Genomic DNA, 114,263 nt, shown 5'->3' on the forward strand with positions numbered 1-114,263 from the left:
TTTTAGCAACGGGAGGCACAATTGCAGGTGCTGGACAGTCAGCGACTGAATCTTCGTATACGTCGGGTCAAGTTGGGATTGAATCATTAATTCAAGCCGTCCCAGCAATGACTAAAATTGCGGATGTTAGTGGTGAGCAAGTGGTTAATATTGGCTCTCAAGATATGAATGATCAAGTGTGGCTGACTTTATCTAAACGTATCAATGCATTATTAGCCCAAGATGATGTTGATGGTGTGGTGGTAACACATGGTACGGATACCATGGAGGAAACAGCTTATTTTCTTGATCTTACAATTAAAAGTGATAAACCTGTAGTACTTGTTGGCTCAATGCGTCCATCAACAGCAGTCAGTGCTGATGGCCCTGCTAATTTATATAATGCCGTTGTTACTGCTGCTGATGAAGATTCAAAAGGACGCGGAGTATTGTTAGCGATGAACGATACCGTGTTAGATGCCCGTGATGTAACGAAAACCAATACGACGGCTGTTGATACCTTTCAATCCCCGAATTTTGGACCACTAGGTTATATTCATAATAGTGATGTTATTTATCAACGTACTCCGGAACGTCACCATACAACGGCAACCCATTTCGATGTGTCAAAATTAACTAACTTACCTAAAGTAGGGATTGTCTATAACTATTCAAATGCATCAGCATTACCCGTAACAGCGCTAGTTAATGCTAAGTTTGATGGAATCGTCAGTGCAGGAGTGGGCAACGGTAATATGTATAAAGCCATTTTTGATGAGTTAGCAAAGGCAAGTAAAGAAGGGACGATGGTCGTGCGTAGTTCGCGAGTACCTACAGGCTCTACAACACTGGCTGCTGAAATTGATGATGCAAAATATGGTTTTGTAGCTTCAGGCACACTTAATCCACAAAAAGCGCGTATTTTATTAATGCTATCGTTAACACAGACCAAAAATTACAAAGAAGTACAGCAGATGTTTCAGTATTACTAATCGACACTGGTCGATATGTTAACAACACAACAAGACATAATACTAAGTCTTGTTGTGTTTTATTATTTTAGCATGCAGATTACTTAGTGCTGGCTTTTAGATCACTGATTGCTTTCGTAAGCGCTTCAGGATTATAACCATTAATAATAGTTACATTATCTGTTGTGATATTGCTGCTTGGCATCACGATCAATGCAGGTGTTCCTTGGAAGCCTAATTTGCTAAATAATTCAAAATTATTCATAAACGTATTATTAGCATCAAACTTCGAGACATCAATACCAATGCTGGTTGCGATAGTATTAATATCTTTTTTGGTTAACTTACCTTCATCTTTACCGGTTGCAAATACTGCATTATGGTATTTAGCGTAAACTGCTCCACCTTTTTGTTGGTAGATCCAATTACCCATGTCGGCAGCATATTTTGAAGCTTCCCAGCGCGATGCGAAAATTGGTGTTTCTTTAAAGATGAATTTCACATCTGGGTTTTTAGCTTCTAATTGCTTAACGGTATCAGCAATTTTAGAACAGAACACACATTGATAATCAAAGAATTCAATCACATTGACTTTTGCGTCTTTAGGACCAATAAACGGTGTCGTTTTATCGTTTAAAAGTTGATTAGCATTAGTAATAACAGCTTGTTTAGCATCACTTTGTTGTGCTTGCATTTGTTGCTGTTGCAATGTTTGAGAGGCTTTGACTAACACATCAGGATGGCTAATAATATATTGGCTAGCAATTTGTTCAATTTGGGCTTTTTGCTGAGCTGTGAACTCACCACCGCTGTTAACCGTTGCTGTTTCATTACAACCAGTAAGCAATGCACCTAGTATAATAGGTAGGAGTAGTTTTTTCATTGTATTGTTAATCATTATTATTAATCACTATAAATATTTATTGTTTAGAGTAATAGTAGAATAAAATAGTTCAACATGTTTCTGTAAAATGTTAGTTATTAATTATTGTAAGACGTATCGACGGTTATATTATTATAAATGTGTTTAATATTATTGAGTGTTATTTTCTGCGTTTATTTTTTATAGATCTTATATTTCATATAAATAATTATTCAATGTGATAATTGTCACTTTATCTGTAGGGATGAATGGTTAGATTATTCATTCAATTTTTTTGATGATTTATTCTAAAATGAAAAAGACATTTACAGCAATTACTCTCTCTTCTTTACTGGCTTTAAGTCTTGTTTCTAGCTCTGTTATGGCTGAGCCCAAAGTCCCTGCGACAGAGACAGGTTATAGTACAATTCAGTTAACCCAAATGGGCCAACCGAAGAGTGTGCATTGGGTAACCGTTGATCAAATTGCTCAGCAGCTTAAAGGTAAGCCACCAATGGCTGTTGGTTTTGATATTGATGATACGGTATTATTTAGTTCTCCTGGTTTCTATCGTGGCAAACAAGTCTTTTCTCCAAACAGTTTTAGCTATTTAAAAGATCAGAAATTCTGGGATAAAATGAATTGTGATTGGGATAAATTTAGTATGCCGAAACAAATCGGTAAAGAACTAATCGCAATGCACCAAAAGCGCGGTGATGAAATTTACTTTATTACTGGGCGTGATCCATCAAAATGTGAAATTACGACTCAATATTTAAAAGATGTCTTTGGCATTAAAAATATGCACAAAGTTATTTTTGCCGGTTCAAGTAAAACAACCAATACTAAAACGCCGTATATAAAAGCAGATAACATTAAAGTTTACTATGGTGACTCTGATGGTGATATTACCGCTGCACGTGATGCTGGAGCTATTGGTATTCGTGTAATGCGCGCCGCAAACTCAACCAATCGCCCAATTGCTAAAAATGGTATTTATGGTGAAGAAGTTGTGGTTAATTCTCAGTACTAATTATATTAATTTTTAATTATATCTTTAATATTTTAAAGCTCTTTATATTTAAATAGCTTTTTTCTTTTCTATTAATATTTGCTGTTCAGATACGCCTTCTATAATCCCCATATAAAAATATCTATTATTTTTTCTTTATTTAAATAAAATTAACTATTTGTTTTTATTTGTTTTAGTGACTGTTGATTATTTATTTAAGTCAATATTTTTCATTGGAAGATCATATTTACATTGAAAGTTCATATTTGCGTTGTCGAAATAATGAGATCTATGTCTAAGAAATTGGTATATGTAATAGTTAATATTGTGTGATGTTTTTCTTATTATTGTGAAAAATTAAGTATTATTGTTGTCGTGTGGTTTAATTCTAGTCTTAATAAAGATATGGAATATGAGCTTTATAAATACCAGTGATTTTAATCGGTATTGAAATTGATAATGATTATGGGGTTTTGAATGTGAGTAGTTTTAGTCCAGGGCTTATAATCGGTATTTTCACGTTACTCGTTATTGGTGTTATTGGCGCTATCTTAATAGCCAGTAAATTAATTGGTGGATTTAATCGCCATTATGAAAATGAGCAACCTTTTGAGTGTGGTCTTTTTTCTTCAAGTGTGGCGAAGCATAATTTTTCTATTAGTTATTACTTAATTGCTGTTGCGTTTCTTATTTTTGAATTAGAGGCAGCCATTTTATTAGCTTGGGGGGTGGATTATTGGACGTTGGGGATTTCAGGGGTAATTACCGCTGTTTTATTTATAACGATTCTTTTGTTAGGACTTGTATATATGTTGCGTAAGGGAGTATTTAAAGTTGGAGCATTTGAATTATGAGTGACATTATTCCAGTAAATAATCGAGATAATTCTCAAGCGAATAAAAGTAATAATTTGATGACGAATGTTATCGGTAAAGTTGACGAGCTTGTTGCTTATAGTCGTAAGTATTCTCTTTGGCCTTATAACTTTGGTACTTCTTGTTGCTTTGTTGAAATGATGACGGCAGCTACACCACGTTATGATATGGCTCGTTTTGGTTCAGAGGTATTACGTGGCTCACCGCGACAAAGTGATGTCTTGATTACTGCGGGTACTTGTTTTGTGAAAATGGCGCCACTAATGAAGCACATTTATGATCAAATGTTAGAGCCTAAATGGGTGATATCAATGGGGTCGTGTTCTAACTCTGGTGGCATGTACGATATTTATAGTGTTGTGCAAGGTATTGATAAAATTTTACCGGTGGATGTTTACATACCGGGTTGTCCACCTCGACCAGATGCACTGCTCGAAGGTTTGATCATGTTACAAGATTATGTGAAAGCGAATCCCATTTCTATTTTACAGAAAAATCGCCAACCACTAGGCTTGAGGGTTGAATAAATGGACTCACAATTATCTCAAGTATTGGTGTCACGTTTTGGTGTTGATGTTTTACCTCACGCTGTTGTAGGTATTGATAGCTATCATGTTGGTGGTTCTCAGTTAATTGGGTTGTTTAACTATTTAAAAACAGAATCAGCGTTAACGTTTGAAATATTGTTTGATTTATCTGCTATTGATGAAACTGAGCGTGGTGGTGGATTTACGGTTTTTTATCATTTACTGAGTATTTCAACGAATCAGTTTATATCAATACGTACTCATATTGATAATGATTCAATTGCTGTGCCTTCAATTGTAGATATATGGCCAAATGCGAATTGGTATGAACGTGAAGTGTATGACATGTTTGGCATTAAATTTGCGGGTCATCCAGATTTACGCCGTATTCTCACGTTTGATTTTTGGCAAGGTCATCCACTACGGAAAACATACCCTGCATGCGCAACATTAATGGATGAGCCTTTTGATCTTAAAGGTGACGACTTTAATAGGGTGATGCAGTCTTACAATATTCAAGAGCCACAAAATGATGGTGAGATGATCTTGAATATCGGACCTAACCACCCAGGGACTGATGGGGTAATTCGTCTAAAAGTTAAGATGAAGGGAGAACGAATTGTTGAGCTTGATCAAGAGATTGGTTTTCACCATCGAGGCGCAGAAAAGCTAGCTGAGCGACATACTTTTCATAACTATATTCCTTATACCGATCGTATTGATTACCTTGGTGGGGTGGCAGGTGAATTGCCATACTTACTTGGTTTAGAAAATATGACGGGCATTGTGGTGCCTGAGCGCGCGCAAACTATGCGAGTAATGTTGTGTGAACTATTTCGAATTTCTAGTCATTTAGTCTGGTTTGGCAGTATTACGCATAACCTCGGTGGTATGGCACCTGCTTTTTATGCCTTTACTGAGCGTGAAAAAATCTTTGATGTGATTGAACTCATTTGTGGCGGACGTATGCACCCTGCCTTTTTTAGAATTGGTGGTGTCTCTCAAGATTTACCTACGGGCTGGTATGCTGCAGTTATGGTGGCGTGTGATGCAATTGAAAAATTAATGCCAGATTTAGAAAAACTCACCACTAAATCAATGATTTTTAAATTACGTACACAAGGGATTGGGGTTTATAGCCAGACGATGGCGCTTGATTGGGGGTTAACGGGCCCTAATTTACGCGCAACAGGGATTGATTTTGATGCACGTAAGCAATTTCCTTATATGGGGTATGAAAATTACGATTTTGATGTGCCAGTTGGTCAAGATGGTGATGCTTATACTCGAACGGTGTTGCGCATTGCTGAGGTCGTTGAAAGTCTAAAAATTATTCGTCAAGCCGCTAAACGTATGCCTGAGGGGCCGATTCTCGCTGATAATGTGCCTAAATATGGTTTTCCTCGCAAGGCTAATGCACTTAATGACATTGAAACTCTTATCCATAGTTTTGTTGATACAGGGCGTGGCTTTAATTTTCCTATTGCAGAAACGTTTGCCGCGACAGAAACGGCGAAAGGGATCACTGGTTATCATACCGTTAGTATTGGTACCGGATTTCCTTATCGCGTACGTATTCGAACACCTTCTTTTACTCACTTCCAATCAGTGAAAGCCGTCTCTAAGGGTGACTTGCTGAGTAATATTATCTGCTTAATTGGCTCAATTGATTATGTATTAGCAGATATTGATCGCTAGAAAAAATGAACAGTACAAGATACTGATAATAAAAATTAAAAGTCACGTTCTCGTAGACGCAAAAATAGGTCGATGAAAAGTCGCCAATGTGAGGAAGTCATGCTAACTGTTCAAGAAATTGCGCATTTAAATGCGCATATTGCCCATTATCCAGAAAAGCGGGCAGGGGCTATCTATTGTTTGTATTTTGTTCAAGATAAATACGGCTATATCACCAAAGAAGGGTTAGATAGTGTCAGTAAATTAACACATTTATCGGTTACTCAGCTCGATGAAATTATTACGTTTTACACTTTATTACGTCGTCGACCTGTTGGTCGGAATGTCATTCGTGTATGTGACAGTATTTCCTGTCATACACGGGGAGCACAACACGTATTAGCGGCCGCGAGAGATATTACCACCAAAGAACTTGGCGAAATGACCAATGATGGCAGCGTAACGGTATTACCAAGTATTTGTCTTGGTCTTTGTGATCGTGCTCCGGCAGCATTGATCAACGATGATCGTGTTGAAGGTGAGCTTACGCCTGAAAAAATGCGGATATTACTGTCACAGTTAGCTGCTGAAGAAATGGAATTAGCTAAGAAGCCGCATCACCGTAGCATGATTGCGATACTTACTCCTCAAACTGAAACTATCGATAGTTTGTTAGGGGAGGAAGCATAATGGAATTAGTACTTAGTCGTAATTTTCATCACCAAGTTCCTCTTGATCTTAAAGGATATAAAGCCGCAGGGGGCTACCAAAGTTTAACTACAATTATTGGTCAGCCAAGAGAGCCTTTACTCGAAGAAATTAAAAATTCAGGTTTACGTGGCTGTGGCGGGGGTGGCTTTCCAACTGGAATGAAATGGAGCTTTTTAGGTAAGGAGGCTCAGCATCCTGTCTATTTAGTTGTTAACCTTGATGAATCTGAACCCGGTTCGTTTAAAGATCGTCAAGTATTATACCGTGACCCACACACCATTTTAGAAGGTGTTATTGCGAGTAGCTATTTATTAGGTGCAGATAAGGCATTTGTCTTTATTCGTGGTGAATACCGTCAAGGCGCAATGTTGTTGGAGCAAGCTGTAGAGCAAGCCCGCGCGGCAGGTTTAGTTGGTAATAATGTGATGGGCAGTGGTTGGAACTTAGATGTTGATGTTCATTTGAGTGCAGGACGTTATATTTGTGGTGAAGAAACCGCACTATTAAATGCCTTAGAAGGTTATCGCGCTAATCCACGTTCTAAACCGCCATTTCCGATCGTTAAAGGTCTGTGGGGACAACCGACGATAGTTAATAATGTTGAAACGGTTTGCCATATCCCTTGGATAGCACATAAAGGCGCTGAGTGGTTTCAATCACAAGGTAAGGGAAAGGCTGCAGGTAGCCATATTTATCAAGTGTCAGGTGCAGTTAAAAAGCCGGGTTTCTTTGAACTTCCATTAGGAACAACCGCCAGAGAACTGATCTTTGAGCATGCAGGTGGTTTACTTGATGATCGTCAACTCGTGGCTTTTTTACCCGGTGGCGCATCGACACAATTTATGTTGCCAGAACACCTTGATATTGCCCTTGATTGGGATGGTCCAGCCAGTGTGGGATCACGTCTAGGCACCGGCGGTATTATTATTATGGATGATACGATTTGTCCTATTGATTTTATGATTAATCTGACTGAGTTTTTTGCGCGAGAGTCGTGCGGATACTGTACGCCTTGTCGTGATGGTTTACCGTATTTAGTCCATGTTCTTAAAAAATTCGAATTAGGTATCGCTAAAACTGCTGATCTCGATTTACTAAATGAACTGTGTGACACCATCTATCCAAATACTTTCTGTGCATTAGCACCGGGGGCATTAATGCCTATTATGGCGGGTTTAAAGCATTTTAAATCTGTTTTTGAAGCGCATATTCACCAAGGATGTTGTCCTCATCAGCAAGAGCTCAACCTTGAGGAGGCTGGATCATGGGCATAATTTATATTGATGATAAACCGATTGAATATCAGCAAGGTGATAATGTCCTTGAGGCCGCTCGTCGTGCCGGTATTGATATGCCTTATTTTTGTTATCACCCCGCCCTTGGTGCTGCGGGATCATGTCGAATTTGTGCGATGGAAACGGTGCCCCAAAAAGAAGGTGAGCGTCCTCGTACCGTAATGACGTGCACCGTCTCGGCTCAAGACGGTCAACATTACAAATCACAAAGTAGTAAAGCGAAACAAATTCAGAAAGGTGTGATTGAGTTTTATATGACGAATCACCCTAATGATTGTCCAGTATGTGATGAAGGTGGAGATTGTCATCTACAAGACACTACGATTAATGTGGGTCATGCATACCGTCGTTATGATGGGCTAAAGCGTACGATGCCTAATCAAGAGCTTGGTCCTTTAGTATATCAAACCATGAATCGCTGCGTGACCTGCTATCGCTGCGTGCGTTTTTATCAAAATTATGCGCTTGGTGATGATTTCGGGGTAATGGGATCGAGTAGCCATGTGTTATTTCGACGTACTGAAGACGGTGCATTTGATAGTCCATTTTCAGGCAATTTAGTCAGTATTTGTCCAACCGGGGTTTTTACCGATAAGGTTTATCGTCGTAAATATAGCCGTACTTGGATGTTGGATAAGGCGATTTCTATCTGTGCGGGTTGCAGTGTGGGTTGCAGTATTGACGCAGGTGGAAGAGAGGGAACATTACGACGTATACATCCTTCTGAAAAGTCAGAGATTAACCCTTATTTTATCTGTGATCGCGGTCGTTATGGGGCGCATGGCACAGAGGCTGATGATCGACCATTACAAGTATTGCAGGATGGATTACCACTGCCAATAATGTCAGAAGCGACGGTTAATATAGCGCTTGAGCCAACGGCATATCTCGCTGAAGTATTACGCGAAGCACAAGGAAGAGTGGGGATTTTAGGTTCAGTTGAAGAAGATTTACTGACCAATCTTGCTTTACGACAACTTGCTTTACAGCTTGATGCACCATTCTCGCCTTTTATTACTCCAATGCAAGAAGCACAGACCAAAGCTGCCGTTGCTGCTAATACTGCTACTGCTACTGCTAGTGTGGCTGACATTGAAAATGCTGATTTAGTGTTGGTGATAGGTGAGCTTACAGAGCATGCGCCGATGTTGGATTTAGCAGTGAGACAGGTAATAAAGCAACATCGACCGGTCTATATTGCTCATTCTACGCTATCGCATTTAGTTACAGCGTCTAATAAATATCAACAGAATATGAATTATTGTTGTGCGCCTTCTCGCTGGCAGCCGTTATTAGTTTCATTGGCACAAGCATGTAGCGGTCAGGATGTGAATACTATTTGGGCGAATCAGTTTGCATTAGCGGCACAGCAGGCACAAACGATTGTCGTGGTTGGTGTCGCTGAATTACTTGATGTAGGCATGATTGAGGCAATGACAGCATTGGCTGTTGTATTGGGTGATCGCGTTAAAATGACGCTTGCTTTACCTGCTGCGGGTTCAATGGCTGCAGCTATTATGGCGAAAGCGGATTCATGCCAGCAGTTAATACAACAATTAAAAAACGATCAGTTAGATACATTAGTGGTTGTTGGTAGTGATCCTTTTGGGGATGCGCCACATTTATGGTCAAGTTTACGCCATAAAGTGAAGCGTATTGTCGTCGCCGATAAGGTAAACACGACAAGTATTAAGCTTGCACATAGTGTTATTCCTCTTGCCGCATGGCCAGAGCGTAATGGCTTAACGATTAATTATGAGGGGCGATTACAGGCATTTAAACAGGCGTTTAAACGTAAACAGCCATTATTAAGTGCAGAGATGATCATTCAGCATTTGGCTGATTTTGATAGAAGAGAAATTAATGATTTTGTTGAAGCGCTTACTGAGTCTGTGCCTGTTGCGGGTGATATGGGAGTTCGTTTAATAGCACTTAAACGCAATATCGTATTATCAGCTCAAGAGCGAAAACGACGGTTTAGTTTGGCACCATCACAAACGGCGCAAGCAACATTAGTACGTTGGCACGGTGCAGGATATGTTGCCGATCATGCCCATTCATTACAGCTTATTAAACCGGTGACGGGTGTTTATCTTTCGTCGGTATTAGTTGAACAACTTAATGTGGGAAATGGTGATCGTGTTCTTATTAAACATGGAGACAATAGCCTTGATCGTATGGTGATCGTGAATTCACAAGTTGCTGATTATTGTGTTGCTTTGTCACGAACAGATTTATCGGCATTAGCTGCTGATATAGGCGCTGCACTTGAAATAACGAAAGCCCCGAATCTTTTTATTGAGGCCAGTCTGAATGTTGATGAGATCAAACAAGATCAGTTGATTGACGCCATGGTAGGAGAGGCTAATGAGTGAATTTAGCTATTGGATACTAATGATCATTGGCATGATTGTGACGATTTTAGGTTTGATTCTTGTTGCTGGCTATACGGTATTATTTGAACGTCGTTGTTTAGCGTTATTACAAGATCGTTATGGCCCGAATAGAGCTGGCCCGTTAGGGTTATTTCAAGCGATATTTGATGCACTAAAATTATTAACCAAAGAATATTTCCTACCAGGATTTGTAGATAAACGACTTTATATTCTCGCGCCATTATTAGTCGTGGTGGCTATTCTAGTCAGTTTTGCTTTATTGCCTATAGGGCAAGGTATTTCTTGGGCAGCTAACCTTAATATTGGGCTGTTATTCTTACTCGGCTTGAGTTCTATTCATGCTTATGGTGTGTTTCTGGGGGGCTGGGCGTCAAATTCGAAATATACCATGTTAGGTGCCATTCGAACTATTGCACAATTAATTAGTTATGAGTTAGCAATGGGCATTGCCGTATTAGGGGTGGTGATGTTAGCCGGCAGTTTTAGTTTGAGTACTATTGTCGACAACCAAACAATCCCTTATATATTTTTGCAACCCATTGGCTTTATTGTGTTTTTTATTGCTGGGATTGCCGAAACTCATCGCTTACCTTTTGATATGCCAGAAGCTGAAAATGAACTAAATGCGGGATTTAACACTGAGTATGGTGGTATGCCATTTGCGATGTTTTTCCTTGGTGAATATCTTGGCGTAATTTTGGTTGGTGCAATGACGACCACGTTATACCTCGGTGGTTGGCATGGGCCGGGTGCTGAGACTTACCCCTTACTTGGGGTGGGTTGGTTTGTGCTTAAGACTTTTTTATTAGTATTTTTCTTTGTTTGGATGCGTGCGAGTGTGCCTCGAACTCGTTATGACCAACTGATGGTCTTTGGATGGAAATATTTACTCCCAATAGGATTGGTAAATATTTTGCTGACCGCCATTGTTGGTGCATTTTTGATGTGATAAAAACTGAATTTATCGAGATAACACAATGAAAATATTAAAAATACTAAAAGAGGTTACTGGTGCGTTTGGCGCAACAATAAAACACGCATGGGCACCTCGAGATACAGTTTGCTATCCAGAAGTTAAACCTGATCTTCCTGAACGGTGGCGTGGACGTATTGTTTTAACGAAAGATCCACAGGGTGAAGAGCGCTGTGTTGCTTGCTATTTATGCTCGTCTGTTTGTCCATCAAATGCGATCACTATTCAAGGTTCTGAACGTGATGACGAACGTCGTTATGCGAAAACATTTGAATTGGATTTTAGTCGTTGTATTTTTTGTGGCATGTGTGAAGAAGCTTGTCCTACTTTATCCATTCAATGTACGACTGATTTTGAAATGGGTAAATATACCCATGAAAAAATGGTTTATCAAAAAGAAGATTTATTAATTGATGGTCCAGGTAAACATCCTGACTTTGATTATTACCAACGGGCAGGCGTTGCAATTAAAGGAAAGGCAATAGGGGACGGTAAGCAAGAGAAGCCTCCCATTGATGTCTATTCATTATTGCCATAATTAGGCGAGGTAAATCAATGTTAATCTGGAATATTATATTTTATGCTAGCAGTATTATTATGCTGCTGGCGGCTTGTAGCTTATTATTTGTTAAAGAGCCAATGCATGGTGCGGTATATCTCACAACATCTTTGTTAGCACTCGCTGTTATTTTTTACTTACTCGGTGCGCCATTTATGGCAGCGTTGCAATTAATATTATATGTCGGTGCTATTATGGTGCTGTTTGTATTTTTTATTATGCTAAGCCCTGAGAATGAGCGTTTTTCAATTAAAGTAAATAAAAACGTTATTTTACCGTTGATATTAATGGTGGTGATGTTAATTGAAGCTGGAATAATTATTCAACCTTCTATTGCTCTTGTATCTAGCCATAATATTGAAATGATAAGTGCTAAAGCAGTTGGTTCGGCGCTCTTTGGTCATTATAAAATAGCGATTGAAGCTATCTCTACTTTGTTATTAGGTGCACTTGTTGCCGTTATTTATTTAGCTGCCAACATGAAGATGACAGTGGATGATACTGATGCATCTAAGGAGCAAATATGAATGTCTTTGTTATTTTATCGCTTTCAATGTTGATGTTCGTGATTGGACTTTTAATTGTCCTCATTCGTCGGCAATTACTTTTTATTTTAATGGGTATTGAAGTCATGCTTAATGGCGTTGCACTTGCCGCCATTGGTGCTGGTCAATATTGGCATGATCCTGCAGGGCAAATTGTGGTGTTATTTCTAATGATTGCAGCAGGGTGTGAGCTTTCAGTAATATTAATGTTGTCGATGTTGGCCTACCGGCATTTGAAAACAACGCGTGTTGATAATTTAAATTTACTGGGTGATACGTTGATTAAGAAGGGAGAACTATGATGGATAACGTCTTATGGTTAATTCCCACACTACCGCTATTAAGTGCTTTATTATTAACAATACTTGGTGGGCGTATACCCATTCGAGCGAGTGGTATATTAGCGACAATGTCCGTTTTTATTGCGGCGGTTTTAGTCGGGGCTCTGTGGATTAATAGTGATTTTGACCCTTATTATCATCAAGCGCTTTGGACGTGGATGTCAGTAGGGGATTGGCACGTTAATTTGGGCTTAAAAGTTGATAAGCTTTCTTTAGTGATGATGTCAGTAACGACTTGGGTTGGATTTCTTATTCACCTTTTCTCTGTGCCATTTATGCGTAGAGATTTTGGTGAGCGTCGATATTTTTGCTACTTGAATTTATTCGTTGCTGGAATGTTGATGTTTGTGATGGCTGACAATTTGATATTATTGTATGCCGGATGGGAAATAATGGGATTATGTTCATATAGTCTGATTTCGCATTATTATAACAAAGATCAGAATGTTTATAGTGGTCGTAAAGCATTTGTAGTAACACGCATTGGCGATACGTTATTGGCTATCGGGATTATGTTGACTTTTGTCGTTTTTAAAACAGTCAACTTACATCAAATTTTTGCTATAGCACAATCACAACCAATAGACATATGGCTTATTGGTGCGATCTGTTTACTGTATCTAGCCGGTGCAATGGCTAAATCTGCTCAATTCCCATTTCATGTTTGGTTACCTGAATCGATGGCTGGCCCTTCAACCGTATCAGCACTCATTCATGCGGCAACAATGGTAACGGCTGGGGTATATTTAATTGCCCGTAATCATGTTCTTTATAGTCTTATTCCCGATATTAGTTGGTGGGTGGCGTTTATAGGTGCGTTTACTGCATTTTATGGAGCAACGTGTGCGATTGCCCAAAATGATATTAAACGCATTCTAGCGTATTCAACAATTAGTCAAATAGGGTATATGTTTGCAGCACTTGGTGTAGGAGCTTATGACTTAGCGATATTTCATGTAGTGGTTCATGCTTGTTTCAAAGCCTTATTATTTATTAGCGCTGGTGTGATCATTGATATGTACCATCATGATCATGACATTCGTAAAATGGGAGGCTTAGGGAAACGCCTACCGTGGCTTAAGTGGACATATTTAGCAGGTACAGCCAGCCTTGCTGCTTTGCCGATTATTACCGCAAGTTTCTTCTCTAAAGATGCGATTATTGCAGCAACCAGTGGTGGCCATTTAGGTTGGCTTTTAGCTGGGCTGGGTTTAATCGGGGCGTTGTTTACCAGTATTTATAGTTTCCGTATGTACTTTATGATCTTTAATGGCCAGCCTCGAAGCCCATTTAGTCAACCGAGTTACCTTGGTGCTACTGGTCTACCTTGGCAAATGAAATTATCGACAGCAATTTTAGCGATAGGTGCTATTGCAATTGGTTGGATTCAGTTTCCAGCCGACTGGACATTTGGACCACATATATTCTTACCTTGGTTAGATCAATTATTAGGCCATAGCCCAGTAATAAATAGTCGCTTAAGTTTGATTTTAGAAGTGACGGGTTCGGTTATTGCAATTGCTGGTGTTTGGATTGCTTCGGTAATGGTTAACAAAGAAATAAGAACAGGTCGCGGTATTGGGAATAACGCCTTCCTTAATGCAGCTTGGTATATCGATGATGTACTTAAAAGCATTGTTGTAAATGGATTCAAAGGATTGACAAAACTACTTGATATTGTTATCGAGCGCTGGGCACTAAATAAAGTTCTTGTTGGCGGAATATCTTCAACAATATCAAAAGCTAGTGAATTATTTAGTGAAGGGCAAACCCGTCAATTATCACATTATGTCTTATTAATGACGGTAGGCGCAGTGCTGTTACTGTTCTATATAGCTTAAGCAAGGAAGGTTTATGTATGCTTAGTTTTTTGATCTTTTTTCCGCTTGTTGCTGCGTTAATGATCTTTCTTGGTTGTTCTCGGCAGCCGATACTTGCGCGTTCTTTAACGTTAAGTGTAATTATTATTGAAACAATGTGCGTGGGATGGATGTTTACGTCGGGTCATGTGCATGGTTTTTCGATGACAGAGCACTTTAATTGGATACCCGAATTTGGTATTCAATATCTCGTTAGTATTGATGGTATTAGCTTAAGCTTAATAGGTTTAAGTTGTGTATTATTTATAATTTCAACATTAAGTGCTTGGCAACAAGTTAAACAGTGGAATGTGTTTGGTCCTTTATTACTCATGACTCTTAGTGGAATAATGGGGGCCTTTTTAGCTTTAGACTTGTTATTATTTTATGTTTTTTGGGAATTAATGCTAATTCCTATTTATTTCCTACTGAGTTTCTGGGGATGTGCAAGTAATAAAAAAGCAGCGATGAAATTTATATTAGTGACGATTACCGGATCGTTACTAATGCTTATTTCGTTAATATTACTGTACCTATTCCATGGCTCAGAGACAGGAACGTTTACCTTTGATTATTTTGCACTTGCTAGTCACCCACTAGCATCGTCATTGGAAATGCCTATATTGATCGGCTTTTTAATTGCTTTTTTAATTAAAATACCAGGTTTCCCTTTTCATTTTTGGGCGCCAGATATGTACCGTGAGGGAGATCCTGCAGTAATAATGTTGTTATCAGGTGTAATGGCCAATGTAGGGGCTTATGGGATATTGCGTTTTTGTGTGGCTATTTTCCCAAATGCCATGCACCAACTTACCTTTGTTGGGATGGCGTTAGGGGCAACCGGTACATTATACGGTGCATTTTTAGCCTTTAGACAAAAGGATATCCGTAGCGTTATTGCTTATTCAAGTATCAGTCATATGAACCTTGTGGTTATGGCTATTTTTGCTTGGCAATTACAGGCGTTAAATGGGGCCATATTGCAGCTGATTGCTCATGGTCTTTCCGTTGCCGGGCTGTTTGCTGTTGTTGGTATGCTGCAAGCTCGTGGTTATCAAGGTGAGATGAAAGAGATGGGAGGGCTTTACAAAGTTATTCCCAGCATTAGTGTAGTGCTATTTTTTATTATTGCAGCAAGTATTGGTATTCCGGGATTAGCAAACTTTGCTGGTGAGATATTAGTGTTTATTGGGAGTTTTAGCATCAGTCCTTTATGGACAAGTGTGGCAGCCTTCTCGATTTTATTTGGGGTCGTCTATTTCTTAAAGGCTTATGGCCGTATTATGCTGGGGCCGATTTCAACTGAAAATGTATCTCGTAATATTGTTGATTTAACGGTTCGTGAAAAAGCAATAACAGCTATTTTAGTGTTGGGTTTATTTGGTGTTGGCTTAGCACCTAATTATTTACTTCAAATGATGACAGATTCTACGTCACAACTTGTTGCGGCTAATTCAATAGCATTGACAACGACAACTATTTCAACAGGAGTTATTTATGTCACTCCATAACCTAGAATTATTACTGCCCTATGGATTAACCGGAATTGGTGCGTTAATCGTATTGTTGCTCGGTGTACTACCCGGAAATAAAAATAATAAAATACCCTATATTGGATCTGTGGTTATTTTGTTATTAACGATATTTCAAGTAGGGACCTTATTTCATTATAACGCTAGGATTGAAAATTTCGTTGCTATTAATCCGTTAACGTTGGCTACTTTTGAACTTTGTGCTGCTGGTGGATTAGCCACTATTTTAATGGCGCAATATTACCCAAAATTAAATCAGCATGTTGATGAAGCTTTTTATGGGTTAATTATTATCGCAGTTTTAGGTACCTTTTTATTAGTATCAGCGATAAATTTATTAGCGGCTTTTATTGGTATGGAACTGATTGCGATTCCGATGTTTGCATTAATTGCATGGAATCCAAAACGTAAAGGAGCGATAGAAGGTGCAATTAAATATGCAGTGACAGCAACGGTTGCAGCCGCCTTTTTCATCTTTGGGATTGTGTTGATTTATTTCGGTACTGGCACCTTGATAATGAATGAGATTCCACAGGCGTTAATGGGGCCAGATGCGATTCCATCATTGGTCAATATTGGTATTATATTATTGCTTATTGGTGTTGCATTTGAATTAGCATTAGCGCCATTTCATTGCTGGTTAGCCGATGCTTTCCAAAGTGCACCGGCACCAATAATGGCTTTTATAGGAAGTATCGCTAAGATTGCTGTGCTTATTTTTGTTATTCATTTTGCTATGTCTATTGCCCCGATTTGGGGGGATTTTAATAGTGTATTATGGGTGTTAGTTCTTCTTAGTATTTTACTGGGTAATTTACTTGCATTACGACAAACAAATATTAAACGAATGTTAGCCTATTCATCGGTTGCCCAATTTGGTTATATACTGATGGCATTAGCCTGTGTAAGTGATGGCACTTCTATATCAATGGTCGAAGGGCTACGGGCTGCGGCTTATTATGGCTTTAGTTATGCCATTATGAATATGGTGGTATTTGCAGTGATCGCGATGATGAGTAAGTATAACCCAACAGGGGAGTTAGCAGGTTATCGAGGATTAGGACGTCGTTATCCCTTAGCAGGAGGCGCGATGGTAATTGCAGTGTTATCTTTGGCCGGTATTCCACCAACCGCAGGCTTTTTTGCAAAGCTGTTTTTATTTACAGCAGTATTAAATAGCGGTCATATTGGTTTCGTTATTCTTGCTGCCTTGGGATCGGCGATTTCTGTATTTTATTACTTACGCATTCTTTTAGCTTTTTTTGCTAAAGAACCCCAACCGAGTGTAAGTGTATCGACGACTGGTCGTTATAGTGTGACAGAATCGATCGATTTTGGATCGACGTTAGTGATGACCATTTGTGCTGTTGGTACGATTGCTTTTGGTCTCTTTGCGCAAACGGCACTGAATATGATGTTCTGATTAGACGCTATCTTAATATAGGTGTAGTGGTGTAATCACGATTTATATCAATCTATTATAGATAATATAAAGGCTCAACCGGTAATAGGTTGAGCCTTGTTGTTTGTGCTTCTTGGTTTATTAGTACACTTTTGGATGCTTAGGCTTTTTCTTACAAGTACCATTATAAAACTGCTTTAAATCACAGCTTGTGCCTTGCTTATTAAAGTGGCAGTTAGAACCGATGGCTGTCCCTTTATGCTTCACACAGTATTTGATCCACTTATCCTGTTTTGGCTGTGATGATGAACATTGACCTTTTTGAAAGGCCCATTCATCGCACATTTTTCCGCTAGGTAGACGACAATAGCCTTGACCATCAACAAGCACTGATTTACCGCCATGGTTAGCACAGTAAATAGACGCTGGGTTACCGTGAGGCATAGCAAAAGCAGAACTTGAAACGATAAGTGCGACTAGGAGTAATAATTTTTTCATAGAATAACCTCAATGTTCTTTGTAAATAAATTTCAATACACCGATCATAATTAAAAACGCTGTTCAAATGTCAGCAAACTGCAAGGTTTGTAAATAGCATTAATGGGTTGTGATAATTTGTTAATATAACCACTTGTGTATAAAAAGAAATGAAGAAATAGCCATGATGTACAAGTGAGAGTTTACTTGTAGGCTAAACTTACTAGGACAATGAATGTGGTAGTATAGCGTTAATATAAATATAGCGTTGAAGGGGTAAATATCGATGCTAGTGATTTCTAATACTGTCAGTTTGGGTGATTGGGAAATTGAATTAACGGCAATTCGTGCTCAAGGTGCGGGTGGGCAAAATGTTAATAAAGTATCGAGTGCTATTCATTTGCGATTTGATATCAATCGATCATCTTTGCCTGAATTTTACAAAGAACGCTTATTGAAATTATCAGACAGCCGTATAACTAAAGATGGCGTGATTGTCTTAAAAAGCCAGCAACATCGTACACAAGAAATGAACCGTGAAGAAGCATTGTCTCGGTTAAAAGAATTGATTCAAAGTGCGATGGTGATCCAAAAAGCGCGTCGAGCGACGAAGCCAACAAAAGGGTCTAAAGTGCGCCGAATGGATAAGAAAAATCAACGAGGTCAAACGAAGGTTCTACGCGGAAAAGTACAAATGTAGTTAGTATTAAGTGAAATCGCCTGTTTATGACATTGTGGATTAATATTTACTTTTTAGTGACCACTGTTGCTATATTTAAATACCTTATTGCATGATACCGTTAGTAAGATAACGTGTTGTTAACAGTGATATTAGCTAATTAGCAGGTGAACAAGGATGTTTGAAAAAAAAACGCTGCAATTATTACAACTGTTTTATCGTGAAACAGAACGTGTACGTTTATTCGAGATTAATCAGTTACCGCCATTAGATCTTGAATTACAGCCAGCGATGAATCTATGGCTTGAAACAAAACGTAACTTTCAATTTAATGAAATATGGCAACAGAATTGGATTAAGACTTGCAGTGCGGGTTATATCACTGAGTTACGTTTACATGGTGATGGCACTCTAGATGAATATACCTTGTTTACTCGTCTTCATACTCAAGGGTGTTGGCAATTAGTTGATGGCGTTATTGAGATTGAAATAATAAAAGATGATAACTGTTATCGTTGTGCTGTATATGCTAACCGCGACACGAGTATTCATTCCGCTATCGAATATAAAAACGATGAGCTGCATTCCTATTTGAAATTGATTCAGACTCGGTCAAATTAGCGATATCTAATAGCTTCTTTGTCTGATGAATAGACTTCCAATAACTATTTAATTCAGTACACTGAAATCAATAACTGAATATTAGGACACACGGATGAGTAAAATAAAAACAGTAGCAGTTGTCGGTGGTACACACGGGAATGAATTTAGTGGTATCTATCTATTACGTAAATGGCAGCAATCAGCAGCACTCGCGCGTGACAGTTTTCGTGTTGAAACAGTTTTTGCTAACCCTAAAGCGCATGATGATAACAAACGTTATGTTGATCATGATCTTAACCGTCAATTTAGTTTAGTTGATTTAGCTAATAACGACTTAGCGAGTTACGAACAGAGTCGAGCCAAAGCGATTAATCAACAAATTGGACCTAAAGGTGATGCGAAGGTCGATTTTATTATCGATTTACACAATACCACCAGTAACATGGGACCTTCATTAATTTTACTGCAATCTGATCACTTTAACCGCCAGTTGGGTGCTTATGTAAAAATGCATATGCCAGATGCGGTTATTGTTCTAGAAGATCATACGCCTGTTGAACAGCACCATTTTCTGAGTTCAATTGCATCGCAAGGGGTGATTGTTGAAGTCGGGCCACAGCCTCAATCGGTGATCCGCCAAGATATTCTTGATTGGATGGATGAGATGACAAAACATATTCTTGATTTCGTCCATTTACATAACACAGATGAACTCTTACCATTAATTCCTAGTTATGAAGCTTTCCGTTATCATGAAACATTGTCATTGCCTGTTGATGAGCAAGGACAGCGTATCGGTATGGTACACCGTTTTGTGCAAGATAATGATTTTGAGCCTCTACATGCTGGCGATCCGATCTTTACGTTATTTGATGGTAGCGAAATTTTCTGGGAGGGTGATTATGAAGCTTTTCCACATTTCATCAATGAAGCCGCTTATTACGATAATAATTTAGCGATGTCTTTAGCGAAGAAAATAGTGGTAACGACTGACGCGTAAAGTGATTAATATTATTACTGATTAAAGCCGATATTGAGCATGACGCCAATATCGGCTTTTTTGATGTCTAAAGTTGATTAGAATCAGAATGACGGGCAGATCTCACCACTACAATCGGACGCTCATCGATAATAGCGACATGAGAATCAACATCGAAAATAGATGAAATGAGAGGTGGCGTGATAGTCGTTATCGGATCGCCATAAGCAAACAGTTCACCTTGATGCAGAGCGGCAACTTTGGTCGAATATTGAATAGCCAAATTAAGATCATGGATAACCATTAGTACACAAGCTTGGTTTTCTTGGGTATATATTCTAACAAAATCAAGCAACTTCATTTGGTTATGCATATCAAGCGCCGATGTCGGTTCATCAAGGATCAGTACTTGAGGTTGATTGACTACCGCCTGTGCCAATCCTACCATTTGGCTTTCACCGCCAGATAATTCAGTACACACTTTATTAGCTAAATGTAAAATCCCCATCTTTTCTAATAATTGTAAGCTTTTTTCGGCACTGTGCGCTTTAGCAAATAAAGAGTGTGAACCCATATTTAAAGTAGTAATCAATAATTCGACAACCGTAATGGTCGCTGAAATTCGATGGTCTTGAGGTAAATAGCCTATGTTATCTAAGGTTAATGGCTCGCCGTGTAATAAAATTTGCTGTGAATGCTGGCGTAAATTCTGAGTGATATGCCGCAGCAAGGTTGATTTACCTGCGCCATTTTTACCAATAATTGCCACCATTTCACCTGCTGTGATAACAGGCAGTGACAATTTATTCAGAATCGTTTTATCGCCAAATGCGACTGAAATAGCATTAATTGTCAGTGCCATTAAAAACGCCCACCTTTTTTAATGATTAAATAGACAAAGAAAGGAATACCAATGATCGACATCACTACCGTTAGCGGTAAAATAATGCCTGGCATAATGCTTTTACTGGCGATAGAAGCAAGTTCAAGTAATACCGCGCCGACAAGGAATGATGCGGGTAGGAAGTAACGTTGATCTTCACCTAACACCATACGGGCTATATGGGGAGCAACGAGTCCGACAAAGCCAACCGCACCCACAAATGAAACCGCTAGAGATGTGATCACTGATACCAATAATAAGGTTTTAATGCGCAGTCGCTTAACGTTTACTCCCATTGCTTGAGCACGTTCGTGACCGATTTTAAGGGTAGATAACTGCCAAGCATCTTTCATCATAATCAATAATACAATCGGTAACACAATCGCAAGGACGGTGATTTTTGCCCAACTGCCGCGATCCAGTGATCCCATTTGCCAAAATACTAAGGTTTGTAACTGGGTTTCGCTAGCAACGTATTGCATCATCGTTAGTAAACTGTCATAAGCAAACATTAACGCAATACCAAATAACATTACCCCTTCAATTGAGATCCGTTTTACTGATGAAATCGCCGCAATTAAAAATGTGGTTAATAAGCACATAATAAATGCCATTAACGCTATTTGATATTGTGGTGGAATGAAGGGGATCGCAATAGCGTTCGTGATCACGAGTGAAGCACCAAATCCAGCCGCTGCTGAAACACCAAAAGTATAAGGGTCGGCAAGGGGATTGTTCAATGTGGTTTGCATTTGTGCGCCAGCCAATGCCAAGGCTCCTCCTATCAATGGTGCCATTAATGCCATTGGCATACGAATATCCCAGACAATAATTTTACTGGCAATATCACTGGTTTGAGGATGAATCAGTGCTTGGATCACTTGAGAAAAAGTTAGCCCTTGTGAGCCAATGAAAATATCAGCAATAACACAAATAATACTGAGTACAAAGAAAGTAGCTAAGGCCACTTTCTTATTACGATTACGGGTGTTGTGTGTTTTTAACTCCAGTAAGATTGAGGACATTACTGCATAGCCTTAAAATTATTTTGGCCGAAATCGCCACTGACAGTGCGATGACCAAATAGCTTATTCATTTCTTCAAATGTTTTTTCAGGATCTAGGTTTTTAAATACGTTTGGATGGATCCATTTAGCAAAATATTCCATCGCAACTAAGTTATAAGGTGAATTGTAAAACGGCATATAAATCGAATAGACATTTTTAGTTTGATAAGCACTGACAGCTTGTAGCCAATCACGATCCATTAATGCTGATGTTGCGACTTTTATTGCAGTAGGGTTCGGATTGTAACCCAATGGAATACCGTGGGTGGGTTGTCCTTTATCATTAACCCAACCTGTTGTTTGCATAATATAAACATCAGGGTGAGCTGTAATCACGGTTTCTGGTGACATTTGTCCAGTGATCGCTCCTTTAAGCGGTTTATCGGCAATATTAATCGCGTTTAAAAACGGAATATAAGCCCCCATATTACCGCCAGCAAAAGTGCGACAACATGAATCACTGTAACCTGCCGCACGCTCAATAAAGACCCGCTTTGGTTTTAAGTTGGGATATTGGGCAAGGGTTTTTTTAATATCAGCAATATGATCAAGGTAATAGTGAGCAAATGCTTGTCCTTGGGCTGCTCGACCGACGGCTTTAGCCACTGTTTCAACTGAGCGAACTGTATTTTTTATTGGGTTCTCTCTAAAATCAACCGCAATCACTTTAATACCTGCTGCGTCCAATTTTTTTAATAAACCGTTATCTTGGGCTAATTTAATATTAGATAAATCAACGATAAATAAATCAGGTTTAGGTTTTAAATTAATGAACCGTTCAGCATCAAATTCGCCTGATTTTATTAATCCAATTTTGGGTACATGTTGGAGTGAAGGGTACTGTTTTACATAGTTGGCATACATGCTGGGTGCGGAAAATTGCATATCATCACGTGCTGCAACGAGATGTTTGGCTGCATCTTGTTGATAAATAATTTCAAGTAAAGGAAAAATACGGCTTGTTGATAACGCAATATTTTGTGGCTGGTGGTCAAACGTAATGGTGCGTCCGGCTACGTCGGTCACTGTCATAGGGTAAGTGGCTGCAAAAGTGGTGAGTGACCAAAGAGTGCCAGCGCAAAGTGTAAGGACTTTCAGCTTATTTTTCACAATCATACCTACAGAGAATTATAAAAGCGAATACTAATGAGAATAGTTATTATTTTGAACTTAAATAAAAGCAAACTTAGTATGCATTTATGGCGCGGATGATTATCATTTGCTTTTGAGTGTGTAAATTGTTTGAAATAGTGATAAATGATTTGAGATTTAGGTCGCAATATGAAAAAGTCGAGGTGCTTGTTTTGATAAGCAAAAAAACATAACAATACTAATTATAATAAAGTTATTAACCATTATCTGCATTCATGCTCAGCAGTAATGAGAGGTAACAAAGAGGAACGGCTATGTCATTAGTTATACCAATGGTTATCCTTATGCAGCAGCACTTAGCAGCAGAAGGCAGCACACTTGTTGCAAAAAAAATGCAGTATGATCTTAATAGTCGACAACCTTTTTATGGTGTTAGCCCTGAAAAGCGTCACAAAATATTTCAATTAGCGATTGCACATACCAGTATTGATAGCATAGAGAACTATCACCGCTTATTATTGTGGTTATGGTCGGGTGTTTATCGAGAAGAACGTTATTTAGCCTTAGATGCTGGTGAATATTATTCTGAATATCAAACAGCAGCCTCTTTTAATGTTTATCTTGAGATGTTGGAAACCGCAGCTAATGTTGATATTTTAGATCGCCTTGCGACTAATTTGATCGGTAAGGTTATACTTCAAGATAAAGCGTTAGAATGTTATCTGATTCAATGGCGTGAGTCAGACAGTACATGGTTAAAACGTGCTTCAGTATTAGCGCACTTACATCATAAGCAACAGACCAATGTAGTGCTGTTAACGGAAACTATTTTATATCTTGCCGCTGATAAGTCGATGCTCGTACAACAAGCGATGGGGCAAGTGTTAAATGCTTATAGTCAAGTTGACTTTGCTTTTGTCGATAGTTTTATAAAAGACAATATGACCTTATTAACGCCACTGTGCCGACGTGAGGCAAGAAAACTCACAATGATGGTAAATAGCACAGTTGATTAAAATTACCGATGTTTGATGGCTTGTTGCTATCTATATGGTGCTTTTTTTGCTACAACACCTAACGAAATTAACGTCTATTCGATTATGGGTAGGCGTTATTGTTTTTTAATGTTTAGTGTGGGTTTCTCAATGCAATTATATCAACAAGATGCCGTCGAATGGTTGTCTTCATTAGCGGATAATAGTATCGATCTTTTGATTACTGATCCTCCCTATGAATCGTTAGAAAAGCATCGAAAAATAGGTACAACCACGCGTTTAAAAAACAGTAAATCTTCAAGTAATCAGTGGTTTGATATATTTCCTAATCAACGGTTTCAAACCTTGCTTGAGCAGGCATATCGCGTTTTAAAACCCAATAGTCACTTTTATCTTTTCTGCGATCAAGAAACAATGTTTTATATAAAACCCATCGCAGAGCAAGTCGGATTTAAGTTTTGGAAGCCGATAGTGTGGGATAAAGTCGCAATAGGCATGGGCTATCATTATCGCGCCCGTTATGAATTTATTCTTTTCTTTGAAAAAGGCAAACGTAAGTTAGCCAATTTATCTATTCCTGATGTTCTTGAATTTAAACGTGTTTATCGTGGCTACCCGACAGAAAAGCCAGTCCCTTTGATCGCAACCTTAATTGAGCAAAGCTCTGTTGAAGGAGATATTGTTGCTGATCCTTTTTTTGGATCAGGTTCAACTTTAGTTGCAGCGCAACAATTGCAACGTCAAGCATGGGGTAATGATATTTCAGATGCCGCGCACCAACATCTGCGCAGTAGAGTGTTGTCATTGTAAGATTCGGTGCTAGGTGCTAGGTGCTAGGTGCTAGGTGCTAGGTGCTAGGTGTAGATCGTTGATAAGGATGTTGTAAGTGAAGAATTTTGATATAAATTTATTACGTATATTGCATGTACTGCTGGAAGAACAAAGCGTTACTGCCGCCGCCGCACGACTTCACCTAAGTCAATCTGCGGTTAGTAAGCAGTTGGCTAAATTACGTGAAACATTTGCAGATCCTTTATTTGAGCGTACACCTTATGGTTTACGCCCAACACCTAAAGCGCTGTCATTATCTGATTCTGTGTCTGATATTTTGCAGCAGGTAAATCAGCTAACGCGGGCAGAAATATTTGATCCTGCGCAGAGTCAGCGTCAGTTTCATATTGATCTGGTAGAAACCGCTTATTCGTTAACTTATCCACGTTTTATGCCCCAATTGTTGCAGCAAGCGCCTGATATTAGCTTAACCAGTAAAACATGGAATGATGATAGTTTGCAGCGATTAATACGCTGTGAAATTGATTTTGGTATTGGTATTTTTGAATGGGATGAGCGCTCATCAAGTCACTACCGACATGTACCACCGTCATTGAATTATATTGAGTTAGCGCGTGATTATCCGGTGTGTTTAATGCGTAAAGATCATCCCGCATTGAATGAACCTTGGAGTTTGGATGTGTTTTTGAAATACCGCCATTTACAAGTCAGTATTGGTGGGCTTAAGCGATGGCTATTAGATGAAATATTAGCATTAGACCATAAACAGCTTGATAATGCGGTTAATATGACTGATTTCTATGCAGCTATAAAGCTTTGTGAACAAAGTGATTTGTTTATGTGTTATCCCTCAGTTTCAGCATTAGCAATGATTGAATATACCGATCTCGTTAGTCGCCCTATTCCTATTGAATTAGAGCCCGGCGGATATTTATTATTATGGAATAAGCATTTTGATTTAGATCCTAGTCATCAATGGTTACGCCAGTTAATTACTCATGGTATGGATTTAATAAAATAAACGTGCACAAATGAAAAATAATTGCTCATGTTCTACAACATAAGTCACTAGTATCTTAAATGTAATGGCGTATCTTATTTAAATATAGTGTAGTTATTATAATTAAATGATAAGGCTGGTATTTATGTCTCCTGCAGATAAAAAACTCTTAGATCAGATGATGACTCTTGAAGGTAAAGATTTTACGCACCTAACGGTGGCTGAAAAAGCAATATTTACTGCTTTTAAAGCGCGTGAGCATGACTTTGGGGTGAGTATTGATATTGCAACGGAAGCACCTATTGGCGATTTAGGTCAAGGGACTTCTGAGTATGAAATCAATGAGGAAGAAAAAAATTATCCTCGTGAAATTATTATTAAACAAGATTAAAAATAAATTCTGTCGTTATTGTTAACGACAGAATAGTTATTTAAATATTATGACTTATTAATTGTTTTATACATTTAAAATAAAGTAAAAATAAGGAGATAATTGATTTTCAATTAGTTATATTTCATTTTAAGTTTATTAATTATGATAGAAAGGTGACGTCATTCATTTTGGATTCATTTTCAACGCTTAATATAATAAATATTGAATCAGTTTATTTATAGTCACATTTTTCATTTATTTTTAAGTTATGTAAATACGCATAAGAGGTAGATATGAAACGTTTAGCGATGGCAATTACAGGTATTATAGCGGTTACTTGTTTAAGTGCTGCTGCATGGGCTGATACCAGTATTACAACGATTAAGGTATATGAAAATCCAAGCGTTACATCTCCTGTGGTTGAAACAATAAAATCTGAAGTGCCGTTAATTACGATTTATCAAAATAATGGTTGGGAAAAGGTTGGTGATACAACTAATGGTAATACTGGTTGGATCCAAAGTGTTGATCGACAAATGCTAGCTAAAGCCAACACCAAGGTTTTACCTGACCAAACAACGGATACTATAAAAACTAAAGATGGCGAGAAGAGTGTGACTAAAGGTGTCTTGCAAACTCCGCAAGGTCCATTCCATTATGAAATTGTGCAGTTCCAAGGTAGTAATCATAATCAAAAAGTAGATAAGAAGTTTTTTGATGCGATGCAAAAGCAACAACTTGATATGAACCAAGCTTTTGCCAATTCTTGGAATACAATGGGTAGCCCTAGTGATTTTAATGCTATGCAATCTAATATGACGCAGTTAATGCACCAGCAACAACAGCAGATGTTAGTGATGCAGCAACAATTTCAACAAGCAGGGCTAACCTCGCCAACCCAAGTTAAATTAAGTGCTCATGTTACAACCCCAGCAAAAGAGGCGGCATCTACTGCTGCTCCTTCAACTGGTACGGTTACTGCGACTAAATAAACGCATTCTATTATCCAGTAAAAAGAAGTGGATAATATAATGGTACAGCCCCCTATTAATATTTAAATTAATAGAGGGCTTTTTATTATTTAGTTATTATTAGTTGTTGCACAATGTATTGTAGTTTAGATGCTGTTACTTCTTGCGGTGGTACTGGCGTTGATGCGACCACTTCTAATTGTGAACGGAAACGTTTAATTGCCGTTATTACACTAAATTTTCCCTGATAGCTAAAGATAGAACCATATATACCTTTTAATGCCATCGGTACCACAGGAACGGGTGTACGTGTGATAATTACCTCAATACCGCGTTTAAAGTCATTTAACGCACCAGTTCGAGTGATTTTTCCTTCGGGAAAGATACACACCAGATGACCATCCTGTAGTGCTTTTTCTACTTGATTAAACGCATTTCGGTAAATTTTTGGTGACGCTTTTTGAGAACAAATAGGGATTGTTTTAGCCCATTTAAAGAAGTATTTAGCAAGTGGTAAATTGGCGATGCTCCTATCCATAACAAAACGTACTGGACGACGACTGGCTGCACCAATCAATAATGCATCAACAAAACTAACATGATTACAAATTAATACGGCTGGGCCGGTGTCTGGAATATTATTTAATCCGGTTGATTTTATGCGGTATAACACGCGAGTGATCATCCATATTACAAACCGTAATACAAATTCTTGCACTTGGCTAAAGACATAAAGAGCAACAGCTGCATTAATTATTGCGATAATTAATAATAAAGTGGGAATAGAAACATTAAATATGGTGAGCATGACAATAGAAAATACGGCACTCAACACCATAAATAAGGCATTAAGTACGTTATTACCTGCGATAATTTGGGCTCGATGAGTCACATCACTACGTTGTTGAATTAAGGCATTGAGTGGTACAACAAAAATACTGCCCGACATACTTAATAGCATTAAATCTAATAGCATTCGTGTGTTTGCGCTCAAAAATTCCGTCATAGTTATTTGATCATGGGTGACAATGTGTTGGCTAGCAAAATAAAGATCAATACCAAAGATACTAATGCCAAGAGCGCCGAGAGGAATAATTCCCAGTTCAACGTGATCTCCCGATAAGGTTTCACAGACTAATGCGCCAAAGGCAATCCCCACGGAAAATACTGTTAGTAATAAAGTGACATATTGTGGATTATCGTTAATGAGTAATTTAGCAAAATTAGGTAATTGAGTCAGGTAAGTTGCCCCAACAAACCAAAACCAACTAATGGCTAAGATGGATAAATACACAGTCCGGTTTTGTCTTGTGATGCGCACTGTGTGTATTATTTGTGTAATAGGGTTCCAATTAATCTTTAACTGAGGATTATTTGCAGTTGCTTTGGGGATAAATAAACTACTGATGAAACCCGTAAAAGAAATCACGACTACAAGCATAGCGGCAATCATGACACGATTCTCATGACTAAAAATATACCCTGCTGCTAATGTACCACCTAAAATAGCGAGAAACGTTCCCATCTCAACTAATGCATTACCAGCCAGTAATGTTTTTGATGATAAATGTTGTGGCATTAAGGCAAATTTTACGGGTCCAAAGAAAGCAGATTGTGCTCCCATAACAAATAATATGATCAGTAGGGCTGGTATTGATTGCCAATAAATAGCGACAGCACCTGCGAGCATAATGCCAAACTCAATCATTTTTAAGTATTTAATCAAGCGGGATTTTTCATATTTATCCGCTAATTGCCCCCCAATGGGAGACAATAAAAAGAAAGGGAAAATAAATAAAGCAGCGGCAACATTAACCAATACTGTACTGTGCGTTTGACTGTAAACACTAGAAAACACGATAATTAAGAGTAAAAAGTTTTTATACAAATTATCGTTAAATGCCCCTAACGCTTGGGTAATAAAAAAAGGCAGAAAGCGTTGTTGTTTTAATAAAGAAAACTGACTCATGGTTATCCTCATACTTGTTGCATGACTAACGATATTTTTTGAATGTGATAATAGCATAGCACCCAATAAAACATTGTACAATTAGGGTTGTGTTTAATTTTTACATACTGTTCGATATTAAACAAAAATGGCAGCTTGAGATTATTTTGCGTATGGTGTTTATTTTAGTTGATAGATATAAATAATGATCACTGATATTCATTGCCACTTAGAATCAGTCGAGCCTGAAAATATAGCGCTATTTATTGGCGGAGGTAACAAGATAGGTGCAGTATCAATGACACTTGAGAGTGCGCAGCAGTTACTAATATTAAAGCGACAATATCCTGATGCGATTGAACTATTTTTAGGTGTCCACCCCGAAGCGACTACTGATGAAACAATGATAAAAGCGGTTATTGCGTTGATTCATCAACATCGCGATTTGCTCAGTGGTATTGGTGAAATTGGGGTTCCTTTCTTTTATTTAGATGATAAAACGGCGACTGAAAAGCAACAGCTTAAGCGGCAAGGTGCACAGTTAATGGCACGTTTTGTTGCGATTGCCGCGGATTATAATTTACCGGTTAATCTACATGTTGTCGAAGATGATATTGAGTTAGCACTACCTATATTGCAACAATATGGTGTTGAAGGGGCTTTATTTCATTGGTATGAAGGTACTGCGATACAGTTAGCGCGGTTGCATCAACAAGGACATTTTATTTCGGTTAGCCCGTGGATTTTTGTCGATGATCATTATTGGCAATTTGTGCAAACCATACCACTGTCGATGGTGTTGGTTGAGTCTGATGCGCCATGTCAATATAACGGTAAAAAAGGTGATCCAAGTATGATCGTTGATGTTGTTGCCGCGTTAGCTAAACACCATCAAATATCCGTTGATGACTTAACTGCAGTATTAGCGCTTAATACTCGTAAATATCTAAGAAAATAGGCTTAAACTGGCATACGTTTAAGCGATTATCTAAACGATAACCTATTTTTATATAAAGCTGGTTGATAACAGCGTAGGATGAAACAAATATAAAAAATAGGGTGCGCGTATGTGCACGAATAGAAAATTATGCAATTAACAGCAAAAGCCTCACGTGATCGCGCTTTACTTATTTCGGTTCAAACACCGCAGTTTAAAGGTGATGAAGCCAAAGCATCATTGGCTGAATTAGCCCGTCTTGTTACCACGCTTGGTTTTAAAGTCGTTGGTACCCAATCACAAAAGCTAAGTTCAAACCAACGAATGAATGTACTTGGTTCTGGTAAAATGGCTGAAATAGCTCACCTCACTGGTAATCAAGGTGTTGTGGATGATTTCGACGATGACGATGATATTGTTGATGAGATGCTTTTTGGCGAATTACCGTCTGAAGACTTACCTTTTGGTAGTGCTGATGTAGTGGTATTTGATTGTGATTTAAGCCCCTCACAATTGCGTAATGTTGAAAATCAATTAGGTGTCGAGGTCTTTGATCGCACTGGTATTATTATTGAAATTTTTAGTCGTCATGCTCGTACTCGAACCGCACGATTACAAGTTGAAATTGCACGTCTTAATTATCTAGCTCCGCGTTTACGTGAATCTACTATTGGTAATAAAGAACGTCAAATGGGTAAAGGTGCGGGTGAAACTACACTTGAGCTCGATCGCCGTAAAGTCCGCGATCAATTGGCAGAGTTACGACGTGAACTTGCCAGTGTTCAAGATGAACTTAAAGGCCGGCGTACTCAACGTTCAGAATTGTTCTGTGTTGCATTAGTGGGTTATACCAATGCGGGCAAGTCATCAATGATGCGAGCCTTAACGGGTAGTGAAGTATTAGTTGAAAATAAATTGTTTGCGACGCTTGATACCACTGTTCGTGCCTTGCAGCCAATTACTCAGCCTCGTATTTTAGTTTCAGACACGGTGGGTTTTATAAAGAAACTACCGCACGATTTAGTGGCGTCATTCCATTCAACATTAGCAGAAGCACATGATGCTTCTTTATTGCTATATGTGGTTGATGCATCTGATGCTTCTTTCCGTTCGCAGCTTGATGTTGTACATGACGTGCTACATGAAGTCGGTGTCGATGATATTGCCAAGCGATTAGTGTTGAATAAATCGGATCAACTGAGCGATGAAGAACAACGAGCGCTGATGATTGAGTTTCCTGATGCGATCATGACATCAACCCGTAATCCGGCTGATATCACTAAATTACATCAATATATCTTGAGCATTGCTGAACACGAAATGGTTGAAGATGAAATCATCGTGCCATATACCGCTAATGGTATTATCGGTGAAATTCGTTCAAACATGAGTGTAACTAAAGAAGAATATGAATATGAGCATATTACTTTCACTGTTCGCTCTAACCCAATCAACTTAGCCCGTCTGAAAAAGCAAATGCAGAATAAAGACTAATTGATAAATGCTGCCCCTATAAGACAAATAATTGTGATAATGGGAGGCGGTGTATTATAAACAGAATGTGGGTTATTTGCTCTTACACTAAGCAGTAAACAACCCACAATTTAAACCGTCATGCTAACAGTGGATTGATTTTCTGCTGTTGAATAATCCCACATTGTGCTAAGAGCTTTTTCTCATTGGCTGTTAAGCGATGGCGGAAGAACAGCAACGTGGTCAGTATATCGATCACATCATTATATTCTGTTGGATTTAGCTGGCTCAAACTTTGTAATAGCAATGTAGGTGATTCAATATCTGTCAACGTTAATGGTGATTGTTGATAAATCTCATCATAGAAAAATTCCAAATTAACATCACATTCTTGTTTATAGCTTTGACGAACAGCAATACTACGCAGTAGAGCGGTGCGATAAGTCATTGATACCGGTTTCTGCTGGTGGCGAGATATTTGATTAAGTACATAAATCCGCGCTGAAATTCGTAACCTTACCTCTCGCAATGCTTTTTGTTGAACCCATGCATCCCAAAAACCTGTAATTAAGGTTGAAATTAACGGTATATAAACCCGTACGCTACTGCGTGATATTGATTTTTGTAATACCGCTTTAATCAAAAAATTACTCAAAATATCTTTACCAGAATAAAGAGCCACTTTGATATAACGAAATTTACTCAGTTCTTTATAAGGTTTAATGCCGTGAATGTTCTCAATTGGCTCTGATAGTTCCATCACTGCGCGAACTAATGATGCGGTCATTTTGCTACAGAAATGATTTTCGGCACTGGCGCGGTTGATCAGTAGCGCGGTAGTGATAAAGCCGATTTCAAACAACAGCAGCAATTCTAAACCAATAAAGACAATATTGATGCTGAGCAGTTTGATAAGGTTATCCCACGCTAACCAATTTTCACCTAAGAGCTCAAGATAAATTTCAAACGCGACGATAACAAACGTTGTCATAAAGCCAATTAAAAACGATAAGCCAACGCAAAGTTGACAGAGTCTTTTATCTGAAATTCGCGTAAATAGTGGTTGTTTACGGCTGAGGTGTTTTTCAACGCGGCGAATGCCCCATTGCTCAATTTTACGTTCAATCATAAGCGGTACAGGTCAGATTCATAAATTTAATATAGAGATAACGCAGTATAGAAATTACTGCGTATTTTAAATCGAGTTAACTGAAAGGCGTAGTCAATTTTACTGAATTATTATCAGGATCAGAGAAAGTGCTTTTTTTGTTAGTGATTGTGCTATTAACCGAATGAGGATGAGCGATTATTAACTCATTTTTGCTGTTGGTGAGTCCCTTTAAATCCTAAGAATGACAGCTGTTTTTTGGCTGTGGCGGGTGGTGTATCGCTATTGTTAGTATCATTTTCTTCAGTGACAGGGTGCGCAGACACGGGCAGTAATCTAAATATAGCAAATCCACCTTCTTTACGTACAAAAGCAATTTGACGATGGAGAAGGTTATCTTTTTTGTTCGTTGCCGCTAAGGTTTTATCTTTCACTAATGCAAGTGGGGCAATCATTGCTTGGCAGTGATAGATCTTGTAACTGTAATCGGTAAATAAACGACAAGGCTCATCAAGCGTAAAGGTTTCTCCTTCAAGAAGATGACGACTGTTTTCTACCGCACGGTTGATGTCCATAACATTGGCAGCAAATGCACAAGAGGCCGTAAAGCTGATGCCTGTAATCACTAACAAGCTGGTGGTAATGATTTTTTTCAGCATGGTTGTTCCTACTTTTAATCTAAGTTGAATGTAAAAAAGCCAACACCTCCGAATAATAACATTCGTTGATATTGGCTTCATTATAGAATAGCTTTAGTTTAGCGTAGGTTAAGCTGCTGCAAATTCATTCAATAATTCTTTTTGGCGTTCGCTAAGGTTGAGTGGTGTTTCAATGACTAGTTGAACAATTAAATCACCGGTGTTGCCTTTACGATCAGTAACGCCTTTGCCTTTTAGACGGAACTTACGTCCAGTTTGCGTACCTTCTGGTATTTTCAAACTAATAGCGCCACCTAAAGTATTCACTTCCACTTTACCGCCTAATGCTGCGGTGACAAAATCGGTGGTTGCTTTACAAAGAAGATTATTGCCTTCACGGGTGTAGCGTGGGTGAGGGAGAATATTCATTTGAATATAAACATCACCTTGAGCGCCACCGTTAACACCTGGATGACCTTTACCCGTTAAGCGAATGCGACCGCCATCTTCGATACCGGCAGGGATCTTGATGCTAAGCTTTTTATTGGTTTGGGTGCTACCTTCAAACACTGGTAAATCGATAACACGAGATGCGCCACTGATAGCATCTTCTAGATCGACTTCCATGGTGTATTGAAGATCTTCACCTTTTTGAGGGCGGGTTGAATGACGACCACCGAAGCCACCTCGACCACCACGGGCATTGGAGAACATGTCACCGAAAGCCCCGCCAAACATGTCTTCAAAGTCGTTATAGCCACCTTGTTGACCAAAGCCTTGCTGACCGCCGCGATGACCACCACCCATGCCTGGATTTTCAAACGCATTATGACCAAATTGATCGTAAGCAGTGCGTTTTTCTTTATCCATTAGGATCTCATAGGCAGCTTTTACTTCTTTGAATTTATCGGCTGCGGTTGGATCATCTGGGTTTTTATCAGGGTGGAACTTCATTGCTAGCTTTTTGTAAGCTTTCTTAATTTCTTTCTCAGATGCAGTTTTGGCGACACCAAGAACTTCATAAAAATCGCGTTTTGACATTGGTAACACCTCTTATCCCTAGCGGGATAACTATCTGGAACATTCTGAATCATACAATTAAAACATATGATAACGAAAAACAGCATCATACTTAAACAGTTAATGATCTAAAAAGGCACAGATAGTTAGCCTAGTGGGATTATCTCTCTATTGTGATCGTCGAAAAGGGCGAGAGATTAAGATCTCTACGCCCATTGTTATTGTGAAGTCTTGTTATGTGCTGTTGATTATTTATTCAGCAACAATAACGTCTTACTTCATTTCTTCAAACTCAGCATCTACAACATCATCATCTTTCGCGTTTTTTTGTTGGTTCGCGTCAGATTGTCCTTGAGTATTTGCTTGGGTTTGAGCCTGAGCATGTTCCATTATTTTTTGTGCTGCTGTCATTAGCGCCTGAGTTTGAGTATCTATCGCTGTTTTGTCATCGCTAGATTTCACCGCTTCAAGGGCTGTAATAGCTGCTTCAATGTTCGTTTTTTCTGCTTCAGGGAAGCTATCACCTGCTTCAGTCATCTGCTTACGAGTGCTGTGAATCAATTGGTCGGCTTGGTTACGAGCAATCACTAACTCTTCAAACTGTTTGTCTGCGTCTTTGTTAGCTTCTGCTTCTTGTACCATCTTCTCAATTTCAGCTTCTGTTAAACCACCTGATGCCTGAATGGTGATCTTTTGTGCTTTACCTGTTGTTTTGTCTGTGGCTGATACATTTAAAATACCATCCGCATCTAAATCAAATGTCACATCAATTTGTGGCATACCACGTGGTGCAGCTTGAATACCTTCAAGGTTAAACTGACCTAATGATTTATTATGTACCGCTTGTTTACGCTCACCTTGAAGGACATGGATCGTTACTGCATTTTGATTATCTTCAGCAGTCGAGAACACTTGATTCGCTTTTGTCGGAATTGTGGTGTTCTTATCGATCAAGGTTGTCATCACACCACCCATGGTTTCAATACCAAATGATAGTGGGGTTACATCAAGTAATAGCACATCTTTCACATCACCGGCTAACACACCCGCTTGAATGGCTGCACCCATAGCAACAGCTTCATCAGGGTTAACGTCTTTACGTGGTTCTTTGCCAAAGAAATCAGTAACTACTTTTTGTACCATCGGCATACGTGTTTGACCACCCACTAAAATCACATCAGTAATGTCATTTATAGTTAGGTTAGCGTCTTTTAATGCTGATTTTACAGGGTCTAGTGTACCTTGTACTAGGTCTTCAACCAGTGATTCCAATTTTGCACGTGTGATCTTAACATTCAAGTGTTTAGGACCGGTTGCATCGGCTGTGACGTAAGGCAGATTAACATCAGTCTGTTGTGCTGACGATAATTCAATCTTCGCTTTTTCAGCCGCTTCTTTTACACGTTGCATCGCTAATGGATCATTTTTAAGGTCGATACCTTGGTCTTTCTTGAACTCGCTTACAAGGTAGTTAATCAAGCGGGTATCAAAGTCTTCACCACCAAGATGGGTATCACCATTGGTTGCTAGCACTTCAAAGGTTTGCTCGCCATCAACGTTATCAATTTCGATGATAGAAATATCAAACGTACCACCCCCTAAGTCGTAAACGGCAATGACACTGTCACCGGCTTTTTTATCAAGACCATATGCTAATGCTGCCGCTGTTGGTTCATTGATAATACGCTTAACATCCAGACCTGCAATACGACCTGCATCTTTTGTTGCTTGGCGTTGAGCATCGTTAAAGTAAGCGGGAACAGTAATAACTGCACCAGTGACTTTTTCACCTAAGTATTCTTCTGCCGTTTTTTTCATTTTCTTCAATATTTCAGCAGAAACTTGTGGTGCTGCCATTTTTTGGCCTTTCGCTTCAACCCATGCGTCGCCATTATCTGCTTTGATAATTTTGTAAGGCATGATGTCAAGATCACGTTGGATTTCGTCATCTTCAAAACGACGACCGATTAAACGCTTAATTGCAAACAAGGTATTTTCAGGATTAGTCACAGCCTGTCGTTTTGCAGGTTGGCCAACTAAGGTTTCACCATCGGTGTAGGCAATAATCGATGCCGTGGTACGCTCACCTTCCGCATTTTCAATAACACGTGGTGTACCGCCGTCTAAAACAGCAACACAAGAATTCGTTGTACCTAGGTCAATACCGATAATCTTACTCATATTTATTATTTCCTTTGTGCGTTGCATTGATTAGTTTTTCTTATTCGAACGGCGAGTTATAAGTATGCCATTAAGGTCCATGAAAATCGTTCATGTGAGCCTTGGGAATAAGATTAATCAATCCAACTAAATTTTTTGAATAACCCATAATAGGGCTGAATATTGATGGAGCTATTAGCGTATGGCCAATAATGGCATGATTAAAGAGGCTAATAGCTCAACGTTATTACGAGAGGAGCACATACAACTGGTGAGGTTTACTCGGCAGTTGGCGCTACTGATGCTGATTGACCAATTGCAATTTTACGTGGTTGCATCGCTTCTGGTACTTCACGGAAAAGGTCAATATGTAACAGACCATTTTCGAGATTAGCACCCACAACGCTTACGTAATCAGCAAGTTGGAATTTACGTTCAAAGTTACGCTCAGCAATACCCTGGTAAATAAAGTTCTTGTCTTCTTCTGGTGCACGAGTACCAGTAACAACAAGCATATTCTCGTTTTGAGTAAGATCTAAACGCTCTTCAGAGAAACCAGCAACTGCCATAGTAATACGGTAGTTGTTCTCATCCGTTTGTTCGATATTGTACGGTGGGTATCCCGCAGCTTGGGTTTTAGTATTGCTTGCTTCAACAAGGTTAAATAAGCGATCAAAACCAATAGCATGGCGGTATAGGGGAGTGAAATCTACATTACGCATAAAAACTATCCTCAATAATAAGCAATAGTCTTAGTTGATTGTTAAGTGTGTCGTTATCGACAGGGCGACTTAACAGCTAACTAAGTGAATCAAGTCGTTATAGAATCTTGATTCGAGATATAAGTGCTAATAAGGTATTCCCTAATAAGGCGAATCTTAGTAGCGGTTTGAACTCCATCTGGCAGTTCATGTAATTAATATATGCTTCCGGTGATTGTTCGTCAATGATTTTTGATTAGTTTTTCTAATGTTTTTTGGTGGGAATCACTAACGCACTGATTTTAAAAAAGTATATGCACTAAAAAATTGTACTGTGTTTTATTAAGCATAGGTGTGGGTTGATAATCAATCGACATTCCACCGTATTTTAATGCTTCTTTATATCCTTCTTTATTTATAGATGAGGGCAAAAAATGCCTTTTCAAGCGTTAGAAGCATAGAAATTGTGATGCAGAGTGCTGCGATGGCATTTCTGTGGGCTTTGTTACAGTAATAATAATGCAAGCATGATAAAAGCACTTAATAGCAATGTTATCAACTGGTTAATGATGCTTTCTTTAACTTTGCAATGCAGTAATACGAGTGATTAATGATATGTCTGAAACCTTGATTCCTAATATTGTTGAATTTATGGGGGCGGTAGATCCGTTTGATAAGCTCAACCCTAAAACATTACGTGATGTCGCGGGGATGATCACCATTCGCTATTTTGGTAAGGGTGAGGTGATTGATTTACAAGAGTGTGATCAACTGTATTTATTGCGAACCGGGGCTGTTGAGCAACGTAATCTTGATGGTACGTTACGCGCAAAATTAGCCGCAGAAGACTTTTTTGGCTTTTCTCGATTAGCACAAGTTGATACTGAGGCTGCTAGTGATCCTTATACCATTACAGTTATCGAAGATGCCTTGATTTATTGTTTACCGATTAATGCGTTATTACTAAAGTTAAAACATCAACCTGATGCTTTAGCGCATTTTGCATTACATGCGCAAAGTCGACTCCAGAGTGGATTAAATGTGGTGTGGTCACAGCATGAAAAAGGGTTGTTTTTTAAACCGATTATAGACGTGCTTAATCCACAAATAGTGTTAGTTGAAAGTACTCAAACCATTCAAAATGTTGCAACGGCGATGCGGGTGAATGCAAATTCATCTTGTGCCTTTATTATGCATAACAATGATTTTATTGGATTAATTACTGATAAAGACATGACTAAGCGTGTCGTTGCTGATGGTATACCGATTACTGAAATGATCACCTCTGTCATGACTGAAAAGCCTTATACCGTAAACTGTGATGACTTAGTGATCAAAGCCGCTGCATTAATGATGCAACATGGCATCAAAAATATTCCAGTGGTCGATAACGGGGTGCCAATTGGCGTTATTACGCCATCAGATTTAGTCCAAAATCATCGTATTCAAGCGATCTTTTTAATCGATAAAATTAATAAGATTGAACGATTAGAACAGCTCGCTGCATTTACAATTGAACGACAAGCCATTTTTGAAGCATTAGTTGAAGCGAAAGTGGCGATTAACGTGATTGGGCAAGTGATGGCAATGATTATGGATGCTTATAATCGCCGTTTAGTAGTGATAGCTAAAGCTTATTTAGGCACTGTTCCTTGTGATTATTGCTGGATAGTGGCGGGCTCTCATGCTCGGAATGAAGTGCATATGCTTTCTGATCAAGATCATGGCTTGATTTTAGCGGATAACGCTACCGATGCTGATAAGGCCTACTTTCATCATTTAGCGATGTATGTCAGCAAAGGGATGGCGCTGTGTGGCTACGAGTTATGCAGTGGGCGTTTTATGGCGGTAACCCATAAGTGGTGCCAGCCATTAGCGGTGTGGCAAGCGTATTATCAAAAGTGGGCGCTTAATCCTGAATATGATTTATTGCTTGAAATGAGTGTTTTTCTCGATAGTCGCTATATCGCAGGAAACCCACAGTTAGCTAATGAGTTACAAGCATGTATGTGTCAGCAATTGGTTAACAATGCACGGCTAATATCAGCGTTAGCCCGCAATGCATTAGTACAAAAGCCACCGCTGAGTATTTTTAGAAATTGGGTCTTAGTGAAAGAAGGTGAAAATGCCAATACCCTTGATATTAAAACAGCCGCATTGAGTATTATTGTCAACCTAGTTCGCGTGCAATATTTGCAGCTTGCATCACGATTATTTAGCCGCGATGCAACGGTAGTCTATAAAACCAATACCGAAGAAAGATTACAATTACTATTAGATCATAAGGTAATTAACGAAGCGACGTTTAAAGACTTAATCGGGGCGTTTCAATTTATCACTCAGATCCGTTATAGCCATCAACTTCAAGCATTACAGCAAGGTAAAATTCCTAATAATCACATTAATCCTAATGCGTTTAATAGTTTTGAACGAACACATTTGCGTGAAACCTTTAAGCTAATTGCGAGTTATCAAGAAATAATGAAGATGAAGTATTGCTAATGGTGAACAAGAATCCAACTTTTTCTAATTTTCATTGGCGACGGTGGTGGCAACGTTTATGTAAGCGTCATTTATGTGATTTACAGGAACGGAGAATCATTTTATTACAGCAACATCCTGATTTACCACTACCGATTAGAGCCTTATTCAGTGCGCCGCTACCACAGCCGTCAACCTTGATTAACCAATGGCCATTACTCGCGCTTGATTTTGAAACCACCGGCTTTGATGCCCAGCAAGATCAGATATTATCGGTGGGTTATGTTGCTATGACAGCGAATGCGATTGATATGAGTACTTGCGTCAGCGAATTTGTTAACTCTGATGCGATCATTAACCCCAATAGTGCAGTCATTAATCATATTGATCATGCAATGTTATTACAGGGATTAGCTTTAGATGAGGTGATGATACCAATGTTGGTCGCTTTAACGGGAAAAATCGGTGTTGCTCATGGTTGTTTTATGGAGCAAGGTTTTATTGGTGCTTATTTACAGCATAAATATCAACTTAACGATTGTCCTTTGCTGTGGTTAGATACACTACCGTTATATCAGTCTTTATATAGCAACCAAATATCGCCCCATGATGCACGGCTAGGAGCGGCTCGTCAGCGTGTAGGTTTACCTGAATATCAGGCACACCATGCATTATTTGATGCTGTTGCCTGTGGTGAACTGTTAATGGTACTCATCCATAAAATTTATGGTAATAATAAACCTAATGTAGAGCAGCTGCTGAAACGATAATTATGCCATTATCACTTAATTAAATTTATACACCTCACACTTTACATACATGCTCTACACTGAAATTAAAGCGATATTTCGTTTTGGTTTGCTAGTAAGGGATTGGATAGCATGAGTGTTTTTATCCGGCGTTATTTACCGGTGGTGATTTTATTGCTGTTTGCGGGGTTATCAGCAGGATTATTATTAAATCGCCCTCAACCCCAACAAAAAATCGTCGAAACGATGGTGCCAGTGCTTGAAGTCGTGCAGGTTAAAAAGCAGCAGTTAGCGTTTAATGTAAATGCTTATGGCATGGTAAAACCGAAGCATCAGGCAGAGTTAGTCACACAAGTAAGCGGTATTGTTAATCGTTTAGCGCCTGCTTTTGCTGTTGGTCAATTTGTACAAAAAGACGATGTGTTAGCGTACTTAGATGACGATGATTATCATGCTGATCTTGCTCAAGCGCAGGCAACATTAGCGCAAGCGAAAGCATTATTAGAACAAGAAATTGCGCGGGGTATTGTTGCTAAAAAAACCTTACGTCATGTAGCCACTACTAAACAGTCCGCTTTAGGATTACGTATTCCTCAACGCAAACAACAACAAGCAAATGTTAATTTTGCCAAAGCTGCGTTAGCCCGTGCACAACGCAATGTCGATCGTACTATCATTACAGCACCATTTGATGGGTTAATTACCGAAAAACACATTAACGTTGGTAGTCATGTCAATATCGGTGAGCAATTAGGGCATATATACGGTACTGATATTGCTCGTATTCGTCTGCCTGTAACGCCCCGAAGCTTTTCATTTATAGATCAAAATCCGCTTAATACAACCGTCGTTCTATCCAATGAGCGTCATGGTCAAGCTTTACAGCATTGGACGGCACGCTTTATCGGTACAGAAGGGATCATTGACCCGCAAACGCGCATGGTTTATCTCATTGTTGATGTGATTGATCCTTATCAATTGCGATTATCAGAGCAACAACGCACTGATGTATTAAATTTTGGTACTTTTGTCACCGCGAAAATTGCAGCAAAACCCATTGCGAATGCCATTAAGTTACAACGTCATATGGTTAGGGATAATCATGTCGTATTGGTTGATGCCAATGGGGTGACGCAAATGCGCAAAGTGGTGATTGCGCGGATGGATCTTGAGCATGTTTATATTCGCGCGGGTTTAGATGAGGGTGAGTTGGTGTCGTTAACGTGGCCTGATAATCATTTAGAAGGGACTGTAGTAACAACGGTATTAATGTCACCTAAATCAATCGGGCCACCGGTACTCACGGTCATTCCTTCTAAAGTTGCTGATAGCGGAGAGTAATGAATGGAATCATCGGGGATCATTGCTTGGTTTACGCGTAATCATGTTGCCGCTAATTTATTGATGTTGATAGTGATGATTGGAGGGTTATTTTCAGTCAGCCTGATTAATAAAGAGATATTTCCTACCTTTGGTACCAATAAAATCACGATCAGTAGTCAATATACAGGGGCAGCGGCAGCGGATGTTGAACAAGGGATCATTGTTAAGATTGAGCAAGCGGTTGATGATATTGCTGATGTTAAACGCGTTACTGCGATTGCGAATCAAGGTACGGGTATTGTAACGCTTGAACTCAATAATGATGCCGATCTTGATAAGATATTAGATGAAGTAAAACAACGTGTTGATGCGATTACTACCTTTCCTGCTCAAATGGAACCCCCATTGATCCAGCGGGCAGAGTTTATGAGCAACGTGATGTTTTTATCGTTATATGGCGAACTCAGTGATCAGCAACTTAAACGCTATGCTCAAGTTGTTAAAGATGAAATTATTCAGCAAACCAGCGCTACCGCAGTGACTGTGAGTGGGGTTAAAAATGATGAAATTGCGATTGAAATATCATCTCAACAATTACGTAATCATAATTTAACCATTAAGCAAGTTGCACGCGCATTACAGCAACGATCATTAGATTTACCTGCGGGTGCAATAAAAGCTCAAGATGGTGATGTATTAGTACGTACCACAGAACAACTTTATCAAGGCGATCAATTTGCTAATATCGTATTACGCACTAATGCTGATGGGAGCCGACTTCGCTTATCAGATATCGCAACTATAACTGACGGTTTTGTTGAACAATCAGTGCTTAACCGATTTAATCAACAACGTGCAGCCGTTATACGAATCAGTAACCTACCTAATCAAGATGCAACGTTAATATCACAGCAAATCAGTGATTATGTGACGAATAAAAAAGCACAATTGCCTGCTGGAATATATATTGATCAATGGGCTGATATGTCGCATTACCTTGAAGGCCGACTCAATATGATGTTGTCTAATATGGTATATGGCGGGTTGTTAGTCTTTATTATTCTCGCTCTATTTTTAGAAGTCAGATTAGCATTCTGGGTAATACTTGGATTGCCATTTTGTTTTTTAGGCACACTGCTCTTTATGCCATTAGAGATGATCAATATATCCATTAACTTATTGTCGTTATTTGGTTTTATTTTAGTGTTGGGAATTGTGGTTGATGATGCCATCGTTGTTGGCGAAAGTGTGTATTCTGAAGTTGAGCAGCAAGGACAATCCATTAATACTGTTATTCAAGGTGCCAAACGGGTAGCGATCCCTGCAACGTTTGGGGTATTAACCACCATGGCAGCCTTTGTGCCGATGTTATTGTCAGATACCCCTCGAACTGAATTTTTTAAAGCTATTGGTTGGGTAGTTATTCTATGTTTAACCTTTTCATTGATTGAATCTAAACTGATTTTACCTGCGCATTTAGCGCGATCTCGATTAGTACAACCGCGGCAATGGAATAATCCATTAATGCGGGTTAAGTTGCGGTTTAATCAGGCGGTAAATAGATTTATCGATGTCGATTATCGGCGCTTTATTTCGATGGCAATCGTGCATCGATATAACGTCTTAGCAACGTTTATTGGCGTATTGTGTTTAGCGTTGGCATTAGTGTTCAGTGGACAATTGCGATGGGTGTTTTTCCCTAAATTACCTTCGGATTATATCCAAGTATTAGTCGAGATGAATGATTCTAATTCAATTGCAAATAATATTAAGGTTGCTAATCAATTAGAACAGGCATTATATCAAACAGATAATGACATTTATCAGCAACAGGGAGTACATGTCGTCAAGCATAGTTTTGTTAATATGCGAGACAGTAATGACATGTTTGTACTGGTTGAATTGGAGAAAAGTGAAAGTTTACCAATAACGAGTTTTGATATTTTAGCAAAATGGAAAAGCCATATTCCACCATTGATTGGGGTGAAAACGATCGCTTATGAGGCATCCATTGATCGCCAAAAAAGTGATATTCAATATAGTTTACAAGGTGAAAATGGTGAGCAATTAGTGCAAGCGGCTACGCAATTAAAACAACAACTCGGGGGTTATCAAGGAGTATTTAATATTGAAGATGATTTATCGTCTCCCACACAAGAGATCAATATTAAGCTAACGCCAATCGGAAAATTATTGGGTCTATCGGTAGCTGATCTTACTAATCAAGTTCAGCATGCTTTTCAAGGCATCGAAGTTCAACGTATTTTGCGTAATAACGAAGAAGTTAAAGTCATGGTGCGTTATCCACGAGATGAACGGCGCAGTGTCGGTAACTTGCAAAATATGAAAGTGATATTATCTGATGGTAGTTTGGTACCATTTTCAGAAGTGGCAACGATTAATTTTATTTCCGCGTTAAATAGTATTAATCGGGTAGATAAACGCCGCACGCTGGTGGTCAGTGCGAATGTGCACAAAGATAAAGCTTCTCCCTCTGAAATATATACCATTATCAATAATGATTATCTCCCTTTATTACGCCAGCAATATCCGACAGTGAAAATTCAATTAGATGGGCAGGCTAAAGAAGAGCGTGAAACCAAAGGTAGTTTAATTCGTGATGCGGTATTGGCTTTGGTTGCTATTTTTGCATTAATGGCGATTCCACTACGATCATACAGCCAGCCATTGATTATTATGTCGGTGATCCCATTTGGTATTATTGGTGCGATTGCAGGGCATTATTTTGCAGATATTTCGCTTAATCTTTTAAGTGTATTTGGAATATTGGCATTGTCAGGGGTCGTGGTGAATGATTCATTAGTATTAGTTGTGTTTATTAATCGCGCCTTAGCTCAAGGTGTACCACTTTATGAGGCAGTGACGGAAGCAGGGTGTCGTCGTTTTCGGGCGATTGTCTTAACTTCGCTAACGACATTCTTTGGTTTAGCACCTATTTTACTTGAAACGAGTTTGCAGGCACAAATTGTGATCCCGATGGCAACATCGCTTGCGTTTGGGATCTTATTCGCAACCGTTGTTACCTTAATATTAGTGCCTGCATTGTATTTAATCTTGAATGATATTAAACAAGGTTATCGACGTTTCTTTGATTATTGGTGGCGACCACAACGTGATGAATAAAATGTTTAGAAGCCGAAACCAAAACCTGCCGCAATACCAGTGTCATGCTGGCTATCATCAGATGCTGCTAATGTAATAATAGCGTGTTGACCAATGTCGAATTTTCCCCCAATTGCCATTGCTGATTGGTTGCCATAATTAGCAGCACCCATACCAATAGTATAGTGGTAGCCTTGTCGCATAGGGATCGAAGTCATTGCCATTGCACTTGCAATACCAGCATTGGCTTGGCTATGTACTTTTTCAATACTATGAGTAAGTAAATTTACTTTTTGATCAGTGTATTTATTTGCCGATGATAGCGCTGTCATTGATTGGTGATCAGTATACATTTTTGCGCTGTGTAGCGTGGCAGTATTTTGTTGTGCGATGTAAGTTTTTGCTTGAGTGATTGCCGCTTTTTTTTGTTGTTGAGTATAAGTATGTGTTTGATCTATTTGCTGATGTAATTGACTCATGTTAACGGCATCAGTACTTGCTTGACCATTGGCAACATATTCTAAACGGCGTTGAGTTTTCGCATTACCAAAAGATACTTGACCGTCATGTGATTGTGATCCATTACCAATAGCAATTGAGTTTTTACCTGTTGCTTGAGTATGATCACCCAAAGCAATGGTAGTTGCATTTGCTGTCGCAGCACGTCCGATCGCAATAGCATTATCACCCTTCGTTATAGAGCTATCTCCCATAGCAATGGCATTAGAGCCTGTTGCCTTGGACTCTGCTCCTATCGCAATAGAACGGTAACCATTTGCTGTTGCACCAGAGCCAAATGCAGAAGCGGCATGACCATTAGTTTTAGCACGAGAGCCGATTGCAGTACTTTGGATCCCTGCTGCTGATGCGCCAGCGCCAAATACAGCAGCACTGTTACTATTTGCAGCAGCATTAGTACCGATTGCAATAGATTGGTTATGTGTACTTGATGCGGCAGCACCAATGGCAATCGCTGAATCTTTCCCTGAGTCTGTTTTTGCTTGATAGCCAAGAGTAATATTATGAGACAAAATGTTTGATGGGCTATGGGTGTTGATAGGTGACGCGTATGTTATTGTTGATGTGGATAATATTGCAATTATAGCACACGTTTTTTTACAGCTATTCATGATTAATTCCATATGAAACAAATGCCAATGATATTTATTTTGTATGGAAAAGTTAAATGTATAAATAGAATTATATTTACCATTTTTTTGATAATTATAACTATTATCAAGTGGATATTTTTAATATAGAAACTAAGTGAAAAAATGTATTTATTATGAATAAAGTCAAAAAAGATGATTATATTTCATACTCGATATAAATTATTTATCGTAACGATAAATAAAATTAATTTGAGTTTTTAGTTGTTTAGAGTTAAAGATCTAGTTTATAAATTTCAATTATTTTAGTTATCTATTGTACTGGTTATACCTGTATTTGCTTGATCTTGAACTTTTTCAATATCATGGATAAGTAAATTAACTTTTTGAACTGTATATTTATTTGTAGCTAATAGCTGTAATTATTAGAATAAATATTCATTTCTATTTTTTGATTATTTAGCTATCAAAGTAGTTGATTGTTTTGTCTTTGTGGTGGTTTTGTCTATTAGCTTAGTCTTATTTTTATTTGATAAGCACTCACTATAATCGTGAAAGCCTTTCTGTTGGCATTCAATAACGTTTTTTTTCATTTTTTCTAGTTGTTGTCGGTTACGTACAGAATAGATATTTCCATTAGTACAGCTTATTGAAATAATACCATTAGGTTCGAATTTATATCCCTCAACGTCACTACCACAAGGATTAAAGTCAACGCCTGCTTTTACGCTTACTTTGATTGGAATTATTCGTACACTTTCGGTTACGCATCCAACTAATAGCAGTGAAAATAGACATGTGATAATAAATTGTTTCATATAATGAGTGGATATTTAACGTAAGAAAAAAGAGAAATGTATTATAAATGAAAAAAAAAAGGATATCTTGCTGTAAATAAGTATGGCGTTATAAACATGCGAATATAATCATTCGCACGTTTAGATTACAGTAATGGGGATTATTCTTCTTCACCATTGATAATAGTCACAGGACCATAATAGTGGTGGTGGTGGTGAATTGTATGATGATGATGGTGAGTTTCTTTATGTGCAGCACCGACACCGCCATGAATATGATGACCGTGTGATGGCTCGTGATCACGGTATTGTTGATGATCTTTATCATGTTTATGTTTTGGATCATCAGAGTAATGGCGTTCCATTGTCTCGTGTGTTGATTCTTTTGTTTTTTGAGTAGCCATATAATGCCTTTATTTATGATATATCGGGACTCAGTAAGCGTAGTCTATTATTTGAAATAAATGAGAATATAGTGCCATTTTTTATAAAGTAGAGAATTATAGTGATGAGATTATTTTTAACTTTATGATTATATAGGGTTTAATTTTTTATGATGATTATTAAGATAGTTAAATCTATCAATAATTAATATTGTTGCTATATGGAATTAATGTTTTACATTCAAATCGTTCGCAGAGTAATCCCGTAAGTGCTATAAAGTCAGCTGTTTAACGATGCGGAATACAACATGAATCTCGACGAATTTAAAATATTATCAGTAGTGCTTATTTTTGTGACTACTGTTCTTGCTGGCTTGTATCCGTTTATTCGAAAATTTAAAACGACCCGACCTTTAGAATCACCTGCTGCCGAAGCTTTAGCCTCTGGCGTCTTTCTTGGTGCCGGTTTAATTCATATGTTGGGTGACGCCTCACAATCGTTCTTAGATCATGGTATTGAGTATCCTATTGCCTTCGTATTAGCGGGCTGTGTATTTTTACTCTTATTGTGGTTTGAACACCTCGGTCGTCGTTTAGATGAGCATGGTGATAGTAATAGCCCTGCATTTGCTGTTTTAGCGATGATTATTTTATCTATTCATTCATTACTTGCGGGTACGGTATTAGGGTTAAGTGGCTCTATTACTATGATGGTGATGATCCTCATTGCTATTCTAGCGCATAAATGGGCAGCGAGTTTTTCACTGGCAGTGCAATTAAGTAAAAGTCGACTGTCATTACGTCAATCGGTATTAATGTTTGCGCTATTTACCTTGATGTTGCCGCTTGGGGTTGCGTTAGGCTCCGGCGTTTTAGAATACACCAGCAGTTATCCGTTATTAGAACCGATATTTTATTCATTAGCCGCTGGGACATTCTTGTATCTCGGTACATTGCATGGCTTGAAACAATCAACCATGGTCGATAAGTGCTGTGATTTAAAGAACTTTACCTTTGTTGTTATCGGATTTGCGCTAATGGCTGTGGTCGCTATTTGGACTTGATTTTTTCACCACTATAATATCTTATCTTATTGTCCGCGTTAGTTCCTTTTAGCTAACGCGGAACAGCCTTTTCTGAGCAATAATCCTACTGTTATTAAATAATTACGTACTTGAGTGAAAAACTGATGTGCTAATTATTCAAAAGTTGATCCCCCTCACGAGCAATGGGACAAATGTCCTCATCTTAGATAAATATACCTTTTACAATTGCTTCAAATTATTAATAAGAACAAAAGGATTAACGGATGAACTTTCTTGCTTGGTTTGATATCAATAACACCCTTGTTAATTTCCCCATTGGTGACGGCTATGCAATGTCATGGATTGAAGCCATTGGTACTGTCTTTGGTCTGCTATGTATTTGGTTTGCCAGTAAAGAAAAAACCATAAATTTCTTTTTTGGTCTTATTAATGTCACCTTATTTTGTATTATTTTCTTCCAAATTCAATTGTATGGATTGTTGCTACTACAAGTGTTTTTCTTTGTTGCCAATGTTTATGGGTGGTTTGCATGGACAAGACCAACCAGTGAGGGTGATAACTTAGAAGTTCGGTGGTTAAGTAAGCAAAAATTAGCTATGACAGTGACGTTAAGTGTGATTGCTATTGGGTTGCTAACGGTTTATATCAACCCTGTGTTTTTTGCTTTAGCTAATTTAGCGGTAGATGTGTTAAATGTTTTCGGTGCTAATTTAGCGGCTCCAACATTACAACCTGGCGCGTTCCCATTTTGGGATGCAACCATGACCGTACTGTCTATTGTTGCTCAAATTCTGATGACACGTAAGTATGTTGAAAATTGGATTGTGTGGGTGATTATTAACATCATCAGTGTCGGTTTATATGCCGCACAAGGTGTGTATGCACTTTCTATTCAGTATGCGATTCTGCTCTTTGTTGCTGCGAATGGCGCCCGTTGCTGGATTGCAATTGCTAACAGAAATAAACCACAAGCTAAGAAGGTTATCGCATGAATCAGCAACCACACTTATTAATCAGCCACGGTCAGATTGCCACTGGTATTTTAGTCTGCGGTGAGCCAGATAGGGTTAATCGCATTGCAGAACGTTTCTTAACAAATAGTGTGTTAATTGCTGAAAATCGTGAATACCGTATCATTAATGGCGACTATCAGGGTAATCCCGTTACATTGTGTAGTACGGGGATGGGCGCACCATCAATGATTATTGCTTTAGAAGAACTCAAACGCTGTGGCGCTGAATATATTATCCGTGTTGGCTCAGCAGGGGCACTGCAATCAAATATTGGTTTAGGTGAACTCATTGTTGCCGAAGGTGCGGTGAGAGATGAAGGTGGCTCTAAAGCGTATATTCCAAGTGAATTTCCGGCCATTGCTGATCATCAATTGGTTCACTTATTAAAAACAGATTTATCGCAACAGAATATTAACTATCATAGTGGCATTGTACGTTCTCACGATAGTTTTTATACCGATGAAGAAGATAATATTTGTGAATATTGGCATAAAAAAGGCGTATTAGGGGCTGATATGGAGACTTCTGCCTTATTAACTGTGGGTCGTTTACGTCAACTAAAAACAGCCGCAATTTTGAATAACGTGGTGCTTTATCAACAGAATGTAAGTGAAGGGATTAGTGCTTATGTTAATGAAGCTGAAGATATGATTAAAGGGGAACAGTTAGCTGCTCATACTGCGTTGAATGCCCTTATTAAAGTTGTTTAAGTCTATTTAATCACCAAATTAATAGCCCGATTTTTATAAATTGGGCTATTTTAATGCACACTATCAATTCCCCCTATTCAGTACCATAAAAACCCGCTATCTTGAGTTGAAATGAAATAACAGTGATATGTACAATGCAATTGACTCCTTCGCCCTCAAACCGTTTTAGTGATTACCTAACCCAGCATTATGCAAGCTTTCGTCAAGCATTATATAGCTGTCAAATTGGCAGTAAACGCTATCAAATTGGCGATGCTATCATGCAACAAGGGCAAGCGATCACTCAGTTGATGATTGTGCCTGTTGGACGAGTATCGATGTATATCTGTGCCGTTAATGGTCGCCGTTTTCAATTAGGGGAGATGGACTGTAACTATAATATCTTTGGTGAAATGGAGTTCTTTACTAAAACGCCATGCCAATGGTCGGTTGTTGTTGAAGAAGCGATAGAAATTGACATTCTTGATATGAAAAAAGTAGAGAAATTACTGTTAGAACGCCCTGAATTTAGTTTGTTTTTTGCTTCTGCATTGGCACTTGATTACCAAGATTCACTTGATATTTATACCTACCGTTTATTACATCCCATTACTTATAATATTGCGTTTGATTTACTTCAACACGCCCGTAATTCGATGACCCTTGGACGATTTAATAAAGTAGATAAAGAAGCAGAACGGTTTGGTACATCAAGTCGTGTTTATCGACGCGCATTAAAGACATTGATTCAGCAAGGGTTAGTCGAGAAACAAGGTTCTGAGCTTATTATTGTGGATCTGGCTGGGTTACAGAAGTTTGTGGATCATTTTGAAGATTGTGAATTGTCGTAAGCCGTTTATTAGCTTTTAAAATAACAATGGCGACTGATTAAGCCGCCATTGTTTGCTGTTATTACTTGATATTTATGATTACGCATAATGTTATGCGTTGATAACTTATCACGGCTCAGCTAGATTTATTTCTGTTCAGCCAATAGATCAATAAAGAACGCGTATTCAAGTGCATCTTCATGGAGTGCTTTAAAGCGACCCGATGCACCACCATGGCCTGCTTCCATATCCACTTTAAACAACAGACGGTTATTGTTCGTTTTAATATCACGCAACTTAGCAACCCATTTCATCGGCTCGAAATACTGCACTTGTGAGTCATGTAAACCCGTAGTCACTAATAGGTGAGGGTAGTCATGAGCGGTAATATTATCGTAGGGTGAATAGCTCAACATATAGTCGTAGTATTCTTTGTGGTTTGGATTACCCCATTCATCATACTCGTTAGTTGTCAGCGGAATTGATTCATCGAGCATGGTGGTAACAATATCAACAAACGGTACGTGAGCTGCAACGCCACAGTAAAGCTCAGGGGCTTGGTTGATAATTGCGCCCATTAATAAACCGCCCGCAGAGCCACCAACAGCAAAGATCTTGTCTTTCGCGCCATAGCCTTGCTCGACCAATGAACGTGTTACATCGATAAAATCATTAAAGGTGTTTTGCTTCGTCAGTTTCTTACCATCGTCATACCATGGACGCCCCAACATTTCAGAACCACGAATGTGCGCAATCGCATATACAAAACCGCGATCTAACAAGCTTAAACGGGTTGATGAAAAGCTTGGATCAATGATAGCGCCGTATGATCCATAGCCATATTGATACAACGGGTTAGTGCCATCTTTTTTAAAGCAATCTTTACGGTAAACCAATGATACAGGGACAAATTTACCATCTCGCGCAGGCACCATTATGCGCTCAGAACGGTAATTATTCGCATCAAAATCACCGAGGATTTGAGATTGCTTTAATACTACATTGCTACCATCGCTAAGATTGAAATCGTAGTGAGTGCCAGGGGTGGTCATGCTTGAGTAATACAGACGTAATTTGTCAGTATCAATCTCTTTATTACCGTAAAGGTATAGCGTGAAAGCGTCATCATTGAAGTGCAATTGCTGTTGCTGTTGAGTATGAAGATCACGCACTGTTACGCGAGTTAAGCCATTTTCACGCTGTTGATATACCAGATAATCATTAAAGATCTCGTAATCTTCCAGCATTGCGCCTTCTTGAGCAGGGATCACGTCTTGCCAATGATCTTTATTGCCAATATCGGTAATAGCAACTTTCATTAGGCGGAAATTAACCGCTTTATAGTTGGTTAAAATATAGAACCAGTTATCAAGCTTTGAAATGCTGTATTCCAAACCCACTTCACGATCTAAGAATGAGATCGCTTGCGCATTGGCATCGTTAGCATCAATGAAAGAAACTGAGCTTGTTTCAGTGCTTGAATGCCAGATGTAAACCAGAGAGTTGTCTTTGCTTTTACCGATTGAAGTATAAAAAGTTTGATCGTTTTCTTCAAAGATCAACTGATCGTCAGCTTGGGGTGTGCCTAAGCGGTGACGATAAACCTGATAACCGAGTAAGGTTTGAGGATCTTTGTGAATATAGTAAAACGCTTGGTTATCATTTTGCCAAGCAACAGAGCCACTGGTACCTGTGATTTCATCAGCAAGGTACTGACCTGTCGTAAGATCTTTAATCTTAATGGTGTAAATACGGCGGCTAACGGTGTCTTCACCATAAGCTAATAAATTTTCGTTAAGACTAATACTTAAACTAGAGACATCATAGTAATCATGTTCAGACGCCAGCTGGTTAAGATCGAGCAATATTTGTTTATCAGTGCCTGCAAAATCAGTGGCGCGCACTGAAATGGGGTACTCATTATCACCAGAGACTTCGCTTGAATAGTAATAACTGCTTTGCTTTACAGGAACCGTATTATCATCTTTAACAATACGTCCTTTTAGTTCATCAAATAATGTCTGCTGTAATGCATTAGTGTGTGCCATCACTGCATCAGTATAACTATTTTCAGCATTAAGATGCGCGATGATCTCAGGATCAGTGCGGCTGTCATCTCTCATCCAATAGTAGTCATCAATACGCGTATCATTATGGATGCTCATCTCATGAGGTATTTTCTTGGCAACTGGCGCGATAACCGCCAGAGTGCTGTTGTCATCATGAGGTGTCGCTGATGTTGTGTTGTTCACAGTGTTGTCCTTTTGTGGCTACTGGGTGAGATAAAACCACTCAGTAAACCAATAGATACAGCAATATTATTTGCTTTGATGATAATAATCTTGGGGCTATTGATGGCTTTTTCAATCCTTAGTTTTACAAAATAGAAGGGTTAATGGTAACGCGACCTAATGATGATTATTGATAGCAGAGAGTAGAACCGTAATTGATGTTTGCATTATTGATTTATCTAACTTAAATGATTGGTTTTTATATGATTTATAAAAGAGATTTCTATTTCTATTCTTAACATACAAGAATGAATACAAACAGCTAATTAAGTGTGATCTTTATCGCAAAAGTTATGGGGTGATTATTTATGATCAAAGGAAACCATGATCTAGTTAATTATCATTAAATGAAAAAAAGAACTGTTATTGCTATAGGAATAGTTATTTTATTGGGTGTTGCTGGTGGTCGAGATTTATATACCACCTTTTATCCACAACATATGATAAATATTGATGGTAAGAGATTACATTTAGGGCGAGTATATTCTCAACATTTATTGTTCACTGTCGTGATTACAGGTGATGACGAAACATTATTAACGGTTACCGCACCGATCACAGCGGTTGTTAAGCAGGTAACAGTGAAACTTCAAAATGAAGTCAAAGAAGGTAATCAGTCTCTTCCTGATGGTGAAAAAATGCAGTTAGCGACCGCATATTTTAATACTAATATTACTCTTCATTTATCTACCGTGGTGACTTATAACACTCAGCATTATGCGTCAATCTCAATGCCATTAGAGGCCGTGACTGTAAACTATACCGTTAATGATGAACTGCAATTTAATGACATTATCGAGTTAGTGCAACGTTATCAAAATAAGATCCAACAGATTTTTAATAATGATTATAATTTTATAAATTAAGAGGTTAAAAATAGAATGGTGATAATAAAATGCTATTACTAAAAATGATTACAATCAAATCTGTGATGGTAGGTTGATTCTGGAATTTTATGATTGTTTGTTTTTTAAGACCATAGATACTTTCAGTTACTTTTGATTTAAACCTAAAAGAAATAATATGAAAGTAACTAGACGTTCATTTATCCATTATGCCGCTTCAGCGTCAGTATCTGCTGCTGCATTAACCAGTATGGGAGTTATGGGGCAACCTACAGCACCTAAAAAGAATAATGTGTTGTTTATTGCCATTGATGATCTTAATGATTGGATCGGTGCTTTAGGCGCACATCCACAGGCAAAAACACCCAATATTGATCGTTTGTTTCATCGTTCAACGGCGTTTACTAATGCTCATTGCCAAGTGCCTGTGTGTGGACCTTCGCGTACCGCTTTATTAACAGGGATGAGTCCGACCACAACGGGGTTATACACTAATAAAGAGTTAGGTATCAAACCGTTTTCACCTGTTGCTGAATCTGTTTTAGGCAGTTCTCCCGTCTTACCACAACACTTTAAAAGTAACGGTTATTACACCATGGCATCAGGGAAAATATCCCATCATGGAACGGCGGATTTTCGTCATGCAGAACAGTGGCATGAAGAAGTGCCGTTATATGTTATTGGTCCTCGTGATGCGCATATTTTTGCTAATGGGTACGGCTATGGTTCATATGGTAAAGATGATCATAAATATTATCCATTCCCTGTCGGCGGTGGGCAAATTATTCAATCTGAACACTATGGCCCAGGTACACCGGGAATGTCTTTGTGCAGTGGGGCATTAGAACGGCGTGATATTCCTAATGGTGGTGTTATGCCTGATGAATATTTCGCAGATTGGACTGTTGAACGGTTAAAGAAAACCTATGCTAAGCCGTTTTTTATGGCGTGTGGCTTTATTCGCCCGCATGTGCCTTACACTGCCCCGAAAGAGTATTTTGATTTATTCCCACTTGATGATGTGATTATGCCAGAGACAATAAGCAAAGAAATGGCTGATATTCCTTTATACGGTAAAGCGTTAGCATTGGGGATCATTCCGAATGGTGATGCGGCTGCGGTTGAAAAAATCGATATGCGTAAAGAGTTAGTTCAAGCTTATCTCGCCTGTATTGCTTTTGTTGATGCACAAGTGGGTAAGTTGCTTGATACTCTAGAAGCCAGCCCGCATGCAAATAATACCACCGTCATCTTTTGGGGCGATCACGGCCAGAACTTTGGTGAGCACATGAATTATCGCAAGCAAACCTTATGGGGTGAATCAACGCGAGTGCCATTATTAATCAGCGAAGCAGGGCAGAAGCAAGGTCAAATATGTCGTCAAGCGGTAAGTTTACTTGATGTTTATCCAACTCTGGTTGAGATGTGTGGTTTACCTAAAGTCGTCACTAATGAAGGTATTTCACTGGTGCCGTTACTTCGAAATCCAAACTTTGATCGTAAAATTCCCGTCGTCACTACCTATGGTTATCAATGCCATGCGATTCGTGATCAGCGTTACACCTATATTCGTTACCGTGATGGGGGCGAAGAGCTTTATGATCGCAGCGTTGATGCTGACGAACACCATAACTTAGCCACTGATAACCAATATCAAGCAATTAAAACCAAGCTGGCACAGTGGTTACCTAAAAATGAAGCATTACCGTTTGGTATGAAAGATTTTGATAACGAGGGCGGTGATTTTATTACCAAGATCCTTGCCAAGTTTGAAAATAACGGTATTCCAGCGTACTTGCAATAATTCCAAGTTATGAAAAGCTACAGTGTTGTTAATGCTGTGGCTTTTTATATTCGTCAAAAGAACATATTAATCCTTGGGGGCATATCGATGTGGCTGTTTATTTCTGAATTTATAGCTTAAAGTGTAAATTAGTTTAGAACATTAAGTGCAGTACATGTTATAGCGAGGTTATATGCTAATGAAGACTTTAATAATATCGATACTCTTTATTATTATAGCGACCATCGCCTCTTATGAGTATATTTATTCTTTAGAACAACCAAAGTCATATTTTAAGAATTATGTTTCGTTAGAAAAATCAGGCTTAATTAAAAGAGGCTGGGTTCCAAATTTTATACCGAAAAGCGCAACGTGTATCTATGAACAACATAATCTTGATACTAATTGGGTAAAAATGACATTCAAATTTGATCCAAGTGACACATCATCAATGTCAGCAGCTTGTAGTGTTCAAAAAACCCAAGAGGCCATTATTTATTTATGCAACGATTGGGGAAGTAAAATTAAAATAATCACAAAAAATGGTTATGCTCAATATTCAAATCCAGGAGGATCACAATTAAATCATGAAGATTTTTTCGTGCAATCTCTATGGTATAAAAGTTGTGAAACAATTAAAAGAAAGTAATGCGGGAGAGGAGAATAGAGGAGAATAGGACAGCCATAATTTTGCACATCAACCATAGGGCTGGCGTTACACCATCACTCGAACAGTCTGATTTTACTTCAATTCAGCAGCGTATTCGTGAATATCAGCAAGTTAAAGCCTCTAGTTCAAAGAAAGAGCCATCAAGTGTTAACCAATTTCAATTATTACCTTTTGTTGGTGCTGGTGCTGAGCATCAAACTAAAAAAGCAGGTATAAACTTTGCTTTTGCTGATTATCTCGAACTTATTGACTGGACAGGCCGGTGTATTCGCAATGATAAAAAAGGGTTTATTGCATCTAGCCAACCAAAGATTTTGCAACAATTAGGAATAACAGCAGATGCTTGGCTTGAGCATAGTGAACAGTTTATGGAACGCTATGCTAATGTGAGCGGTAAATGGTCACAGATGTGTGCATTCAAACAACGTATTGGTGGGCAGTGGTGTAAAGGAAAGTCGGCAAGTCACCAGTTACATCCTAATTAAATACGCTTTTTATTTATAGATAAACATACAGCAATAACCGTCAGGGTTGTGGGCGTTGTCGATCTTGAAATATGAAAATAGAACGGATTTAACGATGAATGTAAATAATGAGCTGTAAATTATAGAGTAAAAGAGTCTGTTACCGGTAGAATGGTTTGTTTTTTGGAACTCTATTTAATAACCAAATATTTGGCTGTCCAAAACTATTTGTCCAAAACTATTTTCAATATCATTGAGCAGAATTATCGACTAATCAAGAAAAAAATGGTCAAGAATTAGGTTGAAAATAAAAAGTAGGAGCTTTAGCAACTGTGGCCGGTCAATAAACATGGACGATGATTAAGTGCGGGCAGATTATGGAACATGATTCGTTACCAGCGTGGGAGCGTTTTTACGCACTTGTAGCATAATTGTGTCTAAAATTCAGTGCGTTTGTACTTAATTAAAATCCACCTATAAGGTGGATTTTAATTAAATCAATAACGTAATTTAAATATTAGAATGCGTATTGTGCACCAACACCGCCACTGAAATCAGTTGTAGCACCTGTCGTTTGTGCAATTGTTGTAGAAGATGACCAACCATTACCGAATCCATGAGCAAGGCCGATAGAGATAGCTTGTGAACTGCCAGCAAAACCAGCACCAACACCAATTGCAGTTTTATCACCTGTTACCATTGGACGCGCATTGACGACAGCCTGAGTCATTGCTTGTGTTGCATCAATGCGGTTATTCACTTTGCTGAAACGCTGATTAGTGCTATTCGCAAGATTGCTAATGGCGTCAGTATTAGATTTGATATCTTTGGTGTTAGTTGCGATATTGCCTGTGTTAGTTGCGATGTTGCCTGTGTTGGTATCAATAGCGGCTTTTGCTACTACTAGACCCGCATGATTATCTGCTACACCTGCCGCGTTAGTATCTGAACTAGCTTTGTTAGCCGCTGATGCTTTAGCATTGGTATTAATGTCTTTCATGTCTTTTTGAATACTTGCGTGGTCTTCGCCTCGCATTACGTTAAGACTTTTTATAGACTCACTGTTATTATTAATCACTGTTGCGTTACCAGCTGTCGTAGCTGTTGCTGGATTAATCTCACCCGTTGCCGCCATTGCTGCGCTAGAAATTAATAAACCGCTAATTAATACTACTAAATCCTTCATTGTTATTTTTACTCCCCATTTTTGTAATGTAATTAACGGTAACATAAAGATTACAATACCTCTACTTATTATCACCATGGCGAATACTTATTTAAATTTAATACCTTAAGCGTATGACAAAAGGTTAATATACGCATAAAGTCGTCACCAATAGGTTTTGCAAATTCTTTATTGAATTTTTTTGTCGATAATTTGAATGTTTCACCGCGAAAAAACACATAGGATATCCATAACTTTTACTATGAAGTGATAGTGGGTTATTAAGGTAATAAATAGAATAAATAGGACAGCCATAACTTTGCACATCAACCATTAGTCACTACACTTAAGCTTCAAGTTGCTTATGGTGAAGTGAATGACAACCTCAAGACGAAAATTAATAGAGCCTCAAATAACGCCTTTTTATCATGTGATTAACCGCTGTGTACGTCGCGCGTATTTGTGTGGAGACGATCCATATAATGGTAAAAACTATCACCATCGTCGAGGTTGGATAGTAAATAAAATCAAACAATTAGCCGCTGTATTTTGCATTGATGTGTGCGCTTATGCTGTGATGAGTAACCATTATCATTTGGTGCTAAAAATAGATACCGAGCAACAACAAAAGCTAACCCCTGAAGAGGTAATATCGCGTTGGTTACAGTTATTTAATGGTCATCCTATTGCTGTCGATTTTTTAAAAGAGGGTCAAATCGACTCGGATAAACAACAGGCACTATCAAATTTAGTGGCTGAATGGCAACAACGATTAGGTAGCATTAGCTGGTTTATGCGTTGTCTTAATGAAGAAATAGCACGAAAAGCCAATAAAGAAGATCAATGTAAAGGAGCTTTTTGGGAAGGGCGGTTTAAGTCTCAAGCGCTACTGGATGAACAAGCGTTACTATCTTGCATGATGTATGTTGATTTAAATCCTATTAGGGCTGGCGTTACACCATCATTAGAGCAATCAGATTTTACCTCGATCCAGCAACGTATTCGTGAATATCATCAAGTTAAAGCCTCTAGTTCAAAGAAAGAGCCATCAAATGTTAACCCATTTCAATTATTACCTTTTGTTGGTGCTGAGCATCAAACTAAAAAAGCAGGTATAAACTTTGCTTTTGCTGATTATCTCGAACTTATTGACTGGACAGGCCGATGTATTCGAAATGATAAAAAAGGGTTCATTGTATCTAGCCAACCAAAGATTTTGCAACAATTAGGAATAACAGCAGATGCTTGGCTTGAGCATAGTGAACAGTTTATGGAACGCTATGCTAATGTGAGCGGTAAATGGTTACAGATGTGTGCATTCAAACAACGTATTGGTGGACAGTGGTGCAAAGGAAAGTCGGCGAGTCACCAGTTACATCCTAATTAAATACGCTTTTTATTTATAGATAAACATACTGCAATAACCGTCAGGATTGTGGGCATTGTTGATCCTGAAATATAGGGATGTGACAGATTTAGCGAAGAATTTAAATAATAGGGTGTAATTTTTACAGTAAAAGAGTTTGTTACCGGTGGAATGGTTTGTTTTTTAGAGGCTCTATTTAATAATAAAATATTTGGCTGTCCTGTATTCCATGTCTGTATTCCGCTGTATTCCGCTGTATTCCGGTTCACTGGTATTCCCCGCTGTATTCCGCATTCCCTAACATATAAAAAAGACAGCCCCTAAAATAGCTGGCTGTCTAATGTGGTTTAGTGGTTTAGAACCTAAAGCGTACCGTTAACGCTTATAATCCCTGAACATACTGGGCATTGGTTGAAATAGGCACTAAATTATCCAATTCAGCTTTAGCGTCATCATTACCAGCCAGTAGTGCCTCAAAGTGCTTGATTAGCTCTACTTTGTCTTGTTCTTGCTTAGAACCTGCACCGATGTTGGTTAAATCAATAAAGAACTCGTCAAATAAATGCGAGAAATCATTCACTGCATCAAAGTTTAGGAACTGCTCATGATTGTAAATACTTGGGTAACCGCCTTTTTGCTTATCAACCGCAAACGAAATACCTTTCACATTAGTAATGGTTGTTGCTTTTTCACATTTCAGCATACAGCCAGCTTCAATTGCCGGTTTCTTACAGCCAACGGTTTGTTGGAAGAAACATTGACGACTGGTCATCATCAGGATTGGATGATAAATGCTGTAACAGAGCTTAAAGTTTTCTGGACGGGTAATATTTCTGATTTGACCACGATTGATCTCGTTAGAAATAAACGCACCCGCACAGTTTAACTCTTCTTTCAGAGTAAGAAGGGCGTGTGAGTTGGTGGTATTTAAGAACGGTCCTGCCACCCATTCGATACCCATTTCATACGCTTTATAAGCAATACCGGTATTATTAGTCACAATACGCTTAGGTTTTACTTGCTCAAGAATTTTGACGGATTCTAAGTAATCTTTACCAATCAATACAGCAGGGAACCAAGGAATTAAACGTGGATTTTCTTGCAATAACGTAATGTGTTTAAGACAGTTCTTTTTCAAGCTTTCAGGGAGTTTGAAGTAGATATCAGCATCTGTCACATCAGCAAGGTACAAATCTTGTTCATTGGCAATCATCAACGATAATTTAGGTGTCGGTGATACTTTCTCGTGCTTAGGTAATGCGGGTAAATCAACATGTTTAATCACATTACGTGAGCCGTTTAATAAGAACGCAGCTTGATTTTTTAGCTCTGTAATTTCTTTAAACGGTACCGTTAAGTTGGCATCAAAGTTGTCAAAGTTCATTGGCGCAAGATCAAACGTCGCATTACTAAAACTACGGAAGCGTTTATCAATGGTTTCTGGCGTAATTGCAATTTCATCGGCAACGCGTAATAACGAATCAGTTTTTACTTCAAATGAGGTATTACCCGCCATAATATTAAGCGTTAACGGCGTGTTTTCTTTGGCAGTAAAAGCGAACGTTAAGGCGACTTTATCGATGCTTAAGTCTTTTATTTTGTCGGCTAGTTCCGCGCCTAGTGCATTTTTATCATTATAAAGATCTTGTTTTACATCGTGGATTTGAACCACTGAGATAGCATCACTTTTTTCAACTGCATAATTGACACTGTTATCACGAGGGTTATCGGTAAACATTTTCTTGTTTAGATCACCCTGTAAAAATGAGTTAGTGAAGCTACGGTTAAAAACTTTATGTAAGTTGCTGTCGTCAGCTAATAATTTACCTGATTCAATAAAGTTATTGATCTGTTTACGCCATGTATCAACGACAGTGTAAACATAGTGAGCGCCTTTAATACGGCCTTCGACTTTTAACGAATCAACCCCAGCGTCTACCAATTCAGGTAAATCAAAGTAGGCTGAATTATCTTTTAAGTTAAGTGGGAAGCGATGACCTTCAGCGGTCACTTCGTATTCGTCACGACAGGCTTGGCTACAACGACCACGGTTACCTGAGTTGCCGACACTGACTGAGCTTGAGTAACACTGGCCAGAGAAAGCGATACATAGTGCGCCATGGACAAAGACTTCAGTTAATACATCATGATCATGGGCGACAGTTGTTAGTGCTTTAATTTCACCAAGGTTGAGCTCACGAGATAAGTTAACCCGTGTTGCGCCGATTTTATGTAAGAATAAAATCTGACCTTCGTTGTGGGTTGTTAATTGAGTAGAAGCATGGATATGTAATGATGGGAAATGCTTTTTAACAATGTTGAAGATACCTAAATCTTGTACGATGATGCCATCAATACCACTGTTAACCAGCTTATTCAGCAAGCGTACTAAGCTAACAACCTCGTGCTCTAATATCACCACATTGAGGGTTAAGAAGACTTCACAGTTGTGCTCGTGTGCTAGTCGTAATACGCCATTTAGCTCATCATATGAAAGATTGGACGCACGGTTACGGGCATTGAACATATCTAAACCACAGTAGACGGCATTTGCACCAGCAACAATCGCCGCTTTAATTGCTTCTACGTCACCGCCTGGTGCCAATAATTCTATTTTTCTACTCATGCGAATAACCCACTCAATGCTTTATTGTGATTTTTTGAGGGGGCATTCTATCTGCATCTGCAGGTCAATGCTATAAATTAGGCTTTTGTTGATATAAATCAACCAAAGAAATAGAAATGTATGCATGTAAAACAAGGTAAAAGGGTCGTTATAACTTTACATTACAATTATGGGTAACAACAGCAACACCAAGGTTACTTCTAGTGAGCGAATTACAACATATGGGTGTCCAATTATCTTTGATCTTTTGGCTGTCCCATAATAAAAAATATATGGCTGTCCAACCTTCAGTCCAACCTTCACAATGTTAGTGGTGAATGTTGCAAGGACTCAAAAAAGATTAAAGATTGATAATTGGGATCAATGGCTGAAAGATCACCATTTTGATTAATTACCAATATGGATAAAGATCAGCGGTGAAGGGGTAGAAACTGATAGAGTTAAATTAATTGTTGAAATAACCCAAAAGCTATTTCAACAATTAATATGAATAACAGATTGTTTTACACGTTAATCAATAACGACTAAACAATTGGGTAATTCATTTTTTTCTTCCGTGTAAGGTAGGGCATTAGTCAATAATTTACCTGATTGCTGCAAACACTGAATAAAGCCTTCAAATGTTCTGCCTGCTTTAACATCTTTGGTAAAATCGCGTACTAAACGTTGCCATGCTTCATCGCTGATACACTCACTAATACCGTAATCCGTTAGAATTTCGACATAATGCTCCGCTTCACAAACAAAGATCATCACCCCTAAATGCTGTTTAGTACGATGAATACCGTTGGCTAAAAACTGCTCGCGGGCAATAAGACTTGCACGACGATGTTTAACTGCTTTAGGCAATAACCGATACTTAATTGCTGGAATACGAAAGATCAATGTTAGGACAATAAAGGCGCTTAATTGTACCCATAAAATATCGGTTAGCTCTAACCATAATGGGGTAATCGTTAACAGTGCCGGAACAAACAGCGCAATAATGGCCGCCCATAATGTCGGAACAAAGTAATAATCGTCAGCTTTGGTTGCCATCACAGAGATTAACTCAGCGTCAGTGGTTTTTTCCATATCACTGATGGTTTGGCTAATCGTTTGTAGCTGCTCGTTTGTAAATAATTTCATTACCATCCTCCTGATGCACCGCCGCCGCCAAAGCCACCACCGCCACCACTAAAACCACCGTTGTTGTTACCGCCACCACTGCCACCACCGAAGCCACTAGAGCCACCGCGGTTTGATGAACCAAAGCCACCACTGCTGAATACGTCACCATCACGACCATAATAGGTTGAACGATTACGGCGTCGACGGCTAAAAGCGACAATTTGAATAATAACCACAAACAGAATAAACAAATAGAAATCGTAAGGTGGTTTATCCTCAGTAACGACGGGTTTATATTCGCCATGGATCGCAGCAATGATTGCCGTGACACCATTATCAATCCCCGTTGCAAATTGACCCGCTTTGAAAGCCGGTTTAATCTGCTGGTTAATGATATTAATCGCAATCGCATCAGGTAGCGCACCTTCTAAGCCATAACCGACTTCAATACGCATTTTTTTGTCATTTTTAGCGATAATTAACAATACGCCATTGTCATGTTGTTTCTGACCAATTCCCCATGCACGACCTAACTGATAGCCATAATCGGCAATAGGAATGCCATTAGTTGAGGGGACGGTTACTACCACTACTTGATTGGATGATGATTTTTCTTCTGCGATGAGCGTCTGTTCGAGTTGTTGTGTTTGCGTTTGATTGAGCATATGAGCGTCATCAACCACTCTCCCTGTTAATGCAGGAAAAGTGATTGCAGCAAATGCACTCTGACTGATGAACAACAAAAGCCCACAGATAAGTAGGAGTTTTTTCATTTAAAACGTAACCTTAGGTGCAACATCAGCGTTAGGGGTCGTTGCTGTGAAGTTAGGTTTGATTGTTAGATCACTGTACATTGCCCAGTGCCATAAACGACCTGGGAAAGTGCGAATTTCAGTATTAAAGGCTCTCACTGCATTAATGTAATCGCGACGTGCAACAGCGATACGATTCTCTGTACCTTCTAACTGTGCTTGAAGTGCAATAAATTGTTGGTTAGCTTTTAGATCAGGGTAGCGTTCAGACACAACCATTAATCGAGATAACGCGCTGCTTAATTGGCCTTGAGCCGCTTCAAATTTCTTAAAGGCTTGTGGGTTATTGAGTGTTTCTGGCGTGACTTGCATTGAGGATACTTTAGATCGTGCTTCTGTCACCGCAGTTAACGTGTCTTTTTCGTGAGCCGCATAGCCTTTAACCGTTGCGACTAAATTGGGAATTAAGTCCGCTCGACGTTGATAGTTATTTTGTACTTGAGCCCAATCAGCATTGGCTTGTTCATCAAGAGTGGGAATTGTGTTAATACCGCAGCCTGTTAGTTGTGTTAGCAGTAACACGACAAATAGATATTTGATTGATTTGAGATACGTCACCATAAAATTCCTTTATTATGCTTTTAAGTAATTATTATTACTCAAGTAAAGCATAAATTGCATCATAGTTGGTAAATGATCCCTGATAATTATGACAAATTAACGGCTAGTGGTATTTATTTATATGAACTTGGTAGTAAAAAGGGTGCTTAGGTGGGTGATGAATGTTTAATGGCAATAGATGTTAGATTAGCAATAACCCATGCTAATCACTAGCCTAGCATGGGTATTGTGGTGATAAGAAAGGTTAGATATTAATCATGAATAAGACGTACAATTAATGCACCAGCGTCACGTAAAGCATCAGTATTATGGCTTAATACGGTGCCATCACAGGGCGCGGTGTAGTGTTTAATGATATTACCAAATAGATCATATTGAGTGGCAATTACATCATCTTTTTTCACTGACGTTAACATCTCAACATTTGCGAGTGTTAGCCCACCGATATCTGCACGAATAGAGGTGATATTGCTGGCTTCTATCGCACAAGGTTCAATTGTCATCGCTGCTAATGGCTGTTGATGGGTAATAATTTGCATCACACCCGCCACTGCGCGAGTAATGAGTTCAGGCTGGGTGATTTTACCACTGCCAACTTCAACTGTGATCGCACTAACCCCATGTTGATTCCATACTGTCTCTAATACCCCTTGATCACCAGGATCATTTAAGATCGCATCGGGTGCCATTAATCTTGCCATCGTTAGTGCAGACTCAACGCGAAAATCGGCAAATACATACAATGGGTAGCAGGTTCCCGTGGTTTGAGTATGCAAATCTATTGCAATATCAGCATTGGGTAGCAGTAGATGATGCCATAGTTTAGCAAGGTAACGTTCAGCCGCATTTCCTTGATTGTTACCAGGGAAATAGCGATTAAGATTGACGGTTGATAAATCTTGATCCGCGCCATGAAAATCACGATGGTGATGAATAATACCTGATAAATTAATCGCAGGAACAATGATTACACAGCCACAGATCTCAGTGTTTTGTAGCTGACGAGCCAGTTGTTGTGCGGTTAAAATACCATTGAGTTCATCACCATGAATGCCAGCGGTGATCATCACTTTTTTACCTGTTTGCTCGCCTTTAAATACCCACACGGGTAAATGTTGGTCTTGATTGAGTGCATTGCTGGCAACGTTGAACCAAAATTGATGCTGCCCAATGGCGAGATCATCCACATTTAATGCTGAGATCACCGCAATATTATTAATAATGTCGCCTGTGAGTTGGGTCGTTATGATATTGGTATTGGTATTGGTATTGGTATTGGTATTGGTATTGGTATTGGTATTGGTATTGGTATTGGTCATGTGATTAATTAAACCCAGCGAGGTGAGCACCAACAACCGTCACACTTGAAGTGATGAACAATAACAACATAAAACGCCAGCTAAAACGGATCCAATCACCCCAGTCAATACGACAAACCCCTAACGTGCCCATTAATGATGCTGATGTTGGTACTACGATATTGGTAAAGCCATCGCCTAACTGAAACGCAAGTACTGTTACTTGACGAGAAACGCCAGCAATGTCTCCTAAAGGCGCTAATAATGGCATTGTTAGTGCTGCTTGACCTGATCCTGATGTTACAAAGAAATTAAACACCGATTGGAATAGATACATGATCCATACCGCTGCCACATCTGGAATGCCACTGATTGCGCCGCCAGCACTGTTTAAAATACTATTAAGAACAGTAGGTTCATCAGCAGAGCCATCACCGAGAATCAATAATACGCCCTTAGCACAACCGACAAGTAGCGCAGGGGCTAACATTACGCCAGCGCCTTCTTTAAATGAGGTTGCAATGTCGTTGAATGTCATATCGTTGAGTTTGAAAATGACACCAATGATACCGGCGATAAAGCCCATCGTGAAAAATTGTGATGCAATTTCAGGGATATACCATGCATGTGCAACGACTCCCCAAACAACCCAACCTGTTGTGATCGCAACTGTTGCTATTACTAAGGTATAACCGATATTCCATTGTGATGGCTTAACATCAGCGGTTTTTTCACGTAAAAATTGGTCAGTTTTAAAGCTATAAGATAACTCTGGATTGCGTTTGATTTTCGCCGCATAACGCATGGTGAAGATAACACCCATTAAGGTGAAACCGATCCACATTGGAATACGAAGTTCCATCCCTGAAAGTACCGGAATACCCGCAATGCCTTGAGCGATAGCAACTGAAAACGGGTTCATCCACGATGATGCAAAACCGACTTGGGTCGCAACATAAGTGACCATGACGGTAGTAATACCGTCATAACCAAGACGCAGCATAAGAGGGGCGATAATGATCGCAAATGCAATCGCTTCCTCACCCATACCAAATACAGCACCACCTAATGAAAACAAGACAAATAAAGCGGGAATGAATAAAAAGTCATTGCCTTTAGTTTTGTGGATCAGCGCTAAAATACCTGCATCGATGGCACCAGTACGCATCACGACACCAAATGCTCCGCCAATCACCAGCATAAACATAATTACGCCGACGGCTGAACCCCATTTACTGCCTGATACTAAGCCTTCAAACATAAAGTTCATCAAGCCAATGCCACCCCCGGCACTAAAGAAGCCGACAGTGTTATAGATTTTTTCACCATTAGCATCAACGGCATACTTAAAAGATGCAGGATCGATAACGGTACGTGTTTTTTCAACGCCATCGGCAATAAAGCTCACAGCATGTTGCGAAAAACTACCGGCAGGAATGAGATAGGTCAGAATGGTCGCCAATACACCGACCATAAAAATAATGATTAATGTGTCAGGAACTTGCCATGACTTTTTTGAATTCGCCGTTACGGGGTGATCAATTGAACTATGCAAAATAAAATCCGCTATAAAGTGATATTGTATGCATTAAATATCAATTATTATGCGTCGCATATCAATTTAATCTTCTTGTTGTGACCATGAGCGGTATTATATTTTGCATGATAAGGAAGGATATTTATTGGCTGTAAGAATAATACAACGTTTTAATAAGTGTGTTTTTATAAATTGTTGTTTATTAGTCTATTTTTTATTGATCGTGCTGGTTGCTACTTACAAATTTAACTGGAAACTACACATTTATTTTCGTAATCTCCGTCAAATATTAAGATTATTAATAGCGATAGTTGCATGCTCAATGGGCATTGGTTTATTGCATATTATTCAGATAACAGGGGAGACGTACATGGTGGATTTATGGCCATTAATTGGTGTGGTGATTATCACAGCAGGATTAGCATTTAAATTAAATACCTTGCTAGTGATTTTAACCGCAGGTGTTGTTACAGGTTTAGTGGCTCACATTTCATTATTTGAGATCCTATCTATTTTAGGTGAGTCATTTACCAAAAACCGTTACATGTCACTGTTTATTCTTATATTACCTATGATTGGTATTTTAGAGCGTTATGGCTTACGTCAACGGGCTGAAACCTTAATTGGTAGTATGAAAAGTGCTTCAGTAAGTCGCGTATTACTGACCTACCTTGCGCTGCGTAAATTAACCAATGGTATGGGGCTACATTTAGGTGGACACCCATCAATGATCCGTCCGTTAATTGCGCCAATGGCAGAAGCTGCGGCAGAAAAACAAGTCGGTGAGTTAACGGATAAGCAAAGTCAACGTATTCGTTGTTTATCTGCCGTGAGTGAAAACTTTGGTAATTTCTTTAGTCAGCTATTGTTCATTGGTGCGGGTGGATTGTTACTGATCAAAGGTGTGATGGAAGATAACGGTATTGAGGTTGAACTTGATCAAATGTATTTATGGGCACTACCAACAGCGATTGCTTCTTTCGCCGTCTTTGCTGTGTGTTGCAAATTGGAAGATATGCGCTTAGCGCGTCATTTAGCAACAAAATCAGTGCTATTAAAGGAGCAGGATAATGCTTGAGTATGTTTATCAAACCACAGGCTTATTACTGATTGCTTTTGCGATACAAAGTTTTGCCGATAACAACAGTGCTAAATGCTGGGGAACTGGTGCGTTTTGGCTTATTTATGGTATCACTTTCATGTGTGGTCCATTGATGCCTCACTGGGTAACTGGTTTATTAGTGCTGGCGTTAACCTTGCTTGCAACGGGTGGTTTTATGGGAGTCGGTACTTATAACAGTACTGACGACAGCACCAAAGCAAAGAGTGCGATGACACTTAAAAATAAACTGTTTATTCCTGCTGTGTTGATTCCAATTGGTACCATTGTGATTAGTCAATGTACTGATTTAGGAGCGCTTACTGGGCTTGGTATTAGCTCAGTATTGGCAATTGGTGTAGCGTTAATGATCACCAAAGGAACCGCAGCGCAAAGTATTAATGAGGGCCGTCGCTTAATTGATGGCATTGGCTGGGCAGCCATATTGTCACAATTTTTAGCCGCATTGGGCTATTTATTTAGCCAAGCAGGGGTCGGTGATACCGTTTCACAATTAGTTAAGATGATAGTGCCAGATAATAACCTGCAAGTATATGTTGTGGCTTATTGTGTGGGGATGATGTTATTTACGATAGTTATGGGCAATGGTTTTGCTGCGTTTGCAGTGATCACGACCGGTATTGGTATTCCATTATTGATCATTGAACAAGGCGGTAACCCAGCTATCGTGGGTGTATTAGGCATGCTCTCAGGCTATTGCGGTACATTAATGACGCCAATGGCTGCTAACTTCAATGTTGTTCCTGCTGCACTATTAGAACTCAAGAACAAAAACCAGATAATTATGACGCAATTTTTACCAGGCTTAGTGATGCTGGCTTTCAATATTATCCTAATGTACACGTTGGCTTTTTAAAGGACGAATAACCATGAAAAAAATACTAATTACCGGCTTTGAACCTTTTGGTGGTGCAGCAATTAATCCTGCATTAGAAGCCGCTAAACTATTAGATGGTGCGGTACTTAATAATGGTGAAATTGTTATTTGCCAAGTGCCAGTAACACGCTTTAAAGCGATAGATGCTGTGATTAATGCAATTAAGCACCATAAGCCTGATTTTGTTATTACTGTGGGTCAGGCTGGTGGACGAGCAGGGATAACACCTGAGCGTGTTGCGATTAATATAGATGATTTTCGAATTGCAGATAACGAGGGCAATCAGCCGATAGATCAACCCATTGTTATTGATGGTCCTGATGGCTATTTTTCAACGTTGCCTATTAAAGCAATAGCACAAGCATTACAACAAGCTGGGATCCCGTGTCAGGTTTCAAATACGGCGGGTACATTTGTTTGTAACCATCTGTTTTATGGTGTGCAGCATTACTTACGTGATACGGCTATTGGTCATGGTTTTATTCATATTCCATTATTACCTGAGCAAGCAATATCCGCTGATCAACCGAGTATGTCATTAGAGATGATCGCGAAAGGGCTAAAAGTAGCCGCTCAAGCGGTGATTGATAATGAACAAGATATCCAATTAACTGGCGGTACTATTTGTTAGTTATGCTCGACGTATTGATATAAGAGCTACGCTTGTAGCTCTTCTTCAATAACATCAGGATAACGGCTTTGAATCAGTGTAACTTTATCGAGTGAGTGTAAAATGGCATCAATACACAGAGGATCGAATAGCGTCCCTGAGCCATTTATTAAATACAATTCGACATCTTCAATTGACCATGGATTTTTATATGGACGATGACTTAATAGCGCATCAATAACATCCGCAACGGTGACAATACGGGCTTCTAATGGAATCTCGGTGCCTTTTAATTTATCAGGGTAACCCTTACCATCGTATCGTTCATGGTGATGACGAATAATGTTAAGAATAATACTAAGCTCTTTATTATTATCATATTTAAAAGTGGTTAATATATTTGATAACAATTGACAGCCTAAATCTGGATGTTGATTCATCACTGCTCTTTCTTCATCGGTATATATTTCAGTTGAATATAAAATATCTTCTGGAATTAATGATTTACCTATGTCATGCATATCAGAGAAATGATAAACAGAATCAACAAAATCACCGTCACATTTTCTCTTTCGTGCTAAGTAGAGCCCAATTAAACGACTATATTCAGCGACTCTTTTTAAATGATTTTGAGTTTCTGGATCTTTATGATGACTTAATAATAAGACTGTTTTGACAATAGAATGGAAGGCTTTTTTATTATTAAAATCATCACTAATCAGAAGTGTAATAAGAATTGAAAAGGTAGTGAAATAATTGATTTTTTCACTAAAGAAATCTTTTACTTTAGCATTGATAAATAACACCCCAATAAAAGTATCATTGGTATAAATTGGGCATGCCATGCTTGAAATACAGTTACTCTGTAATAAACGAAAATGAATACTTTTAACCGAAGATTGATGAGAAAGCATATTATCAATAATACTTGGTTCTAATGAGGTGCGCATTTTACTCAGTCGAGGTGATTTACTGATCGATGAAATAAAGGTTGGGAAATTATCACCATAGTCGGCACTTCGGTAAACAGAGTATAGATTATCGTGTTCATCCATGCGTGTTACAGCGATGCCAATAATATCAGGGTATATTTTTTGTGCTGAAGTAACAAAGAGATCTAATCGCTCTTTGAGGGAACGTTTTGAGTTTAAGAATGAATACATCGAGAAGTCCTTTTCATCACGATATGCATGTTGATTTATATTCGTTCAAAGATAGTGATTTGTATAGTGATTTATTTATCCTTAGTAGGTTTTTTAATTAATGGTGTCGCATAAATAAAGCAAAGGTGCTAGTACGGTTAGGGTACTAACACTTTTTCTATTGCTCTGTCTTTTTTATTTTAAGATAACTTTACCTGTTGTATTCGTTGACCAACTATAGGTTTTTTTATCTTTACCAGTTAAGAGTGCTTGACCTTCAGTCAGTGCGATAAGTTGAGTATTTTCATCATCAGTGAAAGTAAAAGATTGGTCTTTGATCGACTCAGTGGTCCAAGAACCATTATCAGAGAGACTACCATCAGTATAAAAACCGCGGAAACTGGTGGTGAGTATTTGGTCGTTTTCACCTGATATTTGAACGGTAATACTATTATCGCTACTGAAGCGGTAACTGAGAGTATCGCTACTAATTGTCGGCGCTTTAAACTTCACATCTTCGTCTGTCTTGATAATAAACTGTGCGTTATTTTCACGAGTAATATCAAGCTTTCCATTAGTTAGCGTAATATCTGAATATTCAGTTTTGGCTATATTTGTAAGATGATCGGCAATATTACAGCTTAATGTTGTAAAGTCAGGATTGATATTTTCTTGGTTATCAACACAAACACCTGCAACAAATAAAACCAACGCATTGATATCTGTAGAAATTTGAGCGTAATCTTGTTTTTGTTTATCAGTTAAAGCCGAAATATCTAAGCCAACTTTATCAACAATAACGTCCTCACCATCATTAGAGTTACACCCGAACAATGCGGTAGTAATGAGTGTTGCTAAAATAAATTTATTCATAATACTTCCTTTGTATATTTATGTTGTTGATGAGATTTAAATGTGATTTTTTTAGTTATTTAAAACAACTATATTTAGAGGGTAGGCTATTGATAAATAAATTCTATTAAATGGTGACCATATTTTTTTGTCTTTTAAATCATAGAGTTGATTTTTTAGTGCAGTGTTGTTGTATTAGTCTTTATGTAAGAGCAATAACGGGTTTAATGCTAACTATATGTTGTCACTATATAAATACATTCGAGGGTAGGGAAAGTCTTAAATATGAGAAAATTGTATAAAAAGATAGAAAAGGTTAAAAAGAGAAAAAGCGAACCTTTAGATTCGCTTATTGATTATGTGAATAAATTAGTGATTGAGAAGAATATTACTCATCAATATAACTATTCATCGGCGGGCAAGAACAAATTAAATTTCGATCTCCAAAAACATTATCAACCCGATTAACACTTGGCCAATATTTAGCGTTTTTAGTGTGTATTGATGGGAAGCAAGCAATATCACGGCTATAACAATGCAGCCACTCAGTAGATCGTAGATCTGCTTGAGTATGTGGTGCGTTGACTAATGGATTATCTTCCAAAGACCAGATACCCGTCTGTACTTGATTAATCTCTTCACGGATCGCTATCATTGCGTCACAGAAACGATCAAGTTCGGTGAGATCTTCAGATTCTGTTGGCTCAATCATTAACGTACCCGCAACAGGGAAAGACATGGTTGGCGCATGAAAGCCGTAGTCCATTAAGCGTTTTGCAATATCTTCTTCTGATATGCCTGATGCAGCTTTAATTGGGCGAATATCAATAATGCATTCATGGGCGACGCGACCTTGCGTTCCTCGATATAAAATCGGGTAATGAGGCCGTAAACGCTCCATCACATAGTTGGCATTTAAAATCGCTAACTCGGTGGCTTTTTTCAGTCCGGCTTCACCCATCATCGAAATATAAGCGTATGAAATAGGCAAGATAGATGCAGAACCTAATGCTGCTGCTGATACCGCGAATTGATTGCTTTGTGGTTGTTGGCTATCAATGTGACCGGGTAAGAAAGGACTCAAGTGCGATTTTACACCAATAGGACCGACACCAGGGCCGCCACCGCCATGAGGAATACAGAAGGTTTTATGGAGGTTTAAATGTGATACATCTGAACCGATAAAACCAGGGCTGGTTAATCCGACTTGTGCGTTCATGTTTGCGCCATCAAGATACACTTGACCGCCAGCAGCATGGACACGCTCACAGACTTGCTGAACACCTTCTTCATAAACACCGTGGGTTGAAGGGTAGGTGATCATAATGCAAGATAAATTGTCGCGGTGCAGATCAATTTTCAGTTGTAAATCATTAAGATCAATATTGCCTTGTTCATCACACCCTACCACAACCACTTTCATCGACACCATTGCCGCAGAAGCAGGGTTAGTACCGTGGGCTGAGCTTGGAATTAAGCACACATTACGGTGGTTATCGCCATTAGCTTGATGGTAGCGCTGAATAGCAATTAGGCCAGCATATTCACCCTGTGCACCAGAGTTAGGTTGCAGTGAGACGGCATCGTAACCCGTGATGGTACATAACATGGCGGATAGCTTTTGAGCTAACTCTTGATAGCCTAATGTTTGAGAATTAGGGGCAAACGGATGGAGTTGACCAAACTCAGGCCAAGTGACAGGGATCATTTCAGCGGCAGCATTGAGTTTCATGGTGCAGCTACCGAGGGGGATCATGCCATGGGTGAGTGAATAGTCTTTATTTTCGAGTTGTTTCATGTAACGCATCATGTTGGTTTCGCTATGGTAGCGATTAAAAACGGGATGCGTAAGGTAATCACTCTGTCGCTGACAAGTAATTGGAATAGCAGCAAATTCATCATTGGCAATTGCGTTGCTGTAATGTTCAATCGACAAGGCTTTGCCGGTTAATAAGGTTAACAATAGTTCAATGTCATGCGCTGACGTGGTTTCATCAATACTGATACCGAGCTTGTGCTCATATTTGCGTAGGTTAATCCCAGCATCTAATGCTTGTTGGTACAAGCTGTCAGTATGTTCAGCGGTGATCAATGTCAGCGTATCAAAGAAGGTACTATTTTCAATGATAAAGCCATTATCACGTAAACCTGCGGCTAATATCGCGGTAAGGTGATGTATCCGTCGTCCTATTTTTTTAAGCCCATCGGGACCATGATATAACGCATAAAAAGCCGCCATATTGGCAAGTAAAGCTTGGGCGGTACAAATATTAGAGGTCGCTTTTTCACGACGAATATGTTGTTCACGGGTTTGCATTGCCATACGTAAGGCACGATTGCCTTTAGTATCTTTAGATACGCCAATCACGCGCCCAGGCATGGTACGTTTATATTGATCTTTGGTTGCCATAAAGCCAGCATGAGGACCACCAAAGCCCATTGGTACGCCAAAACGTTGCGCACTGCCAATGACGACATCAGCGCCCATTTCACTAGGTGGAGTGAGCAAGGTGAGTGCTAATAGATCACTGGCTACGGTGACTAAAATCTTGTTGTTGTGTGCGGTGGCGATAATATCAGTTAAATCATTAACCTGACCATTGGTTGCTGGATATTGTAATAATGCGCCAAACACCTCATGTTGATGAAGCTCAGTAGGCTCTCCCATGACGATATCAATACCAATAAATTGGGCGCGGGTTTTAACAACATCAATGGTTTGCGGATGGACATTGGTGGCAATAAAGAACTGTGAGCTTTTGCTTTTTCCTGCACGAAGGCACAATGTCATCGCTTCTGCGGCAGCGGTTGCTTCATCGAGTAACGAAGCATTAGCCAGATCCATGCCTGTCATATCCATGATCAATTGCTGAAAATTAAGCAATGATTCTAAACGACCTTGTGATATTTCAGGCTGATAAGGGGTATAGGCGGTATACCATCCCGGATTTTCTAAAATATTCCGTAAAATTACATTCGGGGTGTGGGTATTATAGTATCCCTGCCCAATATAGCTTTTATTGATAATGTTTTTGGCAGCTATTTGCTTGAGCGATGCGAGCATATTCGCTTCACTTTGTGCTAGCGGTAACGCCATAGGCTCTGGCAAAGCAATAGCCGCTGGAAGGGTTTGTTGGATGAGTTGTTCAATACTCGATGCGCCAATTGTCGCTAACATCTGTTGTTGTTGCGATAAGTTCGGACCATTATGGCGCTGAGCAAAATGAGTATCATCACTGAGATCGCTGAGCAGTGTAGTAGAAGTCATCATTCTTTCCTTGGCGGTGGCATTATTCTTCAGCGATGGAAGCAAGGTAAGTATCACTGTCTATTAATTCAGTAAGTTGTGACATATCGTCTAATTTTATTTTAGCAATCCAGCCACTATCATAAGGGTCTTCATTTATCAGTTCAGGGCTATCATCAAGTGAGCTATTAGTTTCAATGATTTGACCACTCACAGGGGCATAAATGTCAGAGGCGGCTTTCACTGATTCAACTAATGAAAAAGTTGTTCCTGCATCAGCAGCATCTCCAATATCAGGAAGATCAACAAAAACGACATCACCTAATAATTTCTGAGCATGATCTGAAATGCCCATTGTGATGGTGCCGTCACCGTTGTCACGTACCCATTCATGGCTAGCTGTAAATTTTAGTGTCGTTTCCATGTCTATACTCCTTACGTGGAAAATTATGTGAGTAATAATGTTGATTAATAGTGTTGTTGTTTGTTTTTAAACTATGGATGTTAATTTGTTGGTTTAAATTCTACGTAAGCGTTTGCTTGTTGTCATAGCTATTTAACAATATTGCGGATCTGATCAAGATATCAATCATTGGCTTTTCCGTTCCGATGGCACTTTTGATAGGGTGAGGCAATCATTGGATAATGTCTGTTGCTATTGGGAGTAAATCATCATGTCTCAACCTTTATTTCATACCCCGTTATATGATCTGCATGTCAACATGGGCGCTAAGATGGTGCCGTTTGCGGGTTATGATATGCCTGTACAGTATGCGTTGGGTGTAAAAAAAGAGCATCTTCATTGCCGTGATGCCGCTGGGTTATTTGATGTGTCGCATATGGGACAGTTGAGATTACGCGGTGAAAATGCCGCGAAAATGCTCGAAATGTTAGTCCCTGTTGATATTATCGATTTACCTATTGGTAAGCAGCGTTATGCTTTTTTTACCAATGAAGTGGGTGGTATTGAAGATGATTTGATGGTGACAAATTTTGGAGATCATCTGTTTATTGTGGTCAATGCAGCATGTAAAACAGAAGATATTGCCCATTTGCAGGCGTATTTGTTAGCAGATGTTGAGCTTGAAGTGATAGAAGATCGCGCATTATTAGCATTACAAGGGCCAAAAGCGGCTGAAGTGCTGGCTAAATTAAATCCTCAAGTGCGTGAGATGGTATTTATGGATGCTGCTCGCCTCGAATTGTTAGGTCAAGAATGTTATGTCAGTCGTTCGGGGTATACGGGTGAAGATGGCTTTGAAATTTCAGTACCTAATTCACATGCAGTCGCGCTAGCAACAGCATTACTTGAAGATGGTAACGTCGAATGGATAGGACTGGGCGCACGTGATTCTTTGCGTTTAGAATGTGGATTGTGCCTATATGGTCATGATCTTGATAAGAGCACCACGCCAGTAGAAGCGAGTTTATTGTGGGGGATCAGTAAAGTACGTCGTACTGGGGGAGATCGCGCTGGTGGTTTTATTGGGGCTGATGTTATTTTAACTCAGATGGAAACTAAAGCGGTTGATCGTAAGCGAGTCGGTTTAATGGGGCAAACTAAAGCGCCAGTGCGAGAAGGTAGTCCATTATTTGATGCTGATAATCATCAAGTTGGGATTGTGACCAGTGGTACTTTTGGACCTTCAATAGCGATGCCAGTTGCAATGGCATATGTTACAACGAGTTGCAGCCAGCTTGATACGGTTTTATTTGCAGAGGTACGTGGTAAGCGATTACCGATGACTGTCACGAAAATGCCTTTTGTTACTCAACGCTATTTCCGTGGTGAATAGACATATTTATTAAGGCGTATACGTGTACGCCTCTAAGCTTAAACATACAAACAGTAATTACATTTAAGTTATGTTGTTAATATCTTTGTAGACAGATCGAAACATGAGTTGGAACCCTTCTTTTGTGAGTTCCTTTGCTTCGATTTTGGCTGCTTTTAGGCGTCGGTAACATTCAGCTAATGTTTTAATAAATTGATCTTTTTCTTTTGGTGTTAGATGTTGCATTTCCATTGTTAAATCTTCTATTTTAGGGGGGCTGCACTCTATATTTGAAAGTAAGAGATTATGATTGGATATAGGAATTACTCATAGTCTCTTTTTTTTAATAACTACGTCATTATTAACAAGTATATTATATGCCATTTAAATATCTTCTGGTAGTGGCATATTTAAGCAAAATAGAAAAAGGCTTGTTAATAATATTCGTTGGTTATTGAGTTAAGTCGGTATGTTTTTCAATATAACGCCTTACTTATTTTTACAATGAGTAATAACAAGCAAGGCATTGTAAGTGTTTCGTTTTATATTGTTATTTTTGTTTGTTTTGCTAGTTAGTACTACATAAATAGGTATACATGAATTCAGTGATTTTTGTCATATCATCGACAGTAATAAATTCTTCAGTGGTATGAACTTTACTCATTCCTGTGGATAGATTGACTGTTTTTAAACCATTACCATTAAAGACGTTAGCATCGCTGCCACCACCGGTTGATTTGGTAAATGGTGTTAATCCATTAGCACTAAACGCAGCCATGATACTTTGTACATGTGGGTCATTATCTTCAATATGATAAGCATTGTAAGAACGGCTTGATTCGATATTGATTTGAGCACCATGTTTAGCTGCGGCTTGTTCAAATGTCTCAATCATATGTGCAGTTTGGCGTTCAAGTTTAGTGTCATTTAAAGAACGTGCTTCTGCGGCAAGATAAAGTGAAGGCATTACAATATTGGTAACTTGTCCGCCTTGAACAACCCCAATGTTCGCGGTAGTTTCTTCATCAATACGAGATAAACGCATATTAGTGATCGCATCAGCCGCGACGGTTAGCGCATTAATGCCTTCTTCTGGTGCTAAGCCAGCATGAGCCGGCTTACCTGTTATGGTGATTTTCAAACTTTGCTGACCGGGCGCTGTGGTAACGATTGCACCAATGGCACCGCCTGAATCTAACACAATCGCCTTATCGGCTGTAATGTAGCTCATATCAAACAGTTTAGAGCCTTGTAAGCCACCTTCTTCATGCACAGTGAAAGCAAGCTCAATCGTTTTATGCTCGCGATTATCCGCTTGAATACAACGCACTGCTTCCATAATAGCCGCAATACCTGATTTATCATCACCACCGAGAATGGTGTCGCCTTTTGAACGAATCACACCATCTTCAATAATCGGCTCAATATCATTACCTGGGTTAACGGTGTCCATGTGACAACTAATCGCGATAGTGTCATTGATGTTACCGTCTAAGCGCGCATAGATATTAAAACCGTTAGATACTGCTTCAGGTACCGGTAGGCGATGAACACTGAAACCTAACTCACCTAATTGTTCAGCCAGTGTTTCGGCAATGGCTTTTTCATTGCGTGATTCGCTGTTGATTTTGATCAGTTCAATGAAATGGTTAATAAGGCGTTGCTGATTAATAGTAGACATGATTTTAGCTTCAAGTTGTCATTGGATATCATGACTGTAAACGCAAATAGGTGAGTGAGACTTGGGGTTAAATCAAGTTAAGTGAGGATTTATTAATAAAAATGTCAAATTGTGTTAGCGGCATCTTGTTTTAAGAGGAAGGATTTAGGTGCGAGGTGCGAGGTGCGAGGTGCGAGGTGCGAGGTGCGAGGTGCGAGGTGCGAGGTGCGAGAGGTGATTAGATAAAGAATGATGTATGCGCTTGTTATTAGCAATAAAAAAACCACCGTTATTATTAGTAACGGTGGTTTTTATTGCTATCTATAAGCTAGATAACGATTATCAGTTAAGGATTAACCCCAAACGATAAGGCTGTAGTTTTTCTTACCACGGCGGATAAGCGTGTAACGACCAAACAGTTTGTCAGCATCTTGGAAAGCGTAGTAAGCATCACTTACTTTTTCGCCATTAACCATGATTGCATTTGACGAAATGTGTGTTTTCGCTTGGCTACGAGATGTTGCAAGCTCAGCATTAACAAGTACTTGTTGAAGATCATCTTCACCAGAGGCTTGTGCTGTTGGCATACCATCTTGTGCTAGTTGCGCAAAATCAGACTCAGATAAGTGCTCAAGGTCGTTTTCAAATAGGCAGCGAGTAATGTTCTGTGCTGCTGCTAATTGTTCTTCACCGTGTACTAGTGCTGTGGCTTTTTCTGCAAGAATACGTTGTGCTTGAGGCGCTTTACCGCTGTTACGATCATCTTCTTCGATCTGCTGAATTTCAGCTTCAGACATGAAAGTAAAGAAACGTAGGAAACGGTATACGTCAGCATCTGCTGTATTCATCCAGAATTGGTAGAACTTGTATGGGCTCGTTTTGCTTGGGTCTAACCAAACAGCGCCGCCTTCAGTTTTACCAAACTTAGTACCATCAGACTTAGTAATTAGCGGTACAGTCATACCGAATACTTGCTGTTGGTTCATACGGCGAGTTAGGTCGATACCCGCTGTGATGTTACCCCATTGGTCAGAACCACCAATTTGAAGTTCCATACCCATGTCTTTGTTCATGCTTGCGAAGTCATAAGATTGTAGCAAGCTGTAAGCGAACTCAGTAAAAGAGATACCTACTTCGTCACGGTTAATACGTTGCTTAACAGACTCTTTGCTGATCATTTGGTTCACAGAGAAGTGCTTACCAATATCACGTAAGAATGTTAGGACATCCATATTACCGAACCAGTCATGGTTATTTACCATGCGAGCAGGGTTAGTTGCGTTGTCAAAATCTAAGAAAGGAGAAACTTGACGTTGGATTTTAGTTACCCAATCAGCAACAATATCTAAAGTGTTAAGTGAACGCTCAGTCGCTTTGAAGCTTGGATCACCAATCATACCGGTAGCGCCGCCAACCAAGGCTACTGGATTATGACCCGCTTCTTGGAAGCGCTTAAGGCAAAGTAGAGGTACCAGATGACCTAGGTGCAAACTATCTGCCGTTGGATCAAAGCCGCAATATAATGTAATCGGACCTTTCGCTAAACGTTCGCTTAAAGCTTCTTCATCCGTAATTTGAGCGATCAGACCGCGATCTTTCAGCTCTTGAATTAAATTCAAATGATTCATGTGTTCTCCAATAATCATTTTATTTACGTTTAATTAAAAATAGGTACGGCATTATTCAATGTCAGTATCTGGTTTATTATGACTTGTAGACCAATAAATCCTACAACAAATAACGCCATATTATTTGTCGCTACATTATATTCAATTTGATGTTGTTTACCACGAAGTTTTCTAAGGGCAAGCACAGGAAACAGAATTGCTAGGATTGTTAAGAAAATTGCTGCGGCACCTAAAGCAGGAACAAAGCCATCAGGATACACAAGTGTGAAAACTAAAGGTGGCAAGTAGCACAGTACAGCAGTCATTAATCTGTCTACTGTATTATTACCACGTTTAAAGGTACTTGCCAATGAATCAAATAACCCTAATGAAACACATAGATAGGAAGTAAACATGGCAATGGATGAGAAAGCACCAATTAGGTAAATAATGTTGTTATTTTGAATATATATCTGCATTTGTTGAAGCATAACTCCAACACTTGAGCCGTGTTGTGCAACATATTGAAAACTATGGTTACCAAATCGAGGTAATGAACCCAGCATACTAATTTCCCAAATAATATAAACAATTAAAGGGATTAAGCCGCCAGCAATAAAAATATTGCGTAATGTTTTTGGTTTATCTCGGCCAATGTATTTCACCATGCTAGGTACACTGCCATGAAAACCAAATGCGGTTATAAAGACAGGAATGGCAGCAAAGGCATATTTAGCTGAATCATGGTTGTTGACTAAAAAATGACCATGAAGGTATGGAATTATGGTAATAACCAGAATAAAGAAAATAACAATGTTGCTGGTAAATAATACGCGGTTAGCAATATCAACCGCTTTAGTACTAATAAATACAATCGTTGCAATAATTAGAGTGAATATGATTGCTATCGTGTGAGAGGATAACGATATATGAAAATAATCGGTGAAATCACTTTTATATATAGAAGATGCACCCGCGATATAAGCACAAGATAAGGCATAAAGTAAAAGTAATAGCGATATATTAATTACCCATTTTCCTGGTTTTCCAAATAAGTCATAAGCAATAGCTTCAAGACCAGTACCTTCAGGGTAATTGAGACAAATTTCTAATAACATTAATCCGGTATAGGTCATTACTACCCATAAAACGGTTAATAAAAGAATGGTGTTATAGATACCTAACCCTGCAGAAATTAAGGGTAAAGCAAGCATTCCAGCACCCAGCATAGTGCCTGAAATAAGCAGTGTCGCGCCAATAGACTTTACATTCATGACGTTTTTCCTGTAGATAGAACCTAATAGTGACCAAGGTATTAGGCAATAAGAAATTAACCGTCGAGAATAAATAACCGACGGTAATTAATAGCGATATGAATTGATTTCATTGTTATAAAAAAACGCCAGTCATGAGACTGGCGCTGTATTCCTTATTAAGCAGCTGTATGTGCTAATTTTTGTTTGTTTTCTTCATCAATAATTTCACTTAGAAGACTTGTGAATACATCACGAAGGTTATTCCAGTAATTATTAAAGCGAATTTCATCACGTAGGAAGTGAGTCATTACCGCTGAACGAAGAATATAAACAGAACCGACAGTGTTCCACTCATTTTCACTAAAGCCACGGCTTTCAGCATAGATACGTGGTGTCTGACCGTATTCTTCTTCTGATAGTGAAGTTGAAGAGGTTAGGAAGTCTTTAGTGTAAGTACGACCTGTTGCGTAAGAGCATAGTTCGTAAATGCGTTGGTTTAGTTTGTTATGCGCTTCTAAGCTATCGTTACCGATTTCTTTAAACGTAAAGTCAACCATGTGGAAGTCTGGGTGCATAAGAGGGCGAACCTCAAAGCGACGACCATCAACTACAAATGGTTCTGCTGTTGCTAATTTCTTCGCAAACCAATCAGCAGTTACAATACCGCGACCAATAACATGACCGTAACCACTTACGTTTAGTGGTACTAGACGGTGTGCAGCCCAAACAGCAGCCGCCGTTGCACCTGCTTTTGAGCCTTCCATAATAGAAGAACCTAGCACAACTTGTTTGTCTTCTTCGTTATCATCGTCAGCTTCTTCAAAAACATAAGCCGCGTGATAAGAGATCAAATCAACAATACGCTTATCTTTCATTGCAACAGCGCCGGCAGCGTATTGAATGAAACCCACTTTATGTGGATCGACAGTGATAGAATCTGCTTCAGACATTGCCGCAAACGCATCGTATACTGCACGTTTAGGCCATACAACACCTTCAGGAATCACATCATCGTTACGATAACGCTCAATCAGTGCATCGTATTCCATGAATTGGTTGTCATCATCAAGGAACATTGAACGCACGTAACCGCCGTATGCCGCATCAATGTGAACGTAGAAAGAAGCACCGTATTTTTCTTCACATTCTTGACGAAGTTTCATCACTTCATGAACCGAATCAATAGAACCTTCTTCAGTGGTACCGACTACAGATACCATACCAAGAATTGGTGTGCCTTCTTCCATTAGTTTAAAGGTAACTTCACGCATTTTTTCAACGTCAGTACGGTAGTTACCATCAACGTCTAGTGGAACAATGTGTTCTTGACCTAGGCCAAGTACGTCCATTGCTTTCATCCAAGAGTAGTGCTTAGAACGAGGAACTAAGAATTTACCTAGTTTGCCAGCATCAACCCCGACACCACGGGCTGTTAATGCACGCACTTCTTCAAAGATGCCGCGTTTTTTCAATTCATCAGTTAAATCAAGAATATCTTTAGATTTCATGTTAAGTAACTGATGTTCAGTCATACCTTCAACAAGATCTTTTGATTTTTCACAAGCAGCAATCGCTAGAGGCATTGTTTTAAGGTTACGTGCAACCCAAACGCCTTCATAGTTAGCCACTGTACCGCCAGAAGTAATGTGTGCCCAAGATTTATTTACATCATAGCCAAACATACGGCATAGGTCATGACCTGCAGCCAACTCAAGCTCTGTTGTCACAGGAGAAGCCTCATGTGCACAGTTATTTGGGTTGTAAAGCATGGTCATCACGTATGCAAGATTTGACACCATTAATGTATCAGCATTCATGTGGCCTAAATAACGAGGCGAGAACCAAGGCACAGACTTTGTTTTAAGACGTGCTGATAGATCTTGTAGAATGCCTTCAGTGCGGTAAAGCGTATCGCGGAAATCAGGTTGATGTTGTGTAACTGGCGTCATTAATGGCGCATCTTCAGGGTGGAAGTCAGAACGCCAGTGCATGTGTTCACTGATTGCGTAATCCATCATTTCTTTGAAGAATACTTGGTTTTCTGATTTTGGACCTAAAAATAGGGCATCCACGTTCATTTTGTTGCTCATAATAAAACCTATTTACTTATCAATAAACGCAATTCAAAAGACGGTCTGTGAGTCATTGAATATATTGTTTTAGTAGTTAATTTAATAATTTTTGGTCTGAGACCGCTAAATCGATTGTTATATAGAGAGGAAAGCCATTACCGATAAGTCATTAATTGTATTTAACGGCATTAACGGCTTTCTCTCTATTACCTGCGATAGCGTTGATAAACGTTAAGGAGGTTTGTTATTTATTAATGTGCTTTAGTTGCCGCTTTTGCTAGTTCAGCTCGGTTTGAACGTTTACCCCATGCATAGACAATAATTGGGATAATAATCATGACAAGTAAGCCAAAGAACTGGAAGTTGAAGTAACTGCTTGCAGTACCGACGTAGCTTGATGGTGCTTCAAAGCCAAAGTAACCAGCAAGTAGACATGTTGCGATACCTAAGCCTGAACAAATCCAGATACCAATGTTGCCACCAGGAACGGTAAAGCTACGTTTAACATCAGGACGCTTGTAGCGTAGGTAGATTGCAGCAGAGAACATCAGTAAGTAAGCAACGATATAAACAAGAGACGTTAAACCTAGAAGCATAAAGTAGAATGAATCCACGTTAGGCATTACACAGATAAGCACACCCACAATTGAGATTAGGATAGCTTGTAGGTAAATAAGGTTAACAGGTACGCCTTCTTTGTTTGTTTTTTGAAGTACTTTAGGTAGTGCGCCAGCGTTAGCTGTTGCTTGTAGACCACGTACTGGACCTAGTACCCAAGAGTTAACTTGACCCGCAAGACCGATAGCCATACAAACTGCCATGATAGGTGTTAACCAGCCTAGACCCCACATATCGAAGTATGTTTGGAATGCTTGGATAAGACCGGCAGTCATTGAGATGTGTTTAGTTGGAATACCAATGAAGATTGCGAATGAACCTGCAACCGACACAATCACAACAAATAATGCTACTAGGAATACTGCGATTGGGTAGTTACGTTCAGCATTTTTAACGTGAGATACGTTAGAAGCTGATACTTCCATACCCATTACAACGAATACGAAGCCGATGAACAGTGCCCAAGTGCCTCTATCTGAAAAATCAGGAATAAGGTTTGCTGTAGTGAATGAAAGGTCAGTAACAATAGGGTGGCCACCTGCAAGGTAAGCAATCGCACATGCTACAAGAACAAAGAATGGTAAGAACACACCCAAGATTACACAAAGAGTGGATACCCAACCTAGTGTTTTAACACCACGCATATTACCTAGCGTACATGCCCAATAAACCACTAAGATCACGGCAAGAATGTACATCTTGTTTTGTGCTAATGCAGGATCAAAAGCATAAGCGAATATTGCACCGACAATCATCAGAATTGATGTCATGCCGAAAACCATTTGAATCCACTGCATCCATACCGCAATGAAACCCATACGTTCGCCAAATGCTTCACGAACCCAGATAAAGATACCACCATCTTCAGGCCAAGCTGTTGCTAGCTCTGCTGAAACAAGTGCTGTTGGAATCATGAAGCAAATTGCTGCTGCTAGTGTTAAGAATATCGTCATCATTCCCGGCTGCGCTGTCATTGGGAGTGTACGAACACTCATAACAACCGCCGCGGTAATCATAACGAAACTAAATACGCCAATCTTAGCGGATTTAGCGGGTGCAGAATTGGAGCTTGCCATTGTAAACCTCAAAATCTATCTGTTAAGCAGTAAAGACTTAAAGAACGATACTCTATGATTTATTTTAAAATATCGATATTTAAACTGTCTGTCCGTAAAAATCGATTTTATAATAATGATCGATTTTACTTTTGTGAAGCGAATTTAGCTGTCAAATTTCGATAGTTTAATTTGCATTTTTAAGCAATTGTCGTTTTGGCGGGAGTTGTATATTACGAGGGATTTTTACTAATCATTATGCATATTGTAATAAAAGGGGGTTGTTAACGTACTAAACGAGCAACAATAACCGTTACTAAACTTGCGATAAGTGCCGTAATAGCTGCGATGAATAAGGTAACTGCCGGAGATAAAATATACAGTGAAATATAATGGTCACTGGTTTTACTGATAACATTTACAGCGTAAGGCATTGTAATAGAAAAACATATACAGGTTACCCAAGCAAAAAATAATACCCATGCCGAATATGATTGGATGGTGGTGAGGGTTTTGTTATGGAAATATTCATATTGGTTAATAATATAATGTAAGCTAAAAAGAGGGACTAATGACCACAGAATAATTGCGAGACTAAAGACGCTGTGTTGGTTATGCCAATTGAACATAATTATATGAATGATAAATATGCTAACAATCGAATAAATACGGTAAGTCATAGTAATAAAAGCTAAATTAGGCAGTAATGACGAACATTATATTTTTTATCGGGCATAAATATCGCTACATTGCTCATAAAAAAGCACAAGAGCGGCTATTTCTAAATATTATGATTATAAATGTGACATTTAGAGGATTTATCGGTAGTTATAAGATGTTGAAATGCCATAATGGGATAAAACATTGTTAGTGTTAGTCGGTTAAGCTATTAATTCTAAAGGGATGTATTCAAGTTTGCGTTAGAAACGATCATTTTTAGGATAAAAAGCCGATTGTGATAGATAATACGCTATCTTATTTAAGAGCTTATTATTGTGTTATCACTATGGTTATATAATGACTTATGGTTAATTAATCATTTTTGTTGCATAAAATCAGCGGTGACATTACGCGTAAATAGTCAGCTTTTTATAATGTGTAAGCGTAAAAAAGTCGGTGATGATAAGTATGTGTGCTTAGCGAACACCGAGTTTTATATTTTATAGTATGAGAATGAAGGCGAGATGGTTGGTATGAAATGGGTGGTATGAACAAAAATAACTTTGCAACCATAAGCGATAGAGTGATGTGTCAAATTCGGCATGATATCTTATGTGGTGAATTTGAAGCAGGTCAGAAGCTTATTCTTAGTGATTTAAAAGAACGCTATCAAGTTGGCGGTACACCATTACGAGAAGCGATGGTGCAATTGTCATGGCAAAAATATGTCACCATGAAACCACAAAAAGGTTTTTGGGTGGCTGATGTGTCACTGGATGAATTACGTGGAATTTTAAAAACACGGTTAGCGTTAGGTCATGTAGCACTGCAAGATGCGATTAAAAAGGGTGATGAGGCATGGGAATTACAGATCCTAACCGCTTTTCATAAACTCAATCGTCTTGATCCTGAATCAGTAGTTTTTGATTATGATGAATGGGAATTGCGCCATAAAGAATTTCATTTATCGCTCGTGTCATGTGAAGGATCTGAATTTATTCGAGGCATGATCTCGCATATTTACGATCAACAAGAACGTTACCGACATTTCTTATTGAATGCACGTTTATCGCCAGACAAACAATACCATGACAATGGTGAGCATGAAGCACTAATGAAAGCAGTATTAGCCCGTAATGCTGAATTAGCCTGTCAGTTATTAGAAGAACATAGTGAGCGTTTATATTCTTTACTTGAAGCCGCCCCGTCGTTAAAAGCGTTATTGAATCTACCCGGTGATGAGACCATTTGGTAACAACGGCCATTAATGGGTTAAACATAAAACCTTTTATAAATATGATGCTAAATTTCAAATCAATGAGTTGTATTGCTTGTCAATACGACTTTTTTTGAGATTAGGCAACGTTGAATAAGGTTAGATTTTTCATATCACAACACATCACGAATTGTACCTAAGCGAAAGATCTCTTTGTCATTGATGGTAACCAGCATATTTTATTCAACTCATATTGATTAGCAGATACTGATCACTATAGAAAAACAGGACATTTTAGCTTTGCAGAAAAGAGACACTTTACCTTGGGGGCTACAAAAAGAACGCCAACAATTATTGGCGCAACAAGGACAGACTGACAATGACTATTAAACAATAAGATTAAAGGTATTACTAAAACTAATCCAAAATCACGTTAATACGATATGAAAAAGAAATATAGGACAGCCATATCTTTTCTTTAAAAACTCAACGTACTGCAAGTAAATATTCTATCTCCCTCGCGGGAATTTACTTCAACGGTAGGGAATGACGAGGTTGGGCTTGTCATTTATTGTAAATAATCACGATCGTTAGGTGTGGCATTCACTCAGCCCAATATCCGTCATCTCGGAAGTCGAGAAACGAGGCTATCCGTGATCTACTCAACGCGTGATTGAGCCTAAAAGACACCAGTGAAACATGTTAAATTTTACGGAGAAACATAAACTCTACAACACGTGGACAGTAGATTCCCTATCGCCCTCGCGGGCATTCACTGTAGGGAATGACGATAATCAGCGCTGACAATAGCGTTAATTCTTATCTACTTTCTAAAGGGAAAATTATGGATGTCCTATATTTTCAGATCACTATAGAAAAACAGGACATTTTAGCTTTGGAGGAAAGAGACACTTTACCTTGGGACCTACACAGTTGGGACATATAACAGATGTTATGTGGAATGGGTGGGGACTTTCGTTGATGTGTGATGATATTGGTGAAGTTGGTTGTGACAGAATTGCTTGGTGATCACACATAAGCGATTCAGAAGAAAACTAACTATTGGACAGAAATGAGTTACGAATAATTGAATACTCTGACTTTTCGGATTTATATTGTATGTAATAAACTTATTGATAATTTTATTTATAAAACATTAACTAGTAAGTTCAGGAATATCATGTAGTTGTGGCATGAATTCATGCTGACCAAACTTCATCTGTAATAGAGTATCTCTATATATTTTACCATTTATAGAATCTTCTCTTGCCCCAAGAATAAACGAGTTAACGAATTTAGAAAAATCGCCAATATTTTTATATCTCACTTCATCATCCTTGAAATACACTAATGTATCACTTGTTATTTTATATTCAACTTTGCTTGGCGTAGACTTAAAAAAAAGTATATTTGTATTAGCAAACTGACGCATAACATTTTCGATAAACTCTCTTTCTGCACGAAATCCAAATATGATCTTCTCAACGGAATTAATATTTATCGGCACATCAAGGAACTTTCTATCTTCATGATTAGGGTCTCCTAATACAAGACGAAATTCTTCTTCGTATTGCCATGATTTTTCTTTTCGGAATTGATATTTTACCATATGCGGCAAAGTAATTGGATTACATTTAGGGTTGTCTATGTCTTGTGGAAGTATCATTCCTCCATATAAACTGTCAATATCATCACCTAAGGGTGAATCAGTGTACTTAATGGAGTCGGCCCATGATGTATTTGTATCTATTAGAAGTGATCTAGGGTTGTATGCTATACAAAAACCTTTGTGATTTTCCGCATAATTACCCCACATTACATTGTTATGACAACTTTTAGATGTGCAGTATATAAATTGTCTCTTTAAATCTTGTATACCTTCAACGGATTCAGCGCCAGGATAAATCTCACCATCATAAATATCATTAAAGGTTTCTCCGATGGAGAATCGAATTGAACCGCCAAGATACTCGTAAAGATGAGGCTCTTGGTATTTATATATAAATGTTGGTAGTGGGCCAAAATACATTATTATCTTAAAAATCCAATCTTTTATATGGTTTTAAATATATAATTTAATTATATATTTAAGTGTACAGTAAAACTATTTTATATGAAAGGAAATAGTTTAAACCTATTTCGGTGTACAAGTTCATTAAGCCACAACAATTCGCAATATTTACTTATATAAGGTGGCTTGGGTTTGTTAAACACGTCGGATATGTGTTTAACTGAAGTTTACGCTATTTCTCTCGTATCTTTCGTATTGAAATACCTGCTATTCCAACAAATGCCCAACCAGCAGAATTGAGAAACAGGCAAGTAAGGCTTTTGCCGGAATCCAAAGTAGACGTCACTAAGAAAATACATATGGAAGATAAAAGAATAAACACCCACCAAAAACCTTTTGGTTTAAATACTTTATCTAACAAAACTATAACAATAAAACAGACAGATAATCCTATTAGCATACTAACCCCAAAGTTCAGCCAGCCTTTCTCAAGTAGTATTTCCATTGTTCCTCCATGAACACATAACATTATATTAGTGCGAATACGTATTGATACTCTTTAGAACGTGACAAAATAATAACAATTAACTAATTGTATTTAAATCACTTCACACGAAAATTCGCGATGAATCTTAGCGGTAAAGTACGCACAATTAAAAGCAAAAAAATGTGACTTTAGAGCCACTTCCCAATATCACTGCAAAAGAAACCAGTTTATTGGATAGTGTGATAAATGACGCGAAGTGAATTGTGGGAGGTTATTAAGATAAGTTTTATTAGGGAAAAATCAACGTAGGATAAGAGCCAGTAGTATTGACTGAAACAAACAATGGGGCAAAAATTAGTTATATACTTAGATTTGTTATTGCCACTGCCATTTTAGGTATACCCAAACGAAACCATCTCACAGTACCCCTCAACCCGCATTGCAGCATTTGAGAAACTACCTATAAGAAACCAACTTAAATTAAACCAGTAGGTGATGATAATGCTGATCCGTGTTTACCTTCTTGAAATGATTTTGGATGGCGAGCAGATAACAGAAGTAAATTAACCTCAATCCATTGAATCGTAATGTAAAATGGTTATCTACCTAAAATAACACAATGACGTTTACCGTAATCAATTCATTACCGTAACAATAAATCTGTGTGATGTGATTATTTCTAATGACGCCATGAAATTGAAATGCTAGTTTGAATTCATGCTTGTTAAAAGGAATTTAAAATATGTTCGCACAACTTTCTCCCGCGCAACCAGATCCAATATTGTCATTATCATTAATTTACAACGCAGATCTACGTGATCATAAAATGGATCTAGGGATTGGCGTTTACCGTAATAATCATGGTCAGACACCGATCATGACTGCTATCTCACAGGCAGAACAACGCTTAATTCAAACTCAAACCACTAAATCTTATGTGGGACTTGCGGGCAGTGAAGTGTTTAATCAATGTATGATTGATCTACTGCTGGCAGATACATCAGCACATAATCGTACTGTTGGCGTTCAAACCCCTGGCGCCAGTGGTGCATTGCGAATGCTGGCTGATCTGATTCATGTCGCTAATGCTGATACCACGGTTTGGCTGACAGATCCAAGTTATGTTAACCATAAACCAGTGATGGAAGCAGCAGGATTAAAAGTTAAATTTTATCCTTATTTTGATCGTGTAACCAAGCGCGTAAATACTGATGCAATGTTGTCGGCATTAGCGCAAGCGGGTCGCAATGATGTGGTATTACTGCATGGTTGCTGTCATAACCCAACCGGTGCCGATATTAGCTTTGATGATTGGCAAGCGATCACCGCATTAGCCAATAAAAATGGTTTTATGCCGTTTGTTGATATGGCATACCTTGGTTTTGGTGAGGGTCTTGAACAAGATGGCGCAGGCTTGAAGTTCATGGCTGATAATATTGAAGAAATGGTGATCGCAACCTCATGCTCTAAGAACTTTGGTTTGTACCGTGAGCGTACTGGAGCAGCGTTATTAGTCGGTAATACGGTTAATGATGCCCAAAAAGCAAAAGGGCGACTGCTTACTTTAGCTCGTGCAAGTTATACCATGCCACCTGATCATGGTGCGGCATTGGTGGCTGATATTTTAACTGATACCGCATTAACAGCAGTATGGAAACAAGAATTGGTGGTGATGCAGCAACGTATTATTGGGTTACGTCAGTGCTTAGTGAAAACGTTGGCGGCTAAAGGGTGTGACCAATTTACGTTTATTGCCGATCATAAAGGTATGTTCTCAATGACAGGGCTATCACCTGAGCAGATTATGCGTTTACGTGATGAGTTTGCGATTTATGCGGTGGGTGATGGTCGAGTGAATATTGCTGGTTTACAAGAACAACAGATTGATTACCTTGCGGATGCATTGATTGCGGTTACTCAGTAATTGTTGTTTTTTAAGGTGTTAATAGTAAAAAGGTTCGCTAGTTGGCGAACCTTTTTACTTATGGTTGTATCAAAAAATATATCAATCTATTAGATAATGGCTTTATCGTTATTTTCCAGCAATTTTTGCAGCTAGTAGGCCTTGTAAGGCGTAGACATTAGTTGAACCGTTAAATTCAAGTGCAATTGGGTCGTGTTGACCTGAGATCCACAGCTTTAATTCTGCATCTAAATCAAAGTGTCCCGTGGTTTCAACGGTGTACATCGTAATTGATTTATAGGGTAAAGAGCGATATTCCACTTTACGGCCAGTTAGGCCTTGCTTATCAATTAAAATTAAACGGCGATCTGTTAGGATGATCATATCGCGAATTAATTTATAGGCTAATTCGATGTGCTCACCTTGACCAAGAATCGTTGCTAATTCTTCGGTAGCATCGTCAAGATCCATTTCACCCGCATTACCTAAGACTGCATTAAAAAATCCCATGAATTATTCCTTATTAAAATAACAAAATCAGCACTTATTGAATCATGAGAGTGTAATCGAATTGTGTTTTTTATACTAGTAATTAGCAACCACGACGTTTCCAAAATTGGTTTTCATCATGGCTATAAACGTTAAAGGTTTTCTCTGCGATAATAGTATTGTTTATTTCTAGTGTCATTCGCCAAGCCCCGATTTTAGTATCAATAGGAGCCCAGATAGTATCGCCTAAGTAAAAATCCCAATCGTTGTTACGTACATGCAATTCGCCATCAAAAGGGGGCATGATCTCACCGTCAGCATCAATAATATTAGGGTGGTAAATGCAATAGCGTATTTTTTCACCTTTGGCTTTTTTAATATTGACGCTAAAACCAAATTCCATATCTATTTCTGCAGGAATATCTAACGTGAATTGTTGAATTTTAGGTAACTTTTTTGATTCAGAATCCCAGATAGAATAAATGCCGTATGAATCGATGCGAATAATAGCTTTTGATTTTGCCATATTTGAGTCGCTATTGCTGGTGGATGAATGGCTAGTATAGCGGCAAATGTAAACTGACCATATAGGCTCAAGTATGTTAATAGTAAGAGAGGGTAGCTATAAGATTATGTTTTAGTTGATGTTGTAGTTTGCTTTGAGTATCAAAGTTTTTATTAATAATTGTGTTTATTATTGAAACCATTATTTATATGTATATTGGTGCTTATGAAGTTGTCATATCTAAATGCTTTTCGGGCTGTTGTTGAATGCCAAACAGTAACCGCAGCCGCAGAATTATTGAATATTAGCCAACCCGCAGTGAGCCGTTTATTATCCAGTTTAGAAGAACAACTAAAATTTAAGCTGTTTATACGACAGCGTAACCGTTTAGTGTTAAGTGATGAGGGGCAAGCTTTTTATCTAGAGGTCGCCAAAGTTTTTGAGGCGGTTAATGGGCTTGATAGTGCAGCTGAAGCGATTAGAACCCACCATCTAGGATCATTAACTATTGCTGCAATGCCAGTACTCTCTCACGCTTTTTTACCACGAATTTTAGCCAATTTTTTACAGCATAATTGTCAAACTAAAATAGGATTAAAAACCTATCGTTCTGAAGATGTCCTACGCCAAATTCAAGCCCAAACGACGGACATAGGTTTTGCTTTTACTGCAGAAGATATTGCTGGTGTTAATAGTCAAACGGTGACATGCCAGTGTGTTGCATTAATTCCAGCATCATCACAATTAGCACGAAAATCAACAATATCAGTGGCAGATTTAAGTAATGAATGTGTGATACGGCATGAAAAGGACATGATCCAACGCTGTATTGATACTTTGTTACGGCGTAATGAGATCAAAATTAATAAACAAATTGAAGTTTCACTAGCCAGTACGGCGGCTGCGTTAGTTGCTGAAGGGGTAGGTATTGCGATCACCGATCCTTTTACGGCGTATTTAGCCAATGAAACTCGTGATGTAGTGATGCGACCATTGGCATTTAATTTACCGTTTGAGTTTACGATCTTATATCCCGGATTAAGGCCAATACATCGACATGCTGAACGGTTTATTGAGCAATTTATGTTAACCGCAGACAGTATGGATATTTATTTAAAAATAGGCCCAATGCATAGCTTGTCATAACTCGAAATCGTAAGAGATCACATTATAAAGATGAAAGTGCTATCAATTTAATGTGTTTTATCTTGTTGTATTTTATGGTTTTATATTGTTTTTTTATTCCTAGCTATAACTTAAAGACATAGTGTATTTAGGTTATAGCATTATTGTTCGTTAGTGATTTTTCTTAATGTGATTTACATCTTATGTCATCATATCAAGGAATAATTATGACAACGCATGTTTCTATTATTGGTTCAGGTAACGCAGGGTTAACAGCGGCATACCATCTTACATTACAAGGTGCGGATGTATGTTTATATGGTGCAAAAGGGTTTGATCAACCGTTAGCAGATATAGAGGCCAATGGAGGGATCACTGCATTAGCAACGAGTAACAACGTCGAATTATCCTTTGCTGGTTTTCAAGCTATTGATACGGTAACGCGAGATTTAAAACAAGCCGTTGATTATGCTGACGTGCTGATATTACCTGTGCCTTCTTTTGCTCAAGAACCGTTATTTCGTGCCATGTTACCGCATTTAAAAAATGGGCAATTAATTATGTTAATGCCCGGTAATTATGGCTCGTTAGTGTTAAATAAAATTAAGCATGATGAAGGGTATCATGATTTAGATATAACCTTTGTTGATGCTATTTCTATTCCATGGGCAACACGTATTGTCGGCCCTGCGGAATTAGCCATTTTAGGCATGAAAAACTACCTTCCTGTTGCAGCCTTGCCTGCTTGTCGAACACAAGCGGCAATTGCACGTTTACAACCATTGATGCCTTTACCGTTAACCGCATTGGATAACGTTATTATGGCAGGGTTAGAAAATATTAATTTTGGCGGCCATCCATTACTGACAACCTTAAATATGGGCCTGTTAGAGAATTTTGATGGCCAGTTTAATTATTATAAAGATTGCTGTTCAGTATCAACGGCACGTGCTGCTGCGGTAATGGAAAAAGAGCGTTTAGCCATTGGGCAAGCACTTGGGTTGTGTTTAACCACTGAGCTTGATGCGATGAACGCGTTATATAGTATGGATTGTAAAACGGTTTATGATACCAATCGCACTTCAGAAACTCATGGTAAATTAAACAGTGCGCCTAATTCTGCGAGTAACCGTTATATCACTGAAGATGCTGCTTATTTACTCGTTCCATGTTATGAATTTGCTCAATTAACAGGGGTGGAAACTCCGATTATAACTGCATGTCTCCATATTGATAATGCCTATAACGATACCGATTATTTTAAAAATGGCCGTACACTAAAACAAATGGGATTAGAAGGAATGCTTGTTAGTGACATCATGGCGTATGTTGCGTAGCGCTCAAATAGCATAAGTCTCTAAAGAGGCTCGTAGATAGAGCCTCTATTTTCAAGGATCGCGTTATGAAAACACTTAAATTTCCTTCAGCTTATACGATTTTAATGTTACTTACGGTGTTAATGGCAGCCTTAACATGGTTGATCCCTGCTGGTCAGTATCAAATGGTTAATAATGAAACCTTGGGGAAAATGGTGCCGTTAGTCGGTTCCTATCAAACGGTTGAAGCTAACCCGCAAGGATTTCTTGATATATTAATGGCGCCAATTCAAGGTTTTTATGATCCTGCGAATTATATGGCCCGCGCTGTTGATGTGGCGTTGTTTGTCCTCGTTATCGGTGGTTATCTTGCCGTTGTAACCCAAACCGGTGCGATTGATGCTGGTATTGCTAAAATCATGGTTTATTTAAAAGGAAAAGAGCGCTGGATGATCCCTATCTTAATGGGATTATTTGCATTAGGTGGCACTGTCTATGGGATGGCAGAAGAAACAATTCCATTTTATGCCTTACTTATTCCAGTAATGATTGCAGCAGGTTATGACTCTGTGGTTGGTGTCGCAATTATTATGGTGGGAGCAGGTATTGGCTGTTTGGGCTCAACGATTAACCCTTTTGCGACCGTTATTGCATCAAATGCAGCGGAAATTAATTTTGTTGATGGCATTGGACTACGATTAGCTATTCTAATCATCGGCTGGTTAGCGTGTGTTATTTATGTGATGCGTTACGCTGATAAAGTAAAACGTGATCCATCATTGTCTTTGGTGGCAACACAACGTGAAGCTAATACTGCATATTTCCTACATGGGAGTAATGAAACTGCGCCTGAATTAACACTTACGCGTAAAATTGTGCTGGCTATTTTTGGTTTAACCTTTGCGATTATGATGTGGGGTGTTGCATCTGAAGGATGGTGGATGGCAGAGTTGTCAGCCTTATTTATTGGCTCTAGCATTGTTGCAGGTTTAGTCGGTAAATTATCTGAAGTTGAAATAACAGACAGTTTTATTAATGGAGCTCGAGATTTACTGGGTGTGGCATTAATTATTGCGATTGCGCGGGGACTCGTCGTCGTGATGGATGACGGTAATATTACTCATACCATTTTAAATTTTGCGGAAGGCTTATTAGTGGGTCTGCCACAAGTGTTATTTATTAATGCTATTTATTGGATCGAAGCAGTATTATGTTTAGTTATACCGTCGTCATCAGGATTAGCCGTGTTATCAATGCCAATTTTAGCCCCATTAGCTGATTTTGCTGGTGTTGGTCGTGAGTTAGTTGTAACAGCGTTTCAATCTGCGTCTGGTTTACCTAATTTAGTGACACCGACATCGGGTGTTGTGATGGGAGGCTTAGCCATTGGTAGAATTGGATATTCGACATGGTTACGCTTTATTGGTCCATTATTGGCATTTTTAACCACAATGGTAATGATATTACTGAGTCTTGGTGTGGTGTTAAGCTGATTTATATTGGTATTCATTTAATAGAGTAGGGGCGATGCTATCGCCCCTAGCGTTGTTACTTTAATTACGCATCATGATGATTTTTTTCGTGTAATCCAGTACAAATTGCTGACAATCAACCGCAGTCTGAGGATCAAAATCTTGGTTGTGCAGATCAGTATTAGACAAAATACGGATACCAATAAAAGGGACTTTATAAGCTTGAGCCACTAACGCTGCTGATGAAGTTTCCATTTCCTCAACAGCAGTATTGAAATTACTGTGTAGCCAATTAATACGATCAACTTCGCGGTTCCACTCATCTGCGGTGCCGATAATACCGGTCACTACCTTGCCTTTTTTGTAACTGCTTGCCATCGATTGGGCGATATTCACTAAACCTTGATCGGCATAGAAAGCATCATGGTCAACTAATTTCCCTTGATCACGCAATCGCATCGTAACGCTGAAATTCTGCCATTGAGTAGGGTCAATACCTTGGCCTTTTTCAGTAAATTCTGATTTATATGCGCCCATATTAAAACTGGTTTTGCCAATAACAATATCGCCACGTTTTAATTTTGGATCATGCCCGCCCGATGTGCCTTGGTTAATAATCAATGCAGGTTTAAAACGCTCTATCGCTAGGGTCGTTGCTGCTGCGGCATTGGCGATACCGACCTCTGTACGGGAAATCACTACTGGATAATCATTAATTGTTCCTTGCCAAAATGTCCATGCACCCACCGTTATTTGTGATTGGTTTTTAAGTGCGTTGATTAAGGTGGTTGTTTCTATGTCCATTGCGCCCTGAATTAAGATTGGGTTAGATGTTGGTGTAGCAGCAATGCTCATTGGTGACAGAATAAGGCAGCAAAGAATGAAACCACGTTTAAGTAAAGACATTAAGATTCCTAAGGAATTGAAAGATAAAAGCAGCGGCTAATGTAATTAAAGCAAACGTTTGCGTCAATTGTTTTTGAGTAACCGATCAGTAATAATTTTTATACTTATCATAAAAATAACTTGTATGTATTGATGATGTCATTTATTTTGGTGGCAGCGAAATAATGCTCGCTTTAGATTAGAGGAATTATGCGATGAAAATTAAACTGTTATCCGTACTTATTGCTGGAAGTTTATTCAGCTCTGGTGTTTTGGCAACTGAAAATACGTTGACAAAAATGGCAGAAAATACCTTTGAAACACTCAATAATATGCAAGCATTAGCTCAACAACCGAGCAATGTTATTGATCGTGATGGGCAACGATATTTGCAATATAAAGGTAAAGAGTACCGGTTGAATCATGACCAATCACCGATTTTTCCTCTAAGTGATGCTAAAGGTGAATATAGCGCAGCCTTCCCATTTGTTGGTCCGGAATGGGAATATGTTGCCTACAATGGCGGTTTTTATCTTCTTCATCGTCAATTTGGCATTATGAACCCTGACGATAGTGGGTGTTTTGTTGAATATATTCCAGCCGCGCGTGGCTCTCAACGTGATGACGGTAGTTATATTTGGGAAAGTGAATTAGTACAGCAAACAGTGACTTCTGACTGTGGTGACTTAGCCATGCCTACTATCTCTGGGTTTAAGACTGGCTCAGTGTCTGATATCGGTGTTGAACTGGTTTGGGATGATACGGTAGAAGGTAATAAATACACGATTGAATTGACTTCAAGTAAAGTCGGCGAGTCATCAATTACTTATCAATACCCAGCAAGTGATTCTGGTTTCTATATTGGTGATCTTGAGCCTGAAACACAATATGGTGTGAAGCTTATTGAATGTAATCAACTTGGATGTGATGAAAAAACCTTTTCTTTTAATACCTTATCATCACGTTTAAGTTATAACGATAGCCGTAAAGCGGTTAATCATTTAGTGGGCAATTTAAAGGCAAATATTGCATTAGCACAAACCCATACCAGTGTTGCCCCCTATGGTAATGATGAACTTAACCACCCTAATTTGGTGATGGATCGTGAAGCATTGTTACTTGTAACGCCTAAAGGTCAAAATATTAACCAATTATGGGTTGATGTTGAGCTAGATGGCGTTAGCGTGGGCCGTTTCCTTATGCATCCGCCAAGTGCATTACCCGATACAGATCAACTCGATAATGGCAAAAGTAAAGTGATGTTCTCTCATCACGCATGGAATTTACCATTAAGTTGGGAATGGATGAAGCCGGGGTTAGCACTACGTTTTAGTGATAATCGCAATCGTGAAGGTGAACTGAGTCAAGATATGTTTGTCTTTGGCGGTGCACCAGAGTTGGTTATTCAAAATATTGATATCGGTATGCTTGTTGAGCCGCGTAATCAATATGACATGATCAATAATATGGAACAGTTAGCTACTGATTATTTCCAGAAAATTCCTGTCTCTAAAATGGTAGTGGCTGATTATACGCCATTGCACCTTCGCAAAGTAACGCTGCCAAATGGTAAGGTTTACACCAAAGCCAGTGAATATGAAACGCCGGGAATTTATGCTGGTGATATGCGTGAATCTATCGGTAAGAATTTAATATCTATTGGTATAAATAATGCAAATTTCGGTATTGTTGATACTGCAGGTAATAATTCTAGTTGGCCGCGCCCATTTAGTCATATTACTGCCCATAATAACCGCGGTCGTTATTTAGCTAAAGATAAAGATGGGGTTGTTACGTCTACTGTTGTTAACCATGGTTTAAGCGGTGGCGGTGGTATTGTCACGCTAAGTTCTACCCGTGGTAATGAGTGGTCACATGAACTTGGGCATAATTTTGGCCGTGGTCATCATCCTCAAAATTCTTCTATTCATGATATGGAATCTGGCTGGGGTTGGGATGCGCGTTATCAACGTTTCATTGGTAACCTTCATTGGTCGGATGCTGCAATCACCATGACCAACGATAATAGTGGTGAAACTGTGCCACCATTTGCGAATGAATTCCGTTTTATGCGTGAAGCAATGGGCGGCGGTGAAAATGCATTAACAGGTTTGATCAGTAATTATACTTTAGAGCACCCAATGGCAACGCGAGTGACTCAAGATTGGTTTAATCGCTCTAATAATCTTGATATGGATAGCTCAACAGGTTTTGTGAAATGGGATCAAACAAGCCAACGTTATGTTGAATCAGAAACAGGTTTTGCGGCGGCTACACAACAAGGCGTACCCGTGATCACTGTGCTTGGAATTTATGATCCAACTGAAACAAACTCGAGCCAGATATACCCTTTAACGTATTCAAATTATGGTAACTTATTTGATCTACCAGCGCCGAGTACCACAACTCCGCAACGTGAAGGTTGGGTATCAGTCGCTGATATGAGTGACACTGAACGTTACGATACCGAATGGCAACAGATCAAAATAGACAATCAATGGCTGCCGTTATGTCAGTTTAGCTATACCAATAGTAATGGCGAGAACGCAAATTTTGTCGGTTTTGAAAATGCTGAAGCAGCGACATGTCAAGTATCAGCAGATATGTTCTGGTCGGTTAATAATCAACGTGAAGTACCTGTTTCTAGCGTTAATGATTACCAATTGTTAGCATCTAAAGGTGACAAACTAGGTAATGTTACTTATACGCCAACAGTTGAATTAGGTGAAAAGACCTTGTGTTCATTGGATAAATCAGGCACATCGCATGATGGCGCTGGATTTATTGAGAATAATAAGTGTACACAAATTGCCAATATTAAGCATACCAACGGCGCTACTTGGGCCTATGCAACTCACCAAGGTGGCATCAAGCAATATAGTTTTGCTTCACAAAAGCAGTGTCAGCTAGTGGTTGAAGGTGAAAATGGTGACATTACGAATATCGCGCTAAGTGGCTCTCGCCATAACAGTAATGAAAGTAATAAATTACACCTTAATTTACCTGCGGATAACCACCCAGCTCGTATTACAATTCAATGTTCGTCAGCGACAGGCTCTGAATCGGTGTTAGATACCGTGGCGACACCGCGTAATCCTGCTGTTGCTAATCTGAGAGGGCCAGTAATTGTAGGTCAAGAACATGGTTATAAAGTACTTGAGTCTGCAATTCCTGCGGGTTGGTTTGCACATACTGAAGGATTTGATCCTAAGACATTATCAAATCGAGATCGTAGCTCATTAGCCACGTTGAGCATGGGAAGTGAAAGACCCAATGTTTGTCGATTCCCATTAACGATTAATGGCGTAGAGCAAACTGTTCATGGTTACGTTGAAGATTTTGGTAACGGTGATTTCCAATGTACTGGCGGTACAGAAATAACGGTAGCAGATAGCCAAGGTGAACAGCCTTTATTATCGGTTGTTAATCAATTTGAGTGGATGTCTTTAAATGATCCTAAACACGTTGGCCAACGTGTGAAAGCGGTTGAAGGCAGTGATGCTAATTTATGTAGCGTAACCCGCGGCGGTTTTTATGGTGCCGGCTTTGTAAATGCTGGTGGGCAATGTACTCAAGTTCCTGGTATTAAATGGTCAAATGGCAACCATTGGACATTCTCTAGCGGTTATGGGCAATACAGTTACCGTTAATTAAAGATGAGAGTAAAGAACGGCTAATGTAACGTCGTTATTGAACATCAGGTTTATGGTACTTTAAATTAATCCCTCAACGCATTAGGTTGAGGGATTTTTTATTTTTGGACGATTAATAATTATTACAAAGTTGAATAGTGATTAAAAGATGAATTGATACAGATATCCCGCACTGATAGCCATGCCAAGAATTACGACTAAGAATGCAATAATCATTTGATTTTTAAAAATTGATTTGAGTAAGATCACTTCGGTTAAACTCGCTCCTGCACTACCAATGATCAATGCCATCACTGCGCCTAAGCCCATGCCTTTTGCGGCTAATGCAGCACTTAATGGAATAACGGCTTCTGCACGAATATAAAGTGGAATACCAATGATGGCTGCAACAGGGATCGCAAAAGGATTATTATCACTGGCGACTTTTGCTACAAATTCCGTCGGCATAAAACCATAAATCATCGAGCCTAGCGCGATACCACCAATCAAATAGGGCAATACTTTTTTAAAATCTGTCCATGTGGTTTGCCAAATTTGAAGCCACTTATTAGTCGGTTTTGGGCTTGAATTACAGCTTGATCCACAGCACGATGGCTTAGGCTCGCTATAAGCTTCGGCTTTAATGTATTTTTCAAAGCCTAATTTTTCTAATAAATACCCTGCAATAATAGAAACACCCATTGCGATCACAAAATAAAATACCGTTACTTTTATGCCAAAGGTAACCGCAAATAAACCAATAATAATCGGGTTAAGCAGTGGGCTTGCAAATAGAAACACCATCATGGTGCCAAACCCGGCTTTTGCTCGTAGTAATCCTTTTAAAAATGGAATAGTTGAACATGAACAAAAGGGAGTAATAGCACCGAGTAATCCTGCAATAAAGTAGCCTTTACCATTTTTGCCACTAAGAATCGTTTGAATCTTTGCTGGTGGAATATACAGTTGTAGTACTCCGACTAAGTAGCTAATCGCAATAAAGAGTACGGTCAGTTCAATCGCAAGAAAACCAAACATATGGAGGGTATTCATTATCATTTCTGAAGTAATGGTGAACATATCAATTATCTCTGCATTTCTAGTATTATCGAAATATAAGGTCAAAAAAGATCTTTGTCAAAACTATATTTCGATATTTATGGAATTATTTAAGGCTAGAAAAAGTGACTTTGTTTAATATATTGAATAATAAAGAGATTGTTTGTTACTGTTCGTCAATACAACATTCATCTTGTAAAAAATGGATCACATCAGTTAAAGCATCATATTGAGCCACACAAAAAAGGGTACGTCCTTCACGACGTTGAGTCAGTAACCCTGCAGAGGCGAGGCTAGAGATATGGTGTGATAGGGTAGAACCTGGGATATTTAGTTGCTGCTGAATATCGCCAACTGCAATCCCTTGATAACCAGCTTTAATGACGCGTTTAAAAATAGTTAAACGGGTTGGATGACCTAATTCTTTAAATGATTTAGCAATGTGGTTAATGTCTATTGAATGCGTTGTCATTATTAAAGTGACCTTCTATCGTAATATTTATTTCTGTTATTATCGAAATATAACCAACTGTAGCCCAAAAAGAAAGTTAACAGCATCACTTATTTATCTACAACTATCACAGTAACGGTGTTGTCTGTCCTTTATTCTATTTTGATTCCACTAAAAATATCGATACAGCGGTATCTAAATAAGGGCTATAGAACAAATCATGACCAAGAAAATTATATTAGATACAGATCCAGGTATTGATGATGCGATGGCGATTTTATTTGCAGAAGCCCATCCTGATATTGAATTGCTTGCCCTTACCACTGTATTTGGCAATGCAACCATTGATAATGGCACCCGTAATGCTTTGTATCTTAAAGATCGTTTTAAGATGAAAGCTGTCATTGCAAAAGGAGCCAGTCAACCATTGGTTCGCGCGCCTGTTGGGCCGACAGAAATTGTTCATGGTGTGACAGGATTAGGCGATGTTCAGATCCCAGATTCATTTGTTGGTCATCATGATTCGCGTCCAGCCTATCAATATATTATTGATACTGTAAAAGCGTACCCTCACGAAATTACGTTGGTGGCTGTTGGACCGTTAACTAATCTTGCGTTAGCATTACAAGCAGCCCCTGAAATCGCCGACTTAGTGGCAGAGGTTGTGGTAATGGGCGGTGCATTTGGAGTTAATGATCACCGTGGCAATGTTACCCCTTATGCAGAAGCCAATATTCATGATGATCCTCACGCTGCGGATATTGTATTTTGTGCGCCTTGGTCTGTGACGATAATAGGGTTAGATGTTACTGAGGAAAGTTTTTTTAGTGCGACTTATCTTGAACAATTACGTCATGATGCTGGCGATGTCGGTGAGTTTATTTTTGATATTAGTCGTTATTATTTACGCTTTTATTCACAAAAAGTCGGTCTGGATGGTTGTCATGTTCATGATCCATCAGCAATTGCTTATGTGATTGATCCAACGTTATTCACCACACGAAAAGGCGCTGTGCGGGTTGTGTGTGATGGCCCAGCTTCGGGAATGACCTTACAAAAACTGGATAATAGACGGTATCAAACCGATGAATGGTCATCGATGCCAGCCCAACAGGTTGGCGTGACAGTAAATGCCAGCCGATTATTAGATTTATACCGTCAAACTATTATTGAATATCAGCACTCATAAATAGATAACATTGCGGCTACGTTAATTAAGTAGCCGCTTGATGTTTTATCGCTAGGTTACTGGCGTTTTATATAGACAATAGATTATAAACTGTCGTCTTTTTCGTAAACAAACACAGTGGCTGGTGGAATATTAAGCCAGACTTTTTTTATCTTAGTCAGAATAAGTTTATTGTTGTGTAAATTTTCTGCTCCAAATGGGCATCGATTTAAATAAGTATATTGGATCAACTTGCCACCATGATCTAATACCGCACTTATATCATGCAAGGCTTTGGTTCTAGTGTCGGTACTAAAGTTCACGAAAGGAATGCTAGAAATGATAGTTTTCACTTTTTGATGTTGATGCCTTTCTTTCATTGTAAAAAGGTCTGATACGCAAATCGTTTTATTTATTTTCGTTAGGGATTTATAAAAAATAGAATTATTTTCATAGGCATAAATAGTATCGACTGATTGAACGGTAGCAAGTTTACGCGTGATCACACCAGAACCTGCACCTAATTCAATAACAGTGCCTTCTGGTGATATGTGTGAAATCATCTCTTGAACTAAAAATTGACTGCTCGATATGATAGAGCCGGTATTTTTAGGATTTCTTAAAAATTCAATTATCACGATAGATAGACATCATAAAAAAAACATAAAGCATAATTACACTATAAATGAGGAAAAACCGCCAACAAATGTGATGTTTTGTGAAATAGGCAATGAAATATCTATTGTTCATTACATTAAATGGGTGAAGTAGGTATAACTTTATTCGTTATAGGATGTATTTTTAAGAATAGCCAACTTGAAGTGATTGTTTCAATCTGTTGCGCTTGAATAAGTATTAGATAATGACTGTATTCTTATTGTATAAGATATAGGCATGATTAACTGCGTTATTATTCGTTTTACCGCATAATCATATTGACCTTCCAGTAAGAGGAAGGTCTATGCTTTAAACATATTCAATCATTCTTTAGGTCGCAGTATGTTTAAAGACAATATAAGTACAGGTAATGTAGTAAAAGCGTTAGTTGGTGGTTTTTTAGGAACACTCGCTTTTACTTTAATGGGTAAATTTCTAGCACCGCATCTTATTGGTCATTCAATGGATGTTGCTGCGATTATTGCTCATATGCTGGGAACATCTGAAAGCATCGGTCTTATGATGCACTTTATGGTAGGTACAATTGTATTTCCTATTGGTTATTTATTGATTGGGTATAGTCGATTACCAGGTTCTGGCTGGCTGCGCGGTCTACTCTTTTTAATTCCTATTTATCTTATTGCGATGACGGTTGTGATACCAATGGCAGGCAAAGGATTATTTTTCCATAGTATGCCAATGTCAATGGTCGCTTTAATGGGACATATGGTTTACGGTATTATTCTTGGTGCTATTGTTGGTACACCGAAAAAGAATAACGCATAAATTAGAATAGTTATTACTTTTTTATTATCACCAAAATTCAATTTTTAATGAATAAGAGTATGGGTTTTGGTGATGATTTTATTTAACGTTATATCAATATATACCGTCCTCATTGGTTATTTTTAATGATGTCTTTGTTATTACAGCTATTAATTACTTGACCACTTCACTATAATAATACTGATAATATAGAGCATTATATAACCTAAAATACCGCTTTATAAAGTCTTAACTGTTTCCCTTCAAGAGTATGAATACGTAACTAATAGTGGTGTATTACCCTTATTATTTAAGAGATTGAGTTATATTTTTAACTAATGTTAATTGAAAGTGTAATATGTTAATTTTACTATCACCAGTAATGGGGTGATAACTGTTGTTGATATAAGAAATAAATGAGTAATATAATAATTTATTATGTTAACTGCAATAAAAGTATATATAACATTATATTTATTTTCTTGTAGTATGATTCGTTTTTGGTATATATTACAGTAATATTATATCTTTAATAGATGGAATCAGTAAATGTATGCATAGTAATGTATTTTTTATGTATCAGCCTAAGTACCACAATGATTTATTATTTGGTTATGAAGCCTTATTAAGGAGTGATAATAATGGAGGTTTAGTTTGTCCTTTTTTAATCGTAGATAAGAATAGTGGTGATAATAAGTTTGATTATTTTATTATTAACAGTGTTATTGATAGCTTGTCGAAAATATCTGATAAAGAAGTCATAGATAAAGTAATATCGATTAATGTCAGTGCTAGATTTATGTCAACTATTATAATATTGAGTAATATCAACATTGAAACTATAAGTGAATTAAACTTACATATTGAATTTGAAATATTAGAGGGCGATAAAATAATAAATTTTAATATTTGTAATGAAAATATTAATTTATTAAAAATGATTGGAATTAGCGTCAGTATCGATGACTTTGGCAGTGATTATTCTTCAATAAGACGATTAATCAATCTTAAAAATGTTAATTTTATCAAATTGGATAGAATATTAGTTCGAGATATTGAAAATCACCCAGAATTAATTAAATCAATAAAGATTCTGTTTGAATTTATTTGGAGCATGAATTTTAATATTATTGCTGAAGGCGTTGAAAAGGAAGCAACGTTGACATTGCTCAAATCGATCGGTATTGAATACTTTCAGGGTTTTTATTTTTCTAAGCCATTGCGCTTGGAGAATGAAGTCTATCCGCTAGAATTTGATTGATTGCTGTGAAAAGATGATTTTTTAGATTTAAGCCTCTAAAGTGGGTTTTTTTTAGGCTTTAAGGTATAATATGCATCAATAAGATATCTTTATGGTATAAATCGATTGATAAAAAATACAACTAATCGATAATGGTATACTTAGTGTACCACAAAAGAATTAACAGTATGATAAAGTTAAATACTTCTCTTAATAACCATGCAAAAATTATTTATCCTGATAGTCAAGCTGCTAAATATTCACCGTTATGGCGTTATCGAGTAAAATTTATTCTTCGTGCAATGTACTATCATAAAGCATTTGAGCATATCACTTCTGGAATTGACCCTTTTTTGCTCGATACTTTATGCCAGCGTAATTCTCGTTTTTTAGAGAAGTCATTTCGTCCTTATGTGATTTATGGCACAAGTGCTATTGAACGCGCACAATTTGTCGTACAGCACTTTGATTTTGTGTCTAAATTACCGCCACATATTAGCGATGCTATATATAAAGATAGTAATGGATTAACATTATGTGACTTTACAGTTGATGATGTTGATTACTCTTTTAAATTGACTTATTACTCTCGTTATCAAAAAGAGGGTGATATGAGTTTAACTCTCTTTAATGATGTCGATGAAAACTTTTATACTCTTACATTTGCCATTCGGAATGTAGAAGGGAAGCGTCAATTAATCATTGGTGGTTTACAAGGTCCGGCTAGTAGCCCTGAAAATAATCAAAAAATCAAATTACTGACTAAAGCGTTATTTGGGCAGCGTCCAAAAGATTTAATGATTAAAATGATCACACTTATCGCTAATACTTGGGATGTTGATACGTTACTTGCTATTAAAAACAGTTCGCATACTTATTCAGCTAAGCGTTATGCTACTGGTAAAATTAAGATGGATTATGATAAACATTGGTTAGCATTAGGTGGTACTGAATTTGATCAACATTTATATCAGTTAACCCTTGATGATATTCGCCGTAATCCTGAAGATATTTCACGCCCTAAACGTGCAATGTATCGTCGACGCTATGAGTGGCTAGATAATACCAAAATGCTTATTGAACAGAAGCTAAAATAATTAAAGAGTCGAGTGAGTAGATTTATCGCTGATCCCCTCTTTTATTGAAAAGTACGAAACAAGCGGCGACCTAATTAGGTCGCCGTTATTTTTATGTTATTCATCTTCCTGCCTAATATGTATTATTTAACCAATGATAGCGTCAGTTGTTGTTGTCATCTTCACGCCTAAATTTGTCATATTATCAATAAAGGTTTTTGCTTGTTGCTCAAAGCCAGCGACAGGGCTGGTCGTATCAATCAGGATTATTAATTTATTTATATCGTTAGGTGATAGCTTTGCGACAATTTGCTCGACAGTGCTTGCGACACAATGTGATAGGGCTTGCCCTGAAATAAAGACGTGATCACTACTTTTAACAAGATCAACTAATTGTGGATCAAATTGAGTCTTTGCATCATCGATAAACGGGTATTCAGCTTCGCAACCACCATAGTGTTCTGTATGTGGATTTTCACCTTTTGAAATGATCTGATGGTGAATTGCGGTCTGTATTTCCCATGCATTAATTGCAGCCTCAATAGGGGCAACAATACTGTGTCCTATTGAATCTATAACACAGTGAGTTGGCCAGATAATAAGGCAGTATTTACCTGTTTGTTCTAATGATTGAGTATAGCCAAGCACATGGTTAAGCATTTTTAATTCAGTGGGTTGCCATATACCCTCAACAATATCTTGGTGGCTAATTAGCGTAAAGGGGGCGGGATGCTCACCTTGTTTATTTTGCCAATAAATGGAATGAGCAATATCGTATTCATGATGGCTATCGAGCGTCACAACGATATTGTTAATGTGGCTTTGTTGATTATGAATAAATGTAGCCAGTCTATTGGCATCTTCCCATGAATGAGGAACAGGAAGTGCGGGGGAAATCGTCTGTTGTTCTAAGTCAGAATTGACAGTGAACTGTTCGTTTTGTGGAACATTATAAAAGTCATATTGAGGATCAATAATGAGTAATGACGTTATTTTTTGATGCATTGCATACTCCTTTATGCCTTGAGAAGGTGATATGGATTGGGTTTGTTAAAATTAACAAACTGAGCAGAATATACGTGGGTGAACGTTAATTGCAAAGAAATAACAGTGTTGTCTTAACGCTGCTCTGTTTTTATGCATTATTGTGAATAAAAAGAGTGACTTCGCGCTATATCGTCATTTCAATTATCCACAGTAATCTAGTCTTCAATGCCTATTGAGGTAGTATTTTGTGAGAAAACGCTCATAATCGTGCCATATAACATTTAAAGAAGAAATTACCTATGACTAACTTTCAATACTACTTTCATAAACTTCCTTGTTTCAACTGTCAAAAAAACACAGTAAGCATTGATCTTGGTTGGTTAACGGCAGCGATGAAAGATGATGTTCTAGCGCAAGTGAGTGCGATTATCGCACAAGGCAATGTTGAACAAGAGTTTTCAGTCAACGTTACTTGTACCAAAGACGAAGCACGTGATTATTTATTACTGAATTTCTACGGTTATTCAGAAGAAGCACTAGCGAATCACATTAAAGCTGAAGATGATCAAGAAGTCGCAGATGAAATCGCAGAGCTATTAGCTGGCGGTAGCGATAAAGCCGTCTTTGAACACGAAATCGTACTGCAAAGTTGTACTGATTGCGGTATTGATGAATAGTCAAACCAAGCGTAATCATTAAACGTAAATATGTGCGTCATACGTAATATGATGTTCTATTTATTTAAGGCGTTAGCAGAGTAAAGTTTGCTAACGCCTTTTTTGTTGCTGCGGTTTTTCATACGAGCGTGATATATTTCGCATTAATAGGTACATTGAAACCACACTTTACTCATTAAATAGGTTTATAACAGAATGAACAATCCAACGGATTTTTACACACTAAAGCCAGAAATTATTTCGCGTCCAGAGTCTGAGGGTTCATTAGCCACTAAATCATCGATGTTTATTAAACAGACTCGCGTGTATATCCAAAATGTTCAGGAATTCGTTGATAATGAAGATAACGATGATAACGAAAATAAGAACAATAACCCATTTGGGGTTGAACGCTATGCACTTTGGCCTCGTTTACAAAAAAGCAAAAAACGTTTAGAAGAGCGCGGTTATATATTTAATTTTTAAATCCACTATTTGTCATAGTAACGAGAAAAACATAGGACAGCCATAAAATTGGATTAGATGTGACGGTTAAAATTACCGTCATTTCCTTCGGTGAATGGCTGCGAGTGCGATAGGAAATCTATTTACAGTATGTTGAAATTTTAAAGAGTATAGTTATGGGTGTCCTATATTTTTTCCTGTTTTTTTATTAAATATTAGCATTCATAAATAGATAACATTGCGGCTACGTTAATTAAGTAGCTATTTGAATTTATTTAAATCTGATTGCGGCATAATAGCTTTTTATTGTGTGTGATTTAATATGAAACTCAATGTTATTAATATTCGGAAGATATAATGTAAAATATAAGATACTGAAAAAGTATGGATAATTCTCTTGAGCATGAATATAAATGCTGTATATATATTCATAGTTAAGCTGTATTTAAGGGATTAAATGCAAAATTCTAACATTATTATTCATATGGAGTCGCCATGCAAATTACCTCGCAGCCTAAAGGGCTTTTTCACCTAATTGCTATTCAAATGTGGGAATATTTTAGTTATTACGGCATGCGATCGTTACTTATTTTATTTTTAACCCAAAAACTTTTAATGTCAGATGAACATGCTTATGCGTTATATGGTGCGTATACGTCTTTAGTTTATGTGACACCCATTTTAGGGGGTTATTTAGCAGATCGCTATTTAGGTAATTATTGGTCTGTTGTTATTGGTGCACTATTAATGGTTGCCGGTCATGCTGTACTCAGCATTCCAAGTGATGATCATATTACACTTTACTCAGCACTAACATTAATTATTTGTGGGTATGGTTTTTTTAAAACGAATTCAAGTTGTTTATTGGGTGAGTTATATAAAGGCCATGAAAGTGCGCGTGATTCAGGTTTCTCTATTTCTTATATTGGCGGTAATATTGGTGCAGCATTGGCTCCAATGCTTTGTGGTTACGCTGCGAGCCGTTGGGGATGGCATATCGGCTTTGGTTTAGCGGGTATTGGTATGTTCCTTGGCCTTATCATTTTTAGTTTTGGTCGTCATAATTTTGCTCACGTACAAAAAGTAAATAAAGAAGCGTTAACACGTAAAACGGCAGGGATCAGTCACTGGCTATTGATTCTAATTGCTTTTATTGCAACAGCGGTTGGCTTAGTCTTTGTATTAAAAGACGCGTTAGCAGGTTATATTTTAGCAACAATAATTGCGTTCTCAGTCTTTCAAATGATTGGCTTATACCGTAAGAGCAGCAGTGATGATCGTAAGAAATTACATTCTATTATGTATTTTATGATATTTGGTATGGTATTTTGGGCCTTTGATCAGCAGGGTGGTAGCTCAATTAGTCTGTTTATTGAACGTAATATTAATACTGATTTCTTGGGTTATCATATTCCGACGGCTTTCTTTCAATCCGTAAATCCTATTGCCGTTATTATCGGTGGTGCTGCAATAACATGGCTATGGAAAGTGCTGGCTTCACGTCAAATATCAGTACGTACGCTAACAAAATTGAACATGGGCTTATTATTGTTAACTGCTGGGTTTAGTTTAATTACACTATCATCAAAATTAGCGATGGTCAGTGGACAAACAACCTTCCTATGGTTATTTATAGGACTGTTCTGTATTGGTATTGCAGAGTTATTTATTGATCCCGTCGCGCTTGCTGCAATTACTCGTATGAACCCACGTGGTGCAACAGGTACGATGGCTGGTATCTACATGCTAATCAGTGGCTCTATTGCTAATTATTTAGCGGCAAACATTGCAGAGCTAACAGCAACCAATACTCCTCAAGGAACAACACTCGATCTCATTGCTTCTGCTGCACAATATCATCACGTATTCCAATCTATTTTATTGGTGAGTGTTGTTGTGTTAGTAATGGGTGTCTTGATTGATTTTAAAAATCGTAAAAATCCAGAACTTAGTTAACGCTCATTGTTTCATTCGATCAGGGGAAATATATAGAAGCGGTCACCTAATTAGGTGACCGTTGGCTTAGTGTCATTTGACCTTATTAGCAATGAGAATAGTGCCTTTCTCTCGTATTTGCGTGGTGTATCCTTGTTATAAATATCTTTCTTAAATAGAATGCTCGCGCTCAGCAAAACGTCTAATAATATAATAAAAAAGAAAGTAAGGAATAATAGCAATGAAACTAGAAGCTGTAGATTACACCGCAGAGAATGCGAAACAGTTATTTGTTGAATCTCTGCGTAATACAGGATTTGGTGTACTTAAAAATCACCCGATTCAGCAAAAATTAGTCCAAAATATTTATGATAATTGGTATAAGTTTTTCAATAGTGTAGAAAAATCTGATTTTCATTTTAATGTTGAAACGCAAGACGGTTTTTTTTCAAGTGAGGTGTCAGAAACGGCAAAAGGACACACTCAAAAAGACATTAAAGAATATTTTCATTACTACCCTTGGGGTCAATGTCCGACTGAGCTCAAGCAAGAAATACAGCAGTATTATCAAGAAGCTAACGAGCTTGCAACCGAACTATTGGCTTGGGTTGAAGAATATTCACCTAACGCCATTTCCGCAAAATATTCTCAATCACTTTCAAGCATGATCGATGGAAGTAACAAGACGTTGTTGCGGGTGCTTCATTACCCACCATTAGACGGTGATGAACAATTAGGGGCGATTCGAGCGGGTGCGCATGAAGATATAAACCTACTGACTATTTTACCTGCAGCAAATGAACCGGGGCTACAAGTACTTGCTAAAGATGGTACTTGGATGGATGTTCCTTGTGATTTTGGTAATTTAATCATTAATATTGGTGATATGTTACAAGAAGCATCAGATGGCTACTTTCCATCCACGACTCACCGCGTTATCAATCCAGAAGGTGCAGATAAAGCGAAATCACGTATATCATTACCACTGTTCCTTCATCCAAAACCTGACGTTGTTCTCTCTGAAAAATACACGGCACATAGCTATTTAATGGAACGCTTGCGTGAGCTTGGTTTGATCTAAACCATGATTAAAAATCCAATGTTGTGATTACAGCCTTATTCTGATTAGTTATAGAATGAGGCTTATTAAATTTTAGATATTTATATAAAAAACAATTGATAAATGTAATCCCAATGTAAAATATTAACTATGATACATTTAATTACTAGAGGTAATAATGTTAAAAAATATCGCTACACCTACTATTCTGATGACTATATTTTTACTTTCAACGACAGTTCAAGCTACTGAAATCACTGGTTGTTCGGTTAAAAAGCAAGAAATTAAGACTCAAATTAGCTACGCCAAAGAATATAACAATACCTACCAGCTTAAGGGCTTACAAAAAGCATTAGCAGAGGTTGATGATAACTGTACAGATGAATCACTAAAAGCTGAACAATTAAAAAAAGTAGCGAATAAAGAGAAAAAAGTAGAAGAGAGAAAACAAGAATTAATAGAAGCAAAAGAGAGTGGAAAAGAAAATAAAATCAATAAGAAAGAGAGGAAACTACAAGAAGCGATAGATGAACTTCAAGATGCGAAAAACACCTATTTGCATTATTTTAAATAAGATAATTCAGTGGTATAAAATAATTAACTATTTTGTACCTATACGTGTAAATATTATAGATAAAAAGGTCACGAGTGTGGCCTATTAGATAAACAATAATAAAACGGTTACATATAAATAATGTATTAATTAACTTTTCCAACCCTGTCCAAATATATGTGTAATTGCCAATTATTAACTTAATCATATTAAGAATAGGTAATTAAGACCAAGCAAGAACTTGAATCTTTTGTGAAGGAAGCTGCAAAAGGTTTAAATCTTCATCAATATTTCCTCGATTTCAGCAAAAAAAACATCAAAAAAACATAGGACAGCCATAAAATCACACTAGATATGACGGATAATAATACCGTCATTATTTGCCGTGAATGCCTGCGAGGGCAATAAGGAATCAACTCACAGCGTGTTGAATTTTCGAAGTAAAGATATGGGTGTACTGTGTTTCTATAATCCGTAAAAAAACATAGAAAAAACATAGGACAGCCATAAAATCACACTAGATTTGACTGATAATAATACCGTCATTATTTGCCGTGAATGCCTGCGAGGGCAATAAGGAATCAACTCACAGCGCGTTGAGTTTTCGAAGCAAAGATATGGCTGTCCCTATGTCTGTCCTATGCTACATCATAAAATTTAATGTGCTTCACTGGCGTCTTTAAGGCTCAATCACGCATTGAGTAGATCACGGATAGCCTCGTTTCTCGACTTTCGAGATGACGGATATTGGGCTGAGTGAATGCCAATTATTGCTGAATGCGAAGAAATGCAAAAAATATAGAACAGCCATAAAATTTGTAAAGATATGGCTGTCCTGTATTTTAGTCCTATTTTACTGTGTGTCTAAAGTAGATAGCCCTTACAGGACAAGGCCTAGCGCTGTTTTAGGTGGTGGGAATTCGTTTTTTCAAAATAGTGCATTCAATTGTCATAGTATTAAAAGCGTTTACATTAGTCCCTGCATGGACAAAAGATAGGACACCCATAAATTCCATTCAATAGTTGTCCTATGCTACATCATAAAATTTAATGTGCTTCACTGGTGTCTTTAAGGCTCAATCATGCGTTGAGTAGATCACGGATAGCCTCGTTTCTC

General features: G+C 38.4%; 98 protein-coding genes (1 of these 98 only partly in view). 57 read left to right on the plus strand and 41 right to left on the minus strand.

The window, feature by feature from the left end; genetic code table 11:
- Positions 1 to 971, plus strand: the 3' portion of a protein-coding gene (gene ansB, locus BTO21_RS12410) for an L-asparaginase 2 (protein WP_045028797.1). 94 nt of this gene lie to the left of the window's left edge; the window shows 971 of its 1,065 coding nt (coding positions 95-1,065); its start codon lies off the left edge, out of view; its stop codon occupies positions 969 to 971.
- A gap of 79 nt (positions 972 to 1,050) precedes the next feature.
- Here the strand turns inward: ansB and BTO21_RS12415 are convergent, their stop codons facing one another.
- The gene (locus tag BTO21_RS12415) at positions 1,051 to 1,833 is read right to left on the minus strand and encodes a thioredoxin domain-containing protein (RefSeq protein ID WP_045028795.1); all 783 of its coding nucleotides are present in this window, start codon (positions 1,831 to 1,833) and stop codon (positions 1,051 to 1,053) included.
- Positions 1,834 to 2,125: 292 nt separating this feature from the next.
- Here BTO21_RS12415 and aphA point away from each other — a divergent pair, with 292 nt between their 5' ends.
- The 14 genes from aphA to BTO21_RS12485 all read left to right on the plus strand — a co-directional run bounded on the left by aphA (position 2,126) and on the right by BTO21_RS12485 (position 17,537).
- Entirely contained in the window at positions 2,126 to 2,845 is a 720-nt protein-coding gene (aphA, locus tag BTO21_RS12420) for an acid phosphatase AphA (RefSeq protein WP_045028854.1), read from the plus strand.
- 410 nt (positions 2,846 to 3,255) lie between these two features.
- On the plus strand, positions 3,256 to 3,678 hold the full coding sequence (locus BTO21_RS12425) for an NADH-quinone oxidoreductase subunit A (protein ID WP_232572746.1): 423 nt from the start codon (positions 3,256 to 3,258) through the stop codon (positions 3,676 to 3,678).
- Positions 3,675 to 4,226: an NADH-quinone oxidoreductase subunit B gene (locus BTO21_RS12430; protein WP_045028794.1), complete on the plus strand. Its 552-nt coding sequence runs from the start codon at positions 3,675 to 3,677 to the stop codon at positions 4,224 to 4,226. Before BTO21_RS12425 ends, BTO21_RS12430 begins: the two co-directional genes overlap by 4 nt.
- A complete protein-coding gene (gene nuoD / locus BTO21_RS12435) occupies positions 4,227 to 5,924 on the plus strand; it encodes an NADH dehydrogenase (quinone) subunit D (protein WP_045028792.1) in 1,698 nt (565 codons plus the stop codon). It begins immediately after the preceding gene.
- 99 nt (positions 5,925 to 6,023) lie between these two features.
- On the plus strand, positions 6,024 to 6,593 hold the full coding sequence (nuoE, locus tag BTO21_RS12440) for an NADH-quinone oxidoreductase subunit NuoE (RefSeq protein ID WP_045028791.1): 570 nt from the start codon (positions 6,024 to 6,026) through the stop codon (positions 6,591 to 6,593).
- The gene (gene nuoF, locus BTO21_RS12445) at positions 6,593 to 7,888 is read left to right on the plus strand and encodes an NADH-quinone oxidoreductase subunit NuoF (RefSeq protein ID WP_045028789.1); all 1,296 of its coding nucleotides are present in this window, start codon (positions 6,593 to 6,595) and stop codon (positions 7,886 to 7,888) included. Before nuoE ends, nuoF begins: the two co-directional genes overlap by 1 nt.
- Positions 7,879 to 10,284 carry an NADH-quinone oxidoreductase subunit NuoG gene (gene nuoG / locus BTO21_RS12450; RefSeq protein ID WP_045028787.1) on the plus strand — a complete coding sequence of 802 codons (2,406 nt, stop codon included), beginning with the start codon at positions 7,879 to 7,881 and terminating at the stop codon, positions 10,282 to 10,284. Before nuoF ends, nuoG begins: the two co-directional genes overlap by 10 nt.
- A complete protein-coding gene (gene nuoH / locus BTO21_RS12455; protein WP_045028786.1) occupies positions 10,277 to 11,254 on the plus strand; it encodes an NADH-quinone oxidoreductase subunit NuoH in 978 nt (325 codons plus the stop codon). Before nuoG ends, nuoH begins: the two co-directional genes overlap by 8 nt.
- 28 nt (positions 11,255 to 11,282) lie before the next feature.
- Complete coding sequence (nuoI, locus tag BTO21_RS12460) at positions 11,283 to 11,816, plus strand: NADH-quinone oxidoreductase subunit NuoI (RefSeq protein ID WP_045028784.1); 534 nt, start codon at positions 11,283 to 11,285, stop codon at positions 11,814 to 11,816.
- A 17-nt stretch (positions 11,817 to 11,833) separates the two neighbouring features.
- The gene (locus BTO21_RS12465) at positions 11,834 to 12,364 is read left to right on the plus strand and encodes an NADH-quinone oxidoreductase subunit J family protein (RefSeq protein WP_045028783.1); all 531 of its coding nucleotides are present in this window, start codon (positions 11,834 to 11,836) and stop codon (positions 12,362 to 12,364) included.
- Positions 12,361 to 12,684, plus strand: a complete 324-nt coding sequence (gene nuoK, locus BTO21_RS12470) for an NADH-quinone oxidoreductase subunit NuoK (RefSeq protein ID WP_045028781.1) — start codon at positions 12,361 to 12,363, stop codon at positions 12,682 to 12,684. The genes BTO21_RS12465 and nuoK overlap by 4 nt, the downstream gene beginning before the upstream one ends.
- Entirely contained in the window at positions 12,681 to 14,564 is a 1,884-nt protein-coding gene (gene nuoL / locus BTO21_RS12475) for an NADH-quinone oxidoreductase subunit L (RefSeq protein ID WP_232597427.1), read from the plus strand. Before nuoK ends, nuoL begins: the two co-directional genes overlap by 4 nt.
- 17 nt (positions 14,565 to 14,581) lie before the next feature.
- Positions 14,582 to 16,093 carry a complex I subunit 4 family protein gene (locus tag BTO21_RS12480; RefSeq protein ID WP_045028778.1) on the plus strand — a complete coding sequence of 504 codons (1,512 nt, stop codon included), beginning with the start codon at positions 14,582 to 14,584 and terminating at the stop codon, positions 16,091 to 16,093.
- Positions 16,080 to 17,537, plus strand: coding sequence for an NADH-quinone oxidoreductase subunit N (locus tag BTO21_RS12485; RefSeq protein ID WP_105026837.1), 1,458 nt, complete (start codon positions 16,080 to 16,082; stop codon positions 17,535 to 17,537). The genes BTO21_RS12480 and BTO21_RS12485 overlap by 14 nt, the downstream gene beginning before the upstream one ends.
- 120 nt (positions 17,538 to 17,657) lie before the next feature.
- Here BTO21_RS12485 and BTO21_RS12490 read toward each other — a convergent pair whose 3' ends face one another.
- Complete coding sequence (locus BTO21_RS12490) at positions 17,658 to 18,014, minus strand: putative hemolysin (RefSeq protein WP_045028775.1); 357 nt, start codon at positions 18,012 to 18,014, stop codon at positions 17,658 to 17,660.
- 265 nt (positions 18,015 to 18,279) lie between these two features.
- Here BTO21_RS12490 and arfB point away from each other — a divergent pair, with 265 nt between their 5' ends.
- From arfB to BTO21_RS12505, 3 genes are all read left to right on the plus strand, one after another.
- Positions 18,280 to 18,693, plus strand: coding sequence for an alternative ribosome rescue aminoacyl-tRNA hydrolase ArfB (gene arfB / locus BTO21_RS12495; RefSeq protein ID WP_045028773.1), 414 nt, complete (start codon positions 18,280 to 18,282; stop codon positions 18,691 to 18,693).
- A 156-nt stretch (positions 18,694 to 18,849) separates the two neighbouring features.
- Positions 18,850 to 19,293 (plus strand): hypothetical protein, encoded by a 444-nt coding sequence (locus BTO21_RS12500; protein WP_045028771.1) that lies wholly within the window; start codon positions 18,850 to 18,852, stop codon positions 19,291 to 19,293.
- Positions 19,294 to 19,387: 94 nt separating this feature from the next.
- Positions 19,388 to 20,275: an aspartoacylase gene (locus BTO21_RS12505; RefSeq protein WP_045028769.1), complete on the plus strand. Its 888-nt coding sequence runs from the start codon at positions 19,388 to 19,390 to the stop codon at positions 20,273 to 20,275.
- A 67-nt stretch (positions 20,276 to 20,342) separates the two neighbouring features.
- On the opposite strand, the gene BTO21_RS12510 is transcribed toward BTO21_RS12505, so the two are convergent.
- Genes BTO21_RS12510 through BTO21_RS12520 form a run of 3 tightly spaced genes read right to left on the minus strand, consistent with a single transcriptional unit; the run spans position 20,343 to position 23,319 of the window.
- Complete coding sequence (locus BTO21_RS12510; protein WP_045028768.1) at positions 20,343 to 21,116, minus strand: ABC transporter ATP-binding protein; 774 nt, start codon at positions 21,114 to 21,116, stop codon at positions 20,343 to 20,345.
- Positions 21,116 to 22,162, minus strand: coding sequence for a FecCD family ABC transporter permease (locus BTO21_RS12515; RefSeq protein WP_045028766.1), 1,047 nt, complete (start codon positions 22,160 to 22,162; stop codon positions 21,116 to 21,118). The genes BTO21_RS12510 and BTO21_RS12515 overlap by 1 nt, the downstream gene beginning before the upstream one ends.
- Positions 22,162 to 23,319 carry an ABC transporter substrate-binding protein gene (locus tag BTO21_RS12520; protein ID WP_045028765.1) on the minus strand — a complete coding sequence of 386 codons (1,158 nt, stop codon included), beginning with the start codon at positions 23,317 to 23,319 and terminating at the stop codon, positions 22,162 to 22,164. Before BTO21_RS12520 ends, BTO21_RS12515 begins: the two co-directional genes overlap by 1 nt.
- 290 nt (positions 23,320 to 23,609) lie before the next feature.
- Here BTO21_RS12520 and BTO21_RS12525 point away from each other — a divergent pair, with 290 nt between their 5' ends.
- The 5 genes from BTO21_RS12525 (at position 23,610) to BTO21_RS12545 (ending at position 27,447) form a co-directional block, all read left to right on the plus strand.
- Positions 23,610 to 24,311 (plus strand): DNA alkylation repair protein, encoded by a 702-nt coding sequence (locus tag BTO21_RS12525; protein ID WP_045028763.1) that lies wholly within the window; start codon positions 23,610 to 23,612, stop codon positions 24,309 to 24,311.
- Positions 24,312 to 24,440: 129 nt separating this feature from the next.
- Positions 24,441 to 25,100 carry a DNA-methyltransferase gene (locus BTO21_RS12530; RefSeq protein WP_065194261.1) on the plus strand — a complete coding sequence of 220 codons (660 nt, stop codon included), beginning with the start codon at positions 24,441 to 24,443 and terminating at the stop codon, positions 25,098 to 25,100.
- Between the two features lie 76 nt (positions 25,101 to 25,176).
- Positions 25,177 to 26,103: a LysR family transcriptional regulator gene (locus tag BTO21_RS12535; RefSeq protein ID WP_045028762.1), complete on the plus strand. Its 927-nt coding sequence runs from the start codon at positions 25,177 to 25,179 to the stop codon at positions 26,101 to 26,103.
- 124 nt (positions 26,104 to 26,227) lie between these two features.
- A complete protein-coding gene (locus BTO21_RS12540; protein WP_065193212.1) occupies positions 26,228 to 26,473 on the plus strand; it encodes a hypothetical protein in 246 nt (81 codons plus the stop codon).
- Positions 26,474 to 26,748: 275 nt separating this feature from the next.
- Entirely contained in the window at positions 26,749 to 27,447 is a 699-nt protein-coding gene (locus tag BTO21_RS12545; RefSeq protein WP_045028758.1) for an SH3 domain-containing protein, read from the plus strand.
- An 85-nt stretch (positions 27,448 to 27,532) separates the two neighbouring features.
- Here BTO21_RS12545 and BTO21_RS12550 read toward each other — a convergent pair whose 3' ends face one another.
- Entirely contained in the window at positions 27,533 to 29,395 is a 1,863-nt protein-coding gene (locus tag BTO21_RS12550) for an MFS transporter (RefSeq protein WP_045028757.1), read from the minus strand.
- Between the two features lie 184 nt (positions 29,396 to 29,579).
- Here BTO21_RS12550 and BTO21_RS12555 point away from each other — a divergent pair, with 184 nt between their 5' ends.
- Both BTO21_RS12555 and hflX read left to right on the plus strand, forming a co-directional pair.
- Entirely contained in the window at positions 29,580 to 30,332 is a 753-nt protein-coding gene (locus tag BTO21_RS12555; protein ID WP_045028755.1) for a TatD family hydrolase, read from the plus strand.
- A gap of 129 nt (positions 30,333 to 30,461) precedes the next feature.
- Positions 30,462 to 31,805, plus strand: coding sequence for a GTPase HflX (hflX, locus tag BTO21_RS12560; protein WP_105026838.1), 1,344 nt, complete (start codon positions 30,462 to 30,464; stop codon positions 31,803 to 31,805).
- A gap of 118 nt (positions 31,806 to 31,923) precedes the next feature.
- Here hflX and BTO21_RS12565 read toward each other — a convergent pair whose 3' ends face one another.
- The 5 genes from BTO21_RS12565 to BTO21_RS12585 all read right to left on the minus strand — a co-directional run bounded on the left by BTO21_RS12565 (position 31,924) and on the right by BTO21_RS12585 (position 37,432).
- On the minus strand, positions 31,924 to 32,913 hold the full coding sequence (locus BTO21_RS12565; protein WP_045028752.1) for an LBF_2804 family protein: 990 nt from the start codon (positions 32,911 to 32,913) through the stop codon (positions 31,924 to 31,926).
- A gap of 185 nt (positions 32,914 to 33,098) precedes the next feature.
- Positions 33,099 to 33,551 (minus strand): hypothetical protein, encoded by a 453-nt coding sequence (locus BTO21_RS12570; RefSeq protein WP_045028751.1) that lies wholly within the window; start codon positions 33,549 to 33,551, stop codon positions 33,099 to 33,101.
- A 108-nt stretch (positions 33,552 to 33,659) separates the two neighbouring features.
- The gene (locus tag BTO21_RS12575) at positions 33,660 to 34,571 is read right to left on the minus strand and encodes a DnaJ C-terminal domain-containing protein (protein ID WP_045028749.1); all 912 of its coding nucleotides are present in this window, start codon (positions 34,569 to 34,571) and stop codon (positions 33,660 to 33,662) included.
- 252 nt (positions 34,572 to 34,823) lie between these two features.
- Positions 34,824 to 36,731 (minus strand): molecular chaperone DnaK, encoded by a 1,908-nt coding sequence (gene dnaK, locus BTO21_RS12580; protein ID WP_045028748.1) that lies wholly within the window; start codon positions 36,729 to 36,731, stop codon positions 34,824 to 34,826.
- A gap of 257 nt (positions 36,732 to 36,988) precedes the next feature.
- Entirely contained in the window at positions 36,989 to 37,432 is a 444-nt protein-coding gene (locus BTO21_RS12585; protein ID WP_045028746.1) for an Hsp20 family protein, read from the minus strand.
- Positions 37,433 to 38,026: 594 nt separating this feature from the next.
- Here BTO21_RS12585 and BTO21_RS12590 point away from each other — a divergent pair.
- The 4 genes from BTO21_RS12590 to BTO21_RS12605 all read left to right on the plus strand — a co-directional run bounded on the left by BTO21_RS12590 (position 38,027) and on the right by BTO21_RS12605 (position 45,108).
- Positions 38,027 to 39,913 carry a DUF294 nucleotidyltransferase-like domain-containing protein gene (locus BTO21_RS12590; RefSeq protein WP_045028744.1) on the plus strand — a complete coding sequence of 629 codons (1,887 nt, stop codon included), beginning with the start codon at positions 38,027 to 38,029 and terminating at the stop codon, positions 39,911 to 39,913.
- Positions 39,913 to 40,662, plus strand: a complete 750-nt coding sequence (locus tag BTO21_RS12595) for an exonuclease domain-containing protein (RefSeq protein ID WP_052672636.1) — start codon at positions 39,913 to 39,915, stop codon at positions 40,660 to 40,662. Before BTO21_RS12590 ends, BTO21_RS12595 begins: the two co-directional genes overlap by 1 nt.
- A gap of 111 nt (positions 40,663 to 40,773) precedes the next feature.
- Positions 40,774 to 41,982, plus strand: coding sequence for an efflux RND transporter periplasmic adaptor subunit (locus tag BTO21_RS12600; protein WP_045028743.1), 1,209 nt, complete (start codon positions 40,774 to 40,776; stop codon positions 41,980 to 41,982).
- Between the two features lie 3 nt (positions 41,983 to 41,985).
- Positions 41,986 to 45,108: an efflux RND transporter permease subunit gene (locus tag BTO21_RS12605; RefSeq protein WP_045028741.1), complete on the plus strand. Its 3,123-nt coding sequence runs from the start codon at positions 41,986 to 41,988 to the stop codon at positions 45,106 to 45,108.
- A 5-nt stretch (positions 45,109 to 45,113) separates the two neighbouring features.
- Here BTO21_RS12605 and BTO21_RS12610 read toward each other — a convergent pair whose 3' ends face one another.
- The 3 genes from BTO21_RS12610 to BTO21_RS12620 form a co-directional block, all read right to left on the minus strand.
- The gene (locus BTO21_RS12610) at positions 45,114 to 46,217 is read right to left on the minus strand and encodes a YadA-like family protein (RefSeq protein WP_045028740.1); all 1,104 of its coding nucleotides are present in this window, start codon (positions 46,215 to 46,217) and stop codon (positions 45,114 to 45,116) included.
- Positions 46,218 to 46,651: 434 nt separating this feature from the next.
- Positions 46,652 to 47,014 carry a hypothetical protein gene (locus BTO21_RS20170; RefSeq protein ID WP_181314261.1) on the minus strand — a complete coding sequence of 121 codons (363 nt, stop codon included), beginning with the start codon at positions 47,012 to 47,014 and terminating at the stop codon, positions 46,652 to 46,654.
- A 140-nt stretch (positions 47,015 to 47,154) separates the two neighbouring features.
- Positions 47,155 to 47,397 carry a hypothetical protein gene (locus BTO21_RS12620; protein ID WP_045028738.1) on the minus strand — a complete coding sequence of 81 codons (243 nt, stop codon included), beginning with the start codon at positions 47,395 to 47,397 and terminating at the stop codon, positions 47,155 to 47,157.
- Positions 47,398 to 47,684: 287 nt separating this feature from the next.
- Between BTO21_RS12620 and BTO21_RS12625 the strand changes: the two genes are divergently transcribed.
- The 4 genes from BTO21_RS12625 (at position 47,685) to BTO21_RS12640 (ending at position 50,975) form a co-directional block, all read left to right on the plus strand.
- Complete coding sequence (locus BTO21_RS12625) at positions 47,685 to 48,440, plus strand: ZIP family metal transporter (protein WP_045028737.1); 756 nt, start codon at positions 47,685 to 47,687, stop codon at positions 48,438 to 48,440.
- A gap of 245 nt (positions 48,441 to 48,685) precedes the next feature.
- Entirely contained in the window at positions 48,686 to 49,414 is a 729-nt protein-coding gene (gene pnuC / locus BTO21_RS12630) for a nicotinamide riboside transporter PnuC (RefSeq protein WP_045028735.1), read from the plus strand.
- On the plus strand, positions 49,411 to 50,145 hold the full coding sequence (locus tag BTO21_RS12635; RefSeq protein WP_105026839.1) for a nucleoside phosphorylase: 735 nt from the start codon (positions 49,411 to 49,413) through the stop codon (positions 50,143 to 50,145). The genes pnuC and BTO21_RS12635 overlap by 4 nt, the downstream gene beginning before the upstream one ends.
- A gap of 134 nt (positions 50,146 to 50,279) precedes the next feature.
- Entirely contained in the window at positions 50,280 to 50,975 is a 696-nt protein-coding gene (locus tag BTO21_RS12640; protein ID WP_045028734.1) for a Crp/Fnr family transcriptional regulator, read from the plus strand.
- Between the two features lie 125 nt (positions 50,976 to 51,100).
- On the opposite strand, the gene BTO21_RS12645 is transcribed toward BTO21_RS12640, so the two are convergent.
- Complete coding sequence (locus tag BTO21_RS12645) at positions 51,101 to 53,206, minus strand: S9 family peptidase (RefSeq protein WP_082056829.1); 2,106 nt, start codon at positions 53,204 to 53,206, stop codon at positions 51,101 to 51,103.
- 386 nt (positions 53,207 to 53,592) lie between these two features.
- Between BTO21_RS12645 and BTO21_RS12650 the strand changes: the two genes are divergently transcribed.
- The 4 genes from BTO21_RS12650 (at position 53,593) to BTO21_RS12665 (ending at position 57,028) form a co-directional block, all read left to right on the plus strand.
- Entirely contained in the window at positions 53,593 to 54,111 is a 519-nt protein-coding gene (locus tag BTO21_RS12650) for a hypothetical protein (RefSeq protein WP_045028732.1), read from the plus strand.
- Between the two features lie 157 nt (positions 54,112 to 54,268).
- A complete protein-coding gene (locus tag BTO21_RS12655; RefSeq protein ID WP_052672635.1) occupies positions 54,269 to 55,894 on the plus strand; it encodes a sulfatase in 1,626 nt (541 codons plus the stop codon).
- A gap of 178 nt (positions 55,895 to 56,072) precedes the next feature.
- The gene (locus BTO21_RS12660; protein WP_128973074.1) at positions 56,073 to 56,522 is read left to right on the plus strand and encodes a YbbD-related protein; all 450 of its coding nucleotides are present in this window, start codon (positions 56,073 to 56,075) and stop codon (positions 56,520 to 56,522) included.
- A gap of 41 nt (positions 56,523 to 56,563) precedes the next feature.
- Positions 56,564 to 57,028, plus strand: a complete 465-nt coding sequence (locus tag BTO21_RS12665; protein WP_052672634.1) for a hypothetical protein — start codon at positions 56,564 to 56,566, stop codon at positions 57,026 to 57,028.
- Between the two features lie 496 nt (positions 57,029 to 57,524).
- Here the strand turns inward: BTO21_RS12665 and BTO21_RS12670 are convergent, their stop codons facing one another.
- A complete protein-coding gene (locus BTO21_RS12670) occupies positions 57,525 to 58,193 on the minus strand; it encodes a YadA-like family protein (protein ID WP_128973073.1) in 669 nt (222 codons plus the stop codon).
- Between the two features lie 355 nt (positions 58,194 to 58,548).
- On the opposite strand from BTO21_RS12670, the gene BTO21_RS12675 reads away from it, so the two are divergent.
- Positions 58,549 to 59,559: a transposase gene (locus BTO21_RS12675; protein WP_105026840.1), complete on the plus strand. Its 1,011-nt coding sequence runs from the start codon at positions 58,549 to 58,551 to the stop codon at positions 59,557 to 59,559.
- Between the two features lie 361 nt (positions 59,560 to 59,920).
- Here the strand turns inward: BTO21_RS12675 and BTO21_RS12680 are convergent, their stop codons facing one another.
- From BTO21_RS12680 to yfcC, 6 genes are all read right to left on the minus strand, one after another.
- Positions 59,921 to 62,164 (minus strand): peptidase U32 family protein, encoded by a 2,244-nt coding sequence (locus tag BTO21_RS12680; protein ID WP_045032361.1) that lies wholly within the window; start codon positions 62,162 to 62,164, stop codon positions 59,921 to 59,923.
- A 510-nt stretch (positions 62,165 to 62,674) separates the two neighbouring features.
- Complete coding sequence (locus BTO21_RS12685; RefSeq protein ID WP_045032363.1) at positions 62,675 to 63,292, minus strand: TPM domain-containing protein; 618 nt, start codon at positions 63,290 to 63,292, stop codon at positions 62,675 to 62,677.
- Positions 63,292 to 64,047, minus strand: coding sequence for a TPM domain-containing protein (locus BTO21_RS12690; protein ID WP_045032365.1), 756 nt, complete (start codon positions 64,045 to 64,047; stop codon positions 63,292 to 63,294). The genes BTO21_RS12685 and BTO21_RS12690 overlap by 1 nt, the downstream gene beginning before the upstream one ends.
- The gene (locus tag BTO21_RS12695; protein WP_045032367.1) at positions 64,048 to 64,647 is read right to left on the minus strand and encodes a LemA family protein; all 600 of its coding nucleotides are present in this window, start codon (positions 64,645 to 64,647) and stop codon (positions 64,048 to 64,050) included.
- Between the two features lie 251 nt (positions 64,648 to 64,898).
- A complete protein-coding gene (locus BTO21_RS12700) occupies positions 64,899 to 65,894 on the minus strand; it encodes a succinylglutamate desuccinylase/aspartoacylase family protein (protein WP_045032387.1) in 996 nt (331 codons plus the stop codon).
- A gap of 76 nt (positions 65,895 to 65,970) precedes the next feature.
- Positions 65,971 to 67,419, minus strand: coding sequence for a putative basic amino acid antiporter YfcC (yfcC, locus tag BTO21_RS12705; protein ID WP_211298259.1), 1,449 nt, complete (start codon positions 67,417 to 67,419; stop codon positions 65,971 to 65,973).
- A 433-nt stretch (positions 67,420 to 67,852) separates the two neighbouring features.
- Here yfcC and BTO21_RS12710 point away from each other — a divergent pair, with 433 nt between their 5' ends.
- Genes BTO21_RS12710 through pcp form a run of 3 tightly spaced genes read left to right on the plus strand, consistent with a single transcriptional unit; the run spans position 67,853 to position 70,110 of the window.
- A complete protein-coding gene (locus BTO21_RS12710) occupies positions 67,853 to 68,560 on the plus strand; it encodes a DUF969 domain-containing protein (RefSeq protein WP_045032370.1) in 708 nt (235 codons plus the stop codon).
- The gene (locus BTO21_RS12715; protein ID WP_045032372.1) at positions 68,553 to 69,458 is read left to right on the plus strand and encodes a DUF979 domain-containing protein; all 906 of its coding nucleotides are present in this window, start codon (positions 68,553 to 68,555) and stop codon (positions 69,456 to 69,458) included. The genes BTO21_RS12710 and BTO21_RS12715 overlap by 8 nt, the downstream gene beginning before the upstream one ends.
- A gap of 13 nt (positions 69,459 to 69,471) precedes the next feature.
- Positions 69,472 to 70,110: a pyroglutamyl-peptidase I gene (gene pcp / locus BTO21_RS12720; RefSeq protein ID WP_045032373.1), complete on the plus strand. Its 639-nt coding sequence runs from the start codon at positions 69,472 to 69,474 to the stop codon at positions 70,108 to 70,110.
- 26 nt (positions 70,111 to 70,136) lie between these two features.
- On the opposite strand, the gene BTO21_RS12725 is transcribed toward pcp, so the two are convergent.
- The 4 genes from BTO21_RS12725 to gcvH form a co-directional block, all read right to left on the minus strand.
- Positions 70,137 to 71,252 carry an HD-GYP domain-containing protein gene (locus BTO21_RS12725; protein WP_052672728.1) on the minus strand — a complete coding sequence of 372 codons (1,116 nt, stop codon included), beginning with the start codon at positions 71,250 to 71,252 and terminating at the stop codon, positions 70,137 to 70,139.
- A 174-nt stretch (positions 71,253 to 71,426) separates the two neighbouring features.
- Positions 71,427 to 72,104 (minus strand): hypothetical protein, encoded by a 678-nt coding sequence (locus tag BTO21_RS12730; protein WP_045032376.1) that lies wholly within the window; start codon positions 72,102 to 72,104, stop codon positions 71,427 to 71,429.
- A gap of 367 nt (positions 72,105 to 72,471) precedes the next feature.
- Complete coding sequence (gene gcvP, locus BTO21_RS12735) at positions 72,472 to 75,351, minus strand: aminomethyl-transferring glycine dehydrogenase (RefSeq protein ID WP_045032377.1); 2,880 nt, start codon at positions 75,349 to 75,351, stop codon at positions 72,472 to 72,474.
- A 22-nt stretch (positions 75,352 to 75,373) separates the two neighbouring features.
- Positions 75,374 to 75,754, minus strand: a complete 381-nt coding sequence (gene gcvH, locus BTO21_RS12740; protein WP_045032379.1) for a glycine cleavage system protein GcvH — start codon at positions 75,752 to 75,754, stop codon at positions 75,374 to 75,376.
- A gap of 250 nt (positions 75,755 to 76,004) precedes the next feature.
- On the opposite strand from gcvH, the gene gcvT reads away from it, so the two are divergent.
- A complete protein-coding gene (gcvT, locus tag BTO21_RS12745) occupies positions 76,005 to 77,126 on the plus strand; it encodes a glycine cleavage system aminomethyltransferase GcvT (protein ID WP_045032382.1) in 1,122 nt (373 codons plus the stop codon).
- 547 nt (positions 77,127 to 77,673) lie between these two features.
- On the opposite strand, the gene BTO21_RS12750 is transcribed toward gcvT, so the two are convergent.
- The 6 genes from BTO21_RS12750 to BTO21_RS12775 form a co-directional block, all read right to left on the minus strand.
- On the minus strand, positions 77,674 to 78,786 hold the full coding sequence (locus BTO21_RS12750) for a M20/M25/M40 family metallo-hydrolase (protein ID WP_045032385.1): 1,113 nt from the start codon (positions 78,784 to 78,786) through the stop codon (positions 77,674 to 77,676).
- 332 nt (positions 78,787 to 79,118) lie between these two features.
- The gene (gene tyrS / locus BTO21_RS12755) at positions 79,119 to 80,393 is read right to left on the minus strand and encodes a tyrosine--tRNA ligase (protein ID WP_045028127.1); all 1,275 of its coding nucleotides are present in this window, start codon (positions 80,391 to 80,393) and stop codon (positions 79,119 to 79,121) included.
- Positions 80,394 to 80,422: 29 nt separating this feature from the next.
- On the minus strand, positions 80,423 to 81,646 hold the full coding sequence (locus tag BTO21_RS12760; protein WP_045028128.1) for an amino acid permease: 1,224 nt from the start codon (positions 81,644 to 81,646) through the stop codon (positions 80,423 to 80,425).
- Between the two features lie 158 nt (positions 81,647 to 81,804).
- On the minus strand, positions 81,805 to 83,718 hold the full coding sequence (locus tag BTO21_RS12765) for a pyridoxal phosphate-dependent decarboxylase family protein (protein WP_045028130.1): 1,914 nt from the start codon (positions 83,716 to 83,718) through the stop codon (positions 81,805 to 81,807).
- 233 nt (positions 83,719 to 83,951) lie between these two features.
- The gene (locus tag BTO21_RS12770; RefSeq protein WP_045028131.1) at positions 83,952 to 85,394 is read right to left on the minus strand and encodes an APC family permease; all 1,443 of its coding nucleotides are present in this window, start codon (positions 85,392 to 85,394) and stop codon (positions 83,952 to 83,954) included.
- Positions 85,395 to 85,657: 263 nt separating this feature from the next.
- Complete coding sequence (locus BTO21_RS12775; RefSeq protein WP_128973065.1) at positions 85,658 to 86,002, minus strand: hypothetical protein; 345 nt, start codon at positions 86,000 to 86,002, stop codon at positions 85,658 to 85,660.
- A 578-nt stretch (positions 86,003 to 86,580) separates the two neighbouring features.
- Between BTO21_RS12775 and BTO21_RS12780 the strand changes: the two genes are divergently transcribed.
- On the plus strand, positions 86,581 to 87,288 hold the full coding sequence (locus BTO21_RS12780) for an FCD domain-containing protein (RefSeq protein WP_306665728.1): 708 nt from the start codon (positions 86,581 to 86,583) through the stop codon (positions 87,286 to 87,288).
- A gap of 1,117 nt (positions 87,289 to 88,405) precedes the next feature.
- Here BTO21_RS12780 and BTO21_RS12785 read toward each other — a convergent pair.
- A complete protein-coding gene (locus tag BTO21_RS12785; protein WP_105026842.1) occupies positions 88,406 to 89,278 on the minus strand; it encodes a DUF2971 domain-containing protein in 873 nt (290 codons plus the stop codon).
- A 214-nt stretch (positions 89,279 to 89,492) separates the two neighbouring features.
- Positions 89,493 to 89,765, minus strand: coding sequence for a hypothetical protein (locus tag BTO21_RS12790; RefSeq protein ID WP_045030308.1), 273 nt, complete (start codon positions 89,763 to 89,765; stop codon positions 89,493 to 89,495).
- A 724-nt stretch (positions 89,766 to 90,489) separates the two neighbouring features.
- Here BTO21_RS12790 and BTO21_RS12795 point away from each other — a divergent pair.
- The gene (locus tag BTO21_RS12795) at positions 90,490 to 91,671 is read left to right on the plus strand and encodes an amino acid aminotransferase (protein ID WP_045030307.1); all 1,182 of its coding nucleotides are present in this window, start codon (positions 90,490 to 90,492) and stop codon (positions 91,669 to 91,671) included.
- A 108-nt stretch (positions 91,672 to 91,779) separates the two neighbouring features.
- Here BTO21_RS12795 and BTO21_RS12800 read toward each other — a convergent pair whose 3' ends face one another.
- Both BTO21_RS12800 and BTO21_RS12805 read right to left on the minus strand, forming a co-directional pair.
- Positions 91,780 to 92,160 (minus strand): PH domain-containing protein, encoded by a 381-nt coding sequence (locus BTO21_RS12800; protein ID WP_045030306.1) that lies wholly within the window; start codon positions 92,158 to 92,160, stop codon positions 91,780 to 91,782.
- Between the two features lie 82 nt (positions 92,161 to 92,242).
- A complete protein-coding gene (locus BTO21_RS12805; protein ID WP_045030305.1) occupies positions 92,243 to 92,665 on the minus strand; it encodes a DUF3859 domain-containing protein in 423 nt (140 codons plus the stop codon).
- Positions 92,666 to 92,869: 204 nt separating this feature from the next.
- On the opposite strand from BTO21_RS12805, the gene BTO21_RS12810 reads away from it, so the two are divergent.
- The 3 genes from BTO21_RS12810 to BTO21_RS12820 all read left to right on the plus strand — a co-directional run bounded on the left by BTO21_RS12810 (position 92,870) and on the right by BTO21_RS12820 (position 96,578).
- Positions 92,870 to 93,790: a LysR family transcriptional regulator gene (locus tag BTO21_RS12810; protein ID WP_045030304.1), complete on the plus strand. Its 921-nt coding sequence runs from the start codon at positions 92,870 to 92,872 to the stop codon at positions 93,788 to 93,790.
- A gap of 206 nt (positions 93,791 to 93,996) precedes the next feature.
- Positions 93,997 to 95,106, plus strand: coding sequence for an NAD/NADP octopine/nopaline dehydrogenase family protein (locus tag BTO21_RS12815; protein ID WP_045030302.1), 1,110 nt, complete (start codon positions 93,997 to 93,999; stop codon positions 95,104 to 95,106).
- A gap of 65 nt (positions 95,107 to 95,171) precedes the next feature.
- On the plus strand, positions 95,172 to 96,578 hold the full coding sequence (locus BTO21_RS12820; RefSeq protein WP_045030300.1) for a YfcC family protein: 1,407 nt from the start codon (positions 95,172 to 95,174) through the stop codon (positions 96,576 to 96,578).
- Between the two features lie 60 nt (positions 96,579 to 96,638).
- Here the strand turns inward: BTO21_RS12820 and BTO21_RS12825 are convergent, their stop codons facing one another.
- Positions 96,639 to 97,463 (minus strand): 5'-methylthioadenosine/S-adenosylhomocysteine nucleosidase, encoded by an 825-nt coding sequence (locus BTO21_RS12825; RefSeq protein WP_045030298.1) that lies wholly within the window; start codon positions 97,461 to 97,463, stop codon positions 96,639 to 96,641.
- A gap of 194 nt (positions 97,464 to 97,657) precedes the next feature.
- On the opposite strand from BTO21_RS12825, the gene BTO21_RS12830 reads away from it, so the two are divergent.
- A complete protein-coding gene (locus BTO21_RS12830; protein ID WP_045030296.1) occupies positions 97,658 to 101,092 on the plus strand; it encodes a M66 family metalloprotease in 3,435 nt (1,144 codons plus the stop codon).
- A gap of 144 nt (positions 101,093 to 101,236) precedes the next feature.
- Here BTO21_RS12830 and BTO21_RS12835 read toward each other — a convergent pair whose 3' ends face one another.
- Both BTO21_RS12835 and BTO21_RS12840 read right to left on the minus strand, forming a co-directional pair.
- Positions 101,237 to 102,154 (minus strand): permease, encoded by a 918-nt coding sequence (locus tag BTO21_RS12835; RefSeq protein ID WP_045030294.1) that lies wholly within the window; start codon positions 102,152 to 102,154, stop codon positions 101,237 to 101,239.
- A 145-nt stretch (positions 102,155 to 102,299) separates the two neighbouring features.
- Positions 102,300 to 102,605 (minus strand): ArsR/SmtB family transcription factor, encoded by a 306-nt coding sequence (locus BTO21_RS12840; protein WP_420874935.1) that lies wholly within the window; start codon positions 102,603 to 102,605, stop codon positions 102,300 to 102,302.
- Between the two features lie 199 nt (positions 102,606 to 102,804).
- On the opposite strand from BTO21_RS12840, the gene BTO21_RS12845 reads away from it, so the two are divergent.
- A complete protein-coding gene (locus BTO21_RS12845) occupies positions 102,805 to 103,773 on the plus strand; it encodes a nucleoside hydrolase (RefSeq protein WP_045030292.1) in 969 nt (322 codons plus the stop codon).
- Positions 103,774 to 103,856: 83 nt separating this feature from the next.
- On the opposite strand, the gene BTO21_RS12850 is transcribed toward BTO21_RS12845, so the two are convergent.
- The gene (locus BTO21_RS12850) at positions 103,857 to 104,390 is read right to left on the minus strand and encodes a class I SAM-dependent methyltransferase (RefSeq protein ID WP_045030289.1); all 534 of its coding nucleotides are present in this window, start codon (positions 104,388 to 104,390) and stop codon (positions 103,857 to 103,859) included.
- 361 nt (positions 104,391 to 104,751) lie between these two features.
- On the opposite strand from BTO21_RS12850, the gene BTO21_RS12855 reads away from it, so the two are divergent.
- From BTO21_RS12855 to BTO21_RS12865, 3 genes are all read left to right on the plus strand, one after another.
- Positions 104,752 to 105,195 carry a DUF6789 family protein gene (locus BTO21_RS12855; protein ID WP_045030287.1) on the plus strand — a complete coding sequence of 148 codons (444 nt, stop codon included), beginning with the start codon at positions 104,752 to 104,754 and terminating at the stop codon, positions 105,193 to 105,195.
- A 532-nt stretch (positions 105,196 to 105,727) separates the two neighbouring features.
- Positions 105,728 to 106,435 (plus strand): EAL domain-containing protein, encoded by a 708-nt coding sequence (locus BTO21_RS12860; protein ID WP_065194193.1) that lies wholly within the window; start codon positions 105,728 to 105,730, stop codon positions 106,433 to 106,435.
- A gap of 170 nt (positions 106,436 to 106,605) precedes the next feature.
- A complete protein-coding gene (locus tag BTO21_RS12865; RefSeq protein WP_045030359.1) occupies positions 106,606 to 107,511 on the plus strand; it encodes a VirK/YbjX family protein in 906 nt (301 codons plus the stop codon).
- Between the two features lie 126 nt (positions 107,512 to 107,637).
- On the opposite strand, the gene BTO21_RS12870 is transcribed toward BTO21_RS12865, so the two are convergent.
- Complete coding sequence (locus BTO21_RS12870) at positions 107,638 to 108,495, minus strand: cysteine hydrolase family protein (RefSeq protein WP_045030284.1); 858 nt, start codon at positions 108,493 to 108,495, stop codon at positions 107,638 to 107,640.
- A gap of 281 nt (positions 108,496 to 108,776) precedes the next feature.
- Here BTO21_RS12870 and BTO21_RS12875 point away from each other — a divergent pair, with 281 nt between their 5' ends.
- From BTO21_RS12875 to BTO21_RS12895, 5 genes are all read left to right on the plus strand, one after another.
- Entirely contained in the window at positions 108,777 to 109,154 is a 378-nt protein-coding gene (locus BTO21_RS12875; RefSeq protein ID WP_045030282.1) for a hypothetical protein, read from the plus strand.
- A gap of 195 nt (positions 109,155 to 109,349) precedes the next feature.
- Positions 109,350 to 109,619, plus strand: coding sequence for a hypothetical protein (locus BTO21_RS12880; RefSeq protein WP_045030280.1), 270 nt, complete (start codon positions 109,350 to 109,352; stop codon positions 109,617 to 109,619).
- A 474-nt stretch (positions 109,620 to 110,093) separates the two neighbouring features.
- Positions 110,094 to 111,554: a peptide MFS transporter gene (locus BTO21_RS12885; protein ID WP_045030278.1), complete on the plus strand. Its 1,461-nt coding sequence runs from the start codon at positions 110,094 to 110,096 to the stop codon at positions 111,552 to 111,554.
- A 220-nt stretch (positions 111,555 to 111,774) separates the two neighbouring features.
- Complete coding sequence (locus BTO21_RS12890; RefSeq protein WP_045030277.1) at positions 111,775 to 112,614, plus strand: isopenicillin N synthase family dioxygenase; 840 nt, start codon at positions 111,775 to 111,777, stop codon at positions 112,612 to 112,614.
- A gap of 157 nt (positions 112,615 to 112,771) precedes the next feature.
- Positions 112,772 to 113,167, plus strand: a complete 396-nt coding sequence (locus BTO21_RS12895; protein ID WP_105026843.1) for a DUF1090 domain-containing protein — start codon at positions 112,772 to 112,774, stop codon at positions 113,165 to 113,167.
- The last annotated feature ends 1,096 nt before the right edge of the window (positions 113,168 to 114,263 follow it).

It is taken from the genome of Photobacterium phosphoreum, from assembly GCF_002954725.1.
In the GTDB taxonomy this organism is placed as follows: Bacteria; Pseudomonadota; Gammaproteobacteria; order Enterobacterales; family Vibrionaceae; genus Photobacterium; species Photobacterium phosphoreum.

Coding starts and splice junctions, on each gene's coding strand:
- BTO21_RS12415 (WP_045028795.1), bottom strand. CDS start 1,833: ATGAAAAAACTACTCCTACCTATTATACTAGGTGCATTGCTTACTGGT.
- aphA (WP_045028854.1), top strand. CDS start 2,126: ATGAAAAAGACATTTACAGCAATTACTCTCTCTTCTTTACTGGCTTTA.
- BTO21_RS12430 (WP_045028794.1), top strand. CDS start 3,675: ATGAGTGACATTATTCCAGTAAATAATCGAGATAATTCTCAAGCGAAT.
- nuoD (WP_045028792.1), top strand. CDS start 4,227: ATGGACTCACAATTATCTCAAGTATTGGTGTCACGTTTTGGTGTTGAT.
- nuoE (WP_045028791.1), top strand. CDS start 6,024: ATGCTAACTGTTCAAGAAATTGCGCATTTAAATGCGCATATTGCCCAT.
- nuoF (WP_045028789.1), top strand. CDS start 6,593: ATGGAATTAGTACTTAGTCGTAATTTTCATCACCAAGTTCCTCTTGAT.
- nuoG (WP_045028787.1), top strand. CDS start 7,879: ATGGGCATAATTTATATTGATGATAAACCGATTGAATATCAGCAAGGT.
- nuoH (WP_045028786.1), top strand. CDS start 10,277: ATGAGTGAATTTAGCTATTGGATACTAATGATCATTGGCATGATTGTG.
- nuoI (WP_045028784.1), top strand. CDS start 11,283: ATGAAAATATTAAAAATACTAAAAGAGGTTACTGGTGCGTTTGGCGCA.
- BTO21_RS12465 (WP_045028783.1), top strand. CDS start 11,834: ATGTTAATCTGGAATATTATATTTTATGCTAGCAGTATTATTATGCTG.
- nuoK (WP_045028781.1), top strand. CDS start 12,361: ATGAATGTCTTTGTTATTTTATCGCTTTCAATGTTGATGTTCGTGATT.
- nuoL (WP_232597427.1), top strand. CDS start 12,681: ATGATGGATAACGTCTTATGGTTAATTCCCACACTACCGCTATTAAGT.
- BTO21_RS12480 (WP_045028778.1), top strand. CDS start 14,582: ATGCTTAGTTTTTTGATCTTTTTTCCGCTTGTTGCTGCGTTAATGATC.
- BTO21_RS12485 (WP_105026837.1), top strand. CDS start 16,080: ATGTCACTCCATAACCTAGAATTATTACTGCCCTATGGATTAACCGGA.
- BTO21_RS12490 (WP_045028775.1), bottom strand. CDS start 18,014: ATGAAAAAATTATTACTCCTAGTCGCACTTATCGTTTCAAGTTCTGCT.
- arfB (WP_045028773.1), top strand. CDS start 18,280: ATGCTAGTGATTTCTAATACTGTCAGTTTGGGTGATTGGGAAATTGAA.
- BTO21_RS12500 (WP_045028771.1), top strand. CDS start 18,850: ATGTTTGAAAAAAAAACGCTGCAATTATTACAACTGTTTTATCGTGAA.
- BTO21_RS12505 (WP_045028769.1), top strand. CDS start 19,388: ATGAGTAAAATAAAAACAGTAGCAGTTGTCGGTGGTACACACGGGAAT.
- BTO21_RS12510 (WP_045028768.1), bottom strand. CDS start 21,116: ATGGCACTGACAATTAATGCTATTTCAGTCGCATTTGGCGATAAAACG.
- BTO21_RS12515 (WP_045028766.1), bottom strand. CDS start 22,162: ATGTCCTCAATCTTACTGGAGTTAAAAACACACAACACCCGTAATCGT.
- BTO21_RS12520 (WP_045028765.1), bottom strand. CDS start 23,319: ATGATTGTGAAAAATAAGCTGAAAGTCCTTACACTTTGCGCTGGCACT.
- BTO21_RS12525 (WP_045028763.1), top strand. CDS start 23,610: ATGTCATTAGTTATACCAATGGTTATCCTTATGCAGCAGCACTTAGCA.
- BTO21_RS12530 (WP_065194261.1), top strand. CDS start 24,441: ATGCAATTATATCAACAAGATGCCGTCGAATGGTTGTCTTCATTAGCG.
- BTO21_RS12540 (WP_065193212.1), top strand. CDS start 26,228: ATGTCTCCTGCAGATAAAAAACTCTTAGATCAGATGATGACTCTTGAA.
- BTO21_RS12545 (WP_045028758.1), top strand. CDS start 26,749: ATGAAACGTTTAGCGATGGCAATTACAGGTATTATAGCGGTTACTTGT.
- BTO21_RS12550 (WP_045028757.1), bottom strand. CDS start 29,395: ATGAGTCAGTTTTCTTTATTAAAACAACAACGCTTTCTGCCTTTTTTT.
- BTO21_RS12555 (WP_045028755.1), top strand. CDS start 29,580: ATGATCACTGATATTCATTGCCACTTAGAATCAGTCGAGCCTGAAAAT.
- hflX (WP_105026838.1), top strand. CDS start 30,462: ATGCAATTAACAGCAAAAGCCTCACGTGATCGCGCTTTACTTATTTCG.
- BTO21_RS12565 (WP_045028752.1), bottom strand. CDS start 32,913: ATGATTGAACGTAAAATTGAGCAATGGGGCATTCGCCGCGTTGAAAAA.
- BTO21_RS12570 (WP_045028751.1), bottom strand. CDS start 33,551: ATGCTGAAAAAAATCATTACCACCAGCTTGTTAGTGATTACAGGCATC.
- BTO21_RS12575 (WP_045028749.1), bottom strand. CDS start 34,571: ATGTCAAAACGCGATTTTTATGAAGTTCTTGGTGTCGCCAAAACTGCA.
- dnaK (WP_045028748.1), bottom strand. CDS start 36,731: ATGAGTAAGATTATCGGTATTGACCTAGGTACAACGAATTCTTGTGTT.
- BTO21_RS12585 (WP_045028746.1), bottom strand. CDS start 37,432: ATGCGTAATGTAGATTTCACTCCCCTATACCGCCATGCTATTGGTTTT.
- BTO21_RS12590 (WP_045028744.1), top strand. CDS start 38,027: ATGTCTGAAACCTTGATTCCTAATATTGTTGAATTTATGGGGGCGGTA.
- BTO21_RS12595 (WP_052672636.1), top strand. CDS start 39,913: ATGGTGAACAAGAATCCAACTTTTTCTAATTTTCATTGGCGACGGTGG.
- BTO21_RS12600 (WP_045028743.1), top strand. CDS start 40,774: ATGAGTGTTTTTATCCGGCGTTATTTACCGGTGGTGATTTTATTGCTG.
- BTO21_RS12605 (WP_045028741.1), top strand. CDS start 41,986: ATGGAATCATCGGGGATCATTGCTTGGTTTACGCGTAATCATGTTGCC.
- BTO21_RS12610 (WP_045028740.1), bottom strand. CDS start 46,217: ATGAATAGCTGTAAAAAAACGTGTGCTATAATTGCAATATTATCCACA.
- BTO21_RS20170 (WP_181314261.1), bottom strand. CDS start 47,014: ATGAAACAATTTATTATCACATGTCTATTTTCACTGCTATTAGTTGGA.
- BTO21_RS12620 (WP_045028738.1), bottom strand. CDS start 47,397: ATGGCTACTCAAAAAACAAAAGAATCAACACACGAGACAATGGAACGC.
- BTO21_RS12625 (WP_045028737.1), top strand. CDS start 47,685: ATGAATCTCGACGAATTTAAAATATTATCAGTAGTGCTTATTTTTGTG.
- pnuC (WP_045028735.1), top strand. CDS start 48,686: ATGAACTTTCTTGCTTGGTTTGATATCAATAACACCCTTGTTAATTTC.
- BTO21_RS12635 (WP_105026839.1), top strand. CDS start 49,411: ATGAATCAGCAACCACACTTATTAATCAGCCACGGTCAGATTGCCACT.
- BTO21_RS12640 (WP_045028734.1), top strand. CDS start 50,280: ATGCAATTGACTCCTTCGCCCTCAAACCGTTTTAGTGATTACCTAACC.
- BTO21_RS12650 (WP_045028732.1), top strand. CDS start 53,593: ATGAAAAAAAGAACTGTTATTGCTATAGGAATAGTTATTTTATTGGGT.
- BTO21_RS12655 (WP_052672635.1), top strand. CDS start 54,269: ATGAAAGTAACTAGACGTTCATTTATCCATTATGCCGCTTCAGCGTCA.
- BTO21_RS12660 (WP_128973074.1), top strand. CDS start 56,073: ATGAAGACTTTAATAATATCGATACTCTTTATTATTATAGCGACCATC.
- BTO21_RS12670 (WP_128973073.1), bottom strand. CDS start 58,193: ATGAAGGATTTAGTAGTATTAATTAGCGGTTTATTAATTTCTAGCGCA.
- BTO21_RS12675 (WP_105026840.1), top strand. CDS start 58,549: ATGACAACCTCAAGACGAAAATTAATAGAGCCTCAAATAACGCCTTTT.
- BTO21_RS12680 (WP_045032361.1), bottom strand. CDS start 62,164: ATGAGTAGAAAAATAGAATTATTGGCACCAGGCGGTGACGTAGAAGCA.
- BTO21_RS12685 (WP_045032363.1), bottom strand. CDS start 63,292: ATGAAATTATTTACAAACGAGCAGCTACAAACGATTAGCCAAACCATC.
- BTO21_RS12690 (WP_045032365.1), bottom strand. CDS start 64,047: ATGAAAAAACTCCTACTTATCTGTGGGCTTTTGTTGTTCATCAGTCAG.
- BTO21_RS12695 (WP_045032367.1), bottom strand. CDS start 64,647: ATGGTGACGTATCTCAAATCAATCAAATATCTATTTGTCGTGTTACTG.
- yfcC (WP_211298259.1), bottom strand. CDS start 67,419: ATGGTCGGTGTATTGGCGACCATTCTGACCTATCTCATTCCTGCCGGT.
- BTO21_RS12710 (WP_045032370.1), top strand. CDS start 67,853: ATGGTGGATTTATGGCCATTAATTGGTGTGGTGATTATCACAGCAGGA.
- BTO21_RS12715 (WP_045032372.1), top strand. CDS start 68,553: ATGCTTGAGTATGTTTATCAAACCACAGGCTTATTACTGATTGCTTTT.
- pcp (WP_045032373.1), top strand. CDS start 69,472: ATGAAAAAAATACTAATTACCGGCTTTGAACCTTTTGGTGGTGCAGCA.
- BTO21_RS12725 (WP_052672728.1), bottom strand. CDS start 71,252: ATGTATTCATTCTTAAACTCAAAACGTTCCCTCAAAGAGCGATTAGAT.
- BTO21_RS12730 (WP_045032376.1), bottom strand. CDS start 72,104: ATGAATAAATTTATTTTAGCAACACTCATTACTACCGCATTGTTCGGG.
- gcvP (WP_045032377.1), bottom strand. CDS start 75,351: ATGACTTCTACTACACTGCTCAGCGATCTCAGTGATGATACTCATTTT.
- gcvH (WP_045032379.1), bottom strand. CDS start 75,754: ATGGAAACGACACTAAAATTTACAGCTAGCCATGAATGGGTACGTGAC.
- gcvT (WP_045032382.1), top strand. CDS start 76,005: ATGTCTCAACCTTTATTTCATACCCCGTTATATGATCTGCATGTCAAC.
- BTO21_RS12750 (WP_045032385.1), bottom strand. CDS start 78,786: ATGTCTACTATTAATCAGCAACGCCTTATTAACCATTTCATTGAACTG.
- tyrS (WP_045028127.1), bottom strand. CDS start 80,393: ATGAATCATTTGAATTTAATTCAAGAGCTGAAAGATCGCGGTCTGATC.
- BTO21_RS12760 (WP_045028128.1), bottom strand. CDS start 81,646: ATGAATGTAAAGTCTATTGGCGCGACACTGCTTATTTCAGGCACTATG.
- BTO21_RS12765 (WP_045028130.1), bottom strand. CDS start 83,718: ATGAGCAACAAAATGAACGTGGATGCCCTATTTTTAGGTCCAAAATCA.
- BTO21_RS12770 (WP_045028131.1), bottom strand. CDS start 85,394: ATGGCAAGCTCCAATTCTGCACCCGCTAAATCCGCTAAGATTGGCGTA.
- BTO21_RS12775 (WP_128973065.1), bottom strand. CDS start 86,002: ATGTTCAATTGGCATAACCAACACAGCGTCTTTAGTCTCGCAATTATT.
- BTO21_RS12780 (WP_306665728.1), top strand. CDS start 86,581: ATGAACAAAAATAACTTTGCAACCATAAGCGATAGAGTGATGTGTCAA.
- BTO21_RS12785 (WP_105026842.1), bottom strand. CDS start 89,278: ATGTATTTTGGCCCACTACCAACATTTATATATAAATACCAAGAGCCT.
- BTO21_RS12790 (WP_045030308.1), bottom strand. CDS start 89,765: ATGGAAATACTACTTGAGAAAGGCTGGCTGAACTTTGGGGTTAGTATG.
- BTO21_RS12795 (WP_045030307.1), top strand. CDS start 90,490: ATGTTCGCACAACTTTCTCCCGCGCAACCAGATCCAATATTGTCATTA.
- BTO21_RS12800 (WP_045030306.1), bottom strand. CDS start 92,160: ATGGGATTTTTTAATGCAGTCTTAGGTAATGCGGGTGAAATGGATCTT.
- BTO21_RS12805 (WP_045030305.1), bottom strand. CDS start 92,665: ATGGCAAAATCAAAAGCTATTATTCGCATCGATTCATACGGCATTTAT.
- BTO21_RS12810 (WP_045030304.1), top strand. CDS start 92,870: ATGAAGTTGTCATATCTAAATGCTTTTCGGGCTGTTGTTGAATGCCAA.
- BTO21_RS12815 (WP_045030302.1), top strand. CDS start 93,997: ATGACAACGCATGTTTCTATTATTGGTTCAGGTAACGCAGGGTTAACA.
- BTO21_RS12820 (WP_045030300.1), top strand. CDS start 95,172: ATGAAAACACTTAAATTTCCTTCAGCTTATACGATTTTAATGTTACTT.
- BTO21_RS12825 (WP_045030298.1), bottom strand. CDS start 97,463: ATGTCTTTACTTAAACGTGGTTTCATTCTTTGCTGCCTTATTCTGTCA.
- BTO21_RS12830 (WP_045030296.1), top strand. CDS start 97,658: ATGAAAATTAAACTGTTATCCGTACTTATTGCTGGAAGTTTATTCAGC.
- BTO21_RS12835 (WP_045030294.1), bottom strand. CDS start 102,154: ATGTTCACCATTACTTCAGAAATGATAATGAATACCCTCCATATGTTT.
- BTO21_RS12840 (WP_420874935.1), bottom strand. CDS start 102,605: ATGACAACGCATTCAATAGACATTAACCACATTGCTAAATCATTTAAA.
- BTO21_RS12845 (WP_045030292.1), top strand. CDS start 102,805: ATGACCAAGAAAATTATATTAGATACAGATCCAGGTATTGATGATGCG.
- BTO21_RS12855 (WP_045030287.1), top strand. CDS start 104,752: ATGTTTAAAGACAATATAAGTACAGGTAATGTAGTAAAAGCGTTAGTT.
- BTO21_RS12860 (WP_065194193.1), top strand. CDS start 105,728: ATGCATAGTAATGTATTTTTTATGTATCAGCCTAAGTACCACAATGAT.
- BTO21_RS12870 (WP_045030284.1), bottom strand. CDS start 108,495: ATGCATCAAAAAATAACGTCATTACTCATTATTGATCCTCAATATGAC.
- BTO21_RS12875 (WP_045030282.1), top strand. CDS start 108,777: ATGACTAACTTTCAATACTACTTTCATAAACTTCCTTGTTTCAACTGT.
- BTO21_RS12880 (WP_045030280.1), top strand. CDS start 109,350: ATGAACAATCCAACGGATTTTTACACACTAAAGCCAGAAATTATTTCG.
- BTO21_RS12885 (WP_045030278.1), top strand. CDS start 110,094: ATGCAAATTACCTCGCAGCCTAAAGGGCTTTTTCACCTAATTGCTATT.
- BTO21_RS12890 (WP_045030277.1), top strand. CDS start 111,775: ATGAAACTAGAAGCTGTAGATTACACCGCAGAGAATGCGAAACAGTTA.
- BTO21_RS12895 (WP_105026843.1), top strand. CDS start 112,772: ATGTTAAAAAATATCGCTACACCTACTATTCTGATGACTATATTTTTA.